Origin of the sequence: Methyloceanibacter superfactus (assembly GCF_001723305.1) — a bacterium.
Taxonomy (GTDB): domain Bacteria; phylum Pseudomonadota; class Alphaproteobacteria; order Rhizobiales; family Methyloligellaceae; genus Methyloceanibacter; species Methyloceanibacter superfactus.
Genome location: NZ_LPWF01000002.1, coordinates 1 through 111,731, shown reverse-complemented (window position 1 = coordinate 111,731; position 111,731 = coordinate 1). Strand labels below are relative to the sequence as shown.

98 protein-coding genes, 3 tRNA genes, 15 pseudogenes and 2 riboswitches (1 of these 118 running past the window's edge) are annotated in these 111,731 nt (G+C 66.6%); of the genes and pseudogenes, 39 read left to right on the top strand and 77 right to left on the bottom strand.

The window, feature by feature from the left end:
• On the top strand, positions 1-157 hold the 3' end of the coding sequence (locus tag AUC69_RS18850; RefSeq protein ID WP_069440418.1) for a discoidin domain-containing protein. 602 nt of this gene lie to the left of the window's left edge; the window shows 157 of its 759 coding nt (coding positions 603-759); its start codon lies off the left edge, out of view; the stop codon is at positions 155-157.
• Between the two features lie 39 nt (positions 158-196).
• Here AUC69_RS18850 and purH read toward each other — a convergent pair.
• The 6 genes and pseudogenes from purH to htpX all read right to left on the bottom strand — a co-directional run bounded on the left by purH (position 197) and on the right by htpX (position 6,774).
• Positions 197-1,779 (bottom strand): annotated as a pseudogene (gene purH, locus AUC69_RS00530) (bifunctional phosphoribosylaminoimidazolecarboxamide formyltransferase/IMP cyclohydrolase).
• Between the two features lie 141 nt (positions 1,780-1,920).
• Entirely contained in the window at positions 1,921-2,907 is a 987-nt protein-coding gene (locus tag AUC69_RS00525; protein WP_069440417.1) for a heparinase II/III family protein, read from the bottom strand.
• An 11-nt stretch (positions 2,908-2,918) separates the two neighbouring features.
• Positions 2,919-3,686, bottom strand: a complete 768-nt coding sequence (locus AUC69_RS18065) for a hypothetical protein (protein WP_069440416.1) — start codon at positions 3,684-3,686, stop codon at positions 2,919-2,921.
• A 124-nt stretch (positions 3,687-3,810) separates the two neighbouring features.
• Positions 3,811-5,174, bottom strand: a pseudogene (locus AUC69_RS00515) (RsmB/NOP family class I SAM-dependent RNA methyltransferase).
• 28 nt (positions 5,175-5,202) lie between these two features.
• The gene (locus tag AUC69_RS00510) at positions 5,203-5,793 is read right to left on the bottom strand and encodes a cation efflux transmembrane domain-containing protein (protein WP_244500020.1); all 591 of its coding nucleotides are present in this window, start codon (positions 5,791-5,793) and stop codon (positions 5,203-5,205) included.
• Between the two features lie 45 nt (positions 5,794-5,838).
• Positions 5,839-6,774, bottom strand: coding sequence for a zinc metalloprotease HtpX (gene htpX, locus AUC69_RS00505; RefSeq protein WP_069440433.1), 936 nt, complete (start codon positions 6,772-6,774; stop codon positions 5,839-5,841).
• A 270-nt stretch (positions 6,775-7,044) separates the two neighbouring features.
• On the opposite strand from htpX, the gene AUC69_RS00500 reads away from it, so the two are divergent.
• A complete protein-coding gene (locus AUC69_RS00500) occupies positions 7,045-7,527 on the top strand; it encodes a globin domain-containing protein (protein WP_069440415.1) in 483 nt (160 codons plus the stop codon).
• Between the two features lie 6 nt (positions 7,528-7,533).
• Here the strand turns inward: AUC69_RS00500 and AUC69_RS00495 are convergent, their stop codons facing one another.
• The 7 genes and pseudogenes from AUC69_RS00495 to tsaD all read right to left on the bottom strand — a co-directional run bounded on the left by AUC69_RS00495 (position 7,534) and on the right by tsaD (position 13,430).
• On the bottom strand, positions 7,534-7,917 hold the full coding sequence (locus AUC69_RS00495) for a hypothetical protein (RefSeq protein ID WP_069440414.1): 384 nt from the start codon (positions 7,915-7,917) through the stop codon (positions 7,534-7,536).
• Between the two features lie 69 nt (positions 7,918-7,986).
• Positions 7,987-9,954 (bottom strand): acetate--CoA ligase, encoded by a 1,968-nt coding sequence (gene acs / locus AUC69_RS00490; RefSeq protein WP_069440413.1) that lies wholly within the window; start codon positions 9,952-9,954, stop codon positions 7,987-7,989.
• Between the two features lie 71 nt (positions 9,955-10,025).
• Entirely contained in the window at positions 10,026-10,442 is a 417-nt protein-coding gene (locus AUC69_RS00485; protein ID WP_069440412.1) for a DUF1761 domain-containing protein, read from the bottom strand.
• 63 nt (positions 10,443-10,505) lie between these two features.
• A complete protein-coding gene (locus AUC69_RS00480; protein ID WP_069440411.1) occupies positions 10,506-10,937 on the bottom strand; it encodes an EVE domain-containing protein in 432 nt (143 codons plus the stop codon).
• A 7-nt stretch (positions 10,938-10,944) separates the two neighbouring features.
• On the bottom strand, positions 10,945-11,241 hold the full coding sequence (locus tag AUC69_RS00475) for a YciI family protein (RefSeq protein ID WP_069440410.1): 297 nt from the start codon (positions 11,239-11,241) through the stop codon (positions 10,945-10,947).
• Positions 11,242-11,299: 58 nt separating this feature from the next.
• A complete protein-coding gene (locus tag AUC69_RS00470; RefSeq protein WP_244500019.1) occupies positions 11,300-12,292 on the bottom strand; it encodes an NAD(P)H-dependent glycerol-3-phosphate dehydrogenase in 993 nt (330 codons plus the stop codon).
• Between the two features lie 71 nt (positions 12,293-12,363).
• Positions 12,364-13,430 (bottom strand): annotated as a pseudogene (tsaD, locus tag AUC69_RS00465) (tRNA (adenosine(37)-N6)-threonylcarbamoyltransferase complex transferase subunit TsaD).
• Positions 13,431-13,562: 132 nt separating this feature from the next.
• On the opposite strand from tsaD, the gene hemC reads away from it, so the two are divergent.
• From hemC to AUC69_RS00435, 6 genes are all read left to right on the top strand, one after another.
• A complete protein-coding gene (hemC, locus tag AUC69_RS00460) occupies positions 13,563-14,492 on the top strand; it encodes a hydroxymethylbilane synthase (RefSeq protein WP_069440409.1) in 930 nt (309 codons plus the stop codon).
• Positions 14,489-15,220 carry a uroporphyrinogen-III synthase gene (locus AUC69_RS00455; protein ID WP_083238943.1) on the top strand — a complete coding sequence of 244 codons (732 nt, stop codon included), beginning with the start codon at positions 14,489-14,491 and terminating at the stop codon, positions 15,218-15,220. Before hemC ends, AUC69_RS00455 begins: the two co-directional genes overlap by 4 nt.
• A gap of 37 nt (positions 15,221-15,257) precedes the next feature.
• Positions 15,258-16,739, top strand: a complete 1,482-nt coding sequence (locus tag AUC69_RS00450; RefSeq protein ID WP_069440407.1) for a COG4223 family protein — start codon at positions 15,258-15,260, stop codon at positions 16,737-16,739.
• Positions 16,740-16,742: 3 nt separating this feature from the next.
• Positions 16,743-18,419 (top strand): heme biosynthesis HemY N-terminal domain-containing protein, encoded by a 1,677-nt coding sequence (locus AUC69_RS00445; RefSeq protein WP_069440406.1) that lies wholly within the window; start codon positions 16,743-16,745, stop codon positions 18,417-18,419.
• Positions 18,420-18,555: 136 nt separating this feature from the next.
• Positions 18,556-18,631, top strand: a tRNA-Thr gene (locus AUC69_RS00440).
• Positions 18,632-18,856: 225 nt separating this feature from the next.
• On the top strand, positions 18,857-19,429 hold the full coding sequence (locus AUC69_RS00435; RefSeq protein ID WP_141700506.1) for a hypothetical protein: 573 nt from the start codon (positions 18,857-18,859) through the stop codon (positions 19,427-19,429).
• A gap of 179 nt (positions 19,430-19,608) precedes the next feature.
• Here the strand turns inward: AUC69_RS00435 and AUC69_RS00430 are convergent, their stop codons facing one another.
• The 3 genes from AUC69_RS00430 to fabI all read right to left on the bottom strand — a co-directional run bounded on the left by AUC69_RS00430 (position 19,609) and on the right by fabI (position 22,926).
• Positions 19,609-20,463: a MipA/OmpV family protein gene (locus AUC69_RS00430; RefSeq protein WP_069440404.1), complete on the bottom strand. Its 855-nt coding sequence runs from the start codon at positions 20,461-20,463 to the stop codon at positions 19,609-19,611.
• 187 nt (positions 20,464-20,650) lie between these two features.
• Positions 20,651-22,072, bottom strand: coding sequence for a DHA2 family efflux MFS transporter permease subunit (locus AUC69_RS00425; RefSeq protein WP_069440403.1), 1,422 nt, complete (start codon positions 22,070-22,072; stop codon positions 20,651-20,653).
• An 89-nt stretch (positions 22,073-22,161) separates the two neighbouring features.
• The gene (gene fabI / locus AUC69_RS00420) at positions 22,162-22,926 is read right to left on the bottom strand and encodes an enoyl-ACP reductase FabI (protein WP_069440402.1); all 765 of its coding nucleotides are present in this window, start codon (positions 22,924-22,926) and stop codon (positions 22,162-22,164) included.
• Positions 22,927-23,099: 173 nt separating this feature from the next.
• On the opposite strand from fabI, the gene AUC69_RS19190 reads away from it, so the two are divergent.
• Together AUC69_RS19190 and AUC69_RS19185 are read left to right on the top strand one after the other, a co-directional pair.
• Positions 23,100-23,501, top strand: a complete 402-nt coding sequence (locus tag AUC69_RS19190; protein WP_342018466.1) for a cation diffusion facilitator family transporter — start codon at positions 23,100-23,102, stop codon at positions 23,499-23,501.
• Positions 23,502-23,544: 43 nt separating this feature from the next.
• Positions 23,545-24,039, top strand: a complete 495-nt coding sequence (locus tag AUC69_RS19185) for a cation diffusion facilitator family transporter (RefSeq protein WP_342018465.1) — start codon at positions 23,545-23,547, stop codon at positions 24,037-24,039.
• Between the two features lie 9 nt (positions 24,040-24,048).
• On the opposite strand, the pseudogene AUC69_RS00410 reads toward AUC69_RS19185, so the two are convergent.
• The 3 genes and pseudogenes from AUC69_RS00410 to AUC69_RS00400 form a co-directional block, all read right to left on the bottom strand.
• Positions 24,049-25,204 (bottom strand): annotated as a pseudogene (locus tag AUC69_RS00410) (osmoprotectant NAGGN system M42 family peptidase).
• 83 nt (positions 25,205-25,287) lie between these two features.
• Positions 25,288-26,967, bottom strand: coding sequence for an N-acetylglutaminylglutamine synthetase (gene ngg / locus AUC69_RS00405; RefSeq protein ID WP_069440401.1), 1,680 nt, complete (start codon positions 26,965-26,967; stop codon positions 25,288-25,290).
• Between the two features lie 100 nt (positions 26,968-27,067).
• Positions 27,068-28,843, bottom strand: coding sequence for an N-acetylglutaminylglutamine amidotransferase (locus tag AUC69_RS00400; protein WP_244500018.1), 1,776 nt, complete (start codon positions 28,841-28,843; stop codon positions 27,068-27,070).
• Between the two features lie 433 nt (positions 28,844-29,276).
• Here AUC69_RS00400 and AUC69_RS00395 point away from each other — a divergent pair, with 433 nt between their 5' ends.
• Both AUC69_RS00395 and AUC69_RS00390 read left to right on the top strand, forming a co-directional pair.
• Positions 29,277-31,502 (top strand): L,D-transpeptidase scaffold domain-containing protein, encoded by a 2,226-nt coding sequence (locus AUC69_RS00395; protein ID WP_141700505.1) that lies wholly within the window; start codon positions 29,277-29,279, stop codon positions 31,500-31,502.
• Positions 31,499-32,302, top strand: coding sequence for a L,D-transpeptidase family protein (locus tag AUC69_RS00390; protein ID WP_069440399.1), 804 nt, complete (start codon positions 31,499-31,501; stop codon positions 32,300-32,302). Before AUC69_RS00395 ends, AUC69_RS00390 begins: the two co-directional genes overlap by 4 nt.
• Positions 32,303-32,327: 25 nt before the next feature.
• Here AUC69_RS00390 and AUC69_RS00385 read toward each other — a convergent pair whose 3' ends face one another.
• The 5 genes from AUC69_RS00385 to AUC69_RS19175 all read right to left on the bottom strand — a co-directional run bounded on the left by AUC69_RS00385 (position 32,328) and on the right by AUC69_RS19175 (position 35,981).
• On the bottom strand, positions 32,328-34,292 hold the full coding sequence (locus AUC69_RS00385; protein ID WP_158007964.1) for a glutamate ligase domain-containing protein: 1,965 nt from the start codon (positions 34,290-34,292) through the stop codon (positions 32,328-32,330).
• 118 nt (positions 34,293-34,410) lie between these two features.
• Entirely contained in the window at positions 34,411-34,713 is a 303-nt protein-coding gene (locus AUC69_RS00380) for a hypothetical protein (RefSeq protein WP_193427382.1), read from the bottom strand.
• Between the two features lie 133 nt (positions 34,714-34,846).
• A complete protein-coding gene (locus AUC69_RS00375) occupies positions 34,847-35,116 on the bottom strand; it encodes a hypothetical protein (protein ID WP_069440398.1) in 270 nt (89 codons plus the stop codon).
• Positions 35,117-35,235: 119 nt separating this feature from the next.
• On the bottom strand, positions 35,236-35,673 hold the full coding sequence (locus AUC69_RS19180; RefSeq protein ID WP_342018464.1) for an adenosylcobinamide-GDP ribazoletransferase: 438 nt from the start codon (positions 35,671-35,673) through the stop codon (positions 35,236-35,238).
• Positions 35,631-35,981, bottom strand: coding sequence for an adenosylcobinamide-GDP ribazoletransferase (locus tag AUC69_RS19175; RefSeq protein ID WP_342018463.1), 351 nt, complete (start codon positions 35,979-35,981; stop codon positions 35,631-35,633). The genes AUC69_RS19180 and AUC69_RS19175 overlap by 43 nt, the downstream gene beginning before the upstream one ends.
• A gap of 75 nt (positions 35,982-36,056) precedes the next feature.
• Between AUC69_RS19175 and cobT the strand changes: the two are divergent.
• Positions 36,057-37,068: pseudogene (cobT, locus tag AUC69_RS00365) on the top strand (nicotinate-nucleotide--dimethylbenzimidazole phosphoribosyltransferase).
• Positions 37,069-37,070: 2 nt separating this feature from the next.
• Here the strand turns inward: cobT and AUC69_RS00360 are convergent.
• Positions 37,071-38,384, bottom strand: coding sequence for a cobyrinic acid a,c-diamide synthase CobB (locus AUC69_RS00360; protein WP_069440397.1), 1,314 nt, complete (start codon positions 38,382-38,384; stop codon positions 37,071-37,073).
• Between the two features lie 53 nt (positions 38,385-38,437).
• Here AUC69_RS00360 and AUC69_RS00355 point away from each other — a divergent pair.
• Positions 38,438-39,575: pseudogene (locus AUC69_RS00355) on the top strand (cobalt-precorrin-5B (C(1))-methyltransferase).
• Here the strand turns inward: AUC69_RS00355 and cobM are convergent.
• The 3 genes and pseudogenes from cobM to AUC69_RS00345 all read right to left on the bottom strand — a co-directional run bounded on the left by cobM (position 39,542) and on the right by AUC69_RS00345 (position 41,908).
• Complete coding sequence (cobM, locus tag AUC69_RS00350) at positions 39,542-40,303, bottom strand: precorrin-4 C(11)-methyltransferase (protein ID WP_069440396.1); 762 nt, start codon at positions 40,301-40,303, stop codon at positions 39,542-39,544. The pseudogene AUC69_RS00355 and the gene cobM overlap by 34 nt on opposite strands.
• Before the next feature lie 58 nt (positions 40,304-40,361).
• Positions 40,362-40,685: pseudogene (locus AUC69_RS15795) on the bottom strand (cobalamin biosynthesis protein); the annotation flags it as partial.
• The gene (locus tag AUC69_RS00345; RefSeq protein ID WP_069440430.1) at positions 40,682-41,908 is read right to left on the bottom strand and encodes a bifunctional cobalt-precorrin-7 (C(5))-methyltransferase/cobalt-precorrin-6B (C(15))-methyltransferase; all 1,227 of its coding nucleotides are present in this window, start codon (positions 41,906-41,908) and stop codon (positions 40,682-40,684) included. The gene AUC69_RS00345 and the pseudogene AUC69_RS15795, both read right to left, overlap by 4 nt.
• Positions 41,909-41,927: 19 nt before the next feature.
• Between AUC69_RS00345 and AUC69_RS15790 the strand changes: the two are divergent.
• Positions 41,928-42,666: pseudogene (locus AUC69_RS15790) on the top strand (cobalt-precorrin-6A reductase); the annotation flags it as partial.
• On the opposite strand, the gene AUC69_RS00335 reads toward AUC69_RS15790, so the two are convergent.
• The 7 genes and pseudogenes from AUC69_RS00335 to AUC69_RS00305 form a co-directional block, all read right to left on the bottom strand.
• Positions 42,578-43,414, bottom strand: coding sequence for a precorrin-3B C(17)-methyltransferase (locus tag AUC69_RS00335; protein ID WP_069440394.1), 837 nt, complete (start codon positions 43,412-43,414; stop codon positions 42,578-42,580). The pseudogene AUC69_RS15790 and the gene AUC69_RS00335 sit on opposite strands and share 89 nt — an antisense overlap.
• Positions 43,411-44,133, bottom strand: a complete 723-nt coding sequence (locus tag AUC69_RS00330; protein ID WP_069440393.1) for a precorrin-2 C(20)-methyltransferase — start codon at positions 44,131-44,133, stop codon at positions 43,411-43,413. The genes AUC69_RS00335 and AUC69_RS00330 overlap by 4 nt, the downstream gene beginning before the upstream one ends.
• Positions 44,130-44,762 (bottom strand): precorrin-8X methylmutase, encoded by a 633-nt coding sequence (locus AUC69_RS00325; RefSeq protein ID WP_069440392.1) that lies wholly within the window; start codon positions 44,760-44,762, stop codon positions 44,130-44,132. The genes AUC69_RS00330 and AUC69_RS00325 overlap by 4 nt, the downstream gene beginning before the upstream one ends.
• Positions 44,755-46,023, bottom strand: coding sequence for a precorrin-3B synthase (cobG, locus tag AUC69_RS00320; protein WP_069440391.1), 1,269 nt, complete (start codon positions 46,021-46,023; stop codon positions 44,755-44,757). Before cobG ends, AUC69_RS00325 begins: the two co-directional genes overlap by 8 nt.
• A pseudogene (gene cobN / locus AUC69_RS00315) lies at positions 46,020-49,350 on the bottom strand (cobaltochelatase subunit CobN). Before cobN ends, cobG begins: the two are co-directional and overlap by 4 nt.
• 5 nt (positions 49,351-49,355) lie before the next feature.
• Entirely contained in the window at positions 49,356-50,390 is a 1,035-nt protein-coding gene (cobW, locus tag AUC69_RS00310; protein ID WP_069440390.1) for a cobalamin biosynthesis protein CobW, read from the bottom strand.
• Between the two features lie 67 nt (positions 50,391-50,457).
• Entirely contained in the window at positions 50,458-50,820 is a 363-nt protein-coding gene (locus AUC69_RS00305) for a DUF1636 family protein (protein WP_244500017.1), read from the bottom strand.
• Between the two features lie 111 nt (positions 50,821-50,931).
• Positions 50,932-51,125, bottom strand: a riboswitch (cobalamin riboswitch).
• A gap of 65 nt (positions 51,126-51,190) precedes the next feature.
• Positions 51,191-51,393, top strand: a riboswitch (cobalamin riboswitch).
• A gap of 38 nt (positions 51,394-51,431) precedes the next feature.
• On the opposite strand from AUC69_RS00305, the gene AUC69_RS00300 reads away from it, so the two are divergent.
• From AUC69_RS00300 to AUC69_RS00280, 5 genes and pseudogenes are all read left to right on the top strand, one after another.
• The gene (locus tag AUC69_RS00300) at positions 51,432-51,626 is read left to right on the top strand and encodes a CbtB domain-containing protein (RefSeq protein ID WP_069440389.1); all 195 of its coding nucleotides are present in this window, start codon (positions 51,432-51,434) and stop codon (positions 51,624-51,626) included.
• Between the two features lie 12 nt (positions 51,627-51,638).
• Positions 51,639-52,346 (top strand): CbtA family protein, encoded by a 708-nt coding sequence (locus AUC69_RS00295; RefSeq protein WP_069440388.1) that lies wholly within the window; start codon positions 51,639-51,641, stop codon positions 52,344-52,346.
• A gap of 2 nt (positions 52,347-52,348) precedes the next feature.
• The gene (gene cobU / locus AUC69_RS00290; protein ID WP_069440429.1) at positions 52,349-52,888 is read left to right on the top strand and encodes a bifunctional adenosylcobinamide kinase/adenosylcobinamide-phosphate guanylyltransferase; all 540 of its coding nucleotides are present in this window, start codon (positions 52,349-52,351) and stop codon (positions 52,886-52,888) included.
• Complete coding sequence (gene cobO / locus AUC69_RS00285) at positions 52,885-53,502, top strand: cob(I)yrinic acid a,c-diamide adenosyltransferase (protein WP_069440387.1); 618 nt, start codon at positions 52,885-52,887, stop codon at positions 53,500-53,502. The genes cobU and cobO overlap by 4 nt, the downstream gene beginning before the upstream one ends.
• A 2-nt stretch (positions 53,503-53,504) precedes the next feature.
• A pseudogene (locus AUC69_RS00280) lies at positions 53,505-54,962 on the top strand (cobyric acid synthase).
• Here the strand turns inward: AUC69_RS00280 and cbiB are convergent.
• Positions 54,946-55,911 (bottom strand): adenosylcobinamide-phosphate synthase CbiB, encoded by a 966-nt coding sequence (gene cbiB, locus AUC69_RS00275; protein ID WP_069440386.1) that lies wholly within the window; start codon positions 55,909-55,911, stop codon positions 54,946-54,948. The pseudogene AUC69_RS00280 and the gene cbiB overlap by 17 nt on opposite strands.
• On the opposite strand from cbiB, the gene cobD reads away from it, so the two are divergent.
• Positions 55,910-56,920, top strand: a complete 1,011-nt coding sequence (cobD, locus tag AUC69_RS00270) for a threonine-phosphate decarboxylase CobD (protein ID WP_244500015.1) — start codon at positions 55,910-55,912, stop codon at positions 56,918-56,920. The two genes, cbiB and cobD, sit on opposite strands and share 2 nt — an antisense overlap.
• Here the strand turns inward: cobD and AUC69_RS00265 are convergent.
• From AUC69_RS00265 to AUC69_RS00230, 9 genes and pseudogenes are all read right to left on the bottom strand, one after another.
• Positions 56,917-57,405, bottom strand: coding sequence for a diacylglycerol kinase family protein (locus tag AUC69_RS00265; protein ID WP_069440385.1), 489 nt, complete (start codon positions 57,403-57,405; stop codon positions 56,917-56,919). The genes cobD and AUC69_RS00265 overlap by 4 nt on opposite strands.
• Before the next feature lie 101 nt (positions 57,406-57,506).
• Positions 57,507-57,794 (bottom strand): annotated as a pseudogene (locus AUC69_RS19525) (diacylglycerol/lipid kinase family protein); the annotation flags it as partial.
• Between the two features lie 83 nt (positions 57,795-57,877).
• On the bottom strand, positions 57,878-58,099 hold the full coding sequence (locus tag AUC69_RS00260) for a hypothetical protein (RefSeq protein ID WP_141700504.1): 222 nt from the start codon (positions 58,097-58,099) through the stop codon (positions 57,878-57,880).
• A 149-nt stretch (positions 58,100-58,248) separates the two neighbouring features.
• A complete protein-coding gene (locus AUC69_RS00255) occupies positions 58,249-58,905 on the bottom strand; it encodes an extensin-like domain-containing protein (RefSeq protein WP_083238935.1) in 657 nt (218 codons plus the stop codon).
• 361 nt (positions 58,906-59,266) lie between these two features.
• Entirely contained in the window at positions 59,267-61,993 is a 2,727-nt protein-coding gene (gene ligD / locus AUC69_RS17795) for a DNA ligase D (RefSeq protein ID WP_069440382.1), read from the bottom strand.
• Between the two features lie 47 nt (positions 61,994-62,040).
• Positions 62,041-62,760 carry a DNA polymerase ligase N-terminal domain-containing protein gene (locus tag AUC69_RS18055; RefSeq protein WP_069440381.1) on the bottom strand — a complete coding sequence of 240 codons (720 nt, stop codon included), beginning with the start codon at positions 62,758-62,760 and terminating at the stop codon, positions 62,041-62,043.
• A gap of 3 nt (positions 62,761-62,763) precedes the next feature.
• Positions 62,764-63,630 carry a non-homologous end joining protein Ku gene (gene ku, locus AUC69_RS00240; protein ID WP_069440380.1) on the bottom strand — a complete coding sequence of 289 codons (867 nt, stop codon included), beginning with the start codon at positions 63,628-63,630 and terminating at the stop codon, positions 62,764-62,766.
• Between the two features lie 134 nt (positions 63,631-63,764).
• Complete coding sequence (locus AUC69_RS00235; protein WP_069440379.1) at positions 63,765-64,025, bottom strand: hypothetical protein; 261 nt, start codon at positions 64,023-64,025, stop codon at positions 63,765-63,767.
• Complete coding sequence (locus tag AUC69_RS00230) at positions 64,022-65,092, bottom strand: hypothetical protein (protein WP_069440378.1); 1,071 nt, start codon at positions 65,090-65,092, stop codon at positions 64,022-64,024. Before AUC69_RS00230 ends, AUC69_RS00235 begins: the two co-directional genes overlap by 4 nt.
• 215 nt (positions 65,093-65,307) lie before the next feature.
• Between AUC69_RS00230 and AUC69_RS00225 the strand changes: the two genes are divergently transcribed.
• A complete protein-coding gene (locus AUC69_RS00225; protein WP_158007963.1) occupies positions 65,308-66,180 on the top strand; it encodes an SDR family NAD(P)-dependent oxidoreductase in 873 nt (290 codons plus the stop codon).
• Positions 66,181-66,306: 126 nt separating this feature from the next.
• On the opposite strand, the gene AUC69_RS00220 is transcribed toward AUC69_RS00225, so the two are convergent.
• The 3 genes from AUC69_RS00220 to AUC69_RS00210 form a co-directional block, all read right to left on the bottom strand.
• Complete coding sequence (locus AUC69_RS00220; protein ID WP_069440376.1) at positions 66,307-67,971, bottom strand: formylmethanofuran dehydrogenase subunit A; 1,665 nt, start codon at positions 67,969-67,971, stop codon at positions 66,307-66,309.
• The gene (locus AUC69_RS00215) at positions 67,965-69,251 is read right to left on the bottom strand and encodes a formylmethanofuran dehydrogenase (protein WP_069440375.1); all 1,287 of its coding nucleotides are present in this window, start codon (positions 69,249-69,251) and stop codon (positions 67,965-67,967) included. Before AUC69_RS00215 ends, AUC69_RS00220 begins: the two co-directional genes overlap by 7 nt.
• Positions 69,252-69,558: 307 nt before the next feature.
• Positions 69,559-69,634 (bottom strand) — tRNA-Ala (locus AUC69_RS00210).
• 217 nt (positions 69,635-69,851) lie between these two features.
• Between AUC69_RS00210 and AUC69_RS00205 the strand changes: the two genes are divergently transcribed.
• Both AUC69_RS00205 and AUC69_RS00200 read left to right on the top strand, forming a co-directional pair.
• Complete coding sequence (locus AUC69_RS00205; RefSeq protein WP_069440374.1) at positions 69,852-70,145, top strand: YggT family protein; 294 nt, start codon at positions 69,852-69,854, stop codon at positions 70,143-70,145.
• Positions 70,146-70,149: 4 nt separating this feature from the next.
• The gene (locus tag AUC69_RS00200; protein ID WP_244500013.1) at positions 70,150-70,479 is read left to right on the top strand and encodes a DUF167 family protein; all 330 of its coding nucleotides are present in this window, start codon (positions 70,150-70,152) and stop codon (positions 70,477-70,479) included.
• On the opposite strand, the gene AUC69_RS16745 is transcribed toward AUC69_RS00200, so the two are convergent.
• The 7 genes and pseudogenes from AUC69_RS16745 to AUC69_RS00170 form a co-directional block, all read right to left on the bottom strand.
• Positions 70,476-70,745 (bottom strand): hypothetical protein, encoded by a 270-nt coding sequence (locus AUC69_RS16745; RefSeq protein WP_141700502.1) that lies wholly within the window; start codon positions 70,743-70,745, stop codon positions 70,476-70,478. The genes AUC69_RS00200 and AUC69_RS16745 overlap by 4 nt on opposite strands.
• Before the next feature lie 54 nt (positions 70,746-70,799).
• Positions 70,800-71,518: pseudogene (pyrF, locus tag AUC69_RS00195) on the bottom strand (orotidine-5'-phosphate decarboxylase).
• Positions 71,515-72,078, bottom strand: coding sequence for an NADPH-dependent FMN reductase (locus AUC69_RS00190; RefSeq protein ID WP_069440373.1), 564 nt, complete (start codon positions 72,076-72,078; stop codon positions 71,515-71,517). Before AUC69_RS00190 ends, pyrF begins: the two are co-directional and overlap by 4 nt.
• A 21-nt stretch (positions 72,079-72,099) precedes the next feature.
• A complete protein-coding gene (locus tag AUC69_RS00185) occupies positions 72,100-73,185 on the bottom strand; it encodes an AI-2E family transporter (RefSeq protein ID WP_158007962.1) in 1,086 nt (361 codons plus the stop codon).
• 101 nt (positions 73,186-73,286) lie between these two features.
• Positions 73,287-74,426 carry a molecular chaperone DnaJ gene (dnaJ, locus tag AUC69_RS00180; RefSeq protein ID WP_069440371.1) on the bottom strand — a complete coding sequence of 380 codons (1,140 nt, stop codon included), beginning with the start codon at positions 74,424-74,426 and terminating at the stop codon, positions 73,287-73,289.
• 110 nt (positions 74,427-74,536) lie between these two features.
• Entirely contained in the window at positions 74,537-76,462 is a 1,926-nt protein-coding gene (gene dnaK, locus AUC69_RS00175; protein WP_069440370.1) for a molecular chaperone DnaK, read from the bottom strand.
• A 210-nt stretch (positions 76,463-76,672) separates the two neighbouring features.
• Positions 76,673-77,503, bottom strand: a complete 831-nt coding sequence (locus tag AUC69_RS00170; RefSeq protein WP_069440369.1) for a methyltransferase domain-containing protein — start codon at positions 77,501-77,503, stop codon at positions 76,673-76,675.
• A gap of 86 nt (positions 77,504-77,589) precedes the next feature.
• On the opposite strand from AUC69_RS00170, the gene AUC69_RS00165 reads away from it, so the two are divergent.
• Complete coding sequence (locus tag AUC69_RS00165; protein WP_069440368.1) at positions 77,590-78,186, top strand: alpha-ketoglutarate-dependent dioxygenase AlkB family protein; 597 nt, start codon at positions 77,590-77,592, stop codon at positions 78,184-78,186.
• Between the two features lie 13 nt (positions 78,187-78,199).
• On the opposite strand, the gene grpE is transcribed toward AUC69_RS00165, so the two are convergent.
• The 7 genes and pseudogenes from grpE to AUC69_RS17220 all read right to left on the bottom strand — a co-directional run bounded on the left by grpE (position 78,200) and on the right by AUC69_RS17220 (position 83,307).
• A complete protein-coding gene (gene grpE, locus AUC69_RS00160) occupies positions 78,200-78,865 on the bottom strand; it encodes a nucleotide exchange factor GrpE (protein WP_069440367.1) in 666 nt (221 codons plus the stop codon).
• Between the two features lie 101 nt (positions 78,866-78,966).
• Positions 78,967-80,058 carry a heat-inducible transcriptional repressor HrcA gene (gene hrcA, locus AUC69_RS00155; protein ID WP_069440366.1) on the bottom strand — a complete coding sequence of 364 codons (1,092 nt, stop codon included), beginning with the start codon at positions 80,056-80,058 and terminating at the stop codon, positions 78,967-78,969.
• Positions 80,059-80,108: 50 nt separating this feature from the next.
• A complete protein-coding gene (gene olsB, locus AUC69_RS00150; protein ID WP_069440426.1) occupies positions 80,109-80,999 on the bottom strand; it encodes a l-ornithine N(alpha)-acyltransferase in 891 nt (296 codons plus the stop codon).
• 282 nt (positions 81,000-81,281) lie between these two features.
• Positions 81,282-81,530 (bottom strand): response regulator, encoded by a 249-nt coding sequence (locus tag AUC69_RS19520; protein WP_425283493.1) that lies wholly within the window; start codon positions 81,528-81,530, stop codon positions 81,282-81,284.
• Positions 81,531-82,239: 709 nt separating this feature from the next.
• Positions 82,240-82,572, bottom strand: a pseudogene (locus AUC69_RS19515) (ATP-binding protein); the annotation flags it as partial.
• 1 nt (position 82,573) lies between these two features.
• Positions 82,574-82,849 (bottom strand): hypothetical protein, encoded by a 276-nt coding sequence (locus tag AUC69_RS19510; protein ID WP_425283492.1) that lies wholly within the window; start codon positions 82,847-82,849, stop codon positions 82,574-82,576.
• A gap of 38 nt (positions 82,850-82,887) precedes the next feature.
• Complete coding sequence (locus AUC69_RS17220) at positions 82,888-83,307, bottom strand: PAS domain-containing protein (protein WP_069440364.1); 420 nt, start codon at positions 83,305-83,307, stop codon at positions 82,888-82,890.
• Positions 83,308-83,317: 10 nt separating this feature from the next.
• On the opposite strand from AUC69_RS17220, the gene AUC69_RS17215 reads away from it, so the two are divergent.
• Positions 83,318-83,590 (top strand): hypothetical protein, encoded by a 273-nt coding sequence (locus AUC69_RS17215; RefSeq protein ID WP_158007959.1) that lies wholly within the window; start codon positions 83,318-83,320, stop codon positions 83,588-83,590.
• 112 nt (positions 83,591-83,702) lie between these two features.
• On the opposite strand, the pseudogene AUC69_RS00130 reads toward AUC69_RS17215, so the two are convergent.
• Both AUC69_RS00130 and AUC69_RS17210 read right to left on the bottom strand, forming a co-directional pair.
• Positions 83,703-85,229, bottom strand: a pseudogene (locus AUC69_RS00130) (YifB family Mg chelatase-like AAA ATPase).
• 76 nt (positions 85,230-85,305) lie between these two features.
• On the bottom strand, positions 85,306-85,482 hold the full coding sequence (locus AUC69_RS17210) for a hypothetical protein (protein WP_158007958.1): 177 nt from the start codon (positions 85,480-85,482) through the stop codon (positions 85,306-85,308).
• A gap of 324 nt (positions 85,483-85,806) precedes the next feature.
• Between AUC69_RS17210 and AUC69_RS00125 the strand changes: the two genes are divergently transcribed.
• Positions 85,807-86,202, top strand: coding sequence for a 2TM domain-containing protein (locus AUC69_RS00125; RefSeq protein WP_069440362.1), 396 nt, complete (start codon positions 85,807-85,809; stop codon positions 86,200-86,202).
• A 12-nt stretch (positions 86,203-86,214) separates the two neighbouring features.
• On the opposite strand, the gene AUC69_RS00120 is transcribed toward AUC69_RS00125, so the two are convergent.
• Genes AUC69_RS00120 through rsmI form a run of 4 tightly spaced genes read right to left on the bottom strand, consistent with a single transcriptional unit; the run spans position 86,215 to position 90,117 of the window.
• Positions 86,215-87,792 carry a phytoene desaturase family protein gene (locus tag AUC69_RS00120; RefSeq protein WP_069440361.1) on the bottom strand — a complete coding sequence of 526 codons (1,578 nt, stop codon included), beginning with the start codon at positions 87,790-87,792 and terminating at the stop codon, positions 86,215-86,217.
• 14 nt (positions 87,793-87,806) lie between these two features.
• Positions 87,807-88,760, bottom strand: a complete 954-nt coding sequence (gene gshB, locus AUC69_RS00115) for a glutathione synthase (RefSeq protein WP_069440360.1) — start codon at positions 88,758-88,760, stop codon at positions 87,807-87,809.
• A gap of 59 nt (positions 88,761-88,819) precedes the next feature.
• Positions 88,820-89,179 carry a YraN family protein gene (locus AUC69_RS00110; RefSeq protein ID WP_069440359.1) on the bottom strand — a complete coding sequence of 120 codons (360 nt, stop codon included), beginning with the start codon at positions 89,177-89,179 and terminating at the stop codon, positions 88,820-88,822.
• 2 nt (positions 89,180-89,181) lie between these two features.
• Positions 89,182-90,117, bottom strand: coding sequence for a 16S rRNA (cytidine(1402)-2'-O)-methyltransferase (gene rsmI / locus AUC69_RS00105; RefSeq protein ID WP_069440425.1), 936 nt, complete (start codon positions 90,115-90,117; stop codon positions 89,182-89,184).
• A 233-nt stretch (positions 90,118-90,350) separates the two neighbouring features.
• Between rsmI and AUC69_RS15760 the strand changes: the two genes are divergently transcribed.
• The gene (locus AUC69_RS15760; RefSeq protein ID WP_083238931.1) at positions 90,351-90,686 is read left to right on the top strand and encodes a hypothetical protein; all 336 of its coding nucleotides are present in this window, start codon (positions 90,351-90,353) and stop codon (positions 90,684-90,686) included.
• Positions 90,683-91,543 (top strand): penicillin-binding protein activator, encoded by an 861-nt coding sequence (locus AUC69_RS00100; RefSeq protein WP_244500012.1) that lies wholly within the window; start codon positions 90,683-90,685, stop codon positions 91,541-91,543. Before AUC69_RS15760 ends, AUC69_RS00100 begins: the two co-directional genes overlap by 4 nt.
• Here AUC69_RS00100 and hemW read toward each other — a convergent pair.
• The 3 genes and pseudogenes from hemW to rph all read right to left on the bottom strand — a co-directional run bounded on the left by hemW (position 91,540) and on the right by rph (position 94,000).
• Positions 91,540-92,688 carry a radical SAM family heme chaperone HemW gene (gene hemW, locus AUC69_RS00095; RefSeq protein ID WP_069440358.1) on the bottom strand — a complete coding sequence of 383 codons (1,149 nt, stop codon included), beginning with the start codon at positions 92,686-92,688 and terminating at the stop codon, positions 91,540-91,542. The genes AUC69_RS00100 and hemW overlap by 4 nt on opposite strands.
• Positions 92,678-93,295, bottom strand: a complete 618-nt coding sequence (rdgB, locus tag AUC69_RS00090) for an RdgB/HAM1 family non-canonical purine NTP pyrophosphatase (protein ID WP_069440357.1) — start codon at positions 93,293-93,295, stop codon at positions 92,678-92,680. Before rdgB ends, hemW begins: the two co-directional genes overlap by 11 nt.
• Positions 93,288-94,000, bottom strand: a pseudogene (gene rph, locus AUC69_RS00085) (ribonuclease PH). The gene rdgB and the pseudogene rph overlap by 8 nt, the downstream one beginning before the upstream one ends.
• Before the next feature lie 318 nt (positions 94,001-94,318).
• Here rph and AUC69_RS00080 point away from each other — a divergent pair.
• The 6 genes from AUC69_RS00080 (at position 94,319) to trpS (ending at position 104,294) form a co-directional block, all read left to right on the top strand.
• Positions 94,319-95,044, top strand: coding sequence for a DUF6869 domain-containing protein (locus AUC69_RS00080; protein ID WP_069440356.1), 726 nt, complete (start codon positions 94,319-94,321; stop codon positions 95,042-95,044).
• A complete protein-coding gene (gene mutS / locus AUC69_RS00075) occupies positions 95,044-97,776 on the top strand; it encodes a DNA mismatch repair protein MutS (protein WP_244500022.1) in 2,733 nt (910 codons plus the stop codon). The genes AUC69_RS00080 and mutS overlap by 1 nt, the downstream gene beginning before the upstream one ends.
• 30 nt (positions 97,777-97,806) lie before the next feature.
• Positions 97,807-100,602: a [protein-PII] uridylyltransferase gene (locus AUC69_RS00070; protein ID WP_069440355.1), complete on the top strand. Its 2,796-nt coding sequence runs from the start codon at positions 97,807-97,809 to the stop codon at positions 100,600-100,602.
• A 54-nt stretch (positions 100,603-100,656) separates the two neighbouring features.
• Positions 100,657-102,216 carry a murein biosynthesis integral membrane protein MurJ gene (murJ, locus tag AUC69_RS00065; RefSeq protein WP_069440354.1) on the top strand — a complete coding sequence of 520 codons (1,560 nt, stop codon included), beginning with the start codon at positions 100,657-100,659 and terminating at the stop codon, positions 102,214-102,216.
• Between the two features lie 76 nt (positions 102,217-102,292).
• Positions 102,293-103,183, top strand: coding sequence for an HpcH/HpaI aldolase/citrate lyase family protein (locus AUC69_RS00060; RefSeq protein ID WP_069440353.1), 891 nt, complete (start codon positions 102,293-102,295; stop codon positions 103,181-103,183).
• 64 nt (positions 103,184-103,247) lie between these two features.
• Complete coding sequence (gene trpS, locus AUC69_RS00055; RefSeq protein WP_069440352.1) at positions 103,248-104,294, top strand: tryptophan--tRNA ligase; 1,047 nt, start codon at positions 103,248-103,250, stop codon at positions 104,292-104,294.
• A 3-nt stretch (positions 104,295-104,297) separates the two neighbouring features.
• Here trpS and msrA read toward each other — a convergent pair whose 3' ends face one another.
• Together msrA and AUC69_RS00045 are read right to left on the bottom strand one after the other, a co-directional pair.
• Complete coding sequence (msrA, locus tag AUC69_RS00050) at positions 104,298-104,954, bottom strand: peptide-methionine (S)-S-oxide reductase MsrA (RefSeq protein WP_069440351.1); 657 nt, start codon at positions 104,952-104,954, stop codon at positions 104,298-104,300.
• A gap of 36 nt (positions 104,955-104,990) precedes the next feature.
• Positions 104,991-105,308 carry a hypothetical protein gene (locus AUC69_RS00045; protein WP_069440350.1) on the bottom strand — a complete coding sequence of 106 codons (318 nt, stop codon included), beginning with the start codon at positions 105,306-105,308 and terminating at the stop codon, positions 104,991-104,993.
• A 160-nt stretch (positions 105,309-105,468) separates the two neighbouring features.
• On the opposite strand from AUC69_RS00045, the gene AUC69_RS00040 reads away from it, so the two are divergent.
• Together AUC69_RS00040 and AUC69_RS00035 are read left to right on the top strand one after the other, a co-directional pair.
• Positions 105,469-105,558 (top strand) — tRNA-Ser (locus AUC69_RS00040).
• Positions 105,559-105,672: 114 nt separating this feature from the next.
• Entirely contained in the window at positions 105,673-106,395 is a 723-nt protein-coding gene (locus AUC69_RS00035; RefSeq protein ID WP_069440423.1) for a glutathione S-transferase family protein, read from the top strand.
• 7 nt (positions 106,396-106,402) lie between these two features.
• On the opposite strand, the gene ppk2 is transcribed toward AUC69_RS00035, so the two are convergent.
• Together ppk2 and AUC69_RS00025 are read right to left on the bottom strand one after the other, a co-directional pair.
• Positions 106,403-107,305: a polyphosphate kinase 2 gene (gene ppk2, locus AUC69_RS00030; protein ID WP_280136604.1), complete on the bottom strand. Its 903-nt coding sequence runs from the start codon at positions 107,303-107,305 to the stop codon at positions 106,403-106,405.
• Positions 107,306-107,504: 199 nt separating this feature from the next.
• On the bottom strand, positions 107,505-107,921 hold the full coding sequence (locus tag AUC69_RS00025) for a DUF3617 domain-containing protein (protein ID WP_069440349.1): 417 nt from the start codon (positions 107,919-107,921) through the stop codon (positions 107,505-107,507).
• A 215-nt stretch (positions 107,922-108,136) separates the two neighbouring features.
• Here AUC69_RS00025 and AUC69_RS00020 point away from each other — a divergent pair, with 215 nt between their 5' ends.
• Complete coding sequence (locus AUC69_RS00020) at positions 108,137-109,099, top strand: metallophosphoesterase (RefSeq protein WP_069440421.1); 963 nt, start codon at positions 108,137-108,139, stop codon at positions 109,097-109,099.
• On the opposite strand, the gene AUC69_RS00015 is transcribed toward AUC69_RS00020, so the two are convergent.
• Entirely contained in the window at positions 109,093-109,581 is a 489-nt protein-coding gene (locus AUC69_RS00015) for a CDP-archaeol synthase (RefSeq protein ID WP_069440348.1), read from the bottom strand. The genes AUC69_RS00020 and AUC69_RS00015 overlap by 7 nt on opposite strands.
• Positions 109,582-109,798: 217 nt before the next feature.
• Between AUC69_RS00015 and AUC69_RS00010 the strand changes: the two genes are divergently transcribed.
• Positions 109,799-111,073, top strand: a complete 1,275-nt coding sequence (locus AUC69_RS00010) for an MFS transporter (RefSeq protein ID WP_069440347.1) — start codon at positions 109,799-109,801, stop codon at positions 111,071-111,073.
• 467 nt (positions 111,074-111,540) lie between these two features.
• On the opposite strand, the gene AUC69_RS17790 is transcribed toward AUC69_RS00010, so the two are convergent.
• Positions 111,541-111,731 (bottom strand): hypothetical protein (locus AUC69_RS17790; protein ID WP_204377223.1); only part of this gene is annotated, 191 nt, incomplete at its 5' end.

Genomic DNA, 111,731 nt, shown 5'->3' with positions numbered 1-111,731 from the left:
CCTGGAGATCACGTTGCGTGATGAGCCCGGTTCGCAGAGCATGGCGCTCGCCCAGCCGATCGAGACCAAATGGATCGCGCTCGTTATTCGCTCGGTCTATCCAGGATCGAAATATGCCGACACCGCGATCAACGAGATCAGCGTAGACACGGATTAAAGTTCGGCGCCGACGCGCCCGGTGCGGCTACGCCAAACGCTAATGCCGGAAGTGGCGCATGCCGGTGAACACCATGGCGAGGCCGGCTTCGTCGGCGGCGGCGATCACCTCGTCGTCGCGCATGGAGCCGCCCGGCTGGATCACCGCCGTGGCGCCGGCTTCGGCCACCACTTGTAAGCCGTCGGCGAAGGGGAAGAAGGCGTCCGACGCGGCGACGGAGCCGATCGTCAGCGGCGCGTCTAGCCCGAGCGCTTGCGCCGCGTCTTGCGCCTTACGCGCGGCGATGCGCGCGGAGTCCACGCGGGACATCTGGCCGGCGCCGATGCCGACCGTGGCGCCGTCCTTCGCGTAGACGATGGTGTTCGACTTCACGTGCTTCGCCACGGTGAAGGCGAAGATGAGATCGGCGAACTCCTGGTCGGTGGGGTGACGCTTGGTCACCACTTGGAGATCGGCGCCCTCGACCATGCCGTTGTCGCGGGACTGCACCAGGAAGCCGCCCGCGAGCGAGCGGAAGGTGAGGCCCGGCGCGCGCGGATCGGGCAGCCCGCCGGCGAGCAGCAGACGCAAATTCTTCTTCCCCGCGACGATCTCCTTCGCTTCGGGTGTGGCTTCCGGCGCGATGATCACCTCGGTGAAGATCTTGACGATCTCTGTCGCCGCCTCTTCGTCGAGATCGCGGTTGAGCGCGACGATGCCGCCGAAGGCGCTCGTGGAATCGCAGGCCAGCGCCTTCTCGTAGGCGGCGGCCAGCGTGGGCGCGATGGCCACGCCGCACGGATTGGCGTGCTTGATGATGGCGACCGCCGCCGAGCGCTTCGGATCGAACTCGGCGACGAGCTCATAGGCCGCGTCGGTGTCGTTGAGATTGTTGTAGGAGAGCTCCTTGCCCTGCACCAGGATGGCGCTAGCGACGCCGCAACGCTGCTCCGAGGTTTGGTAGAAGGCGGCCTGCTGATGCGGGTTCTCGCCATAGCGGAGTGCGCGCTCGAGCGTGCCGGCGATGACGCGCGTCTCCGGCATGTCGTGGCCGAGCTGCTCGGCGAACCAGGTGGCGATGCCCGCGTCATAGGCGCTCGTATGGGCGAAGGCCTTGGCCGCGAGCGTCTTGCGCAACGGAAGGGTGGTGCCGTCGAGACGCTCGATCTCGTCGAGCACGTCCATATAGTCGGCCGGGTCCACCACCACGGTGACGCCGGCATGGTTCTTCGCCGCCGCGCGATCATGGCGGGTCCGCCGATGTCGATATTTTCGACGCAGATGTCGAAATCGCCGCCCGCGCGCACCGTGGCGGCGAAGGGATAGAGATTGACCACGAGCAGGTCGATCGGCGGGATGCCGTGCTCTTCCAAGGCCTTCTCATGCGTGGCGTTGCCGCGCATGGCCAGCAGCCCGCCGTGGATCTTCGGATGAAGCGTCTTCACCCGCCCGTCCATCATCTCAGGGCTGCCGGTAACCTCGGCGACGTCGATCACGCTCAACCCGGCATTCCTGAGCGCCTTGGCGGTGCCGCCCGTCGACACGAGCGCGACGCCGCGATTGGCGAGCGCCGTGGCAAAATCGACCAGACCCGTCTTGTCGCTGACCGAAAGCAGCGCCCGGGTTATCTTTCTCGTTTTCATGGTCACGCTCTAAAGCAAAATCCATTCGATTTGAATCGTCATACCCGGCCTTAATCCGGGCATCCATGCCGGTCCGCAATAGCCTAATAGGCCAATGGATTGGATCGCCGGCTCAAGCCCGGCAATGACGAATGAGAGGGCTCATTCCTGGCTCGCGCCCGTTCCGGCCTCGTTGGGGTCGACCAGGGGATGGGCGTCCGTGTCGCCGGTCCGCTCGATATTCCACACGATGCGGACCTCGCGCGCCTCGCCCATCATGCCGCTCAGCACCACTTGCGAGGTCGGCTGCGGCCCGCGCTGGTCGGCGAGCAGCATGCTCTCCTCGATCGCGGTCTCCTCGGCATTGGAGCTGATGCGCCAGGTCTCGCCGTTGCGCAGGATCAAGGTGACGGCGCTGCCGTCGCCGGTGATCTGCGCCTTCACGCTCGGATGCAGATGAAAGCGGATGGCGTAGGCGCCGGCGATCAGCCCGTCGGGGCTCTTGAGACCGCGCGTGGAGAGCTTGTCCTCGCTCGAGATGAGATTGCCTGACGGCTGCACCAGGATCTGCCGCGAATGGCTCACCCCGTAGCGGCTCATATAGCCGTCATGGGAGCCCTTGATGCGCAGGTTGTCGCCCTGATCCGAGAAGGCGCCTTGCGGGTTCATCGGCCCCGACAGCGTGGCGTCCGCCGGGGGCAGGGCGCCGTTGGCCATACCGTTGAACTCGGCCAGCGAATCTTCCTCCAGGCTCAGCGTCGAATGGGCCGGCGTGGTGCGGGCGTAGAGGCGCCACTCCTCGTGGTCGGCGGAAGGCGCGCCGCAATTGATGATCATGGGCGCGTCGCCCGAGCTCATCTCGAAGGACAGGAAGCCGGCATGGGCCTTGGTGGTAAGCGAGGTGATCGGCGGCGGGCCTAGATCGCAGATGATGAGCGTGGTGCCGCATTCGAGCCGCACATAGCCGGAGTTCGACGCGGTCCGCACGGGAGAGCCTTCGATGTCGTCATAGGCGAGCACCGTGGCGAGCGCGTCGGTCGGCGTCGGCCCGGCGCCGTTGAACCGCGCGATGGTGCCGTCCGCGCCGCGGAAGAAGCGCAGCATCGGCATGATGCGGTCGATGGCGTCGGTGAGTTCCTTGGGCGGCACCCGGTCGCGCGCTACGAAACATTGCCGAAGCGGCAACAGGTCGAGCAGCAGCTCGATGAGGGCTTCCGGGTTGCGGGAGATATGCCCGCCATCGGGGAGGATCTGCCGGTCGAGCTCCTTGCAGAAGGGCCGCGTGTAGCGTCGACCACGGCCTGCTGCTCGGCGATGCACAGGCCCGCATAGAGGAGCGCCATGAGGGTGAGCAGGCGGGGCGTGCCGTCCGGCGTGTCGCGATAGCTCGCCGACAGATAGCGGAGCTGCGCGGTGAGTGCCTTCAAGAAGGCCTCATAGGCCTGCGGCTCGCCGGAATCGAGGATGAGCACCGAGTTGGAGAGCCAGGAGATGACGCGGCGGGCGACGATCTCGGGCTGCCAGGCGAGCCCATGCACGGAGCGGCGCAGCCGGATGAAGTCGTGGACCAGCGCTTTGGCCTGCTCCCGCGACAGCTCTGAGTCGGCGGCGCGCAAATGCCGGAGCCAGCCGAAGCCGTAAAGCTCCCGGGCCCAATTGGCGGATGGCGGCCGGATCTCGAACGGCGACTCCGCGCCGAGCTCGGCGAGCTTTCCCGCGAGCCCGAAATGGCCGTTATAGACCTCGGTGGCGAAGCTCGGATCGGCCGTGCGCAACTCTTGCGGGGCGAGCAGAAGCTGCTCCGCCTGGCTGCCGGGATAGCTGATGGAGGCCATGCTGGCGAGCATCAGGCGTCGCAGCGGGCTCGGGCCGCCAAGATGCACCTCTTGAACGCGGGACCCGCGCTCGAAGGCCTGATCACCCACCATATGGGTCATTCTCCACTCAAGCCGCGCTTGTGGTCCAAAAGCGCAGGCTTCCCCGCCGCGTAGTACGCCTGCGATGCATTTTCGGGCAGCAAGCCTCCGGGAGCAAGTGGCATCCGGGAAATCGTTAACCGTTCCGCTTGAGCCGGGCGGCGAAGAACCCGTCCATGCCGCTCCATTCCGGGCTGCCGAGCTGGAGATCGAAGGGAAAGGTCCGCAAAACGCCCGAGCTTTCGCCCACTCCGTGTCGCCGAACGGCTCGTCCGGCTGAAGCGGATCGATCTCCATAGCCGGGTTTCTCGCCATCAGCGCGGCAACCTGCGCCTCGCCCTCGACCGGCTCGAGTGAGCAGGTGGAATAGACGAGGCTGCCGCCGGGCTTCAGCAGGCTTACCGCGTTGTCGAGGAGCCGCGTCTGGACGGCTGCCAGCTCCTCGATGTCCTTGGCCGTCTTGAGATAGGGAATGTCGGGATGGCGCCTTATCGTGCCGGTGGACGAGCAGGGCGCATCGAGCAGGATGGCGTCGAAGCGCTCCTCCGGCTGCCAGCTCCCGGCATCGGCCCGCACCGTCTCCGCGGCGAGCCCGAGCCGCTCCAAATTGCCGGCGAGCAGCTTGAGCCGCGTGCTCGACCCGTCGACAGCGACCACCGAAGCGCCGGCGAGAGCCAGTTGCGCCGTCTTGCCGCCGGGCGCGGCGCAGAGATCCGCCACGCGCTTGCCCGCGATGTCGCGCAGATACTGCGCCGGCAGCGAGGCGGCGGCGTCCTGCACCCACCAGGCGCCCTCGTCGAACCCGGGCAACTCCTCGATGCGGCCTTTGGGCAGGAGGCGCACGCTTCCCGTCGGCAGCACGCGCCCTTCCAGCCTCTCGGCCCACATGTCGGGATCGGATTTCACCGTCACGTCGAGCGGCGGCTCGATCAGCTGCGCGTCGGCGATTCTATGCGCCCTCTCCTCGCCCCAGGACGCGACCCAGCGCTCCCACAGCCAGTCCGGCGTGTTGACGCGGCCGGCGTCGAGGCTCTCGGCGATGGCCTCACCCTTCTCCGACACGCGGCGCAGCACGGCGTTCACCAGCTTGTCGTAGCGCTTGGCGCGCGGGTCCCATTGCGCCAGCCGCACGGCGAGGTCGATGGCCGCGTGCGGCGGCGTCTTGAGGAAGATGAGCTGGGCCGCGCCCGACAGCAGGATCGCATAGAGCGAGCCCGACTTGGCCGGCAGGCCGCGCTCGAGGAAGCTGTTCAGCACATGGTCGAGCTGGCCGCGCCGCCGCAAGGAGACGCCGACGATGGCGCGGGCGAGCGCCCGGTCGCGCACCGGCAGGTCGAACATGACGCCCTTGTCGCGTGAGCGGCCGAGCACCTCGTCGAGCGATTGCTTCTTCTGAAACACGGCGTCGAGGAGGGCCACGGCGGCGCGCCGGGCCGGCAAGCCGACCTGGTGGTCGCGCGTCGGCGACAGCGGCTTGGGCGCGGGGTTGCGGGCGGTCATGTACGTCTCGCGGCGGGCGCCGCGCCATTCAACTCGCCGAGCGACTGGCGAACGACAACCCAGCTTCCTTGAATGGCGAGGCTCGCATGATGCTTGCGACGATCACGTCCGGCCACAACGTGCCGGTCCCCAGCACGCCGGCCGCGGCAAGCAGAACCGCCAAATTGCCGAGGACATCGTTCCGCGAGCAGATCCAGGCAGAGCGCAGGTTCGATTCCGCGCTCCGGAAGCGGTAAAGCAGCACCGCTACCCCGGCGTTCGCCAGCAATGCGGCGGTTCCGACCGCGCCCATGACGAACGGCTCGGGCACGCGCCCCGACACGATCTGCCAAACGACCTCGCCGATCACCCACAGGCCCAGCGCGCCCATGGTGAGGCCCTTGAACATCGCGGCGCGGGCGCGCCACGTGAGCGCGAGGCCGATGACCGAAAGACTGATGGCGTAGTTGAAGCTGTCGGCCAGGAAGTCCAGCGCGTCGGCGTGAAGGCTCACGGAGCCCGCGACCACGCCGGCCACGATCTCGACCGCGAACATCGCCGCGTTGATCGCGAGCGCTATCCAGAGGATGAGGCGGGAAGTATCCGGCTCGGGCGTGTGGTTGCAGCAACCGGCGCTCATAGGCACCCCTTACGCGCTCTTGGCGGAACGATCAACGCGGGGTCTTTAGCCCCAGGGTCCGCGGGATGTGGGCGCCGGGCCCGAGGACCACGGCCCAGCCGGCATGGGCTCCGTGTCCCTGGCCGGTACACCGCCCATCGTCCGCGACATCTCAACGAGCCGCGCGACGCGGTTCTCCACGTTGGGGTGGGTCGAGAAGAGATTGTCCATGCGCGCGCCGGACAGCGGGTTGACGATGAAGAGATGCGCCGAGGCCGGATTGCGCTCTGCCGCCATGTTGGGGATCTGATGCGCCGCGCCTGAGATCTTCTGAAGCGCGGTGGCGAGCGACAGCGGCTGGCGGCTGATCTCCGCGCCGCCCTTGTCCGCCTCGTATTCGCGCGTGCGGCTGATGGCCATTTGCACCAGGCCCGCGGCGAGCGGTCCGAGGATCATCAGCGCCAGGCCGCCGATCATGCCGACGCCGCCATTGTCGTTGTTGCGCCCGCCGCCGGTGAACATGGCGAAATTGGCCAGCATGGAGATGGCGCCGGCGATGGTCGCGGTGATGGTCATCAGCAGCGTGTCGTGGTGGCGGATATGGGCAAGCTCATGAGCGATGACGCCGGCGAGCTCGTCCTTGCTCACCATGTTCATCAGCCCGGTGGTGACGGCGACCGCCGCGTTCTCCGGGTTGCGGCCGGTGGCAAACGCGTTCGGCTGCGGGTTCTCCATGATGTAGACCTTGGGCATGGGGAGCCCGGCATTGACGGCGAGCTTGCGCACCATGTCATAGAGCTCCGGCGCGCTGCGCGGATCGACCTCGCGCGCGCCATACATGCGCAGCACCGCCTTGTCGGAGTTCCAATAGGCCCACAGATTCATGCCGCCGGCGACGACCAGGGCGATGACCATGCCGGTCTGGCCGCCAAGCAAAAAGCCGATGCCCATGAACAGGGCGGTCATGGCGGCCAGCAGGATGGCGGTGCGGAAATAGCTCACGGAAACCTCCACGAAAGGTGCTTCGCCGGCAAAAACCCGACGCGTTCAATATGTTGGGGGTCTCAGGGCCTGGGACAAGACGCTCAATTGGAATGGATTGCCGGGTCAAGCCCGGCAATGACGGCGGTGGAGAAGGGGGTTGGCCGAGACAGATCCTGACTTCCGGCAGATCCCGGCGCACAGCCTTAAGACCGCGTTGACCTTAACGCTTCGTCAATCCGCACGCGGCATGCTGCCTCGCGAGACAAGCGTTCGAGGAGTCGCCCAGCCATGCCAGCCGCAGCCATCCAAGCCTCCGAAACCGCCGCCAAGCGCCGGACGCGCCGGGCGAAAGCCGTACCGGTCAGCGACACCCAGCTCTCGGCGGAGCAGAAGCGCCTGATTCGCTTAAGTTTTCTCAGGGTCGAGCCGGCGCTCGACCTGGTTGCGCAGCTCTTCTTCCTGAAGCTGTTCCGGCTCGATCCGTCCTTGCGCAAGAAGTTCTCGGGGCCGGTGGAGATCCAGGCCCGCAAATTCGCCGCCGGCGCCAAGCTCGCCATGATCTCGCTCGGTCATGAGGATGGGCTGGCGCCCACGCTCAAGCTGCTCGGGGCGCGGCATCGCCAGCTCGGCATCCGCGCGCGGCATTACCGCACCATGTCCCGTGCGCTCGTGTGGACGCTGGAGCGCTCGCTCGACAAGAGCTTCGACCGCGACACCAAGGACGCCTGGAACACGCTGCTCGCCTATTTCACCAAGGTGATGGCGGGCTGACAGACGCTACTCGGGGGCCTCTTCGGAGGCCTCCTGGCCGGCCGTCTCGTCCTCGTGGACGACCTTGACCGTGACCTTCCCGGCTTCGTCCACATAGACCATGACGTCCTGATCCGGCTCCAGAATCTGGGGCTTGCCGTCCACCGTGAGCTGGTCTTCCGCCACCACGACCTCATGGCCGTCGACGATGACCTTGATGCCGTCGGCGATCGATTCCTGCGTCATGCTCTTATAGTGGCCGGCCACCGTCACCGTGCGGTTGCCCACCGACAGCGATAGGGCCTGTGTCGGCGGCCCGCCCGTGCCCCAATTGCCGATCAGGAGCACGAAGGCGATTACCAGCGCCAGAACGATCCCGAGACCGACCAGAATTCGCATCAGCCAAGTCATCCGCGTCCCCTCCCCCGCCTCTTTGTACGACGAGTCCGGCCGCCGAGTCTCCCCACGCGTGAGACCGGCCTAAGCCGGTCTCCGGTTCTGGCGGTTCTCGACGAGATCCGTCACCACGCCGGGATCGGCCAGGGTCGAGGTGTCGCCGAGATTGCCGAATTCGTCCTCGGCGATCTTGCGCAGGATTCGGCGCATGATCTTGCCCGACCGCGTCTTGGGCAGCCCCGGGGCGAACTGGATCTGGTCGGGCGAGGCGATCGGTCCGATCTCGTTGCGGACCCAGTCGCGCAGCTCCTTCTTCAGCGCGTCGGAGCCCTCCTCGCCGGACATCAGGGTGACATAGCAATAGATGCCTTGGCCCTTGATGTCGTGCGGATAGCCGACCACGGCGGCCTCCGAGACCTTGGGATGGGCGACCAGCGCGGACTCGACCTCCGCCGTGCCCATGCGGTGGCCGGACACGTTGATCACGTCGTCGACGCGGCCGGTGATCCAGTAATAGCCGTCGGCGTCGCGCCGGCAGCCGTCGCCGGTGAAGTACTTGCCCTTGTAGGCGGAGAAATAGGTCTCCACGAAGCGCTGATGGTCGCCATAGACCGTGCGCATCATGCCGGGCCAAGCGTCGAGGATGACGAGATTGCCCGCCGCCTCGCCTTCGAGAATGTTGCCGTCGGCATCGACGATGGCCGGCTGCACCCCGAAGAAGGGCAGCGTCGCGGAGCCGGGCTTGAGCTTGGTGGCACCCGGCAACGGCGTGATGAGAATGCCGCCGGTCTCCGTCTGCCACCACGTGTCCACGATCGGACAGCGCTTCTCGCCGATCACGTGGTAGTACCACTCCCACGCTTCCGGGTTGATCGGCTCGCCCACGCTGCCGAGCAGCCTGAGCGATTTCCGGCTCGTGTTCTTCACATGCTCGTTGCCCGCGCCCATCAGCGCGCGGATCGCCGTCGGCGCGGTGTAGAAGATGTTGACCTTATGCTTGTCGACCACCTGCCAGAAGCGCGAGGCGTCCGGATAGTTCGGCACGCCCTCGAACATCAGCGTGATCGCGCCGTTGGCGAGGGGCCCGTAGACGATGTAGCTGTGGCCCGTGACCCAGCCGACATCCGCGGTGCACCAATAGACATCGCCGTCGTGATAATCGAAGACGTATTGATGCGTCATCGCCGCGTAGACGAGATAACCGCCCGTCGTATGCAGCACGCCCTTGGGCTTTCCCGTCGAGCCCGACGTGTAGAGAATGAACAGCGGGTCTTCCGCGTTCATCTCCTCCGGCGGACATTCCGCCTCGGCGCCTGCCATCGCCTCGTCAAGCCACACGTCGCGGCCGTCCGTCCACGGCACGGTGCCGCCGGTGTGGCGCACGACCAGCACGGTCTTGACGTGTCCGTTCTTCTGAAGCGCGGTGTCGGTATTCGCTTTCAGCGGAATCTTGCGGCCGCCGCGCAAGCCTTCATCGGCGGTGATGACGAACTCGGATTTGCAATCCTCGATACGGCCGGCCAGCGCGTCCGGCGAGAAGCCGCCGAACACGATCGAATGGACGGCGCCGATGCGCGCGCAAGCCAGCATGGCGTAGGCCGGCTCGGGGATCATCGGCAGGTAGATGGTGACCCGGTCGCCCTTCTTGACGCCTTGGGCTTTCAGCACGTTCGCGAGGCGGCACACATTGTCGTAGAGCTCGCGATAGGTGATGTGCTTCGCCGGCGTCTTCGGGTCGTCCGGTTCCCAGATGATGGCGGTCTGCTTGCCGCGCTTCTTCAGGTGCCGGTCGACGCAGTTGGCGGCGACGTTGAGCGTGCCGTCCTCGAACCATTTGATCGAGACGTTGGGGAATTCGAATGTGGTGTTCTTGACCCGCGTGTAGGGCTTGATCCAGTCGAGACGCTCGCCTTCCTTGCCCCAGAACTTGTCGGGCTTCTCGACGCTCTTCTCGTAGAGCTTCTCGTATTTGTCCTTGTCGATGAAGGCGTTTTCCTTCCACGCCTTCGGAACTTTCAAGGTCTCGACCTTGTACGTTTTGTGCTCGGACATTTGGGCCGTTCCTCCATACGCGAACGCGGTTTTGCGTTCATTTTTTTGACAGGCCGGATGGTTCCTCCCGCCTAGACGCCAAAGGCGCCGATGACGGCGCCCTGGATGAGCAACACGGCGAGCCAATGCCCGCCATCGATGAGTGTCAGCATCGGCTTGGCGTGCCCGAAAGCGTGGTTCACGCCCATCGTGGTGATGACGAAGCCGAGCCAGCAGAAGAAACCGGTGATCAAACCGCCGCGGACGGTCACGCTGCCGAGATGGCCCATGATCCCCGCCAGCATCGACGCCATGACGAGAAGGGCGACGAGCGCGATGACGAAGGGCAGGGCCTTGGCGGCGCCGGCACCCTGATCGAGCTCGCCTCTGGTCTTGCCGATGGCGCGTAGCCACACGCCGCCGAGCACCATGTACCACACCGCGCCGAGGCCGAATCCCGCGAGGGCGGCGATGACGACGGCCGCGTAATTCACACCTGAGAATGTCATGCTTTCCCCCTGTGACGGCGTCGAGCGTGTCTCGACTTTACCCCAAGCGCAAGAGTTCCGGCACTATGCCTTAGGAGGATGTGGGAGACCGCCGAGCGCACAGACTTTCTGCCATTCTGCGACCGTCACCGGCTGCACCGAGAGCCGGGAGTTGTTGACGAGCACCATGTCCTTCAGCTGCGGCGTGGCCTTGATGTCCGCGAGCGTCACCGGTTTCGGCAGGTCGGCCACCGCGGCGACGTCGACGCACTCCCACTGGCCCGAGCCGTCGGTCGAGTCCGGATGCGCCTCCGCCACCACCTTGACGATGCCGACACAGGCTTTCTCGCCGACCGAGTGATAGAAGAAGGCGAGGTCGCCCTTCTTCATGGCCCGCATATTGTTGCGCGCCTGGTAGTTGCGCACGCCGTCCCACTCGGCGCCCGCCTTGCCCTCTTTCTTCTGCTGGTCCCAGGACCAGGCGCCGGGCTCGGATTTCATCAGCCAGTAGGCCACGGGCGCTTCAAGCCTTCTCGTCCGGATTGTTGATGGACCATTTCCACGGCCGGATCTCGACATGGGCGAAGACGCCGGCCTTGGCGAAGGGATCGCCGTCGGCGATCTTGCGCGCGGCCTCGAGCGACGGCGCCTCGACCACGACCAGGCTGCCGTTCATGGTCTCGCCGTCTTCGGCGGTGAAGGGGCCGGCGAATTTCAGCGTCTCGCCGAGGCTCTTCAGATAGGCGAGATGCTCCGGGCGGTTCGCTTTGCGGATCGGCAGGCCGTCCGGCTTGTCGGTGCAGATGAAGGCAAACAGCATTCGTCTTCCTTTGAGTGTCGGAGAGGCTATTGCGGCGCTCTAGCCCTGTCCATGCTTGTCACATCTCGGGGCGCAGCGGCCGGGCGAGCAGCGCCTCGATGGCTTCGTCGACCGTGGTGAGCCCCGAGATCACCGCATGCACGGCCTCCGCGATGGGCAGCTCGATGCGCCGCGCGCTAGCGATCTCGACCATGGCGGACGCGGTGGTCACGCCCTCGGTCACGGTGAGCCTCCCCGATAGCGCCTCGGCCGCGCTCTGCCCTTGTCCGAGCGCCACCCCGAGCGACATGTTGCGCGATTGCGGGCTGCCGCAAGTCAGCACCAGATCGCCGAGCCCGGAGAGCCGATCATGGTGTCGGAGCCGGCCGCCCAGCGCCACGCCGAACCGCGCCATCTCCGCGAAGCCGCGCGTGACGAGCCCCGCATGGGCGGATGCGCCGAGCTCCTTGCCGACGACGATGCCGGCGGCGATGGCGTAGACATTCTTGACCGCGCCGCCGATCTCCGCGCCGATCACGTCGCCGCTCCAATAGCAGCGGAACGGCGAGTGGCTGAGCGCATGGCTCAGCGCCCGCCCCAAGTCCTCTTCGCCGGTCGCGAGCGTCACCGCCGCGGGCAGTCCGCTTGCGACATCGGCCGCGAAGCTCGGTCCCGACAGCACGGCGATATCCGCCGCCGGCATGAGGTCGCCGGCCACTTGGGATAGGAGCCGGCCGTCGCCTGCTCGATGCCCTTGGAGCAGATGACCAGCGGCTGGCCTCCCGCAAATAGGGGCAAGCTCGGCCCCGATGGCGCCCACATGCTGCGCCGGCGTCACCATCAGCAGCATGTCGCAGGTGGCGGCCTCGTTGAGCCGCGACGTCGCCTCGATGGCCGGGTCGAGGGCGATATCCGGCAGGAACACGTCGTTTCGGTGCGCATCGTTGATGGCGGCGACGGTCTCGGGCTCCCGCGCCCAGACCAGCACGTCGCGCCCGGCCCGCCGCGCGATGACGGCAAGTGCCGTGCCCCACGCGCCCGCGCCGATAACCCCCACCGATTGAAGCGCCATGTCTGTCCCCCAGCTCTTATTAGCGCAGTTTCTCAGGTCTTAGGTCAACTCGAGGCGCCCGCCCACAAGCCTCAAGCCTTGACCCCGGCTCCGAGCGCCGGCGGCGCTTCCGGGTCGAGTGGCCAGCGGGCCCGTGCCGGTGCGGCCATATCGTCCACGAGGCCACGCGCCAGCCGTTCCGCGCCTGCCCAGGCGATCATGGCGGCATTATCGGTGCAGAGCTGCGGCGGCGGCACCACGACGCGGAAGCCGCGCGCGCGGGCGGTATCCTCCAGCGCCGCCTTGAGGCGTTGATTGGCGGCGACGCCGCCCGCCACCACCAGGGCGCGCTGCGCGTCGCTCCCCAGCCGCGCCAGGTAGATGTCCATGGCCTTGGCCGTGCGGTCGCTCACCACCTCGGCCACGGCGTCCTGGAAGCTGGCGCAGAGATCGGCGACCGCCGCCTCGCTGAGCGGCGCCCGGGCGAGCGCCTCGTGGCGGAGGGCCGTCTTGAGCCCGGCGAAGGAGAAATGCGGCTCGGGACGCCCCAGCATGGGGCGCGGCAGCTTGATGGTGGGGCGGCCGCGCGCGGCGTGGGCCTCCACCTCCGGACCGCCGGGATAGCCGAGACCCAGCAGCTTCGCCGCCTTGTCGAAGGCTTCGCCGAGCGCATCGTCGAGCGTGGTGCCGAGCCGGTCGTAAGACCCCACATCCTTGACGATGAGAAGTTGCGTATGGCCGCCCGAGACGAGCAGTAGGAGATAGGGGAAGGGCAGGCCGTCGGTGAGACCGGCGCTCAGCGCATGGGCTTCCAGATGATTGACCGCCAGGAAGGGCTTGCCCAAGCCGAGCGCCATGGCCTTGGCCGTGGTCAGGCCGACGATCAGGCCGCCGATCAGGCCCGGGCCGGCCGCCGCGGCGATCCCGTCGACGGCCTCGAAGCCGGCGCCGGCGTCGGCGAGGGCCTGGCGATCGCCGCATCGAGCAGGTCGATATGGGCGCGGGCGGCGATTTCCGGCACCACCCCGCCATAAGCCGCATGGAGATCGAGCTGCGAGCGCACCACATTGGACAGGATCTCGCCGCGCCCGTCGACGCCCCGGCGCACCAGGGACGCGGCCGTCTCGTCGCAGCTCGTCTCGATGCCGAGAACGGTCAGCGGGGCGTGGGTTCGTTCTCAGTCATGCGTTTCCAAAATGCGCTGGCGACGGCGATTGAAGGGGAAGCCGAAACCGGCCATTAATGCGGGGACTTTGGCCCGTTTCACCTAAAGAACTCAAGGAGTTCCGTTTTGCCGGCAGGCCCCCATCTGATCGGTACCCGTGGCAGCCCGCTCGCCCTGTGGCAGGCGCGGCACGTGCGCGAGTGCCTCATGGACGCCCATAGCCTCGGCGAGGGCGATGTGGATCTGGCCGTCATCACCACCTCCGGCGACCGCATTCAGGACCAGCCCCTGCGCGATCTCGGCGGCAAGGGCCTGTTCACCAAGGAAATCGACGAGGCGCTGCTGCGCGGCGACGTGGCCCTGGCAGTCCATTCCATGAAGGACCTGCCGACCACCCTGCCCGACAGGCTGTCGATCGCCGCCGTGCTGCCGCGCGCCGACGTGCGGGATGCGTTCTTGAGCCCCAAGGCCGCGTCTCTCATGGAACTTCCGCCCGGGGCCGTGGTTGGCACCTCATCCTTGCGGCGCGGCGCCCAAGTGAAGCGGCGGCGGCCGGACCTGCGCGTTATCGACTTCCGTGGCAATGTGGAGACGCGACTCAGGAAGCTCGACGAGGGCGTCGCCGATGCAACCCTGCTGGCCATGGCCGGCCTCGATCGGTTGGGGCTCGCGTCCAAGGCGGCCTCGGCCCTGTCGGCCGACGAGATGCTGCCCGCGGTGGCGCAAGGCGCCATCGCCGTTCTGGCCCGCACCGGAGATGAGGAGACCCACGCTTTGCTGGCGCCGCTGAACGATCCGGACACCGAAACCGCGGTGACGTGCGAGCGGGCCTTCCTCGCGCGTCTCGACGGTTCCTGCCGCACGCCGATTGCCGGCCTCGCCGAGATCGCGGACGGGATTTTGCGCTTTCGCGGCTTGATCCTCTCGCCGGGCGGCGCAGAATGGCACGATATCGAAGTGACCGGCGCGGCGGCGAATGCCGAAGCGCTCGGCCGTGACGCCGGCGACGAGCTGCTTGTCCGCGCCGGCCCCAACTTTCTTGCAAGTCTGCCATGACAATGCGCGTGCTGGTGACCAGGCCTGAATTCGATGCGACCCGCGAGGCGGAGGCGCTCGCCGCGCATGGGCACGATCCCGTGCTGGCGCCGTTGCTGGCGATCGAGTTTCTGCCCGACGTGCCGCTCGATCTCGATGGCGCGCAGGCGCTCATCGTCACCAGCCGCAACGCGCTGCGGGCGCTCGAGGCGCATGAAGCCTTGCCGCAAGCGCTGGGGTTGCCGCTCTTCGCCGTCGGCGAAGCCACGGCCCGGTCGGCGCGGCGGATCGGTTTCACCGAGGTCACCATCGGCCCCGGCACCGCCGCGGGCCTGTTGCCGCTCATTCGCCAGGAGCTCCATCCCGAGAAGGGGGCGCTCGTACATGTCGCCGCCGAGGCGGTGGCCTACGATCTCAAGCCGGCGCTCGAGGAGGAAGGCTTCACCTTCCGCCGCCCCGTGCTGTATCGGTCGCATCCGGCCAGAGCGCTGCCCGACGAGATCGTCTCCGGTCTCGTCTCCGGTGACATCACCGGCGTCATCCTCCTGTCGCCGCGGACCGCCAAGACATTTGCCGCGCTTGCCGAGCGTCACGGCGTGGTAACGCAAGCGAGGAGCCTCGTTTGCTATTGCCTGTCGCAGGCGGTAGCAGAAGCGGTAACACCATTGGGTCTTGCGGTGCGCGTGGCGGCGCACCCGCGCGAGGAAGATGTCCTTGCGCTCTTGGACTCCGACGCGCCATCTTCGTGAGAGACGCGATTCTTCAGGACGTAAAGGTGATGAACTGATGGTGGGCGCCTTCGGCAAAAAGGACAACGGCCAGGACCAGGCGGGCACCCGTCCGGTGCCGACCATCGAGGGCACGGCCACCGAGGTGACCGTCGAGCCGGAGACCGCCGAAGACGTCACGGCCAAGGCGGCGGCGACCAAGGACGACGAGTCGAAGACGAACGAGTCGAACGAGGATGTCTCCGGGACGGAAGCCGAAACGGAAGAAACCGCCGCGCTGGAGCCGCCCGAGACCGAACCTGACGAGACCGAATGTCACGAGACCGCAGCGCCGCCAAAGGCTCGCGGTTCCGGCGGCGGGCGAATCCTCGGCAATCTCACCGCGGGGTTGCTCGGTGGTTTGGCCGGCGCCGGCGCGCTCGCTCTTGCCTGGGTCTATCTGCCCCAATCCATGAACAAGCAGGCGGAAGCGCCGGATCTTTCCCCGCTCGAAAGCCGCATCGCCAAGCTCGAGGGCGCACCGGCGCCCGACACCGGGGCGGCCTTGGCCGAGGAAATGTCCAAGCTCGAAGCGAAGATCGCCGCGCTCGAAGGCCAGGAAGCCAAGCTCCCGCCGGAAGTTTCCGGCCTGTCCGACCGGGTCGCCCAGATCGAAACCAGCTTCAAGGCCATGGCGGAAGCGGCCAAGGACGGCGGCTCGGTGGGCGATGCGGCGGCGATCAGCCAGCAGATCGGCGCCGCCGAGCAACGCCTGGACGGCAAGCTCGAGAGCGCGCTGGCCGAAGCCAAATCCGCGAATGCCGCGTCGCTCGAAGCGTTGCGCAAGGAGATCGCCGGGCTCGACGCCAAGCTGCGGGCGCTGGCCAACGCCGAGCTGAGCGCCGGCGAGGCGGCGCGCCTCGTGCCGGAGATCGCCGTCATCGACGAGCGGCTGTCGAAGCTCGAGGCCGGTCTCCCGGCCCTGCTCGACGCCGTGGGCGAGGAGTCCGAGGACACCAAGGCGGCCACGCAAGCGATCGCCTTCGCCAATCTGCGCGCCGCGGTCAGCGAAGGACGCCCTTACGCGACAGAGCTTGCCACCTTGGCGGCCCTATCGCCCGGTGCCGGCGATCTCGGCCGGTTGCTGGATTACGAGGACACCGGCATCCCGACGCTGCCGGAGCTTATCCGCTCATTCAAGAAGACGAGAGCCGAGCTGACGCCGGCGCCCGCCGCCGAGGGTTCGATCATCGACCGCTTCGTGGCGAGCGCGGAGTCCCTGGTGAAGGTCAAGCGCATCGACGCGGAGGCCGAGGGCGACGGACCGGACGCCGTGTTGTCGCGCGCCGAGGCGCAACTCGAGCAAGGCGATCTCGCCGCGAGCGTCGCCGAAGTCGACAAATTGCAAGGCGCGCCGCGTGCTGCGTTCGCCACCTGGCTCGACCAGGCGCGTGCGCGGCTCGGCGCCGACGACACGCTGCAACGGCTGGAGAATATCTTGCTCGTTTCCCTCGGCGGGGGCGGCGCGCGGGGCGCAGATCAAACCAACGAGCAAAATTAGCCGATGACCCGCATTCTGTTTTTCATTCTGTTCATCGTCGCGGTGGCGCTCGGGCTCGCCTGGCTCGCCGACCGGCCCGGCACCGTGACGATCGAGTGGCTCGGCTATCAGATCCAGGCCAGCGCTTTTGTCGCCTCCATCGCGGTGGTCGCGCTCGTCGCCTTCGTCATCCTCGCCTTCGCGGTGCTGCGTTATGTGTGGACGCGGCCAGCCGCCATGGCGGCCTACGTCAAGGAGAAGCGGCGCCAGCAAGGACACGAGGCGCTGTCGCGCGGGCTTCTCGCCATCGGCGTCGGTGACCGCGCGCTCGCCCAGCGCTATGCCGGCATCGCCGGGCGCAATCTGCCGCGCGAGCCGTTGACGGCGCTGCTCAAGGCGCAAGCCGCCCAGCTCAAAGGCGACAAGGCGGCGGCACGGCGCGCGTTCGAGAAGATGCTCGACCAGCCTGAGACGCAGCTTCTCGGCGTGCGCGGCCTGTTCCTCGAGGCCCAGCGCAGCAACGATGTGGACGCCGCGCGGACGCTCGCCGAGGAAGCGGTGCACCGCGATCCAAAGCTCGCATGGGGCGTCAACGCGCTGTTCGATATCCAGGCCCGTGCCGGCGATTGGGACGGCGCGCTGAACACGCTCGCCATCGCCCGTCAGAACGGCCATGTGCAGACCGACATCGCCAATCGCCGCCGGGCCGTGCTGCTGACGGCCGAAGCGCGCGAGGCCGAGGCCTTCAACCCCGACAAGGCGCTGACGCTCGCCAACGAGGCGCTGCGGCTGGCGCCGTCGCTGGTGCCGGCGGCCGAGCTTGCCGGCCGCATCTTCGCCTCCAAGGGCGAGGCCCGCGCCGCCTCGCGCCAGATCACCCGCACCTGGAAGCTGTCGCCCCATCCCGACCTCGCCGTGGCCTACGCCTTCGCCAAGCCGGGCCTGTCCCCGCGCGACCGGTTGAAGCGCGTCGAATATCTCGCCGGCCTCACGCCGAACGATCTCGAAGGCGCCATTGCCGTCGCCAACGCCGCCGTCGAGGCCCATGAGTGGCAGGTGGCCCGCGATGCGCTCGCGCCCTATGTCGAAGACCGTCCGTCGGCGCGCATCTGCACCCTGATGGCCCGCATCGAAGGCGGCGATGGCGACAAGGGCCGCGAGCGCGAATGGCTCGGACGCGCCGTGCGCGCGCCGCGCGACCGCGCCTGGATCGCTGACGGCTATGTGTCGGACCGCTGGCTGCCCGTGTCGCCGGTCTCCGCGCCGTCGATGCCTTCGAGTGGAAGGCCCCGGCCGACGCCATCGGCCGCGGCGACGAGACGCTGCTCGAGGAGCATTTGGAGCCACCGCGCGACGCGAGCGCCATGGAGCCCAAGTCCGCGCCCGGAGCCTGAGCCGGAGAGCGCCGCGCCGCCCGTGGTGGTCGATGTGACGCCGGTCGTCACTGAGGCGCGCGTGGACAAGCCGGCACTGAAGGAGTCCGCAACGCCCAAGGCCGAGGTGAAGGAGACCGCGCCGTCAAAAGATACCGCGGCGCTCAAGGACGAAGCCCTGCCGCGCGACGCGAGCGCCATGGCCCCTAAGCCCGCGCCGTCGATCTTCGTGCCCACGCGCCCGCCCGACGATCCGGGCGTGTCGCAGCCCGACCCGGACGAGAGCCCGACCTCGCTGGAGCGCCTGCGCGCGGCACAGATCCGCTGACTTCGGGTTTGCGTGCGCTCGCGGCCGGGCGACCAGCTTGCGCCATGTCGATATTGGCTTTAAGCACGGGGCCGAGGCTTTGCGCTCAGCCGTCAAGCTTCCTTTACCCGCGCCGCCTATGGTTTCCGGCGCCGGCGCCGCAATAGCTCAGTCGGTAGAGCGACGCATTCGTAATGCGTAGGTCGGGGGTTCGAATCCCTCTTGCGGCACCACAAAATTAAGGACTTAGCAGGGCAGAACCAGAACCCCACCAGGGCTTAAGTGCTATCTAAGTGCTGGGGCGCGCCACGAGATCGCTTGTAGGGCGCGGCTTAGGTTTCTTCTCCTGGCCAAAAGGGTTCGCCGCTGTTGTTCTGGATCAAGGCGGCGCTGTTTTCCATGATGTTAGCGATAATCGGTGAGTGACTCTGTTGGGACAAGCGGAGGAATTCAAACCGATGACCCTATCCGGCTTCTCGCATCCACGACCTTTCCGCGTCATCATGTGCGCGTTCTGGGCGCTGCTCGTCTCCTGCTTGTTGCCAGGAGTCGCTCTGTCACAGACATACGAATACCTCAGAAGCGAATTTAACGAAGGACCGCTGGCGAGCGTGGGCTATGGCGCCTTCGATTGGGCGTACAATACGCACGTTGCCGACTTCAACGGCTCTCTCGACATCGGGGGGTTCGCTCAGGCTGACGGCGTGGTTTCGTACCAGGCGGGTGAAGGTCCAGAGTTTCATACGATCTTGATGTGGTCGCGCCCGTATTTCGACATCAACACCCGGGAAATCAGGATGTACGCCAGCGTTGTGCACTTGCGGAAACCCAACAGCGTTCGCCTCTCCATGGTGGGCGATCCGAGCGGGGAAGCGACGGCCTATGCAGGTCGGATCGCGACCTTTAGGCAGCCGGCCAGCTGGACCCCGTTGGCCGTGGGTGGCACATATATCCTGACCGTCGGCGGCGGCGATGGCTCATCGCTCAGCGAGCCGTTTTTCGCGCGGTACTACTTCCGCCGCATCGACTGAGCGCACGCTTGGCAATTGGCTACTAAGCCTCTGTTTTGCTGAGATTAAAGGTGGTCGATTCGCCGGAATCCGTCCGCGCCGGCTAGCAGCCCGTAATGCGTAGGTCGGGGGTTCGAATCTCTTGCGGCACCACCTCCCCTTAAAAAAGGCGTGATCTCGCGACGGATTTGGCGGCAGGCCTATTGCGGCAGGCTGAACCGGTAGCCCAGGCCGAGCACGCCGGATAATTGATTCTCCGCCTCGACGACCGGGCTGTCCGCCGCGTCCCCGAGCAAGCGGCCGTAGCGCCCTCCCGCCTTCAGCAGCCAGCGGTCGGTAAGATCGACCGTCCCGCCGAGCTCGAAATAGACGTCCTTGATGCCGGCGTCGGGCGTGTAGACCGGCACACCGGCCCGCGAGCGCGCCGCCTGGCTCGCGGTCACGCCGAAATAGGTCTGCATGTATTCCTCGCTCGCGAGCGTCGTGCCGAGCCGCGCCACGACCGTCGTGCGCTCCGTGAGCTGCCGCGTCGTCTCGACGCCGAACCGCATCTCGAATCCGGATTCGTCGCCGGTGACCTTCTCGAGGATCGCCGCATCGAACTCGAAAGCACCCATGCTGAAGCCGGAATAGGCGCCGAGCACCAGTCCGCCTTCGACGTTCCCCCAACCGCGCAGCTGGTCGCCGTCATTCTGGTCGCGATCGGTGATGTAGCCGGTCACCGCGCCGAACTGGAGTCTCTCGCCGCCGAGGACCCTGATGCGGATGTCGTCGAGGCCGCGAAAGCTCACCCGCTTGCGGAATGACTTGAACGCCGAAGGATCTTCATCCGGGCTCTCGGAGAGCCGCGGAATGATGATCGGGATGGGGATATACTCGTGCTCGTCGGAGCCTTCGTATTTGGGTTTGACGATCGCCGCGGCCCCGAGGGTGACCGATCTGCCGGCCTCGGGTTCCGCTGCCGCGGGTGACGGTGAAACCACGGCGGCCGCCACGCCGGCCATCAGCACGACGCCCGCGGCCTGCCGAAACGCTCCACCACGCCAAACCAGCATTCGGAAATGTCCCCCATCACCACGGCGCGACGGTCCGCCGAACCGTGGCCGCGCCTCACGAGTCGTGGCGCGAGTGTCGCATGAGGCGGCGCAGGGCGATAGCCCGAATGTTTCTGAAATCGTCGCGTTTTCATAGGTTTAGGCGATGACGATTGCCCGTATCGCGCGTATCCTGGCCGGATGGCCGTCAGGGGTGCGCCCGGTGGCGATGGGGCCACGCCGCCTCCAGCTTGGCCTTGCTGAGCGTACCGCCGACGAAGAACAGCGCCACCGCCGCGCCGCAGACCGCCAGGACCGCATCCACCAGGAAGGCGATGGCGATGCCGTCCGCCATATGCGCGGCGCTGAGGACGATGGCGGTATTCACGCCGAGCCCGATCGAGCCGCCGGCGATCTGCGCCATGTAGACGATGGCGCCGCCGAGGCTCGCGCGTGAATCGTCGAGCGCGGTGATCGCCGCGGTGGTGATCGCCGAATAGAACAGCCCGACGCCGATCCCGAGCACGACCATGCCGAAGATCAACTCGTCGTAGACAGTGCTGGCGGTAATGCGCGACAGCAGGAACATCCCCGCCGCCAGGAACAGCGCCCCGCCGGTGACGCTCACCTTCGGCCCGAGCTTGGCGTAGAGACGTCCGGCGATGAACGACGTCGCCGCGAACGTGCCCATCATGGGCAGGAGCCCGGCGCCGGATTCGACGGCGCTGAACCCGAGCACTTTCGACATGAACTGGGGCAGATAGAGCAGGGCGGCGAAATAGAGGGCCGACATGAGCAGCGTTGCGAGACACGCGGCGGCGAAGCTCCCGTTGCGCATCACGTCGTCCGGCACGAGCGCGCGATCGCCCGCCCGGCGCTCGATGAAGAAGAACTTGGCGAGCGCAACCGCCGACATCGCGAACAGGCCGAGAATGAGCGGTGCGGTCCAGCCTTGGCGGGTGCCGAGATCGAGCGCCAGCAGAAGCGCGAAGAGCCCAATGGTGAGGACGCCCATGCCGAGATAGTCGATGCCGTCGTGGTCCTTGCGCTCTGCATCCGGCTTGACCACGAGATAGGTGATGATCACCGCGGCGATGGCGATCGGCAGGTTGAGGAAGAACACCCAGCGCCAGCCGATCGTATCGGTGAGACCGCCGCCGAGCAGCGGTCCGAAGGCGTTGCCGAATCCGCCCGCGCCCATGATCAGACCGCCGGCGAGCCCCGCCTTGCTCTTCGGCAACAGGCTGAAGGTCATGCCGAGAATGGCGGGCCACATCATCGCGCCGCCGATGCCCATGACGAAGCGGCAGGCGAGCAACATCCAGATGTCAGGCGAGAAGCCGCCGATCACCGAGAACACGGCGAAGATCGCCGCGCCGATGAAGAAGATGCGCCGGCGGCCGAACATGTCGGCGAGCCGGCCACCGGTGACGATGGCCACGCCGAACACCATGGCGTAGCCGTTGATCACCCATTGCGTGGTGTTGACGCTGGTGCCGAAGGTCTTCTCGATGGCCGGGATGGCGACGGACAGTGCGGTGAAGTCGTTAGCGACCACGAACACGGCCACGGCCATGGCGATCATGCCGAGGATTGTCGACTTGCTGAGGCCGTCTTCGCCGTCCGCCATCCCAACTCCGCGGCTGTCCTGACTCGAAAAGCAGTCTCGCACAGCGCTTTCGGGCAGGCCACCCGGGGGCGGGACGCCACGCCGCGGCGTCAGCCGACGATGTGGTAACCCCCATCGATGTAATGGATGCCGCCGGTAATGTGGGCGGCCTGTCTGCTCGCAAGGAACGCGGCGAAGGCGGCGACATCCTCGCTGGTGACGAGTTGGTGGATCGGCGCCCGATCCGCTGCTTCCTTCATGAGATCTTCGAAATGCGAGATGCCGGATGCCGCGCGGGTCTTGAGCGGTCCGGGCGACAGCGCATGCACCCGGATGCCCCTTCGGGCCGAGCTCGCTGCCATATATCGCGTTGCCGATTCCAGGGCGGCTTTGACCGGTCCCATGATGTTGTAATGCTCCACGACCTTGCCCGCGCCGACATATGAGATTGTCATGCAGGTGCCGCCCGCGCGCATCAGAGGTGCGGCGCCCTTCACCATGCGAATGAAGGAATAGGCTGAGATATCCATGGCCGTGAGGAAGCCGTCGCGCGAACAATCCACCACAGGTGCATGAAGGTCCTGCTTGGGACAGAACGCGACGGCATGGAGGCAGATATCGATGTGCCCCCACGCCTGGCGAATGCGATCGAACACGGCCTCGTATTGCCCATCGTCCCGGACGTCTAACGGCAGAATGAGTGCTGATGCGAGCTTCTCGGCCGCCGGCCGCACATGGGGCTCCGCCTTCTCGTTCTGATAGGTGACAGCAAGCTCGGCGCCCTGGTCGCGGAAGGCCCGCGCACAGCCGAACGCAATCGACTCCTCGTTGGCGATGCCGATCACCAGCGCTTTTTTCCCGGCGAGAGAGAACAAGGCCTCGGTCCTCCTTTGCGATGGAAACTACCGGCGCACTGTGACAGTTCGGATGAAAGCGCCGGGGACATCCCGGTCAGATCGTCGCGGGCGCGAGCCCACGCGATGCAACGATCCGCGCCCGAGACGGTTGGTTTTCTGTACATTGACGGGGCAGAAGAGGAGACGAGAGCGTGAAAGAGGGCAGTTCCCGTAAGGTCATCTACGCCGCGCTTGGGGCGAACACGCTCATCGCCATCAGCAAGTTCGTGGCCGCCTACATCACCGGTTCATCGGCGATGATGTCGGAGGGCGTGCATTCGGTCGTCGACACGGGCAATCAGGGCTTGCTGCTGCTCGGCATGCGGCGCGCCAAGAAGCCCGCCGACGCCGCCCACCCGTTCGGCTACGGCGCGGAGATCTTCTTCTGGGCCTTCGTCGTCGCCATTCTGATCTTCGCCGTGGGCGCCGGCATCTCGTTCTACGAGGCGTCTACAAGCTCCTCAATCCGCATCCGATCACCAATCCCCTCATCAACTACATTGTGCTCGCCGGCGCCTTCGTCTTCGAGGGCGCGGCTGGGGCATTGCCTATAAGGAGTTCCGCAAGGCGCAGGGTTCAAGGCGGCCGTTTCAGCTGATGCGGGCCGTCCGCCAGTCCAAGGACCCGGCCACCTTCACCGTGCTGTTCGAGGACAGCGCCGCCATGCTCGGGCTCATCGTCGCCGCCGCGGGCGTGGGCGCCGCCTATTCGCTCGGCCTCGAATGGGCCGACGGCGCTGCCTCAATTGCAATCGGCTGCATCTTGGCTGGGGCGGCGGTCCTGCTGGCGCGGGAGACGAAGGGGCTCCTGATCGGCGAGGCCGCCAGCCGCACCGTGGTCAACGGCATCCGCCGGATCATCGCCGATGCGCCGGATATTCTGCACATCAACGAGATGCGCACCATGCATCTCGCGCCGCACGAGATCCTGCTGGCGCTCAGCGTCGACTTTGCCGACGGCATCTCATCCCAAAGGGTCGAGAAGGCGGTCAGTCAGCTTGAGGGGAAGATCAAGGAGCGCTACCCCGAGGTCCGGCGCGTGTTCATCGAGGTCCAGGCCAAGCATGACGGCATGGCCCATAAACCGGCCTAGGCGGTTCGGCTACTCCTCGTCGATCTCCACGTCCGAGGTCAGCTCCTGGTCCGCTTCCTCCGTCGGCTGACGGGTAAAGTCCTTGAGCGTGCCGATCTCCTGCGAGTCCCGGGCGAAGGCCACGTCGCTCAGCAAGTAGACGGTGATGAGCTCCGCCAGCGATCGCAGCGCATGAATGTGGATGCGCTCCCAGCCGTGGGAGGCATCGATGCCGAAACAGATCAGCGCCGTGCGCACGTCATGGCCGGCCTCGATCGCCGAGGCCACGTCCGACCGGTAGTGGCGGAACACGTCGCGCTGGTGGATGATCTCGTTCTCGACGCAGAGCTTCACCAGCTTGCGCGTCAGGTGGTAGTCGAACGGACCGTTCTGGTCGGCCATGGAGATGGTCACGCCGAACTCGGCGCTGTTTTGGCCCGGCGCCGACGTGCCGTTATCGACGGCGATCAGCGAGGCCACGTCCTCGGTCAGAATGTTGGCGCCCCGACGCCCACCTCTTCCTCGATGGTGAACAGGAAATAGACATCGACGGGCAGTTCCTCCTTGGCCGAGACCAGCGCTTCGAGCGCGGCGAACATCACGGCCACGCCGGCCTTGTCATCGAGATGGCGTGAGCAAATGAAGCCGTTGTCGAGGAACTCGGGCTGGGGATCGATTGCGACGATGTCGCCCACATCGATGCCGAGCTTGCGTGCCTCGTCGACATTGGACGACCTGGCATCGACGCGGATCTCGACATACTCCCAGCCGCAAGGCTGATCGTCGACGTCGTCGCCATAGGTGTGACCCGAAGCCTTGAGCGGCAGGATCGTGCCGCGATAGCTGCCCGCTTCGGTAAAGATCGTGCAGCGCGCCCCTTCGGCGAAGCGGGCGCTCCAGTGCCCGATCGGCACCACGGCGAGCCGGCCGTTCTCCTTGATCTGCTTTACCTGCGCGCCGAGCGTATCGAGGTGGGCGGCGACCGCTCGGGCGGGGCGCCGCTCCTTGCCGCGCAGGATCGCCCGTATGGCGCCGCGCCGGGTCACCTCGAAAGGGACCCCGAGCCGGTCGAGCTCGGCGCCGCAATACTGCACGACATTGTCCGTGTAGCTCGTGGGGCTCGGAATCCCGAGCAGCTCCTCGAGCCGCCGGCCAGATAGTCGAGATCGATATGCAACATGGTCATCGGAAGACCTTCCCGAGGGAGAGATTAAGGCACGCCAAGCGCTCCCGCGAGGGGCGCCGAGTAGAGGGGTAATATGATGCGCGCTAGATTTGAAGCGCTTCGCGCACGGCGGCGGGCATTGACTGGGGAAATAGCAGGTCAACGAAGCGCTCTGCTGTCGGCTGCGGCTCGTGATTGGCCAGGCCGGGACGTTCGTTCGCCTCGATAAACCAGTAATCCGGCTCCGTCGGCGTCTTGACGATGAAATCGATTCCGGTGACCGGAATTTCGATTGCCCGGGCGGCCTGCACGGCGGCCTCGATCAGGGTCCGGTGGAGAATGCCGGTAACGTCGTGGATCGTGCCCCCGGTATGCAGGTTCGCGGTCTTGCGAACGACCATATATTTGTCGGCCGGCGGCACGTCATCGAGCGAGAAGCCCGCCTCGGCCACGCAGCGCTCGGTCTCGGCATCGAGTGGGATTTGCGACTCGCCCCCCGTGGCGGCAGCCCGGCGCCGCGACTGGTGCTCGATCAGGTCGCGCACGGTCGACCGGCCATTGCCGATGACGGCGGCGGGCTTGCGAATGGCGGCGGCCACGACGCGATAGTCGATGACGATGATGCGCAGGTCGGAGCCCTGGACGAACTCCTCGACGATCACCTCGTTGCAGAGCTTGCGCGCCGTCTCGATCGCGGTCTGGGTCTCGCTCCAATCCTTGAGGCCGACGGCAACGCCCTTGCCTTGCTCGCCGCGTGCCGGCTTCACCACCACCGACTCATGCGCCTCGACGAAGGCGCGAGTCTTCTCCTCGTCGTCGGCGCTGACCTGCTGCGGCACGTTCACGTTCGCCGCTTTGACGATCCGGCGCGTCACGCGCTTGTCATCGCAGATGCTCATGGCGATCGCCGTGGTAAGCGCCGTGAGGCTCTCGCGGCATACGATGGAGCGTCCGCCGTAGGTCAGGCGGAAGAAGCCGCCCTCCGCGTCGATGATCTCGACGCCGATGCCGCGCCGCCGCGCCTCCGAGATGATGATCTTCGCGTAGGGATTGAGGGCCTCGCCGTCGAACGGCTCCTCGGTGAACAGAGACTCGTTGATGACGTTCTTGCGTTTGATGGTGAAGGTCGGCAGCCGCACGAAGCCGAGCTTCTCGTAAAGGCCGATGGCCTGCTCGTTGTCGTGGATGACCGACAGATCGAGAAAGGCCGCGCCGCGCTCCTGAAAATGCTCCGCCAGGCGCTGCACCAGGGCCACGCCGATGCCGGGCAGCGTCGCTTGCGGGTCGACCGCCAGGCACCACAGCGAGGAGCCGTGCTCGCGATCGCCGAAGGCGGCGGTATGGTCGACGCCGGTGATGGTGCCGACGATGCCGCCGGTGGCTTCGTCCTCGGCGACGAAATAGGTGATCGCCCGGCTGTCCCGCCGTGACCAGAAGAAGTCCGGCGCCACGGTGACCATGCCGCGCGAGGCATAGATGCGATTGACCTCCTCGGCATCCTGCACCGAGCTCAGGCGCCGGATATAGAAGCCGCGCGGAGCCTCCTTGGCGGGCTTGTAGGTGGCGAGGTTCAGCCGGTAAGTGTGCGACGGGTCGAGGAACAGCTCCTGCGGCGCGGCGGCGAGCACCACATGCGGGTCGCTGATATAAAAGGCGATGTCGCGACGGCCAGGCCCTTCGGCGCGGATGCATTTCGCCAGCTCGGACGCTTTCTCGAAGGTCTGCCCGAACAGAAGCCGTCCCCAGCCGCAATCGAGCGCCACGTTCTTCTTCTCGACCGCCATGCCGGAATGAGAGACTCCGATTTGGCCGCCAGCACGTGAGGCGCAGGGCCGGCGGCCTCGTCCGACCCCGTCTTGTGCTTCTCGATGCTCATTGCCATGCCTAGATGTTGTGGGCTTGAAGCCACAGTTCCAGTAACGCGCATTGCCACAGCTCGGATCCGCGCAACGGTGTGATGTGCGATTTCGGATCGTCGAACAGGGCCCCGAGATACTCCGATTTGAACAAGGCGCGGTCACGTGCGGCTTGCGAGGTCAGCGCGTCGCGCGTCATCTCCAGCACCGGCCCGTCGATATATTTCAGCGCCGGCACCGGGAAATAGCCTTTGGGGCGGTCGATCACGTCCGAGGGGATGACGTCGCGCGCCACGTCCTTCAGTACGCCCTTGCCGCCGTCCTTCAGTTTCAGCTCGGGCGGCACGCGCGCGGCAAGCTCGACGAGCTCATGGTCGAGAAACGGCACGCGGGCCTCGAGCCCCCAGGCCATGGTCATGTTGTCGACCCGCTTCACCGGATCGTCGACCAGCATCACCGTGGTATCGATGCGAAGTGCGCGGTCGAGCGGCGTCTCGGCGCGGGCCCGGGTGATATGCGCCTCGACGAAAACGCGCCGGCTCGTCGTCCTCGGCCATCCACGTGTCCGACAGATGCCGGCCGAGCTTCCCGCGGTCGCGGTCGAAGAACAGCGCCTTGTAGTCGGTGAGGATATCGTTCGAGTTCTCGAGCTTGGGATACCAATGATAGCCGGCGAACACCTCGTCGCGCCTTGGCCGCTCTGCACGACCTTGACGTGCTTCGCCACCTCCCGCGACAGCAGATAGAAGCCGACATTGTCGTAGGACACCATGGGCTCCGACATGGCCGCGATCGTGTCGGGTAGCGCGTTGAGCATGCTCGTCGTCGGGATCATGATCTTGGTGTGGTCGGTGTCGAAATGCTCGGCGATGATGTCGGAATATTTGAACTCGTCGCCCGCCTCGCCGTGCGCCGCCTCGAAGCCGATGGAAAAGGTCTTGAGATGCTTCTGGCCGGCCTCCGCCAGCAGTCCGACGATGAGGCTCGAATCGACGCCGCCGGAGAGCAGCACGCCGACCGGCACGTCGGCGATCATGCGCCGGTCGACCGCACTGCGCAGCGCCGTGCCGACGCGGTCTTTCCATACGCCGTGATCCAGCGTCAGATCCTCGCTCGACCGCTCGAACTGAAGCTCCCAATAGACGCTGTCCTTGATGCGCCCGTCCGGTTCGACGATGCGCAAGGTCGCCGGCGGCAGCTTGCGCACGCCTCGTAGGATCGTGTGCGGCGGCGGCACCACCGCGTGGAAGGTCATGTAATGGGCGAGACCCACCGGATCGAGCGCGGTGTCCACGCCGCCCCCGGCGACGAGGGCGGGGAGGGTGGAGGCGAAGCGCAGGCGCGTAGCGTCTTGCGTGTAATAGAGCGGCTTGATGCCGAGCCGGTCGCGGCACATGGCGACCCGGCCCGTGTCGCGCTCGTGGATCACGAAGGCGAACATGCCGTTGAACCGCTTGGGGGCCTCATGCCCCCAAGCATGCCAAGCCTTGAGGATGACCTCGGTGTCGCTGGTCGAGAAGAAGCGGTAGCCGCGGCCCTCGAGCTCGGCGCGCAGCTCCTTGTGATTGTAGATGCAGCCGTTGAAGGCGAGCGTCAGGCCGAGCTCGGAATCGACCATCGGCTGCTGGCCGCGCGCCGACAGGTCGATGATCTGAAGCCGCCGGTGGCCGAGGGCGACGCGGCCGCGGGCGACGATGCCCTCGGCGTCGGGACCGCGAGGCGCCATCGAGCAGGTCATGGCGCTGATGGCTTCTACTGACGCTGGCGAGCCGTCGAAAGTAACCTCGCCGCACAAACCGCACATACTTTAGAGCCTCTGGTGAGTTGTTCGGGCCACTCGCGCGTGCAAACACCAAGATACGAGCAAGATTGGGGCCGATTTTCGTGTGGCGTCACGCAGACCCGCGCCGCAGTTCCAGCGCCATAGATTCGAGCTGAAGTGTGATGTTATTGCACCGATGACAGCATCAATCAAATTTTGGGCACGAGTAAGACTGCGGGAAATCCGCGCATATGCCTAATATGGGGGCAACCTTGCGATGAAAACTCCCCGCTGACGCTCGTTGTTCCGGCGGAGGGTGTGTCGCGCGGGCCGCGGCCTGTCGCGAAACGTGTCGCAAGCCCTGGAAGCGCCCCGATTTTGCGATACATCAGCCCGCTCCGGAATTTCCTTAGGGATTTCAGGGTGACTGTTGGGACCCCCAAGCACTACCCTTGGGGATCGAGGGGACCAGGGGATGCGCGGACGACCCCCAGTTGTAGGCCTGCGTGCTGTGGTTATGGCGATGATGCTGGCGGCGCTGCCTTCCGGGGCGGTGCTGGCCGAGCAGATTCGGCCCGCGCTCCCTGGCGTGGGCGCTAAGCCCAAGGGCATCTACAAGGCCCGGCGCCCCTTCCGGCCAACCCTTCCCCAGCGCAATCCGACACGTGTGTCGGCCGACATCACGGCAAGCATCAAGGTCGACGCCACGGAATCGCCGCTGTCGTCGAGCGGTGCGGCGGCGTCTGGCATGGCCGGCGCGACGGCCGTGGCCACTGTGGCGGTCGCCGGCGAAGACATCCCGGTCCAAGAGCCGGTCCAAGTTGCGGCCGCCGGGGCGGCGAGCCCGCCCGAGACGCCGCCCGAGACCACTGCCGCGCTTGCCGCCGACGGCGACACCGCGCCGGCGGATACCGCGAGCGATGCGGAGGGGACCGCGAACTCCGACACCGACGCCGAAGCCGCCTCGTCCGTCGAGACGCCGCCCGCTGAGGAAGGGCCGTCGGCCGATGCCGCCGACGCATCCGATGACGCGCCCGCCAAGGATGAGGCGGCCGCAAAGACCGGCGACGACGCGGACGTGGCCGACAAGACGAACGAGACCGCCGCGACCGAGCCCGAAGAGGCGCCTGCCGACGACGCGACGGAGCAAGCCGCCACGTCCGACGAGCAGGCGTCCGAGCCGGCGGACGATGCGGAGGCAACGAAGCCCGAAGCCGACACGCCGGAGTCCGTGGACAATGCGGCGAGCGACGCCGAGGCGCCTGAGGAGACCGGCGCCGTGGCTGCCACCGCGCCGGAACAGGCGGCTGACGATTCGACGGACCAGGCGCTCGCCGTGACCGAGCCACCAAAAGAGACTCCGCGCCTGGAGGCCGAGGCCGATCCGTCACCGCCGAAAGAGACCGCGCGTCTCGCGGCCGAGCCCACCGAGGCGGAGGCCGAGCCGCCTGCCGAAGCGGCGGAAGCCGAACAAGCCGCCGCGCCCAACCCCGAAGACGAGCCCGAACCCGAAGACAAGCCCGAGCCCAAGGCGGTCGAGCCGGAGCCCGAGGTAGTCGAGGCGAATCCGGTCAAGGCCTTGGTGCCGTCCCATGACGCGACGGTGGTGCTCGAGGTCCTGCCGCCGCCGGCCAAGACTGCAGCGGAGCCGGCGCCGCCGGAGTCCGAGACACCGGACGACGATGCCCCGATCGAGTTGGCGGCCGTCACGCCGCCGAGCGAGCCGGAACCCGCGCCCGCCATTCCGGCCGTGGAGGAGACCCCCACCGACGCGGACGACGAGGCTACGGAGGCGCAAGCCAAGCCCGACAGCGAGGAGGCGGCGCCGGCCAAGCCTGCCGGCGAGGCGGAAGAGCCCGCCGCTGAGGCTGAAGAGCCCGCCGCTGAGGCGGAAGAGCCTACCGCCGAGGCGGCGTCTGACGAGCCACCGTCCGAAGAGACGCCGGCCGCCGAAACGGCGGACGACACCGCGCCCGATGCGGCGGCGGATGCCTCGGAGGCAGAGGCCTCACCGGAGGTTGTCGTGGAGGCCGCGCCGCCGCCGCCGCCGCCGGCCCATCCTGTCGTTGCCGCCGTCCGCGCCAAGCTCGCCGATCCCGGCTTCCGCAAAGGCTTCAACGCGGCCACGCTGGAAGGGCTCGAGACATTCTATGGCGCCCGCGAGGAGCCGCCTTTGTGGATCACCGATGACGGCTTCTCGCCCAAGGCGAAGGCGCTCATCGCCGAGATCGGCAAGGCCGACGATTGGGGGCTCAATGCCCGCGATTTCGACGTGCCGAAGGCCGATGCTGCCCCGTCGACGGAAGACGAGCAAGCCGCGGCCGAGCTCGATCTCACCATGGCCGTGCTGAAATATGCCCGCTACGCCCAAGGCGGCGCGCGCTCGCCGTCGAGCTTCAGCCCGCTGTTCGATCAGAACCCTGAGCAGCGCGGCACCAAGACGCTCCTCACCGAGATCGCCGCAGCACCCGTGCCGGCCGACTATCTGACGTCGCTGCATCCCCAGCACGAGCAGTTCAAGCGGCTGCGCGCCGCGTTGGTGAAGGCGCGCGCCCGCGCCGCCGCCAATGGAAAGAATCCCCGCAGCGACGGCGAAGTGCAGTTGCTCGTGATCAACATGGAGCGCTGGCGCTGGCTCCCGCGCAATCTCGGCAGCTACCACGTGTGGAACAATGTCCCTGAGTTCACGTCCGCGTCATGAAGGGCGGCAAGCCGATCTATGTGGAGAAGACCATTGTCGGTCAGGACAAATACGCCACCCCGTTCTTCTCCGCGCCGATGCGCAACATCGTGGTCCATCCGAACTGGACCGTGCCGCCGACCATCGTGAAGGAGGATCTGGCGCCGAAGCTCCAGGCGCCGCGTGGCATCTTCGGTCCCTCCAAGACGGACACCTTGCGGCGCTTTGGCTTGAGCGTGAGCTACAAGGGCGAGCCGGTCGATGCCGACAGCGTCGACTGGGCGAATGTCAACATTCACACCTACACCTTCACCCAGGATCCGGGGCCGACCAACGTGCTCGGCAAGTTCAAGTTCAATTTCCCCAACCGTCACGCCATCTACATGCACGACACGGTGCAGCCGGAGTTGTTCTCCGAGCGGGTGCGCACGCTGAGCCATGGCTGCATCCGCGTGCACGAGCCCGACCGCTTCGCCGCCTTGCTCCTCGCCGAGGACAAGGGCTGGTCCTATGGGCAAGTCCAGCGCCTCGTCGCCAAGGACTCCAGCACGGTGGTCGGGCTGAACCGCAAGGTGCCCGTGCATTTGACCTATTTCACCGCGACCATCGACGAGAATGGCGGGCTCAACCGGTTCGCCGACATCTACGGCATCGACAATCGCATGGCCGCGAAGCTGTTCGAGAATCCGGCGAGGTTCCCGGTTCCGTCGACGCCGGCATTGGTCGAGCAATCGAGGTCTGGCGATCAGGACCGGTCGGCGCGGCGCCGTGGTGGCGGGGGCGGTTTAGACGATTTGATCTCGGGACTGTTCGGCAACTAAGGGGAGGTAGTCCGGCGCTTGCTGCTCAGGCCTCTGCCGCGCCGGCTTCGAGCGCCGCGAGGATCGAGCGGGCGAACGCCGTGAGCGACGGATCGCGCGCGCCCATTACCAACACCAGATCGCCGTCTCTCGCTTCCTCGGCGACGCGCTTGACGAGCCAGTCCCGCGAGGTTGCGAACTCGGCACGCGTGCCGCGCGCCGCGATCTCGTTGACGATCTCCGCCGCCGAGAAGTCGCGGGTCGCCGTGCCGCCTGCATAGAAGATTTCGAGCATCCACAGCCGGTCGCCCTCGCCGAGCTCGCGGGCGAAGGTGGTGATGAAATCCTGGCGCAAGAACCGCGTCGGTCCGTAGCCGTGTGGCTGATAGATCGCCAGCACGCGCTTTGCCCGCAGCTTCGCCGTCCGGATCGCCGCGGCGATCTTCTCCGCGTTATGTGCGAAGTCGTCCACCACCTCGATGCCGCGCGCGGTGCCGATGGTTTGAAAACGCCGCCCGATGCCTGAGAAGCGCGTCAGCGGTTCCGCCATGTCGGCGAAGGGTACGCCGACCGCGTGCGCGGCGGCGATCGCGGCAAGCGCGTTCGCCACGTTGTGCTCGCCGGCAACCGGCAACGTGAAGACCGTATCGGCGACGCGGAAGCGGCTCTGCTCCGGTCCGAGCTCCACGTCCTCGCCGCGCACATCGGCGCGCGCCGTGAGACCGAAGCGCAAGGCGCCGCCGGCAAATTGATCGAGATTCTCCTGATCGCCGACGACCAGCGCCTCGCGCGTGCGTGCCCGCAAGGTCGCGAACATCGCCGCCACCTCGTCCATCTCCTTATGGTCGCGCTGGAGATTGAGGATCACGCCGATGGACGGCGCGTAGCGCACGAGCGAGCCGTCGCTCTCGTCCGCCTCCACCACGAGAAGGTCGGAGCCGCCCGCATAGGCGTTTCCGGGCAGGCCTTCGGCTTGCAGGAGCGGCAGGTCGCCGCCGGTGATGACGGACGGGTCGCGGCCCGCGCCCCGCAGGATCTCGAAGATCATGCCGGTGACCGTCGACTTGCCGCTCGTCCCCGTCACGGCGATGGAGCGGTGCTCGGCCACAAAATAGGCGAGCATCTCCGAGCGGTGGATGATCGGCACACCTTTCGCCTTGGCCGCGGCATAGTCCGGCACCTGCTCCTCGACCGCGGTCGACACCACGAGCGCCGCGCAATCCTCGCCGATGCCGCTGCCGTCCTGGGGCAGCACGGCGATGCCCAGCGCCTCGAATTGCGCGCGCAAGGCACCGCGCTCGCCGTGATCGAAGGCGCGGTCGCTGCCGCTCACCGTTCCGCCCGTCATCGCCTGGAACTGGGCGATCGCGCTCATGCCCGAGCCGCCGAGCCCCGCATAATGGAAGCGGCCGGATTTTGGATCGGGGATGGCGCGGGTCTCGGTCGAGGCAATGAGCACGAGGTCTCCTTCGTGGGTGGCGTCGAACAGCGCGCGGATATCGGTGTTCGCAAGACGCACACAGCCGCACGACATCGGCCGTCCGAGCAGATCCTCGTGATTGGTGCCGTGAAGATAGATGTAGCGTTCGAGCGAGTCGTAACCGGGTCCGCGATTTATGCCGTCCTCGAGCCCTTCGAGCGTGAGAATGCGCGTCAGGATGAGATCATCGCCACATATGTCCCCAGACGCGCCGCCGGTCCAGGTCTCGCCGGTCGGCTCGCGGGACACGAACACGGTCCCGGGCGCGGCGTCCGCGCCGATCAGCGCGTGGATGCGGTGCCAGCCGGGCGGCGTCTTGAACGAGTTCTCCTCGCCGCCGATGCCGTTGCGGGCGGTCGACACCGGCCATGCGGCAACGGCGCGCCCGGCATCGAGCCATGTGGCGGTCTGCCGTTCCACATCGACCACGAGCAGGCGGTCCGGCAGAGCAGGCGGTGCGCCTGGGCGAGACAGGGCGGCCTGCGCCAGATCGAGTGCGCGGTGGGATTTGGGGTCGGAGGGCTGGGTCACGCGGCGCACTCTGCCACAAGGAGCAGGCGTCCCGTCACCCCCTTGTTCGCGCCGTCATGAAGAAGACGCACCGGCGCCGGATCGCCCGTCGCCGGTGCTGAATGGCTGCGCGTGCCGCCTAGTACCAGTAGCGGCGGCCGTAATAGGGCCGGTTCCAGTAGCCGTAATTCCGGTAATACGGCCGATAGCCATACCCGTAGCCGTAATAGGGTCGCGGCGCGTAATAGCCTGGGTAAGGCCGGCGATAGCGATAGGGGCGATAGCCCCAACGGCGGTAGTAGCGGACCGCTTCGACCGGCGAGGCGGCCTCGGAGGTGACGCTGTCGAGCTTGGGCAGAGGTGCCGCGCTGGCCGGCGTCGCACCGAGCGCGAGCCCGGCCAAAACCGCAGAGGCGGCGAGTGTGATGAGGGAGTGACGCATTGTGAGCTCCAAAGAAACGCCAACCGCCCCCGGTAACCCGAAGCCTAATCTCGCATTGGGGGCGCGGCAACGCGATTCGACGGTCACATCGCCGTGACCTTCGTTCAGAAACCGAATGGGCAGCCAGCGCCGGCTAGAACAGCGGACCGCCATAGGGGTAGTAGTACTGCCAATACTGATACTGGTAGGGGCGCCAATAGGGGCGATCCATCCAGTCGTCGCAGCGTTGGCGGACATAGCGGCGGGTCTTGACCCTCCGGCGGGCGACTTGCTCGACGCCGGTATTGCCGAGCTTGTGGGTGACGGCTGCATGATCGGACAAAGCGAGCGGTGCGGCGCTGACCATGGCGGGCGCGAGAAGAACCGCGCCGGCGGCCAGTGAGAGGGCAATGGCGATACGCATGGGAACTCCCTGTCTGTATTCCAGCCTCTAACGACTGTTGTTGGGCGTGAAGCTAGCACGCCCGAGTTTCCGCCCCGTTAGCGCCTCCTTAGCCTTTCGCTCACCATATCCGCGCGGTGTTACAGCAGGGCTGCGGCGGCGAGCAGGATGGCGATCTCGCTCGTCTGCTCCACCGCGCCCAGCACGTCGCCGGTCTGGCCGCCGATCTGCCGCATGGCAAGCCAAGCCATGAAGCCGAGCACGGCCGCGAGGAGGAGCGCCGTGAGCAATGCCGCGCCCACTCCGAGACTGAGGGCCAGCACCAGCAGCCCGAGCATGGCGGCGATGACGGCGCGGCTCGGCGGCGGCGTGCCCGCCGAGGCCGCGAGCCCGTCTTGGCGCGCCCGGGGCAGCGCCAGCATGAACAAGGGCAGGACCGCCCGCGCCCCCGCATGGGCCGCGATCAGCGCCGCCGCCACCAGACCGGGCTCGGCGAGACTGGCGAGGGCGCCGACCCGCAGCAGGAAAGACAAGATCAGCGCCGCCACGCCATAGGTGCCGATGCAGCTGTCGTGCATCGATCTCCAGCTTGCCGGATCTTGGTCACCCCGCCGCCGAAGCCGTCCGCCGTGTCGGCGAGACCGTCTTCGTGCAGGCAGCCGGTGACGAGTATGGCGGCGGCGACGGCAAGCGTGGCGGCGATGAAAGGGTCCAGCCACACCCAGTCGAAGAACCAATAGACAAGCGCGGCGATGGCACCGATGAGCGCGCCGATCAGGGGAAGGCACCAAGCCGCGTCCGCGAGCTTGCCCTCCGGCGGCGCCGTGACCGGCAGCCGCGTGCAAAAGGCTAGGCCGGTCTTAATGTCCGTGGTAATGCCGCCCATCCCCGAGACCCCTTGAGATCATGGCCGCCTCTTGGTGGGCGCCCACTGCCTGAAAGCCTGAGAGTCTACGCCGAAATGTCCCGCTTTGCCTCCTTTGACGATCTCAGCGCCGCCTGCCGCGATCTCCCTGCGGGCGACGACGGCACAGCCGCGGCGGTGGCGGCGCGCGAGGCGCGGCTGACCAAGCCGCCGGGCAGTCTGGGCCGTCTGGAGGAGGCGGTGGCCTGGCTCAGCCGGTGGCAGGGCCGCAACCCGCCGACCCTCGACCAGATCGAGATTCTCGTCTTCGCCGGCAATCATGGGGTGACGGCGCAAGGCGTGTCCGCTTATCCGTCCGAGGTCACCGCCCAGATGGTGGCGAATTTCGCCCATGGCGGCGCGGCCATCAATCAGCTTGCCGCCGTCACCGGCGCCGCGCTGCGAGTCGTCGCCCTGTCGCTTGACGAGCCCACCGCCAATTTCACGGCAAGCCCCGCCATGACCGAGCGGCGTTTCTCGATGCGGTCGCGTCCGGCTATGACGAGGTCTCCGATGAGGCCGATCTCGTCGTGCTGGCGAGTGCATCGGCAACACCACCACGGCGGCGGCGCTGTCGGGGGCGCTGTTCGGCGGCGGCGACCGCTTCGCCGGCACCGGCACCGGCGTCGATGACGCAGGGCGTCGCCCGCAAGCGCGCGGCCATCGAGGGCGGACTGGCGCGCCATAAAGATGTCCTCACCGATCCGCTGCGGGCCGCAGCGCGCTCGGCGGCCGCGAGCTGGCCGCCATCCTCGGTGCTTGCCTCGCCGCGCGCCACAAACGCATTCCCGTGCTCATCGACGGTTTCGTGTCGACGGCTGCCGTGGCGCCGCTCAAGGTGCTGAACCCTGGTGCGCTCGACCACGCCCTGTCCGGCCATGTGTCGGCCGAAGCCGGTCATCGTCTCTTGCTCCAAGAGCTGGGCTTGAAGCCGCTGCTCGATCTCGGCATGCGGCTCGGCGAAGGCTCCGGCGCCGCCGTCGCCGTGCTGGTGCTGCGCGCAGGCCTTGCCTGTCACACCGGCATGGCGACCTTCGCGGAAGCGCAAGTCTCCGACAAACCGGCCTAGCGTCACTCGGTGGCGATGGCGTGGAAGAACGTGCCGGTGACGTGGCCGCGCCGTCCGCCGTCCGTGCCGAGCGCGTTGCCTTCGCCGTCGGCGATCTCCGCCAGCGGCGCATCCTTCCCGGTCTCGATCACGCTCGCATAATGGAACTCGTGCCCGCGTAATCGGGCGCCTTCTCTGCCGAGCGCGCCATCGGTGAGGAGCCGCGCGGCGCGGTAGCCGAGATGCAGCTTGCGTTGCGCGAAGCTCGTGGCATGACCGAGCAACCCGGTCATGGCATGACGCACGCCGTCCGCATCTTCGAGTCCTTCGCCGAGCACCATGTAGCCGCCGCACTCCCCATGCACGGGGCGCGTCGCGGCGAAGCGTGCGAGGCCGTCGCGAAATGTGGCCGCCGAAGCGAGCCGTCCCGCATGCAATTCCGGATAGCCGCCCGGCAGCCAGCAAGCATCGCAAGTCTCGGACGGTGCCTCGTCGGCGAGCGGCGAGAAGGGCACGAGCTCGGCCCCCGCCTGGCGCCAGCCCGCGACCACATGCGGATAGACGAAGGTGAAGGCATCGTCCTGGGCAAGCGCGATCCGCATGCCCGGCGGTGGCAGGGCGGGCGCTGCCTTGCCCGAGGGATATGTTGGCCCCGCCGCCAGACTAACGATGGCATCGAGATCGAAGCAGCGTTCGGCCATGTCGGCGAGCGCGGCGAGATGGGCTTCGAGATCGTCATGCTCGCCCGCTTGCACGAGGCCGAGATGACGCTCCGGCAGCGACAAGCTCTCGTCGCGCCGCACGCGGCCGAGAATAGGAATTTGCAGCGCCGCGAGCGCCGCCGCGACGAGGCGCTCATGCCGGTCGCTGGCCACGCGGTTCAGCACCACGCCGCCGATGCGCACGCGCGGGTCATGGGTGGCGAAGCCGTACACCAGTGCGGCGGCGGACTGGGATTGTCCCGACACGTCGATCACGAGCAGCACCGGCACGGCGAAGCGCGCCGCAAGATCGGCCGTGGCACCGGTACGCCCGGGCGCGCTCGGAATGCCGTCGAACAGGCCCATGGCCCCTTCGATGACGAGGATGTCCGCCTCCGCCGACGCCTGGGTGGCGAGCCCGTCGAGCAGGGCGGGGCTCATGGCCCAGCTGTCGAGATTGACGCTGCCGCGCCCCGTGGCGGCTCGATGGAAGGCCGGATCGATATAGTCCGGGCCGGTCTTGGCCGCTTTCACGGCCAGTCCCCGCCGGCGAAGCGCCGCCAGGAGCGCCAGCGTCACCGTAGTCTTGCCGGCGCCCGACCGGGGCGCGGCGACGATCAGGGCCGGCGCGGTCACCGGATCGCGCTCACTGAGTGACGGCGAGCCTCCGGCGCTCTATAGCGAAAGGCATGAACGAGGATTCCGCGCCCCTGCGACGGGGCTGGACCACCGGCGCTGCGCCACGGCCGCCGCCAAGGCGCCTATGCCGGCCTGCTCACGGGCGCGTTTCCCGATCCGGTCGAGGTGACCTTGCCCGGCGGGCAGCGCCCGTCCTTTGCGCTGGCCACCACGGCGCGGGGCAACCGTCTGGCGACGGCAGGCGTGGTCAAGGATGCGGGCGACGATCCCGATGTCACCCATGGCGCGCTCATCCTGGTGACCGTGCGGCCCGGCGCACCGGGCTCGGGCGTCGGCTTCCGGGCCGGCGAGGGCGTCGGCACGGTCACGCGGCCTGGTCTTCCCATTCCGCCGGGCGAGCCCGCCATCAACCCGGTGCCGCGTCAGATGATCCGCGACGCCATCAAGGAGGTGGCGGCGGCGCACGGCGACTCCGGCGACGTGGAGGTGGAGATCTCGATTCCCGACGGCGAGGCGCTCGCCGCCAAGACCCTCAACGGCCGTCTCGGCATTGTCGGCGGCTTGTCGATCCTCGGCACCACGGGGATCGTCATTCCCTATTCCTGCTCGTCCTGGATCCACTCGATCCACCGCGGCATCGACGTGGCGCGCGCCTGCGGTCTCACCCATGTCGCCGCCTCGACCGGCGCGACCTCCGAGGCCGCGGTGCAGAAAATGCACAACCTGCCCGACACCGCGCTCATCGACATGGGCGACTTCGTCGGCGGCACGCTCAAATACATCAAGTTGCATCCCGTGCCACGCGTCACCATCGCCGGCGGCATCGGTAAGATGACAAAGCTCGCTCAAGGTCTGCTCGATCTTCATTCCAAGCGCGGATCGGTCGACCTCGAGGCGCTGGCCAAGCGCGCCGAAGAAGCCGGCGCCTCGCCTGACTTGCGTGCGCGCATTCTCGGCGCGAACACGGCACTGGAGGCTTTCGAGCATGCGACAGCCGACGGTGTGGCTCTCGGCGATGCGGTGGCGAAGGCTGCGCAAGCGGCCGCCATGGCGGTCGTCGCCGGCGCGGCAATCGATGGCAAGCACGTCGAGATCGAGGCCGTCCTGTTCGACCGCGCCGGAAATTGCGTCGGCCATGCGCCTTTCGGAAGCGCTCATGCCGAGCCTCCGCGGAAGCGCCGGCGATAATCGGCGTCGTAGAGCGCGCTCTCGCGAAAGTCTTCAGGTGCAAGCGCGCGGCCGACCAGGATCATGGCGGTGCGCTCGATGGGGTCGTCGGCGAGCGTGGCGCAGATGTTGCCGAGCGTGCCGCGCAGGATCTTCTCTTGCTTCTGGCTGGCATGGGCCACCACGGCGACCGGACAGTCGGCGCCGTAGAAGGGAGTGAGCGTCTCGACCACCGTGTCGAGGGCATGGATGGCGAGATGGATGGCGAGCGTCGCGCCGGTGGCGGCGAAAGCGGCCAGGCTCTCGCCCTCGGGCATGGCCGAGGCGCGCCCCGGCACCCGGGTCAGCACCACGCTCTGCGCCACTTCCGGCACGGTGAGCTCGCGATGAAGCGCGGCGGCGGCGGCGGCGAAGGCCGGCACGCCAGGCGTCAGCGTGTAGGGAATGTTTCGCGCCGCGAGCCGCCGCATCTGCTCGGCCACGGCGCTGAACACGGAGAGATCGCCGGAGTGCAGCCGGGCCACGTCCTGGCCTGCGTCGTGCGCGGCGGCATATTCCGCCTCGATCTCGTCGAGGGACATCGGCGCGGTGTCGACCAGCCGCGCATTGTCGGGGCAATAGGCGAGCAAGTCCCGCGACACGATGGAGCCGGCATAAAGGCAGACGGGGCAGCGCGCGAGGAGGTCGCGGCCCCGTACCGTGATCAGATCGGCGGCGCCGGGCCCGGCGCCGATGAAGTGGACAGTCACGAATCGTCCCCGACGGCGGCGATGGCGCAGGTCGCCGAGCGAGATCGATGCGCGGCACGATGAGCCGGGACTCGAGACCGCATGCGGCAAGAGCCGCCGCCTCGGCGACGGATGGGACGCCGACCAGTGCTTTCACGCGCGGCGAGGAGGACAGAGTGCGCGGTCCGGCCGCTTCAAGATCGGCCGGCCGGACCAGGACGAGCTTCACGCCGCGCCCGGCGGTCGCCTCGATGATGCCCTGCTCGCTGCCCTTGCCGTCCGACGTGGCGATGGCGCTCAAGCGGTCGGGCCCAAGGCTCGCTTGCGCCAGCGCCGTGTCGATCGCCGCGTTGATCTCCTCCGCCGTCGTGCCTCTGCGGCAGCCGATCCCCGCAACAATCATGTCTTCCTCCAAATCCATTGGGTCACCGGCATGGCCGGACGCCAGCCGGTCTTGCCGCCGACGCGATCGGCCCGCGATACCGCGACGCGGACGAGGTCGCCGCCGAGGCTTTCATGCCGCGCCATCAAGTCTGCTTCCGTCTCCAGCGTCACGGCATTGGCCACCAGGCGTCCGCCGGGCCTGAGTGCCGTGAGGCAAGTCTCGAGCACGCCGGGCACGCTGCCGCCGCCGCCGACGAAGATGGCGTCGGGGGCTGCGAGGCCGGTCAGCGAATCGGGCGCGCGACCCTGGATAACCGCAAGGTCCGGCACGCCGAAGGCAGCGGCGTTGCGGCCGATGCGCGCGGCACGGTCCGCATTCGCCTCGATGGCGATCGCCCGCAAGGACGGATCGGCCAGCATCCATTCGATGCCGATGGACCCCGCGCCCGCGCCCACGTCCCATAGCAACGCGCCGCGGCATGGCGCGAGTGCTGACAGAGTCATGGCGCGGATCTCGCGTTTGGTGATCTGGCCGTCATGCTCGAACAGATCGTCGGCGAGCCCCGGCGTATAAGCGATGATCCGGGCGTTCGCTGCCGCGGCGACGTCGACGGCGACGATGTTCAGCGCGGCGATGTCCTCGAGATCGAATCCGTCGGCTTGGGCCGCACGCACGCGCTCATGCTCACCGCCCAGCGCTTCCAGCACGGTGAGCCTCGACCGCCCGAATCCGATCTCGGTCAGGAGCTGCGCCAGCGCCGCGGGTCCGTCGCCGTCGGAGGTGAGCGCCAGGATGCGCGCGCCCGGATGGAGATGCGGCCGAATGCGGTCGAGCGCGCGCCCATGCAGCGACACCAGCACCGTCTCCGGCAGCGGCCAGCCCATGCGGGAGGCAGCGAGAGAGAAGGAGGAGGGCGCGGGGACCACGAAGGTCTCCTCCGGCGGAATATGCGCCGCGAGCGTCGAGCCCACGCCATAGAAGAAGGGATCGCCCGAGGCGAGTACGCAGACCCGGCGGCCGCGTTCCGCCAGCACCGCGTCCACCGCTTGGGCGAATGGGCTCGGCCACGGCTTGGCCTCTCCCCGGATGACAGATGCCGCCAACGCCAGGTGCCGCGCGCCGCCGAACACCATGTCGGCGCCAGCCACGAGATCCCGCGCGACGGGGCTCAAGCCTTGTGCGCCGTCCTCGCCGATGCCGACGATGGACAGCCAGCGCCCGATTGGGGCAGGGTCCGGCATGATCGGTTCAACCCGCGCCATGAAGATCCTCGTTCTCGGCGGCACCACGGAAGCCCGCATGCTTGCCGGCGCCTTGGCCGGCCAGAAACGCTTCGCTGTCACGTTGTCGCTGGCAGGCCGCACGGCCAATCCCCTGGCGCAAGCGTCCCGGTGCGCAGCGGCGGCTTCGGCGGTGCCGAAGGTCTCGCATCCTACTGCGCGACGAGACGATCGGCGCGCTGATTGACGCCACCCATCCTTACGCCGCGCAGATCTCGGCCAACGCAGTCCGCGCCGCCGCGCTTGCCGGCGTGCCGCTCATCGCGCTCCGGCGTGCTGCTTGGCAGAAGACGGATGGCGATCAATGGATCGAGGTGGATTCGATCGCCGAAGCAGTCGCGGCCCTGGGCGCCGCGCCCCGGCGCGTCTTTCTTGCGCTCGGCCGAAAAGAGATAACGCCCTTCGCCACGGCGCCCGAGCATATTTATCTGGTGCGCAGCGTCGATCCTGTCGATCCGCCGCTTGCCGTGCCCAACGCCATCTATCTCACCGCGCGGGGCCCCTTCAGCGAGGCGGACGACCGCGTGCTGTTGCAGCGGCATCGCATCGACGTGGTGGTCGCCAAGAATAGCGGCGGCGAGGCGTCCTACGGCAAGATCGCCGCGGCGCGCGCGCTCCATCTTCCGGTCATCATGCTGCAACGCCCGGACCTGCTCGAGATCGACTCCGCCGAGACGGTGGAGGATGTGCTGGCCTGGCTCGATCATGCGAGCGCTCCGCCGCGACGCGCGGCGTATAGACGAGCGGCTCGCGCCCATCGCGGAGAATGAGCCGCGTCTCGGGCGAGCCGACGATCACCAGCGTCGCCATGTCGGCTTCGGTGTTGCTTGCCTTGTCCAAGGTCGTGATCGTCACCGCCTCGTCGTCGCGTCCGACCGCGCGGCCGAACACGACCGGCGTCTTGGCGTCGAGGTGACGGGCGAGCCGGGCAAAGGCCTCGCCGAGCTGCCAAGGCCGCGCCTTCGAGATCGGATTATAGAGCGCGATCACGAAGCCGGCCGTTGCGGCGGCATCGAGACGCCGCTCGATCAGATCCCAGGGCTTCAGATTGTCCGACAATGACATGACGCAGAAATCATGACCGAGGGGCGCGCCGACCCGCGCCGCCACCGCCAGCATGGCGGTGATGCCGGGCACCACGCGGAGGTCGAGCGTGCGCCACGCCTCGGGGCCCGTCTCGATCTCGCCGCACACGGCCGCCGCCATGGCGAACACGCCGGGATCGCCGCCCGAGACCATGGCCACGCGCTGGCCGTCCGCCGCTTGGCTGAGTGCGGCTTTCGCCCGCGCGCCCTCGACGCGATTGTCCGAGGGGTGGCGCGCCTGGCCGTCGCGCTCCGGCACCCGGTCGAGATAGGGGCCGTAGCCGTAAAGCGCGTCGGCGGCTTGCAGGGCGTCCGCCGTCTCCCGGGTCCAGAAGCGCGCATCGCCCGGGCCGAGCCCGACAATGGTCAGGCAGCCGCTCACGTCCGGCTCTCCCAGCCGGGCACCAGCACGATGGCGAAATAGGGCGCGCAGCCGTCGAGCTTGTCGACGAGCGGCATCACGGCGGCATTGGCCATGGTGCCGCGCTCCACATAGATGGCGCGGTCGAGCCGGCCGGCGCGGTCGAGCGCACGGCGCACTTTCGGGAGGTGCCGGCCGATCTTCATCACCACGGCGGCGTCGGCATCGGCGAAGCGCCGCTCCAGCTCGTATTCGGGCAAGGTCGCCGGCAGCACCGTGAACACGTCGTCCCCTTGCGTCATCGGCGTGGCGATGGCCGACCAGCAGCCGGACATGCCGGTGACGCCGGCGATGACCTCGGTGGGATAGCGCGTGGCCAGGCGCACATGCAGATGCATGTAGGAGCCGTAGAATAGCGGATCGCCTTCCGACAGCACGGCGACGGTGCGCCCGTCGTCGAGATGCGCCGCCACGTCTTGCGCCGAGGAATCGTAGAAGGCGGTGATCGCGTCGCGGTAGCCGGTATCCTCCTTGGGGATCTCGGTGGTGACCGGATAGAGCAGCGGCAGCTCCTCGGCGCCGTTCAGATGCGCCGCGACGATGGTGCGCGCGTTGCTGGCATTGCCCGCCTTGGCGAAATAGGCGACCACATCCGCGGCCTTCAGCGCGTCGATCGCGTTCAGCGTCAGCAGGCCGGGATCCCCCGGGCCGACGCCCACACCTATAAGCCGTCCGGTCATAATCCCTCCTTGGCCAGCGCGTTGATGGCTGCCGCCGTCATGGCGCTGCCGCCCATGCGGCCGCGCACCACGAGATAGGGCACGCCGTGAGGATCGGCCGCGAGCGCGTCCTTCGATTCCGCCGCGCCGACGAAGCCGACGGGAATGCCGAGGATCGCCGCGGGCTTCGGTGCCCCCGCCGCCAGCATCTCCAGCAGATGAAACAGCGCCGTCGGCGCGTTGCCGATGGCGACCACCGCGCCTTCGAGCCGGTCGCGCCACAGCTCGAGCGCCGCGGCCGAGCGCGTCGTGCCGAGCTCCTTCGCCAGCGCCGGGACTTGGGTCTCGCGCAAGGTGCAGATGACGTCGTTGTCGGCCGGGAGACGCGCGCGTGTCACCCCATGAGCGACCATGTTCGCGTCGCAGAAGATCGGCGCGCCGCGCTTCAGCGCCTCGCGCGCCGCCCGCACCAGATCCGGGGAGAAATCGATTTGCGCCGCCGCATCCACCCGGCCCGCAGGATGGATCATCCGCACCGCCACCTCGGCCTGCTCGGGCGTGAAGCGCGAGAGGTCCGCCTCGTCGCGGATGATGGCGAAGGAGCGCTCGTAGATCGCCGCGCCGTCGCGGATATAGTCGTGGCTAAGCATCGGACGGCTCGCATACTGAAAACGCATCGACTGCGGCGGCGACGTCCGCCTCATTCACATAGTGCGAGGGCGTGGCGCGCGCCGTGGAGTGGCGTACGAGCCCAGCGCCTTTCGCGGTTCCGATCACGGTGAGCGGCGCAGGGAAAGGATGCGCGCAGCCCTTGGCGCAGCCCGAGACATGCAGGGCGATGCCCACGCCGGCAAACTCGGCCTCCTCCGCGATCTCCGCCGCGAGCCTCCGTGAGGCGATCAACCCCGAGCCGCATGACGGCGCGCCGGGACACGCGACGATGCGGCGGCGCGGATCTGCCGCCACAACCGCGAAGTCCAAACGTCGCGCCTCGTCCCTGATCGTCTTTACGCTTGTCCTTTGGAAAGGCCCAAGCAACAGCGTGCGATCCGGCGCAGGCATTGCCCATAGGGCGTTGTGTACACGGGCAATCTCCGTCAGTGCCTTCAGCGTGTGGGCTTGGGTGTGGCCGAAAGCGAGCCCGATACCCACCGCATAGAGATCGCCCTCGAGAGAGTGCGTGCCAACCATCGCGACTGGGAGCCGGGTTGGTGGCGGCGGTTCAAGCTCAATACGGGCCTGGAGAGCGTTCCGGAACGCCGCCAATCCGCGGCTTTGCAGCACATCGGCGCCGCGCGCTCCCGGACCATGTGCCGCAATCACCGCAAGCAGACACGAAACGGCGTCGCACGCCTCATCCGGCGTGACCGTGCCAAGCGGTGTGGCGGTTGCTCCGTCACCTCCGAGTGCAACATGAAGTCGCGGACCGTCCGCGGCGCTGACGGCCCTGACTCTGATGTCCGCCGTGAGCGCATCGAGATGAAGCCTGCCGCCGCCATCCACGATCACCGACACTTTCGGCGCAAGCACAAGTCGCGATGCGGCGAGAACTCGGCGCAGCTCGGTAGCAAGCGCGTTCGCGTCAATGAGAGCGCTAGGATCGCCCGGCAGCGGATCGGCGAGAACCGGCACGCCGTCGCCGCTATCGATACCGAGGGCCACGAGCCGGTCTGCAAGAAGCGGTGCCGTGTTTGGCTCAAGTCCGCGAATCTGGAGGTTGCCGCGGGCTGATATCTCCATCGTGCCGTTGCCGTGGGTCCGTGCCGCGGTGCAGAGGCCGGCGAGCGCCTTGAGCTTCATCGGCCCGGCCGGCACGATCCGCACGAGCAACCCGTCGCCAGTCTCCATCGGTTCGAGAAGGCTCGGGCAGGCGCCGCGTGCGAACTCACCCCTTGTGTCCCTGCCGCTCATAATGCCGCCTCCACAGTCAGGAGCGCCTCGGTGCCGAGATCGTTGCGCCGCGGATGCCACAGGCCTTTGGCGCGCGCTTGCTCCAGCCGTTCGGCGATGCGCGGGCGGCGTCCGGATTCTCGCGCAGGAGAAAATCGCGCACCGCCTCGTCGGCGAGATAAGCGCCATGCACGAGATCGAACAGCGCGCTCGACACCGCGCCGGTGGTCTCGGCGAAATCCACCAGCCGGTCCACGGTCTCCGCGAGCTCGGCGGCGCCGCGCGCGCATGGCGCATCATGCCGGCGATGAATTTGGGACTGGTCGCGCGCCCGCGCACGAGCCTGGCGAGCGCTTGCGGCAGCGGCCGGGCACGCGGGCGACTGGGATCGGTGACGTCGAGCATGACGAGATCGGGCGTGGCGCCGAGCGAGGCGGCAGCGGCGGCGAAGCCGCCGATATGGGCCACGTCCTCCGCGCCTCGAGAAGGTCGCGGCTCGGGTCGTCGCTCAAATGGAGAAGCATGTCGCCGTCGGCCACGCGGCTGGCAAACGCGCCCGGCCGGGCCCGCGCCCTCGCCGTCCGCGCCGCCGTAAGCGTGCGACGTGGCCGCGGATATCCGCGCCCATCTCGTCTTGGTTGGCATCGCCGCCCAAGAGATCCTCGACGCCCGCGCCGTAAGCCCCCGGTGCGTTGCCGAAGATGCGCGCGAGCGTATCGCCGTTCGCCGCCCGCCGCGCCGCGGCCAGCGGGTTCTCGGCCTCGTCCTCGTCGCGCGCCGCAACCAGCTTCACCGCCGCGTCGATCAGGGCGATTTGCGCCGGGAAGAGATCGCGGAACAAGCCTGAGATGCGCCAGGTCACGTCGACGCGCGGCCGGCCCATGACGGCGGGCGGCAGCACCTCCATGCCGGTGACGCGCCCCGTGGCCGGGTCCCAGGTGGGCCGGCAGCCCATCAGCGAAAGCCCTTGCGCAATCTCCTCGCCCCCGGTGCGAAGCGTCGCGCTCCCCCAGAGATCGATGACGAGGCTGCGGGGCATCTCCCCATGGGTCTGCATGTAAGCGCGGATCACCTCGCCGGCCGGCGCGCGTGGCCGAGCTCCATGGCGGTCGGCGTCGGCAGTACGCGCGGATCGGCGGTGAAGAGATTGCGCCCCGTCGGCAGCACGTCGCGGCGTCCCCTTGCCGGAGCACCCGCAGGCCCGGGCCGCACGCGCTTGCCGTCCAGCGCCGCGATCAGCGCCTCACGCTCGGCCTCGGCGCTTGCCTGCCACAACGGATCGTCGGTTTGCGGCGGCCGCGCATAGATATGCACGCCGTCCTTGATGGCGAGATCCTTCAGGTCGCACAGCCAAGCGTCGATCTTGCGCAGCGCGCCGTCGGCGCAATCCTCCGCGCCGATGCCGGCTTCGCGCGCCAGCCCCGAGCCTTGCGCCTTGTCGACGATGAGCTTGGCGAGACGCTCCCGGCGGCGGCGGTCCAACCCGTCGGCGATGGCGTATTCGTCCACCAGGCGCTCCAGCTCCTGCGCCGGACCGGAAAGCTCCGTGCCGACCAAAGGCGGCGGCAAATGGCCGATGGTGACGGCGGCGACCCGGCGCTTGGCCTGCGCCGCCTCGCCGGGATTGGAGACGATGAAGGGATAGATCACCGGCAGCGCGCCGACGATCGCTTCGGGGAAGCACGCATGCGACAGCGTCACGGCCTTGCCCGGCAGCCATTCGAGTGTGCCATGGGCGCCGAGATGCAGCAGCGCATGCGCTTCGACCGCATGTTGCAGCCATAGACCGAAGGCGAGCAGCGCGTGGCGCGGCGGCAGCGTCGGATCGTGATAGTCGCTGCGCCGATCTCGGGTCTTACCCCGGTCCGGCGGCAGCGCCACGGTGATATTGCCGAAGCGCGCGCCGCGAAACCGGAATGCGCCGTCCCGGAAATCAGGATCGCTTTCGGCCGTGCCCCAGGCCGTCGTGATCTCATCGGCGATGGCGGCCGGGAGCTGAGCGAGCAGGCGCTCGTAGTCGGCGAGCGGCAGAGCAGGCGTTTCGGCGCCGCGCTCCAGGTGCTGGAGCAATTCGGGCGAACCGTCCGGCATGTCCGCGACGGCGTAGCCGGCCGCTTGGAGATCGGCGAGCAGCGCAAGCACGCTCGCCGGCACGTCGAGGCCGACCGCATAGCCGGTGCGGCCACCGGCGCCGGGATAGTCGGGCATCACCACGCCGATACGGCGTTTACTGCGCGGGGTCGCTTGCAGGCGCGACAGCGCGGCGATGCGATCGGCGACCGCGTCGATCCGGTCCGGCTCGGGCCGGCTGGTATAGGCGGTGAAGCCGAGCGTGTCGTTCTTGGCGGCGGCATCCTTGAAGGCGAGTGCACCGGCGAGCACGCGGCCGTCGAGCTCGGGCAGCACCACATGCATGGCGAGGTCCGACGGCCCGAGTCCACGCGGACTTTCCGCCCAGGCGTCGCGCCGCGTGGTGGCGATCACCGCTTGCAGCACCGGTGCGTCCACCGCATCGAGCGGCGAGGTCTCGCCGTCGCCGGCGGCAAAGGCGGTCGTGGTGACGACGACGGCGGGCGAGAGCCGCATGAGCGCCTCGCGCACGAAGGCGCCGGCCGCCTTGTCCTTGAGGCTCGGCACGAAGAGCGGCGCGGGCGAGAGGCCTCGCGCGGCAAGCGACCCACACAAATGATCGATGGGAGCGGTGTCGGCGGCGAGCAGGGCCGAGCGGTAGAAAATCACCGGCACCACGGGATGGTCCGGAAGAAGCGTAGCGGCCAGCGCCTCCAAGGGCACCGCACCCTGGCCCGGCACATAGCCGGCCATGCGCGGCACGCTTTGCGGCTCCGGCACCGCCAGCGTCGCACCCGCATGCGCGGCCAGACGGCGCAACAGGCCTTGCAAATTTTGCGCTCCGCCCTCGCGGAAGAAGCGCAGCAGCTGCTGCAACTCAGCGGTCGAAAGCGTCGACGCCGCGAACAGCCGCGCGTCGTCGCGGTCCTCGCCCGGGAGCACGGCAAGGGCGATGCCTTTGCTCTTCGCGCAGGCCGACAGGCTCTCGACGCCGTAGCGCCACCAGTCGAGACCGCCGAGCAGACGCACCACGATCACCTTGGCGTGCTGCGCCACATTGTCGATCCACAGATCGATGGACATGGGATGGCGCAGATCGCGCAAATGCGCGAGCCGGAGGCTCGGCAGCGCCTCGGTCTCCGCCGCGCAGGCTGCCGCCAACCCAGAAAGATCGCTGTCGACGAAAGACACCACCACGATGTCGCCCGGCGTCTGGCCGAGATCGACCGGCTCGACGATGTCGTCGAGCGTCGTGGAGGATGTCTGCAACAGATGCATGCGGTCTACCCGGCGAGAGACTTGGTCACGGCCTCGCGGTCGAGACCTTTGAGGCCGATGACGACGACGCTGCCTTGGCGGTCCTCCGACGCGGCCCAGGGCCGGTCATAATAATGGCTGACGCGCGGTCCCACCGCCTGAATCAGAAGCCGCATGGGCTTGCCCGTGACGGCGGCGAACCCCTTTACCCGCAACACATTGTGAGACTTGGCGAGCTCGGCGATGCGCGTCGAGATGGTATCGGGATCGCCGATCTCGGCGAGCGGCACCACGAAACTATCGAAGTCGTCATGATCGTGATCGAGCTCGGTGTCGTGATGGGTCATGCGGTTCTCGATGTCGTTCTCGGTGCCGACGCCCAAGCCCAGCAGGGCGATCGGGTCCACCTTGCCGTCGGCCACGGTGACGATTGCCACCGCGCGCGGCAGCGCCCCGGTCACCGCGGCCATGGCGCGCTCGAGGCCGCCCGCGTCGAGCAGGTCGCGCTTGTTGAGCACCACGAGATCGGCGCAGGCGATCTGGTCCTCGAACACTTCCTCGATCGGGTCATCGTGATCGAGCGCATCGTCCGCCGCGCGCTGCTGTGACAGCGCCTCGAGGTCGGCGGACACTTGGCCGTCGGCGAGCGCCGCGCCGTCCACCACCGCCACCACGCCGTCGACGGTGACGCGGCTCTTGATCGCTGGCCAGTGAAACGCCTGCACCAGCGGCTTGGGGAGCGCCAGGCCGGATGTCTCGATGACGATATGCTCGACCGCCGGTTCCATGGCGAGGATGGCGTCGAGCGCCGGCACGAATTCGTCGGCCACGGTGCAGCAGAGACAGCCATTGGCCAGCTCGACGATATTCTCCTCGGGGCAGGAAGCGTCGCCGCAGCCTTTGAGGATCTCGCCGTCGATGCCGACGTCGCCGAACTCGTTGACGATGACCGCGAGCCGGCGCCCGTTCGCGTTGGCCAGCACATGGCGGATTAGGGTCGTCTTGCCCGAGCCGAGAAAGCCCGTGACGATGGTGCAGGGAATGCGGGCAAGCGACGTCATTCTGTGTCCTCCGTGGAAATCTCGGGTGTGAAATCGAGGGGCGGCACGCGGGCGATCAGGCCCTTCTTCAAGATCTCGGGGCGTCCGCCGCCAAGGCAGGGATGCCGTCTTCGGCACGGGCGAGAAGCCGTGCCCCTTCGATCAAGGCCTCGGCATCCCGGCCGGGCTCCAACCCGCCGAACACATAGGTCCAGCTGCCGTCGCAGCGCATGGCGGCGCTCAAGCTCCGGCTGCAATTGGCGAGGCACTGGACCTGGCAGACCGACACGCCGGTGCCGCCGGCGGCCTCCGCCGTGGCCCGCGCCAAGGCGAGCCCGGGACGTTCGGCGTCCTCGGGGTCGTCCGGCCGGCGGCAAGTGATGCAGACATAGACGGTGGCCCCGGTTCGGACCGCAACGTCCTCGTCCGCTTCGATGTCGGTGAGAGTCACCCCTTTGAAGCCGCTCCTCGGGCCGTCCGCGCTTGGGGGTGCGATAAGGCACAGAGCCGACGAATCGGTCCGCGCCACGGAACTAACCGCCACCGAGGCACCCCGCCCGGGCGAGCGACCAGATCGACGGCAGGTCTCCTGGCTCGCGGTTCCAGCCCCTCACCGCCTTCCCGGGTATCCCCAGTGGCAATGTGGTTCGGGCTCACCGCTTACAGTTGCGGGGGCAGCCGCGGAATTGGACCAAAATCCGTACCGCGTTCCCTGTTCGCTCTCGTCCTCGAGAGACCGTCGATGGGCCCACTAAAGAGGCCGTGCCGCCTTTTTGTCAATGCGGGCCCGATCGCCCGCTTGCGGCGCGGGCCCAGCCCGCTATAGTCGCCCCGTCGTCGGTTCCCACATTCCGTGGGACGTAAAAGGGAACGCGGTGAGGGATTTTCCCCGATTCCGCGGCTGCCCCCGCAACTGTAAGCGGCGAGCACCCCTCCGTAAGGCCACTGGAGCGAAGCTTCCGGGAAGGCCGAGGGAAGGCGTCGACCCGCGAGCCAGGAGACCTGCCGCCGGCTCAACCTTGAACCGCGCCCTCGGGTGGAGGGCGCATGGGGGACTTAGATATGAATACGTTCTCGACCAAACCCGAAGGCGACGGCATCCACACCGCCGCGCTAACCGCCTCGCGCGTCGTGCCGATCTTCATGGCCGCGCTGCTCGGCATCTTCATCGTTGGCGGTGTGGGCTTTTCCCGCATCGAGGCGGTGCACAATGCCGCGCACGACTACCGGCATTCGATGTCCTTCCCCTGTCATTAGGGGGGCGCAGAGATGGATTACTTCCGCAACATCGTTATCGTTGCAGCCATCGCCGGCGCGCTTGCCGGCCTAGCCATGACCGTCGCGCAACAGCTCACTACCGTGCCTATGATCGTCAAAGCAGAGGTCTATGAGGAGCAAGGCGACGCCACCGCTACCGCCCACGAGCATGGGGCGGAGACGGCGGCGCACGACCACGATCACGGCGAAGGCTGGGCTCCAGCCGACGGCGCTGAGCGCACCTTCTTCACCTTCGCGGCCAATATGGTCACCGGCGTGGGCTTCGCTCTCCTTCTTGTCGCGGTGAGCGAACTGTTCGGCGGCATCGCCAATTGGCGCCAGGGTGTGTTCTGGGGTCTCGCCGGTTTTGTTGTGTTCACACTTGCGCCCGGTCTCGGTCTTCCGCCCGAGCTTCCGGCCATGCCAGCGGCGGAGCTCGGTGCGCGCCAGGCTTGGTGGCTTGGAACCGTCCTCGCCACGGCCATTGCGCTCGGCCTCTTGTTCTACAGCCGGTCGCTCGTCGCCGTGCTCGCGGCCATCGCTCTGCTGGTCGCGCCTCACGTGATCGGCGCGCCCCAGCCCGTGAGCTACGAGAGCCCAATCCCGGAAGGTCTGCACCACAGCTTCGTTGTCGCCGTGGTGATGACCGCGCTTCTATTCTGGGTGCTGCTCGGCGGGCTCGCCGGGTTCTTCCGGGAGCGCTTCATCCACGCGGCGTAATGATGGCGCAATCAGCCACAACCGGGGACGAAGGCACGACCTTCGTCCTCGGCGGCGCGCGCTCCGGCAAGAGCCGTTACGCCGAAAGTCTCGTCACCGCCCGGCCGCATCCGTGGGTCTATATCGCCACGGCTGAAGCGCGGGACGGCGAGATGGCCGCGCGCATCGCCGCGCACAGGGCGCATCGCCAAGCCGGCTGGCAAACCATCGAAGCCCCGCACGAATTACCCGACGCGCTTCGTGCCTCACCGCATGGCGCCGCGGTCCTGGTCGACTGCCTCACCCTGTGGCTGTCGAATCTGATGCACGCGAAGTTCAAGATCGAAACGATGACCGAGCGGTTGGAACAGGCCTTAGCCGAACGTGTCGGCCCGACGGTGGTCGTATCCAACGAGGTGGGCTTGGGTCTCGTGCCGGACAATGAGCTTGGCCGCGCGTTTCGTGACGCCCAAGGCGTGCTCAATCAGCGCCTCGCCGCCCATGCCGGCCGCGTGATCCTCATGGTCGCCGGCCTGCCGCTCTATGTGAAGGGATCGCCATGACCAAGCCTGTCGACGATAAGGAAGCCGAGCGCCACCGCGCCAAGATGGCGAAGCGCAAATCGGTGCAGGACGAGGAGGTCGCCGGCAAGACCTACGAGAAGGGTCTGCTCATCGTCCATACCGGCACGGGCAAGGGCAAGTCCACGGCGGCTTTCGGCCTGGCGCTGCGCATGATCGGCCGCGGCGAGCGGGTCGGCGTCGTGCAATTCGTCAAAGGCGCTTGGCACACCGCCGAGCGCGACGCGCTGGCCAAATTCGGCGACCAGGTCGCATGGTACTCCATGGGCGAGGGTTTCACCTGGGAGACCCAGGATCTCGCCCGGGACATCGCCGCCGCCGAGCGCGCTTGGGCCAAGGCGGTTGAGCTGACGAACGACGACAGTTTCGGCCTCGTCATTCTCGACGAGTTGAACATCGCGCTCCGCTACGATTACCTGCCGCTCGACGAGGTGATCGCCACGTTGAAAGCACGCCGACCCCGCCTCCACGTCGTCGTGACCGGCCGCAACGCCAAGCCCGATCTCATCGAGGCCGCCGACCTCGTCACCGACATGACGCTGGTGAAGCATCACTTCGCCGCCGGCGTGAAGGCGCAACCGGGCATCGAATTCTAGCGATGGCCGCCCGGGCGCTCATGTTCCAGGGCACGGGCTCCGACGTCGGCAAGTCGCTGATCGTGGCGGGACTGGCGCGGGCGCTTCACGCCCGCGGGCTCAAGGTCCTGCCGTTCAAGCCGCAGAACATGTCGAACAACGCGGCGGTCACCATCGACGGCGGCGAGATCGGCCGCGCGCAAGCGCTCCAGGCGCGCGCCGCGTGCGTGGCGCCATGCGTGCACATGAACCCCGTGCTGCTGAAGCCGCAAAGCGAGATCGGCGCGCAGATCGTGGTGCAGGGCCGCGTCTACGGCACGGCCAAGGCCGCCGATTATCAGAACCTGAAACCGGATTTGATGGGCTTCGTGCGGGACAGCTTCGCCCGGCTGAAGGACGAAGCGAACATCGTTCTGGTCGAGGGCGCCGGCAGCGCTTCGGAGATCAATCTTCGCGCCAACGACATCGCCAACATGGGCTTCGCCCGCGCTTGCGACGTGCCCGTGGTGCTGATCGGCGATATCGACCGGGGCGGCGTCATCGCCAGCCTGGTCGGCACCAAGGCGGTGCTCGATGCCGAAGATGCGGCGCTGATCGTGGGCTTCCTCGTCAACAAGTTCCGCGGCGACCCGGCGCTGTTCGCCGATGGCATGACGAGAATTGCCGAGGCCACCGGATGGCCGGCGCTCGGTCTTGTTCCCTTCTTCGCCGAGGCCCGCGCGCTGCCGGCGGAGGATGCCTTGGCGCTCGACGGCGCGCGGGCGGCGAACGCGGGCGCGGCGCTGAAGGTCGCGGTGCCGCTGCTGCCGCATATCGCCAATTTCGACGATCTCGATCCCCTGGAGGCGGAGCCCGCAGTCGATCTCGTGCGGGTGCGGCCCGGTCACGCGCTCCCCGGCGATGCGGACCTCGTCATCCTGCCGGGCTCCAAGGCCACCATCGCCGATCTCGGCGGCGCGCGACGCCGGCTTCGATATCGACATTGCCGGACACCTACGCCGTGGCGGCACGGTGCTGGGGCTGTGCGGCGGCTATCAGATGCTCGGCCGCGCCATCCACGACCCGGACGGCATCGAGGGCGCCGGCGGCACCGCGCAAGGCCTCGGCCTGCTGGACGTGGAGACGACCTTGTCGTCGGAAAAGCGTCTCGAGGCGGTTGCGGGCGTCGCCTTCGATGGCGCGCCCTTCTCAGGCTACGAGATGCATATGGGCATGACGCAAGGTCCGGACGCGGACCGCCCCTTTGCCCGTCTTGCCGATGGGTCGTCCGAAGGCGCGATGTCGCCGGACGGCCGCGTCATCGGCTCATACGTCCATGGTCTGTTTGCCGACGACCGCCAGCGCGCCGCCTGGCTCCAGCGTTTCGCGGCGGGCGAAAGCCAGGTCTGTTACGAAACCGCGGTGGATACGGTCTCGATCGTCTCGCCGCGCATCTCGAAGCTCATGTCGACATCGATCGCCTGCTCACAGTATCGCGGTGAAAACCGCCAGCGCGAACACGATGGCGATCAGCAGGCCGTCGGCGCGCCCGTAAACGGCGAGCGCGGCTTGCACATCCGACGCCTTCGCCTCGCGGCGTCCGTCGCCGAGCCATGCGGCGTCGGTCTCCACGCCGTCATACGCATGCGGGCCGCCGAGCGACAGGCCGAGCGCGCCGGCCATGGCTGCTTCCGGATAGCCCGCATTGGGCGAGGCATGCTTGGCGGCGTCGCGCGTCATCGCCTGCCAGGCGCCGCCGGCCGAGGCCCCACCGCCGAGCGCCGATGCGGCGACGATCAGCAGCGCCGACAGCCGTGCGCCTGGCAGATTGACCAGGTCGTCGAGCTGCGCCGCCGATTTTCCGAACGACTCGTACCGTTCGTTGCGGTGGCCGATCATGCTGTCGGCGGTGTTGATCGCCTTATACAGCGCGCCGCCGGTGAGGCCCGCGAGGCAGATCCAGAACACCGGCGACACGACGCCGTCGGAGAAATTCTCCGACAGGCTCTCGATGGCCGCGCGCGCCACGCCCGCCTCGTCGAGATCGCCCGTGTCCCGGCCGACGATATGGGCGACCGCCGCGCGGGCCTTGATCAGGTCGCCACTGTCGAGCGCGTCGGCCACATTCGCCACATGCATATAAAGACTGCGCTGGGCGATGAGCGTGCTGCACAAGAGGCCGACCACGATCAGGCCGAGCGGCAGAAGCAGAAACGCGGTCTCGACCACGAAGGCGATGGTGCCGACAATGAGCAGCAGGAGGAACAGCGCGATGGCGCCCGCCCGGCGGCGGCTCTCGGGCTCGGCGCCTTCATGGTTGAGGCGTGTATCGAGAAAGCCGATAAGGCGGCCCATCCATGTGACGGGATGGCCTATGCTCTTGGCGATCCAGTCCGGATAACCGGCGACGAGCTCGATCAGCAAAGCCAGAAGCGCTAACGGTGCGGCCATGATCCCTCCCAATATGCCTGCGCCGCTTCTGCATGGCGGCGATCTCGATGCGGCGCGAAACCTGTTCCCCGGCGCGCCCGAGCCGTTCCTCGACCTGTCGACGGGGATTAATCCCCATCCCTACCCCATCCCGCCCCTCGCGCCGGAGATTTTTTCGCGCCTGCCGGCGCCCGCGGACCTCCGCCGCCTGGCGGAACGCGCCGCCGCGGCTTATGACGCGCCGTCGGCGGCCTGCGTCGTCGTCGCGCCGGGCTCGCAGGTGCTGGTGCGCTCGCCGCCCGCCCTCCTGCTTCCGGGCCGCGCCGTGATCCTCGGGCCGACTTATGCCGAGCATGCCCGCGCCGCCGCCGCCGCCGAACACGAGACGACGACCGTCGGCGCGCTGGAGCCGTTGGGCGACGCCGATCTCGCCATCGCCGTCAATCCGAACAATCCCGACGGCAGGATCTTGAGCCGCGACGAATTGCTCGCCATCGCCGAGCGGCAGCGCTCCCATGACGGCCTGTTGATCGTCGACGAGGCCTTCATGGATGCCGGACCGCGCGGTGAGAGCCTGAGCGCGCAAGTGGAGGCCGCGACGGTCGTCGTGCTGCGCTCCTTCGGCAAGTTCTTCGGCCTCGCAGGTCTGAGGCTCAGTTTCGCGCTCGCCTCACCGCCATTGGCCGCGCAGCTTGCCGCCGCGCTTGGGCCTTGGCCGGTCTCCGGCGAGGCGCTCGCCATCGGCACGACGGCCTTGAGCGATCAACCGTGGATCGATGCGACGCGACTCTCGCTCGCGGCGGCGGCGGAGCGTCTCGATACGCTGCTCGGCGGGGCCGGCCTCGAAATCGTCGGGGGCGCGTCCCTGTTCCGCTTGGTCCGCAGCGCCAAGGCGGCGAAGCTTTTTGACCGGCTTGGCCGCGCCGGCATCCTCGTGCGCCGCTTTCCCGAACGGCCCGATCTATTGCGCTTCGGATTGCCCGGCGCCGAGCAAGAGTGGCAACGGCTCGAAGCGGCGCTCCAGGATTAGTCGCCGGTGACCGGCACGCACACATGGAGCCCGTGGGGCTCGATCTCGACGCGCACCTCCGCGGCGTGGTCTGGGGCATCGAATACCTCGTCGTCGACCCTGAGCGGCCCTTCGCGCCAGACGAATTTCGCCGTCTTGGCCTTGATCTCGGTGAGCGGGATCGGGGTGTGCTCCGGCGCCGCGCGCAGCCAGTCGATCATCTCCTGCTTGCGCCCGGCCGGCAGGATGACAATGTCGAGCAGCTGGTCTCCGGGCTCGGCGGACGGACTGATCAGCACGCGCGGTCCGGTCATGCCGATATTGAGAATCTCGACGAAGACGAAGTCGCCTTCCATGCGATGCCCATCGATCTCGAGACATATATAGGTCGGCGCGGCTGCTTCGAGGATCTCGGCGAACAGCTCGCGGCCCGATGCGATCTGCTTCTCGCGCGTATCGTCCGGAACGCCGATATCCACGACTTTGGCGAGCGCGCCCCAGCCCACGGATTCCAAAAAGTTCCATTCGCCCCAGGGCCCGGCGGCGCAGCCACGTCCAACCGTTTAAGGGGGGCTTCGCGAAGCGCTGGCACCAATCTCCCGATCTCGCCATTGATCGCCAGACTCCGGGCGACGTTGTTGGCCGTGCCGAGTGGCAGGATCGCCAGGGGAATTTTCCGGTCGTGGATGTTGCGCGCAATCTTCGCGACGGTGCCGTCACCTCCGGCGACGATCACGATCTCGGCGTCGCTCCGCGCGAGCGCCGTCTTATAGCCGTCGTCCTTGGAGCTGAAATATTGTGTAGAGAAACCGGACTCGTCGAGGAGGCGAAGCAGCTCGTCGCGGCTTGGATGCCCTGAACCGGCAGAGGGATTGTGCACCACAAGCGCGCGCATGGTGGCCTACTAACGCCTGGTCGCGAGGGCTGTTCCATCCGCCGCGGAGTCGCGCGGGACCACAGGTGGGAGTCTCGGCGAGGCTAGTGAGCCCAGCGGCGATTATAGTGCTCGGCCAGCTCGAGATTGCCTTGAGCTTCTTCCGGCAACAGCCTGGCGATCACGCCCATGGCGAGCTCGACCGAGATCTCGCTGGCGCCGCACTCTTTGAGTTGGTCGCGCAGCCAGCCGTAGACTTCCTCGTCGCCGGCCTTGAGGCCGACGGCGATCTCTTCAAGCATTTGCACCAACGATTCTGCTGCCATCGTGCCCCTCCAATCGAACCGAGTCTCTAAAGACCCATGCTCCGGTCACGTCCGTGTCGCTTCCCCTGGTGCGATTCCCCGTAGACGATCTTACTGCGTCTTTCGCAGATGCGAAGTTGCCGACGGGCCACAGTGCGATCTTTTCTCCTTTAGTCGCCGCTAAACCCCAGCCCGGCAGGCCCGGTAAAGGGGATCGGCTTGATCGAGGCGGTCGACACCGGGTCGCCCTCGGCCTCGGCAAAAAAGCCGCGGCTCGGCCGGGGCTGGCAGAAATGGCGCCCCTTGGAGACGTTGGTGACCAACAAATCCATGTGGAAATGATTGTAGTGGTGGCGGTCGGCGCCCGGGCCGAGCACCGTGTAGAATTCGTCGCACGCCCCGGCGAGCGCCTCTTTCAGGAAGGCCTTCTCCCGCCGGCTGCCGCGCCACCAGCCTTTGACCACGGTGATCTCGGTGCCGTCCGACAGGCGGAAACCGGCGACATCGATGGCATTGCCGTAGGCATGCTCCGATAGCGGCCCCCGATGGCGGCCGTTGCGTCCGCGGCAGCTATAGGAGGAGATCTGCCGGATCTCCACCACCGGCTTGCCGAATTGGCGATAGGCGGCCTTCTGCACGGAATTGTTGAGCCAGCGATCGAGATGCGCGGTGACCGGGCAGCCGATGGTGGCCGTGGGCGTGACCTTGACCCGGCCGCCAAGCGCGCCGGAGACCTTCAGCGGCGCCCGGATGCCGCAAGCGCTCGGCCCGTTGATCGGCGAGGCGGACTGCACGTAGGACGACGCGCGTACGCGCCCCGAGGCCATGCATTGAGCCTCGGCCTTGTCACGCCACTCGGCGCGTTCCTCGCGCGGAACGCCGCCGCCGGCGCAAGCTCCAGAAGGATGGCGACCGCGAGCAATGCGGCCAAATACGCAATACGAACCCCCACCATGGGCGTAACCATGGGGCCAAGGGTCTGAACAATCTTTCAATGCGAGAGGTCTTTGGCAGATCAGATTTTGGGCAAAAAGAAGGGCCGCCCGTTGCCGGGCAGCCCTTCCATTGTCGGCCGCGGTCGCGAAGGACCGCTGATTCAAGCGTCGTTAGACGCCCTAGACCTCACCAGAGGCGAGCATCCAGGTCACCGACGCCTGCGACCGCGGGCTATGACAATGAGACACTGGATCACCTCCTTTCGATTGTTGATGGGATAGGCCGAATATAGGGCGCCCGGCACAAAAAGGGAACGGCGTCATTTCGGCGCCGTGCAAAGGGGGGCAGACGCGAGGCCGTCAGAACAAGAGCAGCCAGGCCCCCATGCCGATCAGGGCGATGGTCCAGGCCAGATCGAGATTGATCCAGCTCCGCTTCAGGATCTCGAAGCCCGACGACTGATAGACGAGGAGCGCGATCGCCCCGGTGACGATGAGCATGGCCAGCGTGTGCACCAGCACCGCCAAGCTCGCCACGGCAAAGGAGCCGGTGGCCATCATGTGGCCGGCATGTCCGCCCGCGTGGCCCGCGTGATGCGCGTGCTCCATGGGCATCAGCACCGGGATCAGCATCATGCCGGCGCCATGGGCCGTGGCCATGAGGAAGGACCACACGCCGAGGCCGAGCAGACCGGTCGTCACGCCGATATGGAAATGATGCTGATGGCCGTAAAGCCAATGATAGATGCCCCAGGCGATTAGCAGCAGGCCCGAGACGATGCGGAATGTGCCGGCGTCGATAGCCATGCCAAGGCCGACGACCGCGAAGACGACAACGGCGATGGCCGCCGCATGGCCGAGCGCGATGGGGATCAGCGAGATGAGAACGACCCGGCGGCTCTTGCGGTAAAGACCGAGCGAGGCGGCAAAGAACCAGCCCATGGCCGGATTCAGCCCATGGAAGGCGCCGAGCGCGATGAGGATCAGCCAGGGCGTGAGTTGGGACATGCGGGCCTTGGATCGGGGGAGACGGGGGCGGCGGCGAAACGGTCACGACAAGAGGCGAGGGACAACGGGGCGTCCTTGATCGAACGCAAAGCGGACACCAAGCCTCAGGCGAGACCGAGCGCCTTTCGCGCCTTGACCGTGATCGACTGGCGGGTCGCGAAATACCCTCCCACGGATCCTTCTTGAGCCGCTTGAGTCGCGCCGGCAGGTTTTGCGCGGTATAGGGCGCCGCCGTCTCGAGCGTCTTGAGCTCATCCCAGCGCAATGGACAGGCCACGGTGGCGCCGGGCCGGGCGCGCGTCGAATAGTTGCAGATCGCCGTGCCGCCGCGTTGGTTGCGCAAATAGTCCACGAAGATTTTTCCCTTCCGCGCCGCCTTGGCCATGTTGGCCGTGTAGCGGTCTGGCCGCACCGTGACGAGCGCGTCGGCGACCGCCTTGCAGAAGGTCTTCACCTCGTCCCAGCCGAGCTTGGGCGCGATCGGCGCGACCACGTGTAAGCCCTTGCCGCCCGTCACCTTGAGGAAGGACGTGAGGCCGAGCGCGTCGAGGAAGTCGCGTACCTCGATGGCGGCAGCTTTCAGCGTGTCGAAGTCGAACCCCTCGTCGGGATCGAGATCGAACACGATATGGTCGGGCTCGCTGACCTTCGGCAGCTTCACGCCCCAATCGTGGATCTCCAGCACGCCGATCTGCGCCAGACCGAACAGCCCGTCCTCGCCGTCGATATAGAGATATTTCTTCTTGGTCTTGCCGCCGGGGATGGCGATCTCCTTGATCGCATCGCTCATGCCGCGCATGGCGTGGCGCTGGAAGAAACAGTCTTCCGCGCAGCCTTCGGGACATCGCACGAGGCTGATCGGCCGGTTGACCACGTAAGGCAGCATCACGGGCGCCACCGCCTCGTAATAGCGGGCGAGATCGAGCTTGGTGAAGCCGATATCCGGATAGAGCACCTTGTCGGGGCTCGTGAGCGTGATGCCGCCGAAACTGACGTCGCCCGTCTTTGTGGTCGAAGCCGTCTTGGTGGCAGCCTTGCTGGTTGTCTGCTTGGTCGCGGTCTTGGCCATATCGGCCTCCTGATGCTCTTGCCCCTCGCGGCGCACGTCGCGTGCCGCCTTGTCCTCGCGCAAACCTTGGAAGCTCGGATGCCTGAGCCGTCCGTCGCGCGTCCATTCGGCGTAGTTGACCGCGCAGACGAGCTCCGGGTCCAGCCACACCGCGCCCTTGCGCTCGGCTGCCGGCACGTCGGCGAAGGGCGAGGTCTTGCGGACGAGCTTCGAGAACCGCTCGGCGAGCTCGGCCGAGACGCGTGCGTTGAAGCCGGTGCCGACCTTGCCCGCGTAGTTCAGCTTGCCATCGTCGAATGTCCCGAGCAGCAGAGAGGAGAACGGCTTGCCGCGCACGTCCGATTTTGCATAGCCGCCGATGACGAACTCTTGCGACCGCGTGCATTTGATCTTGAGCCAGTCCTTGCCGCGCCCCGAGCGGTAAGGCGAGTCCGCCCGCTTCGACATGATGCCTTCGAGCTGGGCCTCGGAAGCCTTGGCGAAGAATGCCGAGCCCGATCCGAGCACATGGTCGGAATAGACGAGATAGTCGGAGACGCCCTTCGCCGACAGGAGCGCATGCAGCCGCGCCTTGCGTTTGAGAAGCGGCTCTTTGCGGAGGTCCTTGCCGTCGAGGGACAACAGGTCGAAGGCGAAATAGCGGATCGCCGGATGGGGCGTATCGATGTGAGCTTGCAGCGATTTGAAATCGGTGACGCCCGACGGCAGCACGAAGGCCGCCTCGCCGTCGATCAGCGCCGCCTCGCATGGCAGGGTCTCGAGCGCCGTGGCGATGGCCGGAAAGCGCACGGTCCAATCGAGACCGCGGCGGCTGAACAGCGTGATGTCGTCGCCCGCTTTTCGCGCCTCGATGCGGTAGCCGTCATATTTGAGCTCATGCAGCCAGTTCGTGCCGTCCGGCACGTCGCTATCGAGCGTGGCGAGTTCCGGCTCGACGAACGGAGCGGCGGCTATTTTGCGGCGCGCTTTGCCTTTGGCTTTGCTTTGGCTTTCGGCTTTGCCGCCGTCTTTTTCTTTGCCGGTGCCGCGCGCTTTTTCACCGGAGTTTTTTTTTGAGCCTTGTTGGAGCTCCACACGGCGGAGTCGGCGCCGGTCTCGATCTGCTCCATGCTGCGGCCGGTCTTCACGCTGGTGTCGAACGCTTCCGTCGGCTCATCGCCGTCGCCGGCATAGTCGTCGCGCTTCTTGATGAGCAGCCAGTTCTCGCGCTTGCCCCCGGTGCGATCCTTCTTCATGCGCACCAGCACATAGTCGCCGTTCAGCCGCTTGCCGTGCAGCCTGAATTTGAGATCGCCTTTGGCGAGGCCCTCATCCGCATCGCCGATGGGCTCCCAGGTGCCCTCGTCCCAGATCATCACCGGGCCGCCGCCATACTCGCCTTTGGGAATGACGCCTTCGAAGCCGCCATATTCGAGCGGATGGTCTTCGGTGCGGACGGCGAGCCGCTTCTGGCTGGGGTCGAGGCTCGGTCCCTTGGTCACGGCCCAGCTCTTCAGCACGCCGTCTTTCTCCAGCCGGAAATCGAAATGGGTGCGCCGCGCCGCATGCTTCTGGATAACGAAGCTGTTGCCTTTTTTCCGCGCGCGTTTCGGGCCAGGCTCGGGCGTCTTGGCGAAGTCCCGCTTGGCCTTGTAGGTGGCAAGCAGGTCGTCGTCTTGCGCCCGCGCCATTGTCTAGGCCGACTTCCGCTTCGGGGTCCGCGCCGTCTTCTTGGCGGCCGCGCGCGGGGCGGCCTTCTTGCCGCCAGACTTGGACTGAGCGCCCTTGCCCTGCTGCACACTCTTCTTCAGCGCGTCCATGATGTTGATGACCTTGGCGCCGCCGGGCTCCTCGGTGACGATGTCGGGCGCGCGGTCCTCGAGCTTGGCCTGGATCAGTTCCTTGACCGCTTCCACATACTCGTCCTTGAACTGCTCAGGCTCGAACTTGCCGGCCTTGCGCGTCACCAGCTCCTTGGCGAGATCGAGCGCTTCCTTATCGACCTTGACCGTCGGGATGTCGTCGAACAGCACGTCGGCGGGGCGGATCTCATTGGCGTGGCGCAGCACCTCCAGCAGCAGGCCCTTCTCGAACGGCTTGATGGCGACGATGTTGCCGTGGCCGCGCAGGATGAACTGGCCAACGCCGATCTTCTTGGTCTCTTTCAGCGCCTTTTGGATGATGACATAGCCCTCGTCGGCCATGTCGCCGTCGGGCATCAGATAATAGGGCGTCTGGAAATAGCGGTCGTCGATGGCGTCCTCGTCCACGAAACGGACGAGCTCGATGGTCTGCTTCGATTCCAGCTTGAGATCGTCGATCTCCTTGGGATCGATCAGGACGTATTTGCCCTTCTCGTACTCATAGCCCTTGGTGATCTCTTCGTTCTCGACGGGGCCGACGCCCGGCGCCACCTTTTGATAGCGGATGCGCTTGCCCGACGGCTCGTGGATCTGGTGAAAAGCGATGCCCCGCTCCGAGTTCGTCGCGGGATAGAGCCTGACCGGGATATTGACCAACGACAGCCGCAAATGGCCGGTCCAGAAAGCGCGGGGTGCCATGCGCCTTAACTCCTCGGAAACGCGTAGAGCCGGTCCGGCACCCGGAAAAAGGGGCCAGACAGGACAAACGGCGCCCAGGCCCCTTGTGTTCCGGTCGGATTTTGCGTTCCTGGCGGAATTCGGGAGGTCCGGGCTCAGCCCCCGATCATATATCCATTTTTCTTAAGCATACGTTCGAGGGCTTCCGGAAACGTCACCTTCTGCGTTTCGCCCGGGCATTCGCCGGTCTCGCCATCAAGCTCTTGATCGCAGATCTCGAGGCCCCAATCCGTGTTGCGGTCGTAATATTGCTTCATCAGGGCCCAGGCTTCCTTGCCTTCGCCGAGCCTGATCTTTTGGGCCACGTAGCCCGCCAGGAAGCCGTTCACCTCCTGCTCCGGAACGCCCAGGATCATATTCTTGAGCCAGGCGCGTGCGCCGGCTTGAAGCGCGGCTCGGCGCTGACGTCCTTGACCTTGCCGTCCTCGAATCCCAGCACTTGGAGCGGCGCTTCCGAGCAGGCGTAGCAGGCGAAGGCGTAGAGGAAGGCATTGTCGCGGGTCTCGAACTCGTGAGTGCCGTCGCCGTCGAGATCGACCGACAGCATCGGCCCGCCGTCGAACTCACCCACATCCACCGTCCGCCATTCCGAGCCGTCCTTGTTGCCGGCGATGACATGGGTCACCGAGCAGCAATGGGCGCCGCCGGTGAAGAAGGACACGATCACTTCCGGATAGGGCGTGCTGGCATCGAGCTGCGCGATCTGCACGCTCACCGGCGGATCAGAGAAGCCAGCGCTGTCGCCTTGCAGTCTGGCCACCACACGGGGACCGGCGGGGACTTGGGCCTCGGCCGTCTCGGCCGGCGCATCGGCAGGCTTCCCGGTCGGTTTCTGATCTGTGTCAGTCTCGTCGCCGAGATCGCCCGCATCGGGAGTCTGACCGCCGGGATCGGAGCCTTCACCGCTCGCCGGGCCTCCGGCATCCGCCGCCGCCGGGGGCGCCGGCGGATTGGGATCGTCGAAATACACGGTCACCACGGGCGCGCGATACACCCGCTCGCCGATCCCGGTCTCATCGGGCAGCATCGCCTCTTCCGGAATATCCTCGACAGGCGGGAGGTCCTCGCCGTCAGCCTCCTCGCCGGGGACCACCTCGGGCGCCATCTCGTCCGCGTCGCCGGGAAGCTCAGTGGGGTGCGGTGCCTTTACCTCCTCCGGGTCGACCTCCACATAGGTGAGCGTGACCCGTAGCGGCCCGAGCGAAATTTCCTCGTCGAGCGGCGGCAGGCCGTCCTCGCCGCCGCCGACCACGATGGTCGGCGAGCTGTCGACCATCCCGGTTTCGGGAGCTTCGAGATATTTGCCGTCGGCCTTCTTGACCGCCGCGCCGAGGGACGCTTCGGCAGCTTCGGCGGCGGCGACGCCGGCAAGGAGGCCGAACAGCGCCAGCAGGGGGAGACGCGGGGAACCAAATGAAAACATACGCAAACACTTCCTTGATACGAGTCGTCGGAGCCACGGGCCCAAAATCAGTCTAACGCGGCCCGGCGGCAGCGCCCAAACGCGCGACGGCGTGACGGTTACCGGCGCCACGCGCCGCATCCACTTGCAGAATCGCGTGTTAGGTGATTGCTTGCCGGCGCGGCTGGCTTCTGGCGCATTGGGCACCCAGAAAATGGCATTGGATGGACATGAACGTGAGTGACGACAGATCGAAGCCGCTGGCTCCGGCCGCCGTCATCACCGGAGCCACGCAAGGCATCGGACGCGCGCTGGCCAACGAGTTCGCCAAGACGGGCCACACGCTGCTCCTCGTCGCCCGCACCGAAGCGACGCTCGCCACGGCGGCGCGCGAGGTCTCGGCGCAATACAACGTTCCGGTCCACACTGTCGCGTGCGACCTGTCCACGGCTGAGGGCTGCGAGCGCGTCGTCGAGGCGCTGCGCGAGAAGGGGCTCTATGCCGAGTCCCTCGTCAACAACGCCGCCATCATGATCGCCGGATTCTTCCAGGAGCAGGACCCGGCGACGCTGCTCAAGATCGTCGATCTCAACATCCGCGCGGCGGTCGATCTGACGCGCCGTCTCCTTCCCGACATGCTGGCGCGGGACAAGGGGGGCGTGCTGAACGTTGCCTCGGTCGAAGGCTTCATGCCCGTGCCGTATCAGGCCACCTATGCCGCGACCAAGGCCTTCATGATCTCTTGGAGCCGGGCGCTGGCCTGGGAGGTATTCGGCACCAATGTGCGCATCTGCGTCGTCACGCCCGGTCCGATCGAAACCACGATGCACGAGAAGGCGGGCGCCGAATATTCGCGCTACATGGTCTTTCTCCCGCGCATGACTCCGGACGAAATGGCCGCCACCGCCTATCGGCGCTTCATGCGCGGCAATTGGGTGATCATCGAAGGCTGGATCAACCGCATCATCGCCAACGGCGTGCGTTTCGTGCCGGGGGTCATGCTCATTCCGGCGGTCGGCTGGTTCTTCCGCGTGCGCGATGCGCAAGGCAATCTGCAATGGCCCAAGGGCTGGAAACCGCCCGGCTCCGAGCCCAAGTCGAAGACCTAGAAGGGAGCGACGCCGCGACAGCTCTGCCAAGCCCCAGATGGGCACACGATCCCGGTTACGCATCCCCAAGAGCCAAACACCGTATGAATGTAAAGCGCGATTTCGTGGGCGGGGATAAGGTTTTGGCTAAGCCATCCGCGCAGCGGTGGGCTGGACGACGATTGAACCCTTGTCGCCGGTGACAATCTCGTCGTCGGCAAGTTTGAAGTTCTCCAGCGACACGGTGTGGAAGCGCTCGAAATAATCCTTCAGCGGCCTTTCGATGGAGCGATCGTAGTCGGGGCGGGCCACATGGGTCGCGCCTTGCACCACCTTCACCACCTTGCCGTTCTTGACGATCAGCTCGCCGTTCTTGAACACCAGCTCGGGTGTAGCGAACATCGCCTCGCGGTCTTTGTTGTCCTTGTAGACGGTGATGTCGCCGGCGGCGCCCGCGCCCAAATGCCCGCGATCCTTGAGGCCCAGGCTCCGTGCCGGGCCGGCGCGCGTCAGGATGGCGATCTCGTCGAGCGTGTATTCACGCTTGAGAGAAGGCAGAATGCTCTGCGATTGCGCGTCCGCGTTGAGCTTCTGGAACATCTCGTCACGAAAGCTCTTGTCCATGAGCAGCCGGATCAGATGCGGGTAGGTGTAGAACGGCGCGCCGTTCGGATGATCGGTGGTGAGGAAGAGGCGCCACGGGTCCTCAAACAATAAGAAGGTCTCCAGCCCTATCGTCCATTGCAGCGCGTTGACGAAGCTCTTGTCTCTGTAGCGCATGGGCACCACCCCGCAGCCCGCGTCGCATTCGATATCCATGGTCACGGGCTTCTTCGGGTGCGCGCTCTTGCCGATGGCATACTGGCGCATGCTGTCACCCGACGCCGTGCAGGTCTGGCCGAACAGGACCTGGCCTACATCGATGGAGATGTTCGGCGTCTTGTTGAGAAGCTCGACAATCTGCGGCGCGCCGGAAGAGAATTTGCGATCTCCCTCTGTGCCGTAGGAATGGAACTGGATGTGGGTGAGGTGGATGGGCAGGCCATCCGCCGCGCGGATGGTGTCGAGCGTGGTCTCCATGTTGCCGGGCACGCCTAGATTGCAGCCGTGGATATGAAGCGGATGGGTGACGCCGAGCTCTTTCAGCGCGCGCGCCAGATTGAGAATGATCTGCCGCGGCGTCACGCCGTAATAAGCATGCTCCTCATCGAGATCGAGCTTGCGCTGGTTGAACTTGAAGGCGCTGATGCCGCCGGGATTGACCACTTTGACCGCGATGGCTTGCGCCGCGTGCATGGTCCAGGCGACGTAATCCTTGATGGCCTCGAAATCCTTCTTCTCCGAGAGCTGGCGCAGGAAGAAGTCGTCGCTGCCCAGCATGGCGAAGGCGCCTTTGTCGACCATGGGTGTGTCGCCCATCTCCATATGCGCCTGGCGCGCATTGGCCGGCAGCATGGCCGGCTCGAAGCAGGCGGTGTAGCCCATCTCGGCATAACGGTAGCCGGTGAGATGGGTAGATGGCACGGCATGGCCGCAGCCGGCGCGTGTCAGCTCGGTGCGGGCGACGGGATCGCCCTGATGGTCCTCAGGCAGCAGCATGCGGGCGATGGTCATCTTGCCGCCGCCGATATGGGTATGTGGATCGATGGCGCCGGCCATGACCACCTTGCCGCGGATGTCGTAGGTCTGATCGGGCCGGGCGTCAGGCACGCCAGCCAGGATCTTGCCGTCCTCCACGTAGATGTCGCGGAGTTCGCCCGACACCTTGTTGGCAGGATCGTAGACTTTGCCACCCGTCAATTTGATCAGCATGGAAGACTCCAGACCCAAAGTGCGGCTTCGATGCCCGAGAGCACGTCCGCGGCGGACGGCAGATCGCTGCGGCCGAGATTCTTCAGCGGCAAGGACACCACGGCATCGACGCGGATCAGCCGGCCGGCATGGTCGACCCCCGGTGTGCCGATGGGAATGAAGACTTCGGTCGACTGGGGCAGCTTGATGCCGGGCGTGCCGAGCACGATGGCCGGGAGCTTGGTCGCAGGCGGCGCAAGCTCCGGCGAATAGGAGGAGGTCCAGACCAGCAGATCGCCCTCGCCCGCCTCAAGCATGCGAGCGATCGAATAGCGATAGGGATCGAACTCCGGCGCACCGCTCGCATAGCTGACCCGTAAGGGATAGCCGCTCTGCCAAGTGGCGACGGACGCCGCAGTGGTGGCGCCCTCCGCACCACCAAGCGGCAGTCCCGCGAACCGGGAGGTCGTATTGAGGTCCTTCACGAGCCCGGCAATCTGATCGACGGACATCTCGCCGTGCGGCACGTCGAAGGCGGCGGGCGCCCAGACCACAACGCCGTATTTCGCCTCGCGACAGAGCTCGGCGAGCGCATCGATGTCAGCGAGCTTCACCCCGCCGATGTCGAGCTTGTCCAAACTGAAGCCGCGCAGCCGCGCGCGGAGCGCGCCGATGACCTCGCCAGCCTGGTCGGGCTTGCAGGGAAGCGTCACCACCTTGCCAACGCTTGCTTTCCGCGCCGCTTGGTCGAGCCCCTTGCCGATGATGACGACGGTGCGTTTCTTCGCCGTGACACCGAACATCGACTCTTTGGGCGCGACGATCCGCTCGAAAAAGCGCTGATGCAGCGCCGCGACGTCGGTGCCGGCGATGATGATGAGATCGGCGCGGTTACGCGTCTCGGTCAAGGTCGACAAAGTCCAGCCCACGGACTGAAGCACTTTGAAATTGCGGTACTGCGCTTCGCTCAAGGCGTGGTCAACGACGCCGCCCGAGCGTTCGGCAAGCGCCATGGCCGCGCGCATGCCTTCGACATCGGTGGCCAGCCCGCCATAGAGCGGCAACGCCGACTTGCCGATCAAATCGGCCGCGGCCGCGACGGCCTCGCTGAGCGGCACATCCCTGCCTCGCACCTGCGGACTGGCGGCCGGGAGCTTGCGCTCGAAGCCTGCGACAGCACGGCCGCAACCGGCTTTGCGAACCTTGAGCCCATCGGCGTTGCGCTCAACCGAGAGGTCGTCGCAGATCATGCCGCAAAACGGGCATGCGACGCTCTCGAACAACTCTGAAGTCGCGGTCATGTGGCGGGATCCCCTTCCGAGGCTGAGCAAGTATGCACAGCACGCGACGGGAAACAACTCGTCTGGTTGTGAGAGGACTTAAAGACAAACGCAGCGCGCCGTCCGCGGCCCAGCTGCGCGCCTTGGACAGTACAAATGCGGGTGTCCGCCTTGCCGTTGTCTGTGTAGCGCCGCTTGGCTTCTTTTATCCCGCGTGCCCGCCGGGCGAGGGCAGCGTTGGCGGCGCGTGCTGTCCGCCGAAAATAGTTGGTAGGCAGATTGGTTCAGGCCAAAGAAGCCTACTTTTTTTAACAATATCAGAGTGGAATGGTGGAGCCGGACGGGATCGAACCGACGACCTCAGCAGTGCGATTGCTGCGCTCTCCCAACTGAGCTACGGCCCCAGACAGCCCGCATTTAGGGAGCGGCCTCCATGCCTGTCAAGCGAGGGGGCGGGCGGACCGCGTCATTCGGGCGCAAGCCGGAATTCGGCAACCGAAAAGACGAGGGGCGCGCCCGACTTTTTGCCCGGGATGGCTAACCAACGGGCCTGCCAAGACTTGCCCTTGGCGGGGCGTCTCCGCTACATGGTGGCCGGGCCGCGTGCGGAGGGGCCTTTTCATGGTGCCTTTGATCGGATTCATCGTACTCGTCATCGACCTGTATATCTGGGTCATCATCGCGGGCGCGATCTTGAGCTGGTTGATCGCCTTCAACGTGGTGAACACCAGCAATCGCTTCGTCTACACCCTCGCCGACATGCTCTACCGGGTGACGGAGCCGGCCTTGCGGCCGATTCGCAGCATCCTGCCCAATCTCGGCGGCATCGACATCTCGCCGGTGATTCTGATCCTGTTCCTCCTGTTCATTCGCGACGTGGTGCTGCTCGGCTGGATCCTGCCGGCCTTCCTCTAGCCGGGTGGGTCTGCGCCTCAATGTCCGCCACACCGCCACGGGCGTGCTGGTCCCTGTGCGGCTGACGCCGAAATCCGGGCGCGACGAGGTCGTGGGCGTCGAGGACTTCGGCAGCGAAGCGGTGCTGAAGGCGCGCGTGCGGGCGGTGCCAGAGAATGGCCGCGCCAACCAGAGCCTCGAAAAGCTCATCGCCAAATGGCTAGGGCTGCCGCCGTCCGCGGTGAAGGTCGCCCAAGGCGGCAAGTCCCGCCTGAAGCAAGTCGCCATCGACGGCGCGCCGGATGCGCTGACCGAAGCGATCGAGAGCAGCGTTGCCGCGCTGCGCGCGGGCTAGCGCTTCCAGCCTTCGCCGGTGCTATTTCTTCTGCGGTTTTTCATGCGGCGGCTGATCGCCGGTCGAAAGATCGAGGACATTCTCCGACTGAGCGGCCGGTCCGGTCGTGCTGCCGCTGGCCCTGCCGATGTCGTGGTGCCGCTGGACCCGGCCGACGTAGTCGTGCCACTTGCGCCCGCAGAGCCGAGCTGGTCCTTGTCCGTCAGGATCTTGATGTTTTCAGAGGTCGTAGCACCTTCCTTCTTACCCATGACGATCTCCTCCATTGGGGTTGGCGAAGATCGGCATAGCCAAGTTTGGCGAGACCGCTCTGATTCAGATCAGCTTCTCGCCCCGCCGGCGATCTCCTTGGCGATGGCAAGCGCCGCCGCGCGCGGATCGAGGGCGCGGGTGATGGGCCGTCCCACCACGAGATAATCGCGCCCGATTCGACGGCGGTCTTCGGCGTTACCACGCGCGCCTGGTCCTGGGCGTCCGTGCCTTCCTGGCGGATGCCGGGCGTGACGATCAGGAAATTGCGCAAGCGCTCGCGCAAGGCCGCCGCCTCCTTGCCCGAGGCGACAATGCCGTCGAAGCCGGCGTCTTGCGACAGCCGCGCGCGCTCTTGCACGAGCGCCAGCGGCGGCATCTCGATCCCTTGTTGCGAGAGGTCCGCGCGGTCGAGATTGGTGAGCACGGTGACGCCGAGCAGCTTCAGCCCGCTGTCGCCCCGGCCGCGCACCGCCGCATCGAGCGTCTTGCGGTCGGTCGCATGCACGGTGAGGAAATGCGCGCCCGTCTTGGCGATCGCCGCCGTCGCCCGCTCCACCGTCGCCTCGATGTCGAGGAGCTTGGCGTCGAGGAACACGCGCTTGCCGTCGTCGACGAGCGCGCGCGCCAGCGTCAACCCGCCGGCGAAGATGAGCTCCAGCCCGATCTTGTAGACGCCGACGCTGTCGCCGAGCTTGGCGATGAGATCGCGCGCCTCATCGAGGTCGGGCACATCTAACGCGACGATGATCCGGTCCTTGGGGTTGAGGGTCGGGGCTTGTTGGCTCATGAGGCGAATTTCCTTGCGGCAACGGCGAGCGCTTCGATCACGCTGGCGAACATCTTCTGCTGGTTCTCGTCTTTCAGGCTGCCGTCCGCCTCGAAGGCCTGGCTGGCGCGGGGCAGCGCCATCTGCTGCGGGATGACGGTGGCGCCGAGGCCGACTTCAAGGATCTGCCGCAAGGTGAGCAGGCTCCGCATGGCGCCGTAATAGCCGGGCGAGGCGCCCGAGATGGCGAACACACGGGTCTTGTATACGTCCTCCGCGGACTTCACGCGGCTTACCCAGTCGAGCGTGTTCTTCAGCAGCGGTGGGATGGAGGCGTTGTATTCGGGCGTCACGATCAGCACGCCGTCATACGCCTCCAGCAGCGCCTTGAAGGCGAGGGCCCGATCCGGCACGCCTTGGTCGTCTTCCAGGTCGCCGTGATAGATCGGCATGTGATAGTCGGCCAGGTCCGCGAACACCGCCTCGATGCCGTTGGCCGCCGCGATCTGCTGACCGAGCTGGGCGAGCTTCTTGTTGTGCGACCCCTCCCGGGCGCTACCGGCAAAAAACAACAATCGCATGCAAATCTCCTGCTTCGCGCGTCAAGCGCCGTCGTTGTTTCCGTCCTCGCCCTTATTGAACACATGACGCAAGGGCACGGTTGCGGCGGCCGCGAGCGGCGTTGCGAGCGCCAAGCCGAGAAGTCCGAACACGGCGCCGAACACGAGCTGGTTCAGGATCACCATCGCCGGCGGCATCGACACTGCGCGCGCCTGGATCAGCGGCGTCAGCAGATAGCTCTCCAGGAACTGGACGCAGCAATAGAGACCGAGCGCCCACAGCGCCATGTTGAAGCTCTCGCCGCCGGCGACCAGAATGATCGGGATGGCGCCGATGATCGGTCCGAGATAGGGCAGGAAGCATGCGAGCCCGGCGAACAGCGCCAGCACGAAGGCGATCGGCACGCCGAGGATCAGCAGTCCGAGATAGGTGAAGCCGCCGGTCACCGACATGGTGATCGACTGGCCGATCAGCCAGCGGCGAAGCAGGTCGCCGGTCTCGTGAAGCAGGTCGATGAGCGTCTGCCGCTTGTCCTCCGGCGCGAGCCGCGACACCAGATTGACGTAGGTATGCGGATCGGCGGCGAGATACACGCCGAAGAACAGCACGATCAGCCCGGCGCTGAACAAGCCGAACACGGACATGGCGACCGAGGTCGCGCCGGTGGCGATACCCCACTGGCTCATGAAATTTCCGAGGACCTGAACCAAGTCGATCTTCTCGAGGAACGCGGTCCGGTCGACGAAGCTCGCGAGCTGGGAGGTGAGCATGGTCGCCCCGGTGGCGATGCTTTGCGCCAACAGCGCCACCTGGGTCCCGAGCGTCGGTCCCGCGGTCCATCCGGCAAGGACGAGGCCGCCCAGAATGGCGAGCGCCACCACGCCAAGCATCAGCATGCGCGGCAGGCCGGTGAGTTCGGCAAGCGCTCGGCTCGCGCCATAGAGCACGATGGCGAGCAGGATGCCGGCGAAGGTGAGCAGGATCGCCGTCTGCGCGTACCAGAGGACGAATGCGAGTGCGACGACCGCAAGGGCGCCGGCCGTGGCCTTGGCCGCCCGCGCGGTGACCTTGGGCTCGTGGAAGTCGGGCGACTTCGCCGGGCTGTTTTTGGCAGGATCGCCGGGCATCGTCATCTCGCTTGAGGCGCGCGAAGAGCTGATGCGGGACGGGCGCGCGGGGCGGAAGGATCGCCCCAATGTACGTCAAAGGGGCCGAGAAGGGATAGGCGCTACTCGCCGATACCCTCGAAGAACTCCTTTACCCGGGCAAAAAAGCCGGCCGAATCCGGGCTCGTATTCGGATTGGAGGCCTCCTCGAAGGCCTTGAGCAGATCGCGCTGCTTGCGCGACAGGTTCTTCGGCGTCTCGACCTCCACCTGAATATAGAGGTCGCCTTGCTGCTTGGAGCGCAGCACCGGCATGCCTTTGGCTTTGAGGCGGAATTGCTTGCCGCTTTCGCTGCCCTCCGGGATCTTCACCCGGCTGCGGCCGCCGTCGATGGTCGGCACCTCGATCTGCCCGCCAAGCGCCGCCGTCGTCATCGAGATCGGCACGCGGCAGAACAGATCCGCGCCGTCGCGTTGGAAGAACTCATGCGGCTTGATCGATAGGAAGATGTAGAGGTCGCCCGGCGGGCCGCCGCGCACACCGGCCTCGCCTTCGCCGGCGAGCCTGATACGGGTGCCGTCTTCGACGCCAACGGGAATCGTCACCGACAGCGTGCGCTCGCGCATCACGCGCCCCGCGCCGTTGCAGGACGGGCAAGGGGTCTCGATCGTCTCGCCCGCGCCCTGACAGCTGGGACAGGTCCGCTCGATGGTGAAGAAGCCTTGGCTCGCCCGCACCTTGCCGATGCCGCCGCAGGTGCGGCACGACGTGGGGGACGTGCCCGTCTTGGCGCCCGAGCCGGAGCAATCGTCGCAGGTGACGGACGTGGGCACGCGGATCTGCGCCGTCTTGCCCTGATAGGCTTCGCGGAGCTCGATCTCCATGTTGTAGCGCAGATCGGCCCCGCGCTCGCGCGCCGAGCGCTGCCGCGGCCGGCGCTGCCCCATGAACTCGCCGAACAGATCGTCGAACATGGCCGACATCGAGGCCGAGAAGTCCGCGCCGAAATTATGCGCGCCCGGGCCCATGCCGCCGCCGTCGAAGGCCGCATGGCCGAAGCGGTCATAGGCCGCCCGGCGCTGCGGGTCCTTCAGCGCCTCGTAGGCTTCGTTGGCTTCCTTGAAGCGCTGCTCGGCGGTGGGGTCGCCGTTGCACGTGTCGGGGTGGCATTCCTTGGCGAGACGGCGGAAGGCCGATTTGATGTCGCCTTCGCCGGCGCCGCGATCAACGCCCAGTATGTCGTAGTAGCACCGTTTTGCCATCACCCCTCCGGACCTTCACACCGCCGAACCGCTCGCGGCGGCGGCGCACAAGCCTCTTGTTGGGCGTCAGGCGGAACCCTCCGAAGAGGGCTCCGCGCCAATTTCTTACACTAGGCCGATTTCTTGTCGTCGTCGTCTTTGACTTCTTCGAAGTCGACATCGACCACTTTCTCGTCGGAGCCGCCGGCATCGGCCGACGGACCGGCCTCGCCCTCGGCGCCGGCGGCGCCTTGGCTTGCGTTATACATCGCCTCGCCGAGCTTCATGGAGGCCTGTGCCACCTCGTCGACCTTCTGCTTGATGGCTTCCACGTCCTCGCCCTCGGTGGCGGTCTTGAGCTCGGCGACAGCGGCTTCCACCGCCGCCTTGTCCTCGGCCGAAACCTTGTCGCCGAAGTCCTTCAGCATCTTGTCGGTCGAATGGACGAGGGCCTCGGCCTGATTGCGGACCTCGACCAGTTCGCGGCGCTTCTTGTCGTCCTCGGCATGGCTCTCGGCTTCCTGCACCATGCGATCGATATCGGCGTCGGTCAGGCCACCGGACGCCTGGATGCGGATCGACTGCTCCTTGCCCGTGGCCTTGTCGGAAGCCGACACGTTGACGATGCCGTTGGCGTCGATGTCGAAGGTAACCTCGATCTGCGGCACGCCGCGCGGCGCCGGCGGAATGCCGACGAGATCGAACTGACCGAGCATCTTGTTGTCGGCCGCCATCTCGCGCTCGCCCTGGAAGACGCGGATGGTCACCGCGTTCTGATTGTCTTCCGCGGTCGAGAACACCTGGCTCTTCTTCGTCGGGATGGTGGTGTTGCGGTCGATCAGACGGGTGAACACGCCACCCAAGGTCTCGATGCCGAGCGACAGCGGCGTCACGTCGAGCAGCAGAACGTCCTTGACGTCGCCCTGTAGCACGCCGGCCTGAATGGCGGCGCCGATGGCCACCACCTCGTCCGGGTTCACGCCCTTATGGGGCTCCTTGCCGAAGAAGGTCTTCACCGTCTCGACCACTTTCGGCATGCGGGTCATGCCGCCGACGAGGATCACCTCGCTGATTTCGGCGGGCTTGAGCCCGGCGTCCTTGAGCGCCGCCTGGCACGGGCCGATGGTCTTCTGGATCAGATCGTCGACCAGGCTCTCGAGCTTCGCCCGCGTGAGCTTCATGGTCAGATGCTTCGGGACCGATGCATCGGCGGTGATGAAGGGCAGGTTGATCTCGGTCTGCTGCGTCGAGGACAGCTCGATCTTCGCCTTCTCGGCGGCCTCCTTCAGACGCTGCAGCGCCAGCTTGTCGGAGCGCAGGTCGATACCGTTCTCTTTCTTGAACTCGTCGGCGAGGTAATCGACGATACGCATGTCGAAGTCTTCGCCGCCGAGGAAGGTGTCGCCGTTGGTCGACTTCACCTCGAACACGCCGTCGCCGATCTCGAGCACCGAGACGTCGAAGGTGCCGCCGCCCAAGTCATAGACGGCGATGGTCTGGCCCTCTTTCTTCTCGAGCCCATAGGACAGCGCCGCGGCGGTCGGCTCGTTGATGATGCGGAGCACTTCGAGGCCCGCAATCTTGCCGGCATCCTTGGTCGCTTGGCGCTGGGCGTCGTTGAAATAGGCGGGGACGGTGATGACGGCCTGCTCGACCGTCTGGCCGAGATAGGACTCAGCCGTCTCTTTCATCTTCTGCAGAATGTAGGCGGAGATCTGCGACGGCGAATATTTCTTGCCGTGGGACTCGACCCAGGCGTCGCCGTTGTCGGCCTTGACCAGCTGGTAGGGGACCAGTTTTTGGTCCTTCGCCACCGTGGGATCTTCCCACCGGCGGCCGATCAGGCGCTTGATGGCGAAGAAGGTATTCTCGGGATTGGTGACGGCTTGGCGTTTGGCAGGCAGTCCTACGAGGACTTCGCCGTCGTCGGTGAACGCCACCATGGACGGCGTCGTGCGCATGCCCTCAGCATTCTCGATAACCTTGGGGTTCTTCCCCTCCATGACCGCGACACAGGAGTTGGTCGTGCCGAGATCGATTCCGATTACTTTCGCCATTGCGAGCCTCTCTTTCTGGCAAACCGTCCGGGCCCTATCGAGGCACCCGGGATCATCTCACGCGCTTCGCATTTCGATTGGCGCGGGTCGGTCCCCATCGTTTCGCCGCACCCGCCGACTGAACCCGGCGGCGCTCCGCGGTTATATAGGTGGCAACCCTATGGCCCGCAAGGAGAAGCGGGTCGCGCACAAGCGTCCGAAAATGAGAATTCACGGCACGCGCTTCCACGCTCCGATGAGGATTGGCGTCAGGCAGTAATAGCGCCCATCGGCGGCGGCCTCGGCCATGTCCCGTTTGAATGCCTCGGCTCTTGCCGTATCGGCGATACCAAGTTCGGCAGCTGAGGCGAAAAGTCCTTGGTAAACGCCGATTAGCATTGCCGCCATCTGACCAAGCGGAATGTATTTGACCTCCGCCAGCGTGCCGCTGGGGGCGCCGATTCCGGCCGCTTCGAACTGCGCCGGAAGCTGGCGCCCGGCCCTCAGATTGCGCCCGTGCCCTCTGAACACGCCTTCGAACAGGCGGTTGAACTCGCCCATGGCGGGACAGAGCGGCTCGACGGCGATCGCCCCGAAGTCGAACTCTTGCGCCGCCACCACGCCGCCCGGCTTGGTCCAGGCGAGCATTTTCTCCAGCACCGCGACCGGGTCCTGCATATGCATGAGGAACAGCCGGCAATAGGTGAGATCGAACGGACCGCCGGGGACCGCCGCTGCCTGAAGCATGTCGGCCTCCACATGGGCGAATTCGGCGCCGCCTTGGGCCTTCAGATCGGCCAGCGCCTGGGCGCCCAACTTTCCGTCGATCTCGAGACCCGTGACATGGCCCGATGCGCCGACCCGGTCCGCCATCAGCCGCATCACCGAGCCCGGGCCCGAGCCCACGTCCAGGCAGGTCATGCCGGGGCCGAGCCCGGCCCGATCGAGTAGGGCCTCGGTGGCGCCCTGCCACATGGCCGCCTGGTCACGCAGGCGCTGATACTCGTCAGCATCGCGCGTGTGGATATAGCCGTCAGGATTGCTGGTCTGCGGGTTTCCCATGCATCCTCGTCAAAGGGGTCCTCATGCGGCGCCGATGCGCTATGACGCGGGACCGTAGGACAGCACTGAGGCGGAGCAAAGATCGGGTGACATATTATCCGCAACAGCTCGACCCGGGCGCGCAAAGCATCCTGCTGGGGGAGATTCGGCGGATCATCGCCCAAGCGCCGCTCTACACGCCGACCATGCCGCGCTCGGGCAAGCCGATGTCGGTGCGCATGACCAATGCCGGCCCGCTCGGCTGGGTCACCGACAAGGAGCGCGGCTACCGCTACCAGACCACCCATCCGGTGACAGGAGAGCCCTGGCCGGCCATCCCGCCAATGCTCCTCGCCTTGTGGAACGAAGTGGCCGGCTACCCGCATCCGCCGGAAGCTTGCCTCATCAATTACTATGGGGGCGCCGCCAAGATGGGGCTGCATCAGGACCGGGACGAGGCGGATTTCGATGCCCCGGTGCTGTCGGTGTCGCTCGGAGACACCGGCATCTTCCGCGTCGGCGGCACCACCCGCAAAAGTCCGACGCAAAAATTCGAGCTGAAGTCCGGGGATGTGTTCGTGCTGGGTGGCGAAGACCGGCTCGCCTTTCACGGCATCGACCGGGTGCTTCCCGGCACCTCGAACCTTCTCGATGAAGGCGGCCGCTTCAACCTCACTTTGCGGCGGGTGACCAGGCTAGGTTGAGCTTAAACCTGCTCTAGTCCCCGCCGGCCGGGAAGTCGTCATTGGCCGGGCCGCCTGGACCGAAGCCGTTGCCGGGCTTGGCTTGCGGTGCCGGCTTGGCGCCGCCCTTGGACACGGCCACCAGCGCCGGGCGCAAGCAGCGGTCGCCGATCATGTAGCCGGCCTGCATCACTTCGACCACGGTGCCTTCCGGCACGTCGGTGTTCGGCACCTCGTACATGGCCTGCTGCGAGTTCGGGTCGAAGCGCTGGCCCGAGGGGCTCGAGGCTGGTGACGCATGGCGCTCCATCATGTTGAGCAGCTCGCGCTCGGTGAGTTCGACCCCTTCGAGGAAGCTCTTGAGCGCCGGGTCCTGGGCTGCGGCATCGGCCGGCACGTGCTCGATCACCCGCTTGAGATTGTCGCCAATGGTCAGCACGTCACGGGCGAAATTGGAGATGGCGTAGCGCGCCGTGTCGGCCTTCTCGCGCTCGGTGCGGCGGCGCAGGTTTTCCATGTCGGCCATGGTGCGCAGCAGCTTGTCGCGCATGTCGGCGTTCTCGGCGAGCAGCGTTTCGAGATCGGCGCCGACCTCGAGGCCTGCATCGTCGCTCATGTCTTGCGTCTCGGCCTTGGCGGACTCGGCAGCTTTCGCCTGATCCTCGTTGGCCTCACGCGGATCGTTGGTGTCGTCGGGCATGGTCTAGCCTCGGCGATTGGAGTTCAGTTGGGTTGTTCGGGGTATCAACCGTGAGCGGGCAAAAATCAAGGGACAAGGCACCGAACATGGGTGCCCCGCGCTCAAGGAACAAGCCGGCCGAGTAACCTTGCCGTGTAATCAACCATGGGGATGATGCGCCCATAGTTGAGGCGGGTCGGCCCGATGACGCCGAGCACGCCGACAATTCGCTGCTCGCTGTCCTCGAACGGCGACACGATGAGCGCCGAGCCCGACAGGGAGAACAGCTTGTTCTCCGAGCCGATGAAGATGCGCACGCCCTCGGCCCGTTCGGCCAGGCCGAGTAGCTGGATCAGGTCCTTCTTGGCGTCGAGATCCTCGAACAGATGCCGTACCCGCTCCAGATCCTCCATCGCCTTGACGTCTTCCAGGAGATGCGCCCGGCCGCACACGATCAGGCTCTGGCGGTCGTCGCCGTCGCCCGACCAGGTGGCGAGCCCGTCGGTGACCACGCTGGCTGTCAGCTCGTCGAGCTGCGCGCGCCGAGCCTCGATTTCGGCCTCGATGCGGGTGCGGGCCTCCGCCAACGTCAACCCGCCGATCCGCGCGTTGATATAGTTCGTCGCCTCGGTGAGCGACGACAGCGGCAGCCCTTCGGGAACCGAGACGATACGGTTCTCCACGTCGCCGTCCTCGCCGACCAGTACGGCGAGCGCCTTGCCTTGGCCGAGACTGACGAACTCCACTTGGCGGAGCCTCTTGCTCTGCTTCTCGGCCAGCACCACGCCGGCGCAGCGCGACAGTCCCGACAGCATCTCGCCGGCTTCCGCCAGGAAATCCTCGACGCCGCGCCGGCGCCCGCCGGCGACCATGCGGCTTTCGATCTCGTGACGCTCGGCCTCGGTGATGTCGCCGATCTCCAGCAGGCCGTCGACGAACAAGCGCAGGCCCGTCTGGGTCGGCAGCCGCCCGGCGCTCGTATGCGGTGCGTAGATGAGGCCGAGGCTCTCTAGGTCGGACATGACGTTGCGCACCGAGGCGGGCGACAGCGTCATCGGCAGGGCGCGGCTCAGATTGCGCGAGCCGACCGGCTCGCCGGTCTCCAGATATGTCTCGACGACACGCTTGAAGATCTCGCGCGACCGCTCGTTGAGCTGGCGCAAGCCCGCCGCGGCCTCGGCCGCAAGGATACCTTTGACGTCGGGATGACCCATGCCGGGGAACTTAGGAGCCGCCCCGGTCGCCGTCAAACGCGCTGAAACTTCTAGTTAAGGGGACCGAACTCCGGCGCCGCCGGCCCGTTCAACTCATCCGGCGCGCCGAAATGAGCGAAATAGCGGGTCTTGATCGCCTCGACCGGCATGACGACGAAGACGTCGGTGGTGCCGAATTGGTGATCGATGACGGCGCCGTCGCCGACAAAGGCGCCGACCCGCAAATAACCCTTGATCAAGGGCGGCAGGGCCTTGAGCGCGGCGCGCATGTCGACCGCTTCGCGCGGCATCATGTTCATATCGACGCGCAAGTGATCGTGCGCCCGCACCCGCCAGTCCTCTGGTGCCAGCGAGTTGTGATGGAGGAAGCTCAAGGCCAGCGCGTGCGCTTTGGGGTCCGTGCCCGGGAAGCTGGCGCAGCCGATCATCACGTCGGCGCTGTGCTCGCGCACATAAGACCAGACGCCCTGCCATAGAAGCTCGAGCGTGCGGCGGTTGCGATACGGCTTGAGCACGCAGGAACGGCCGAGCTCGATGAAGCTGTAATCCGGCTTGGCCTGGATCAGCGGCGCGATGTCGTATTCGCCTTGCGTGTAGAAGCCGTCATGCAGCTCAGCCACGTCTTGGCGCAGCACGCGATAGGTGCCGACCACCTGCGACCGGCGCCAGCGCCCCTGCTTGGCGGGATCGCCGCTGTCGACCACGAGAAGATGATCGAAGATCGGGTCGTAGGTGTCCTCGTCGCGCCGCGACAACAGGGCGAGCGCGCCGGGAACGGCCGACATCTCCTCGTAGAACACTTTGTAGCGAAGGCGTTGAGCGCGGCGAATCTCGCTCTTCTTGCGGGCGAGCCGCACTTCGAGCTGACCGATTCGGCCATAAACCTTGGGCGGCTGGAACCGGCCGCGAAGACCGGCAGCGGGGAATTTTCGCCGTCCCATGAACGGCAGACCGGCGCCTTGGCCGGGCTTGAACATCAGCCCTGGAAACATGGCCCCACCGCGAATTCTGCCCGTAAAGCGTCCCGACGTCGGCTTCATCGTCATGCAATAGCCCGCTTCGCAAATTGGGAGTAACGCGCCACGGGACTGCGCAGCCACCGACACAGCGCAATGCCTACGGTCGTCCCGATTCGGCCACAACGGTAGCCGGTTAGCAAACCAATTCGAAGTCTATGTGACAGCCTGGGGATAGCGAAGGAAACGGCCGCTTACGCCGTGGCGCTAGGCCGCGCCTGAGCCGGTCCGCCCGCCATGCGCCGCCCCGGCCCGCCAGCGGGCGAGCAGCGCGGCCAAATCCTGCTTCTCGAAGGGTTTGGCCAGATAGTCGTCGAGCCCGGCGGCGAGATATTCCGCCTTGTCCTCGGCGAAAGCGTTGGCGGTGAGCGCCACGATCGGTGGCCGGCCCGTACCGGCTTGCGCCGCCGCCGGGTAGAGGGCCCGGATCCGCTGCGCCGCCTCCACCCCGTCCATGTCGGGCATGTGGATATCCATCAGAATTACGTCGAAGCCACGGCCCGCCGCCGTCGGCGTGATCGTCGGCGGCCTTCGAGACCGCTTCGGCGCCGTCGCGGGCACGCACGACGCGGGCACCGGACTTCTCCAGGACCGTGGTGGCGAGCAGCGCGTTGATGTCGTTGTCCTCGGCGAGCAGGACGGCGAGCCCCGCGGCCGCGTCGGCGCCCAGGGGCAGGGGATGGAGCCGCAGCAAGCCGGTCTCCGCGGCAGGCTTGGTGTGCGCCGCGCCGGCGCCGTCGAAGAGTTGCGTCAAGGTCGACAGTGGCCGGAGCGGCCGCACCAGATAGCCGTTGAAGCCATGAGCGCGAAATCGCGGAAGGTTGCTACGTTCGCTCGGATCGATGATCACCACCGCTCTTGCCGTCGGCCGCTTGGATGAAGCGGGGCTCAGTAGGGGCAGCAATTGTCCGGCACCGGCCTCCACATTGGCTTTGTCGGTGAGAAGCGCGCTGAATGGCATGCCGTTCTCGGCGGCGTCCGCCGCCACCCGTGGGGCGTCCTTCGCTTTCACGCGGGCGACGCTGGCGCCCATGGCGACGAGAAGGTCGCCGACCAGAGCCGCCTCGATGGCTCCGTCGAGCACCAGCAGCACGCGCTCGCCCGCCTGTGGCCGCGGCCAGGCCTCGTCGACGCGCATGACGTGCGCCGGGGTGGCGAAGGGCAGGTCGACCGTGAAGGTCGCGCCGGCGCCGGGCACGCTGGTGACGTCGATGCGGCCGGCCATTTCCTCCACGAGCCGCTTGGAGATGGCGAGCCCCAGCCCGGTGCCGCCATGCCGCCGCGCCGGACCCTGCTCGCCTTGCTCGAACTCGGAGAAGATTCGCTCGATCGCCGTCGGCGGCACGCCGGGTCCGGTATCGCGCACCGCGAAGCGCAACACGGCCTTGCCGCCCTGCGGCTCGCCGGGTACGAGCCCGACCGTCAGGGCCACGCCGCCAAGGTCCGTGAACTTGATGGCGTTGCTCATGAGATTCATCAGGATCTGCCGCACGCGCATCTCATCGCCGATCACCGTCTTCGGCAGGTCGGGCGCGGCGTACCAGCCGATCTCCAGACCCTTGTCCCGGCCGCGTGGCGCCAAGAGCTCGACCACGCCTTGCGCCGCGTCGGCGATGTCGAACGGCGCCGAGCGCAGCTCGATCTTGCCAGCCTCGATCTGGAGAAGTCGAGCACTCGTCGATGAGCGACAGCAGCGTCGTCGCCGAGGTGGAGATGGCCCGCGCATAGGTGCGCTGCTCGGGCGACAGTTCGGTATCGAGCAGGAGCCCGGTCATGCCAAGGATGCCGTTCATCGGCGTCCTAATCTCGTGGCTCATGGAGGCGAGAAGCGCGACTTGGCGTGGCTCGCGGTCATCGCGTGGTCGCGCGCGTCCGCCAGCGCCAGCTCCGCGGCCCGCTGCTCGGTGATGTCGCGGCCAACGCTCTGGATCTCGCTGACGCCGCCGTCGTGGCCGGCCACGGCGAAGTCCTCCCACACGAACCAGCGGGGCCCGGCGGCGGTCGACAGCTCCACCACCCGGCTCTTCCGCTCGGAGCCGCCCTCGGGGAAGTCTTGCTCGTCGCGATCGTCGAGAACCGGGAGATGGAACACTTGCCCGAGCGCCGCCTCGCGCTCCATGCCGAAGGTCCGGCAGAAGGCGTCGTTGACGAAGGACAGCCGCTCGTCGCATCGCGGCGCAGGATGACGTCGCCTGATGGTCGAGCAGGTCGCGATAGCGCGTTTCGCGCTCACGCACCTCCCATTGCAGATCCTTGAGGGACTCAAGACTCGAGTCGAGACGCGACGCCAACTGCTCGAGCCGCGCATTGCCGGTCTCGGATTTGCGGTCAGCGAGAAAGGCGAGCATCACCACGCCGATGACCAGCGGCGACAGGACGAGCGTGGTGGTGAGGCCGAGCATGTAGGCGGAGAGCCCGATGAGGCCCACGCCGAGGACCGCAAGCGCCACCCGCAAGCCAATCCCGCCGGCGCAATCAGCGCCGAAGCTCTGCCGTATCTTACGCTGCACTGTTGACGCCGTTTGATTATCACCGGGGCTTTTGCCCTGGCGGTTTCATTGGCGCCAGAAGACCAGAGAAAGCTTGAAAAAGGCTTTAGCGGACGCGTTTTTGGCGGGTTTAGGCGGTTCAGGCCGCCGCTTGGGCCCGGCGCAAGGTCTCGCCGCGATAGCTCAAGGCCTCGGCCACATGGATGCGGGCGACTTTGTCCGCGCCGTCGAGGTCGGCCAGCGTGCGGGCGACGCGCAAGGTCCGGTGATAGCCGCGCGCGCTCAAGGACAGCGCACCCGCCGCATCGCGGAGCAGCCGGAGACCCTCGGCCCCGGGTGCGGCGATATCTTCCAGAAGTGCCCCGTCACAGTCCGAATTGGTGCGGATGCGCGGGAGGCCGAGTGCCGCGTAACGCGCGGTCTGCGCCTGCCGGGCTGCCGTGACTCGGGCCCGCACCGCGGCGCTGTCTTCGCTAGACTGCGGCAGGACGAGATCGGCGGCCGAGACGGCTGGCACTTCGATCTGCAGATCGATCCGGTCGAGCATGGGCCCCGAGATGCGCGCCTGATAGCGCTCGGCGCACCCCCGCCCCTGGCGGCACACATAGCCGGGCTCGCCCGCGTGGCCGCAACGGCACGGATTCATCGCGGCGATGAGCTGGATGCGCGAGGGGTAGGCGATGCGGTGATTGGCCCGCGCGATCACCGTCTCGCCGGTCTCGAGCGGCTGGCGCAATGCGTCGAGCACTTGCGGATTGAACTCGGGCAGTTCGTCGAGGAACAGCACGCCGAGATGGGCGAGCGCGGCTTCGCCCGGCCGGGGACGCGTGCCGCCGCCCACCAGCGCCGCCATGCTCGCCGAGTGATGCGGCGCGCGGAACGGCCGTGCCCGGCCGATGCGCCCGCCGGCAAGGTCGCCGGCGAGGCTGCGGATCATGCTCACCTCCAGCATCTCGGAGGGCTCGAGCGGCGGCAGGATGGAGGGCAGCCGCCGCGCCAGCATGGACTTGCCCGCGCCGGGCGGCGAGCAGCAGGTGATGACCGCCGGCGGCGGCCACTTCCAGCGCGCGCTTGGCCGTCTCCTGACCTTTGATGTCTCGAGATCCGGCATGGCCGCATCGCCGGGATCGGGGATGGGCTCGGGCCGCCGCAGACTCTGGAGGCCTTTGAAGTGGTTGATGAGCTGAAGCAGGTTGGTGGGCGCTAGGATCGGCATATCGGCCGCAGCCCAGGCCGCCTCCGCCCCGCACGCGCCCGGGCAGATTAGCCCTTTGCGCAGCGCATTCGCCCCGATGGCCGCAGGGAGCGCGCCGGCGACCGCGGCAATTGAGCCGTCAGCGCCATCGCCGAGCACGCAATAGCTCTCGATGGCGTCCGGCGCCACCGCGCCGATGGCCGCCATCACACCGAGCGCGATGGGCAGGTCGTAATGGCTGCCTTCCTTCGGCAGGTCGGCCGGCGCCAGATTGACGGTGATGCGTTTCGGCGGCAACGCGAGCCCGATGGCGTTGAGGGCCCCGCGCACCCGCTCGCGGCTCTCGGCCACCGCCTTGTCCGGCAGGCCGACAATGGTGAAGGCGGGCATGCCGGGGCTGATCTGGACTTGCACGTCCACGGCGCGCGCCTCGATGCCTTCAAAGGCGACCGTGGTGACCCGCGCGAACATGATGAAACCCCCCGTTTCCGGCCTCTGGCGAGTGTAGCCAAAGCCAGGGCGTCCAGCAAGAACAATAAGGGAACATCTATCGTGTCAGCAGATAGCCGGCGAGACAGCCGAGCAGCACGCCCAGCAGCACGATGTCGGCGATGCCGAAATGCATGAGCCAACGCGGCGGCTCGCGATAACGCGGCACGGCGCGCATCAGCATGAGCCCGCCATAGAAGATCCAGGAGAGCAGGAAGCCGATGGCGAACAGCACGCCCGACCCTTCGCGCCGACGGGAGCCATGACGGCGAGCATGAGCCAGATGCCGAGCGCCACATAGGCGAGATAGCCACGACCATCCACAGCGTCTTAATGAAGCCCGGCCGATCGTCACGCCATTGCTGCATGACCGCCGGAATATTGGCGATCATCACGGCGACGACGGCAATGAGAACGACCCAACTCTGCATGGCGTATGCTCGCCGAAATTGCACCGGGGCCGCTATTGTTGTTGGTTAGGGCGGCGTCGCGCAACTGAGCGATTCGCATCCGGACGCCGCTCCTTTCAGAGGTATCGCCCTTCAGAGGTATCGCCGCCATGACCAAGGACCCCCGCGTCCGCGCCTTCCTGATCAACTTCGCCGTCTACGTCGTTGTGGTCGCCCTGTTGGCGGCGCTCAATTTTTGGCGATCGCCGGACAATCTCTGGGTCATCTGGGTGGCGCTCGGCTGGGGCATCGGCGTGGCCGCGCACGGGCTCGCGCTTCTGCTCCGTAAGACGAACCGCCCCGAACGCGTATTCAGCGATCCCAAGGTGCGCGGCTTCGCCGTCCACCTCTTCGCCTATGTGGCGGTGATTGCGCTCCTTATCGTGGTCAATCTCATCACCACGCCCGACTCATGGTGGTGGTATTGGGTGGCGCTCGGTTGGGGCCTAGGCCTCGCGGCGAACGCCTGGGGCGTGTTCGGCCGGAAGCGTGCGCGTCCTGCTTGAACCTCGGCGCTTCTAAGCGGACAAGTCTGCCAGCATGACCTGAGCGGAATTTCGTCCAGGCGCCATGGTGATGCCCGGGCCTGGATGACTGCCCGAACCGCAGAGATAGACGTTCGGGATGGGCGCCCGATACTGCGCGAGCTCTGGCAGTGGACGCATTGAGCCGATCTGATAGGGCAGCATCGCGCCATGCGTCACCGTGCCATGAACGGCGCTCACCATCAGGCGTTCGATGTCGACGGGCGAATGCACGACCCGCTTGAGGATATTACCCTTCAAATCCGGTGCATATGTTTCCGTGAGATAGTCGATGAGATAGTCGGCGTAGGGCTCCTTCACCTCATCCCATGTTCGACCATCGATTTTACCGGTTGCGTCGCCAGTAATGTCGTAGGGCACGTTGTGCACAAGGAGTTTCATGACGGCCTTGCCGGCCGGCGCTCGACTGGGATCGATCGTCGAGTCGTTCATCATTGCCACGAAGGGATGAGCAGGCAACTGGCCGCTCCGGCATTCCGTGTAGATGCGAGACAAATATTCGAACGACGGCTCCGATGTGTGCACATAGGCGCTGGCTTGCGCATCCGGTCCGGCCGCGTATGTCACGGGTGCATCGAGCGCCAGATAGATGACCAGATACGCATCGCCCCATTCGTAACGCCGCATCTTGGCGACAAGATCGCGTCCGACGCCCTCCTCGCCGAGAAGCTCAACGATGAGTTGGCGCGGATCGACATTGGACGCGATGACGCCCTGAGGCGTGAGGCCGATGTCCTCGCCACTCGTCAGCCGCACCCCTGTTGCCCGGCCATTCTCGACTAGAATTTTTGCAACGCGGACGCCGGTGCGAGTCTCGCCGCCGTGGGATCGCAAATATCCCGCGAGCGCCAGCGGCAGATGGTGCATGCCGCCCTTCACTGCCCAGCTACCCAGCTCCTGAATGAGCGATGCGAACAGCCAGGCCATATGGCCGCCGCCGACGTCATCCGGCGCGAGGCCGACATGACAGGCCCACGCGCCGATAAACAAGCGCGTTTCCTTACACTCGAAGTGTTCCTCGCTCCATGAGCGAATGCTTTGCAGTCCGGCGCGGTACGTATCCATTCCGCCGGGGCGCGACGCCAAGTCGTCGACTTCAACCGCGAGCGGAGTGGGCGGCGAGTTCATCCAACGCGCGATGTCGTCCTTCGCCTCAACAAAATCGCCTGCAAGTCGTCTCCATACTTCTGCATCCGCCTTCGAGTACCGGCCAATGCTGGCGACGGTATCCTCCACCTCACGATGCATCGAAATCATCCCGCCACCGGAAAACACGTGGGAATAGTTGATATCCGGACGAATGAGCTCGAGGCCATAATCGGACAGCCCCAATTCTGCGGGCACGGGGGACAGGTTGGCGAACTGAAAGCCAAACGCGTGCACGTCCGATCTGAAGCCGGGCAGCGTTAGCTCCTCGGTCGTCGCCATGCCGCCGACCGTATGATACTGATCGAGGACGAGTGTCCGCAGCCCAGCGCGTGCCAGGTAGCAGGCGCAGGTCAATCCGTTATGTCCGGCGCCGACAACGATCGCATCATACGCCTGGCTCATGATTTCCCCTGACGTTAGGCGCTCCTGGCCGCGACCTTCTTCTCGATCACGTCCCATATCATAGCGGCGATGTCGGCCCCGCCGAATTGCTGCACCTGGCGGATGCCGGTGGGCGAGGTCACGTTGATCTCGGTGAGGTAGTCGCCGATCACGTCGATGCCGGCGAAGATCAGCCCGCGCCTCCTGAGCTCCGGCCCGAGCCGCGCGCAAATCTCCTTCTCGCGTGGCGTCAGCGTCGTGGCCTCCGCCGTGCCGCCTACATGCAGGTTGGAGCGCGTCTCGTCGGCGGCCGGCACCCGGTTGATGGCGCCGGCGAACTGGCCGTCCACCAGGATGATGCGCTTGTCACCCGCGCGCACCTCGCGCAAATAGCGCTGCACCATGATCGGCTCGCGGAACGTCATGCCGAGCAGCTCGATCAGCGAGTTGAGATTGGTGTCGCCCTCGGCGATGCGGAAGATGGCGGCGCCGCCATTGCCATAGAGCGGCTTCACCACGATGTCCTTATGCTCGTCGCGGAAGGCGCGGATCTCATCGGGTGAGCGCGTCACCAGCGTCGGCGGCATGAGATCGAGAAAGTCGAGCACGAACACCTTCTCGGGCGAGTTGCGCACGCTCGCCGGGTCGTTCACCACCAGCGTCCGCGGCTGCAAGCGCTCCAGCAGATGCGTCGTGGTGATGTAGGCCATGTCGAAAGGCGGGTCTTGGCGCAGCTGCACCACGTCGAACGTGGCGAGATCGACGCTACGCGGATGCGCCAGGCGATAATGGGCGCCAGGCTTGTCCTCCACCGTCAGGCTGTGACCTTGCGCCATGAGCTTGCCGTCGCGTAGCGAGAGATCGGCGGGCGTGTAGTAGAACACGTCGTGCCCGCGCCATTGCGCTTCGAGCAGGAGTGCGAAGGTGGAATCGCCCCGGATATCGATGCGCTCGATGGGGTCCATCTGAAAGGCGACTTTGAGAGCCATGGCGGTCTATGGGTTCCTCGTGAATGCGCGGGGAGGCTCGCGCCAAAGGGCGGTCCACGTCAAACAGGAAATGCATTTTCCAAATGGCGGGGCCAGGTCCATGGCGCGGTCAGCACCACGTCGAAGCGCATGTCGTATCCGGCAAATTCGGGATGGCTTGCGAGCCAATATTGCGCGGCGCGCACGATGCGCCGCCGCTGCCGGGTCGGCAACGTCCACGCCGCGTCGTCTTGGGACTTGCGCCGTTTCACCTCGACGAAGGCGAGGCTCCTGTTTCTCAGCGCCACCAGGTCGATCTCGCCTACCGGCGTCTTGTAGCGCCGCGCCACGATTGCGTAGCCCTTGAGGCGGAACAGCGCCGCGGCGAGCCGCTCGGCGAAGACCCCGCGGCGATAGGCTCTCGTCCGCGCCGCCCGCATGATCAGTCCGACTTGCGCGTCAGCGTCAGTCCGAGCTCGTAGACGCGGGCGCGCTTGACCTGCAGCGCGTCGGTGACGCCGCGCACCGCATCGCGGAAGCTCAAGGATCGAAGCGCGTGGCTGAGCTCGGCGATGATCTTCTCGTCGGTGACCTCGTTCTCCTCCTCGGTCGGCGGCGCGATCACCACCACGAACTCGCCCTTCTGCGTCTCGCTTTCCTCGGTCTCGCCGGCGAGCGTGTCTAAGCGCCCGCGCGTCACCGTCTCGTGGAGCTTGGTGAGCTCCCGGGCGATCACCGCGTCCCGCGGCCCCAGCACCTGCGTCATTTCGGCCAAGCTCTTGGCCAGGCGCGGTCCCGTCTCGAACAGGATCAGCGTCGCCGGCACGGCTTTCAATTCGGTGAGCCGCGCGCGCCTCGGGCCCGATTTCGGCGGCAGGAAGCCGGCGAACAGGAAGGTGTCGGTTGGCAGGCCGGCGCTGGTCAGGCCGGCGAGCACGGCGGAGGCGCCGGGAATGCTGGTCACCGTCAAGCCCTGGTCGAGCGCCTCGCGCACCAATTTGTAGCCGGGATCGGAGACGAGCGGCGTGCCGGCATCGGAGATGAGCGCCACCGCGGCGCCGCCGCGAATGCGGGCGAGAAGCTTGGGCCGTTCCCGCTCGGCATTGTGCTCGTGATACGGCGTCATCTCCGCATGGATGTTGAAATGCGAAAGCAGCCGCAAGGAGTGGCGAGTGTCCTCGGCGGCGATCACCGATGCGCGCGCCAGCACCGACAGCGCCCTGAGCGAGATGTCGGCGAGATTTCCGATCGGCGTCGCCACGAGATAGAGCCCGGGCGGCAGCGGCCGTGCCATCAGCTCGGCAAGCGACTCAGAAGCGCGCGCGATCGTCCGCGCCGCGGCGTCGTCATGGCGATGATCTGGTTGATGATCTTGCACGCGCTCGCCTGCATTTGCCGGCCGCTCCAAGGACTTATCCTGCGTCAAGGAGCAGCGCGCCTTGCCCTGGTCGCCGAAACGTTACGTGATATAGTCCGCCCGCGTCCATCAAGATTGAGCCATAGTTGCGGTCAAGGCTTCGTCCGGCGCCATCGGCCACCTGCGACGGGCGTAACGATGGACCGGCACCAAGGGCGCGATAAGCGCTCTCCCGCTAAGCACAAGAAGGGGCCATGCGGCTTCCACAAACTCTTCGTCAGCATCTCGGCGCCATCAAGCTCGTGCTCGCCACCATGGTGGTGGCGGCCCTTTTCGCCGCCTGCGGTGCACCTGGTGGTGGCGGTGGCCCGACATTTCCCGGCGGTACCGTCACGGACGCGCCGGGCACGGTCAAGATCGCGCTGCTCCTGCCCATCACCGCGCCCGGCTCGACGCGGAACGTGGCCAAGGCGATCAAGCAGGCGGCCGAGCTTGCGCTCTTCGATTTCGATAACCCGAACATCTCGCTGGTGCCGAAAGACACCAAGGGCACGCCCGACGCGCCCGCATCGCCGCCGAGGACGCGGTGAAGGACGGCGCCGAGTTGATCATCGGCCCGCTCTTCGCCCAAGAGGTCCGCAGCGCCGCACAAGTGGCGCGCCGCGCCGGCATACCCATGATCGCCTTCTCGAGCGACGAGAAGGTCGCCGGCAACGGCGTCTTTCTGTTGAGCTTCCTGGCGGGGCGCGACGTGCCGCGCATCGTCTCCTTCGCCATGTCGCGCGGCAAACGCAACTTCGCGGTCCTGGTGCCACAAACCGCTTACGGCCGCATCGCCGAGGCTGCCTTTGCCAAGGCCGTGGCGTCGGGTGGCGGGTCCGCCCCGGTCCGCGCCAGCTTCGGTTCCGGCAACATGTCCGGCGCGGTTCAGCAGATCGCCAATGCCGTCAAGTCGGGCCGGCAGATCGATGCGCTGTTCCTGCCCGCTGGGCGCGAGGAGCTGCCGTCGCTGGCGCCGCTGCTGGCCCAGGCCGGCATCACCAGCGCCAAGCTGCAATTCGTCGGCACCGGCCAATGGGACTATCCGAATGTCGGCCGCGAGAAGGCGCTGATCGGCGGCTGGTATCCGGCGCCGGACCCCAAGGGCTGGAGCAACTTCGCCCAGAGCTATGCCAAGACCTTCGGCGGCACGCCGCCGCGCATCGCCAGCCTCGGCTATGACGCCATGAGCCTCGCCGTGTCCCTGGCGCAGAACCCGCAAGGTCAGCGCTATGCGTTTTCGCAGCTCACCCGCGCCAGCGGCTTTGCCGGCGTCGACGGCTTGTTCCGCTTGCTGCCGGACGGCACCTCCGAGCGCGGCCTCGCCATTCTCGAAGTGCAGGACGGCGGCCCGCGAATGATCGACGCCGGCCGCGCAGCTTCGCCACCGCATCGACTTATTAGTTAGGCGGCAAGCTCGAGGATCAGCCGCTCGAGCACGAGCCGGCCGGATTGCGTCGCCTTGAGCCGGGTACCGTCGCGGGCGAGCAGCCCATCGCCCTCCAAGGCGTTGAGCTGCGCCTCGTCGAGCGCCCTTCCGCCGAGCGCCTTCAACCGGGCGAGATCCATGCCCTCGGCCAGGCGCAAGGCCATCAACAGATATTCCTCGGCGGTCTCCGCGGTGCTCAGCGCCTCGTCGCTGGTGAGGCCATGACCGCGCGCCTCGACTTGGGCGAGCCAGCTCTCCGGCGACTTGATCGTGGACAGCGCGCGCTTGGCGCCGCCTTCGGTGATGCGTGCGTGAGCGCCGGCGCCGATGCCCGCATAATCGTGACCCCGCCAATAGAGCAGGTTGTGGCGCGATTCCGCGCCGGGCCGCGCGTGGTTGGAGATCTCGTAGGCCGGCAAGCCCGCCGCCTCGCAAAGTTCCTGGGTCAGGAGATACAGCGCGCTCGCCTTCGTGGCGCCGGGCACGTGCAGGGTTCCGGCAGCGTGGCGCGCGGCGAATGGCGTGCCGTCCTCGATGGTGAGCTGGTAGAGCGACAGGTGATCACCCGCGTGCTCAAGCGCTCGCGTGAGCTCTTGCGCCCAAGCCTCCGCGCTCTGGCCTTCGCGCGCATAGATCAGATCGAACGACACTCGGCCGAAATGTTTGTGGGCGATCCTGAGCGCGGCAAGCGCCTCGTCCGCCGTATGCAGCCGCCCCAGCGCCTTCAGGCTGGCATCGTCGAGCGCTTGAACTCCGAGCGACAGCCGGTTCACGCCGGCGGCGGCATAGCCCGCGAACTTCTCCGCCTCGACGCTGGTGGGATTGGCCTCGAGCGTGATCTCCGCGTCGCCGTCGACGGCCCAATGCGCGGCGATGGCCGCGAGGATCGCCTCGACCGTGCGCGGCTGCATGAGCGACGGCGTACCGCCGCCGAAGAAGATGCTGGACACGCTACGGCCGGGCGCGCGCGCCGCGAAATGCGCAAGCTCGGTGAGATAGGCGTCGAGGAACCGCGCCTCATCGATGCCGCCGTGGCGCACATGAGAGTTGAAGTCGCAATACGGACATTTGGCCTGGCAGAACGGCCAGTGCACATAGACGCCGAACGGCTCGCTACTCGGCATTGGAATAGGTTGCGTCCATCATCTGCTCGAAGGCGCGCATCCGGTGGGACAGCGCGTTCTTGAGCGCGGGCTCCATCTCGCCGAAGGTCTCGTTGTGGCCGTCCGGCACGAAGATGGGATCATAGCCGAATCCGCGTGACCCGCGTGGCGGCCAGGTGATCGACCCGAACACCTTGCCGACGAACACCACATCCTGGCGGTTGGGCGCAGCTAGGGCCAGCGCGCAGGTGAAATTGGCACGCCGGTAGGCGCCGCCGGTCGCCTCCAGCTCGTCATGTACCCGGTCCATGGCGAGACCGAAATCGCGGGTGGGACCGCCCCAGCGGGCCGAGTGGATGCCCGGCTGACCGCCGAGCGCCTCCACCCTCAGCCCGGAATCGTCGCCGATCGCCATCAGGCCCGAGGCGGCGGCGGCCCGCGCCTTGAGCAGTGCGTTCGCCTCGAACGTGGTGCCCGTCTCCTCGGGCTCGGCCAGATCGAGGTTGCCGGCGGCCACGCATTCGATGCCGAACGGCGCGAAGAGCTCGCCGAACTCCCTCACCTTGCCCTCGTTGTGGCTGGCGATGACGAGCTTCGAGCCGCGATGGAGTGCGCCGGGACTAAGCAACGGTCAGCTTCTGCAATTCGACCAGCTCGGCGATGCCTTGCCGGGCCAGCAGCATGAGCGAGTCGAATTGCTCTTGGCTGAACGGATCGGTCTCCGCCGTCCCTTGCACCTCGACGATCCCGCCCGCGCCCGTCATCACGAAATTGGCGTCGGCGTCGGCCTCGGAGTCCTCGGCATAGTCGAGGTCGAGCACCGCCTCGCCGCCGTAAAGCCCGCAGGACACGGCGGCGACGTGATCGCGCAGCACCCCGTCCTTGGTCATGTTCCGCGCCGCCATCCAGGCCAGCGCATCGTGCAGCGCCACCCAAGCGCCGGTGATCGAAGCTGTTCGCGTGCCGCCATCCGCCTGAAGCACGTCGCAGTCGACGATGATCTGCTTCTCGCCGAGGCCCTTGAGGTCGGTGACCGCGCGCAGCGAACGGCCGATTAGCCGCTGAATCTCCTGGGTACGGCCCGATTGCTTGCCGGAGGCGCCTCGCGCCGCGTGCGCTGGTTGGTGGCCCGTGGCAGCATGCCGTATTCGGCCGTCACCCAGCCGCGGCCGGACCCCTTCAGCCACGGCGGTACCGATTCGCCGGCCGTCGCCGTGCACAACACATGGGTCTCGCCGAAGCGGACGAGGCAGGAGCCTTCGGCATGACGCGAGACGGCGCGTTCGAGGCTGATGGGACGGAGCGCGTCGTAGGCGCGTTTGGACGGGCGGATGATAACGAGGTCTCCTCAAAGCCTGGCTGAAGCCGCGCACCCTATAGGGCGCTCCGCCGGGGGAAAAGTCCTTTCCCCAACTGTTGCGGGGGCCAGCCTTGTGCGGGCCTGAGGGAGCGGATACGACCGTAAAGATGGGCTGGTGCGACGAAGTTCTTGGATTCCGCGACCCCTCTGGCGGTGAAGCCGAAGCCTTACCCTCCAGCGCCGAGGTGGAGGCGCGGCTCGCCTCGGTGCCCGTCGCTGATCTGGTGCGCGCCTGGCGGGAGGTGAGCCTCGTCGACCTGCGCCACCAGACCGACGGAACCACGCTTCGAGATGTATTTCGACGGCCTCGCCCAGGATGACCCGGAGCGCGCGGTCGCGTTCATCGCCGCCGACGAGCTCGACGATGAGCCCGACGACGAGATCGTGGCCTTGCTGGCCGAAGGCAAGCTGCTCGGCCAGCTTCTCAACGTCCATGCCCCGCGCGTCGCCGGCCGCTTGCAGGAATTGGCCCTGCGGCAGCCGCGCTTGCGCTGGCTGATGGGGCGCCTAGCGGGATCGATCGCCGGCGGCCTGGTCGTGAGCTCCGAGGCCAAGCGGCGCCTGCTCGCCATCGCCGACGAGCCGGCCTTCCGGAAATGGCGCGACAGCCGTCTCAGCGACGACGAGCCGACCGACTTCGCCGCTCTGCCACTGAAGGATCTTGCCGCCGCCTGGGTCGAGATCACCGTGCGGTCCGACCGTGATAGGGAGCGGGACCGCAATTGGTATGCGCTGTTCGATTTCCAGAGCGACCTCGTCAGCAATGATCCGCTGGCGGCTCTCGAGCTGGTGAAGGCGATCCTGGCCATCGAGGAGAACCAGAACGTGCTGGGCCTGCTTGCCGCAGGCCTGCTCGAGGATTTGCTGCCTGATGAGGACGGTCCCGTCATCGATGCCGTCGTCGCCGAGGCTGAACGCGATCTCCGCTTCCGCAACCTGCTCTGCGGCGTCTGGTTCTACGGCATGAGCCCCGAGGTGACCGAGCGCCTCGAAAAGGCGAGAGGCGAAGTCCAGTGATGGGCGCGGAAATGGCGGACGGCGCACCGACGCCCAGCGCACCGCCGGCGCCCGCAGCCGACGCCACGCCGATGATCGCGCAATATCTGGAGATCAAGTCGGCCAATGCCGACAGCCTCCTATTCTATCGCATGGGCGATTTCTACGAGATGTTCTTCGACGACGCGGCGGTCGCCTCGCGCGCGCTCGGCATCGCGCTGACCAAGCGCGGCAAGCATGGCGGCGAGGACATTCCCATGTGCGGCGTGCCGGTGCATGCCGCCGACGACTATCTCCAGCGGCTGATCGCCCAAGGTTTCCGGGTCGCCGTCTGCGAGCAGACCGAGGATCCGGCCGACGCCAAGAAGCGCGGGCCCAAATCCGTGGTGCGGCGCGACGTGGTGCGGCTGGTGACGCCAGGCACCCTGACCGAGGAGTCGCTGCTCGACGCGCGCGCACACAATTTTCTCACCGCGCTGTTCCGCGCGCCTGCCAAGGAGAACGCCGAGCCTTCGTGCGCGCTGGCCTCGATCGACATCTCGACCGGCGAATTGATCGCCGCCTCGGTGCGCTTGAGCGATCTTCCCGGCGAGCTCGCCCGCATCAAGCCCGGTGAGGTTTTGGTCGGTGACGACATGGCGGGCGATGCCGAGATACGCCGTCTCATTGACGAGGCGGGAGCGGCAATGACGCCGAGCCCGCGCGCGCATTTCGACTCCGTGCGCGGCGAGCGCGCCTTGAAGGAACGGCTCGGCGTGGCCGCGCTCGATGCCTTCGGCGATTTCACCCGCGCCGAGCTTGCTGCGCTTGCCGGCCTCCTGACCTATGTGGAGATCACCCAGGTCGGCCGGGCGCCGCTGCTGCGGCCGCCGCGCAAGGAGATCGCCGGCAGTCTTCTCGTCATCGATGCGGCCACCCGCGCCAATCTGGAGCTCGCCCGCTCCAACCAAGGCGCGCGGGCGGGAAGTCTCTTGGCGGCCATCGACCGCACGGTGACCGCCGCCGGCGCCCGGGAATTGGCGAGCCGCCTCGCCAGCCCATCGACCGACATCGACCTGGTCAATGCGCGCCTCGACGCCGTCGCCTATCTCGCCGGCGAGCCGCGCCTCCGCCAAGCCGTGCGCGAGGCGTTGAAGGCGGCGCCCGACCTTGCCCGCGCGCTGGCGCGGCTGGCGCTCGGCCGCGGCGGCCCGCGCGATCTCGGCGCGGTGCGGTGCCGCCATCCTCGCCGCCCACGATCTTGGAGCGCATGTGTTGCGCGTCGGCGAGGCCTGGGCCTGCCGCGCGAGCTGATGGGGATCGTTGAACGGCTTGCCGCCGCACCGATCGGGATCGAGCAATCGCTGGCGGCGGCGCTTCATGAGGAGCTTCCCGTCAACGCGCGCGACGGCGGTTTCATCCGCAAAGGTTTCAACGGCGATCTCGACGAGCATCGCGCTTTGCGCGACGGCAGCCGCCAAGTCATCGCCGGTCTGCAAGCGACCTATGCCGACGCCACCGGCGTCAAGGGCCTCAAGGTGCGCCACAACAATGTGCTCGGCTATTTCGTCGAGGTGACCGCCCTGCATGCCCCGACGCTGACCAAGCCGCCCCATGTGGAGACCTTCATCCACCGGCAGACCATGGCGAACGCCGTCCGCTTCTCGACGCCCGAGCTCGCCGAGCTCGAAGCGCGCATCACCTCCGCCGCCGATCGCGCGCTGGCGCTCGAGCTCGACATCTTCGCCAAGCTCGTCGGCGAGGTCCTGGGTCAGGAGCAGGCGTTGTCGGCGGCGGGCGCCGGTCTCGCCGAGCTCGATCACTATGCCGCGCTCGCCGAGTTGGCCGCGGAGGAGAATTATGTGCGGCCCAAGATCGACGGCAGCCTCGTCTTCGCCGTCGACGAGGCCCGCCATCCCATGGTCGAGCAGAATTTGCGGCGCGGGCAGGGGGCCGGCTTCATCGGCAACGATTGCCGGCTGGGCGAGGAAAGCGGCGGCGGCACGCGCATCCTCGTGGTGACCGGCCCCAATATGGCTGGCAAGTCAACCTTCCTGCGCCAGAACGCGCTGCTCGTGGTGCTCGCCCAGGCCGGCTCCTTCGTGCCGGCGAAATCCGCCCATATCGGCATCGTCGACCGCCTGTTCAGCCGGGTCGGCGCGGCGGACGATCTGGCGCGCGGCCGCTCGACCTTCATGGTGGAGATGGTCGAGACGGCCTCGATCCTCAATCAAGCCACGGAGCGATCCTTCGTGGTGCTCGATGAGATCGGCCGCGGCACCGCGACCTTCGACGGCCTATCGATCGCCTGGGCGGCGCTCGAATATCTGCACGAGGTGAACCGCTCGCGCGTGCTGTTCGCCACCCACTACCATGAGCTGACCGCGCTCGCCGACAAGCTCGCCCATGCCGCCAACGCCACGGTCGAGGTCAAGGAGTGGCGGGACGAGATCGTGTTTCTCTATCGCGTCGTGCCTGGCGCCGCCGACCGATCCTACGGCATCCATGTGGCGAAGCTCGCCGGGCTTCCCGCGCCTGTCCTGGCCCGCGCCGGCGAGGTGCTGAACGAGCTGGAGAAGGCCGACGGACGGCCAAAACCTACCGATTTGGCCGACGATCTGCCGCTGTTCCAGGCCACCAAGCCGGCGCCTGGCCTGTCGGAGCCCTCGGCGCTCGAGCAGGCGCTTGGCGCCCTCAATCCCGACGCCATGACGCCGAAGGAGGCGCTCGAGGCCCTGTACCGGCTTAAGACCATGCTTGAAAGCGAAGCGTAAAGCGGTGATGTGCTAGAGTCTTCGCCCGCCATGGACCAAACCGCACCAAAATCCGCGCCTCACCTGCCGGCGCCTTATTTCGACTTCGATCTCCTGCGCCAGGAGACCGCGAAGCTGGCGAAAGCGCATGAGCCGCAGGATACGCAGCTCCGCGCGGCGCTGGTCGGCTACCTGAAGCCGCTCGTCGAGAAAGCCCATACGGCCGCCAAGCGGCAACTGGAGCAGGACGGCGACGGCCGCGCTTGCGCCCAAGGCCTGTCCGATTTCCAGGACGCGCTGATCCGCCTCACCTACGATTTCACCACGGAGCACGTCTATCAGTCCAAGAACCCGTCCACCGCCGAGCGCATGGCGGTGGTCGCGCAAGGCGGCTACGGCCGCGGACTTCTGGCGCCGGGCTCCGACATCGATCTCCTGTTCCTGCTGCCCTACAAGCAAACCGCCTGGGGCGAGAGCGTCGCCGAATACATGCTCTATTTGTTGTGGGATCTCGGCTTCAAGGTCGGCCATGCCACGCGCACCATCGCGCAATGCGTCCGGCTCAGCCTCGCCGACATGACCATCCGCACGGCGCTGCTCGATGCGCGTCTCATCCTCGGCGACGAGCAGTTGTTCGACGATTTCCAGCAGAGCTTCCGCAAGGACGTCCTGGACGCCGATGCCCGCGCCTTCATCGAGGCGAAGCTCGCCGAGCAGAACACCCGCCATTCACGCGCCGGCGCCTCGCGCTATCTTGTTGAGCCCAACATCAAGGAAGGCACCGGCGGCTTGCGCGATCTGCACACGTTGCACTGGCTCGCCAAGCATCTCTATCCCGACAAGGCCGAGGAAGAGTTCGTCGAGGCTGGCGTCTTCACCCGCCATGAGTATCGCAGCTTCCGCCGCTGCGAGTTCTTCTTGTGGACGGTCCGCTGCAATCTGCATTTCCTCACCGGCCGGCCCGAGGAACGCCTCAGTTTCGACCTGCAGCGTGCCATGGCCGACCGTCTCGGCTATCGCGGTCATGCCGGCTTGAGCGCGGTCGAGCGCTTCATGAAGCACTATTTCCTCGTCGCCAAGGAAGTGGGGCAGCTGACGCGCATCGTCTGCTCGGCGCTCGAGATCAAGCAGTTGAAGTCCGTGCCGAGCCTCGACACCCTGCTCGGACCTTTGAGCTGGCGCCGCCGCGCCAAGCTCCGCCGCACCTCGGATTTTCGCATCGAGAACGGCCGCATCTCCACCGTCGACAAGGACGCCTTCGTCAAGGACCCGGTGAACTTCATCCGCCTGTTCGTCTTCGCCGACGAGAACCAAGCCGCGTTCTCGCCCGAGGTGCTGCGGCAGCTCCGGGCCAATTTCCGCCTGATCGACGACGATCTGCGCAACGACCCGACCGCGAACCGCTTATTCTTGAAGCTAATCACCGACGGGCGCGATCCCGAAGGGACCTTGCGCAAGATGAACGAGGCGGGCGTGCTAGGCCGCTTCTTCACCGACTACGGCCGCGTCGTTTCGATGATGCAGTTCAACATGTATCACCACTTCACCGTGGACGAGCATTTGATCCGCACCATGGGATTCCTCTCCGGCATCGAGCGCGGTCGCCTGTCGATCGACCATCCCGTGTCGAGCGAGGTGGTGCGCACCATCGACAACCGGCGCGCGCTCTATGTCGCGGCGTTTCTGCACGACATCGCCAAGGGCCGCGACGAAGATCATTCCATCGCCGGCGCCCGCATCGCCCGAGAGCTGGGGCCGCGCCTGGGATTGAACGCGTCGGAGACCGAGACCGCGGCCTGGCTCGTCGAGCATCACTTGACCATGAGCTTGTTCGCCCAGAGCCGCGACCTGAACGACCCCAAGACCATCCGCGACTTCGCCGAGATCGTGCAGAGCCGCGAGCGGTTGAAGCTCCTCTTGATCCTCACCGTCGCCGACATCCGCGCCGTGGGCCCCGATACCTGGACCGGCTGGAAGGGCCAGCTCCTGCGCACGCTCTATTTCGAGACCGAGCCGCTGCTCGGCGGCGGCCACACGACCCTGACCCGCACCGAGCGCATGTCCCGCGCGCAGGACGCCTTGCGCGAGCGCCTGGCCGGCTGGCCCCATCAGGACCTCGAGCGCTTCATCGACCGGCATTACCCCGCCTATTGGCTGCGGACCGATCTCGACGTCATCGCCGAGCACGCCAAGCTGGTGCGCGACGCCGAGGCGCAGAACCGCACCGTGGTCACCCATATCTCCACCGACGCCTTCCGGGGCGTCACCGAGGTGACGCTGCTCGCGCCCAACCATCCGCGGCTCCTGGCGATGGTCGCGGGCGCTTGCACCGGCGCCGGCGCCAACATCGTCGACGCGCAGATCTCCACCACCCGTGACGGCATGGCGCTCGACACGATTCATCTGGAGCGCGAGTTCGACCAGGCGGAGGACGAAGAGCGCCGCGCGCGCAAGATCGCCGTCAATATCGAGCGCCTGTTGAGCGGCGAGGCTCGCGCCGCCGACGTGATGGAGAACAAGAGGAAGCCGAAGTCGCGGCTGTCCGCCTTTACCGTCGAGCCGCAAGTGGTGTTCGACAACACCCTGTCCGATGCGCTGACGGTCATCGAGATCAACGGTCTAGACCGTCCCGGCCTGCTCTATGACGTGACCCGCGAGATTTCCGACCTCAATCTCGACATCGCCTCGGCGCATATCGCCACCTTTGGCGAGAAGGCCGTCGACGTCTTCTACGTGACCGACCTCAAGGGCAAGAAGATCACGAGCTCGAGCCGCGAGTCGCTGATCCGCGAGCGCTTGACCAAGGTGCTCGTGACACGCCAGGAATCGGCGCTCGCCTCCATGTAGCCGCGTTGTCCTTCCTCTTGCCGGGCCGCAAGGCCTGGCGCATCAGAGTACGCCATGAAGCTTTATCGCGGGTTCGCCACCGTCGGCGGCATGACCGTCATCAGTCGTGTGCTCGGCTTTGTCCGCGACATGCTCATCGCCGCCGTGTTGGGCGCCTCGTCCATCACCGACGCCTTTTTCGTCGGCTTCCGCGTGCCCAACATGTTCCGGCGCATCTTCGCCGAGGGCGCCTTCAACGCGGCATTCATCCCGCTCTTCACGAAGAAGCTTCACGCCCAAGGTGACGCCGCGGCGCGCGACTTCGCGGCGCTGGCGCTGAGCGGGCTCACGCTGGTGCTCTTTGCTTTCGTAATCCTGGCCGAGATCGCCATGCCCTGGCTCATGTTGTTGCTGGCGCCGGGCTTCGCCGAGGACCCGGACAAGTTCCGCCTTGCCGTGCTCTTGGGTCGCATCGCGCTCCCCTATCTCGTCTTCATGTCGTGGGTTGCGCTCTATACCGGGCTCCTCAACACACTCGGCCGTTTCGCCGCGGCTGCCTTCGCGCCGAGCCTGCTCAATGTCGTGCTGATCCTCGTATTGCTCGGGCTGGTGGCGACGGGAACCGGCGAGCAGACCATCGCCGGCGTGGCACTCGCCTGGGGTGTCGTGGTCTCAGGCCTGCTTCAGGTCGCGGTCGTCGCCTTCGCCGCGATCCGCGCCGGGCTCCGTCTCAAGCTCGAACGGCCCAGATTCACGCCGGACATGAAGCGCCTGCTCCAACTGGCGGTGCCCGGAATGATCGCCGGCGGCATGGCGCAGATCACCATCGTCATCTCGACGATCATCGCGAGCCTTCAGGACCGCGTCGTGTCGTGGCTCTATTACGCCGACCGCATCTTCCAACTGCCGCTTGGCTTGATCGGCGTCGCCGTTGGCGTGGTGCTGCTGCCGGACCTCAGTCACAAGCTCCGCACAGGCGATCATAGAGCGGTCATCGACAGCGAGAACCGCGCGCTCGAATTCTCGCTCCTGTTGACGGTGCCCGCCGCGGTGGCCCTGTTCATCGCCTCGTGGCCGATCATGCGCGTGCTGTTCGAGCGCGGCGCCTTCACCACGGTCGATGCGCGCGCCACCGCCGGCATGCTCTCCGCGCTCGCAATCGGCCTGCCGGCCTATGTGCTGATCAAGGCGCTTCAGCCGAGCTTCTTCGCCCGCGAGGATACCAAGACGCCGATGATCTACGCGGGCATCGCCATGGCGGCCAACGCGGCCTTGAGCTACGCGCTGTTCGTCATCTTGGGTGCCGTCGGCATCGCCATCGCCACGAGCCTCACCGGCTGGATCAACGTGGTGCTGCTCGCGGCCGAGCTGCGCCGCCGCGGCGAATTCGAGCTCGACGATCAATTCCGCCGTGCTTTCGTCGGCATCGTCCTGGCCAGCCTCGCCATGGGAGCCGTGCTGTGGGGCCTGACGGCCTGGCTCGATCCGTGGTTCACGCCGGATCGCGGCCTGCTCGTGCAGATTTTCGCGCTCGCAGGGCTGATCGGCGTCGGGCTCGGGACCTATCTCGTCGTGGGCGCCTTCGCTGGCGCGCTGAAGCCCCGGACCCTGCTCAAGGACCTGCTCGGCCGCTGATTTCCGCCAAAAAAGCGTGGTTTGCCTCCGCGCCGCTCTCCGCTATGTTGCAGCGCAACAAAAGCGGGGAATTGCCATGGAAGGTCGGCCGCGCCGTAGCGCGCTCTATATGCCAGGCTCCAACACGCGCGCGCTGGAAAAGGCGAAAGCCATCCCGGCGGACGCGCTGATCTTCGACCTCGAAGACGCCGTGGCGCCCGATGCCAAAATCCAAGCGCGCGAGCAAGTCTGCGCCGCCGTCAAGGAAGGCGGCTATGGCGGCCGCGAGGTGGTGATCCGGGTGAATGCGCTGGAGACGCCCTGGGGCGCTCAAGACATCATCGCCGCGTGCGAGGCCGCGCCCGACGCGATCCTCGTGCCCAAGGTGATCCATTCCGGCGACATCATCTCCGCCGCCAAGCTCCTGCAAAGCGTGCACGCGCCGGAGAAGGTGCGGCTGTGGGCCATGATGGAGACGCCCATGGCCATCCTCAACGCGCGCACCATCGCCGCCACCGCCGTCTACAAGGACAACCGCCTCTCCTGCCTCGTCATGGGCACCAACGACCTCATCAAGGAATCGCGCGCCCGGGCGCTCCACGACCGTTTTGCCGTGGTGCCCTGGCTCGCCATGACGCTCGTCGCCGCGCGCGCCTACAAGCTCGACATCATCGACGGCGTCTATAACGACTTCCGCGACGAGGTGGGCCTGCGCGACGAGTGCGAGCGCGGCCGCATCCTCGGCATGGACGGCAAGACGCTGATCCATCCGAGCCAAGTCGGCCCGTGCAACGAGATCTTCTCGCCGACCCAGGAGGAGGTCGACTGGTCGCGTCAGGTCATCGACGCCTTCGGCCAGCCGGAGAACGAGAAGAAGGGTGTCATCGTGGTCGACGGGCACATGGTGGAGCGGCTGCATTTCGCCATGGCCCAGCGCACCGTGGCCATCGCCGAGCAGATCCGCCAGATGGAGAAGGCTTGCGGCTAGCTGTCTGGTCCTTGCGCTGAGTGCGCTTGCGCGAAAGCCTGCCCCAAGCCATAACGCGCGGGCCATGCAAGAGAACAGCAAACATAAGCCCCGGGTCTTCTCGGGCGTCCAGCCGACGGGCAATCTCCATCTCGGCAACTATCTCGGCGCCATCACCCGCTTCGTGGCGCTTCAGGACGAGCATGAGTGCCTGTATTGCGTGGTCGATCTCCACGCCATCACCGTGTTCCAGGACCCGGACGAGCTGACCCACAACACGCGCGAGGTCACGGCGGCCTTCATTGCCGCAGGGATAGATCCCACCCGCCAGATCATCTTCAATCAGAGCCAGGTGTCAGGGCACGCCGAGCTCGCCTGGATCTTGAACTGCGTGGCCCGCCTCGGCTGGCTGAACCGCATGACCCAGTTCAAGGAGAAGGCCGGCAAGGACCGCGAGAACGCGAGCGCGGGTCTCTATGTCTATCCGAACCTCATGGCGGCCGACATTCTGCTCTATCACGCGACCCATGTGCCGGTCGGCGAGGACCAGAAGCAGCATCTCGAACTCGCCCGCGACATCGCCCAGAAGTCAAACAACGACTTCGCCAAGACCATTGCGCGCGCCGACTATCCGGGCGGCTTCTTCCCGCTGCCCGAGCCGCTGATCGCCGGACCGGCGACGCGGGTCATGAGCTTCCGCGACGGCACCAAGAAGATGTCGAAGTCAGACCCGTCGGATCTGAGCCGCATCAACCTCACCGATGACGCCGATGCCATCGCCAAGAAGATCAAGAAGGCGAAGACCGATCCGGAGCCGTTGCCGTCCGAGGTGGAGGGGCTCGAGGCGCGCGCGGAAGCCGACAACCTCATCGGCATCTATGCGGCGCTTCAGGGCACGCAAAAAGATGTGGTGTTGCGTCAATATGGCGGCGCGCCCTTCTCGAAGTTCAAGGAAGCGCTGGCCGAGCTCGCCACGGAGAAGCTCACGCCCATCGGCGACGAGATGCGCCGGCTCCTGGCCGATCCGGTCGAGATCGACCGGATTCTCGCCGACGGCGCCTCTCGCGCGCACGCCATTGCCGATCCGATCCTGGCCAAGACCAAGGACATCGTCGGCTTCATCCGCAGCTAGAGCCTAAGCCTCGACCCCGGTGCCGATGGGGCAGGAGACGCCCGTGCCGCCGAGCCCGCAATAGCCGGCCGGGTTCTTGGCCAGATACTGCTGGTGGTAGCCCTCCGCAAAATAGAACGTGGGCGCAGGCTTGATCTCGGTGGTGATGGGTCCCATGCCGCTCGCGCGGAGCGCCGCCTCATAGGCCGCTTTGGACGCTTCCGCCGCCCGCCGCTGATCCTCGGACGTGTAGTAGATGCCGGAGCGGTACTGGGTGCCGACGTCGTTGCCCTGGCGCATGCCTTGGGTCGGGTTGTGGCTCTCCCAGAAGACTTTCAGCAGTTCGTCATAGCCGATGCGCTTCGGGTCGAAGACCACGAGCACGGCCTCGGTATGCCCTGTGCGCCCGGAGCACACTTCCTCGTAAGTGGGGTTGGGCGTCGATCCGCCCGCATAGCCCACCGCCGTCACGGTGACGCCGTCGAGCTCCCAGAATTTTCGCTCCGCGCCCCAGAAGCAGCCGAGGCCGAAGATCGCCGTCTCGGCGCCTTCCGGGTAGGGGCCTTTCAGGGCGCCGCCGAGGACGTAATGCTGCTCCGCCGTGGGCAGGGGCTCGGCGCGCCCGGGCAGGGCCTCGTCGGGCGAGGGAATAGAAAGAGGTTTGCGTGAGAAGCTGAACATGGAGGTCTCCGTTTGGCCGTCCCCCCGAACGTCCGGCTAGTTGATGAACACCTCGACCGGCTTGCGCTTTTGGCCGAGCCAATAGAGGAACACGCCGAGAATGCCGAACACGACCCAGGTCGGCGCGCTCAGGATGGCGACGATCACCGGGTCCCACAGCCATTTGCCGACGGTGGTCTCGATCCAGGTCTTCGAGACGGTCAGCGTGTCGGGCGCCAGCTGCCGCCACTGCTCGCCCATGGGCGTCACCACCCACGCGCCGCCCCCCGCCAGGCTCTTGGTGGCGTCGACGACGGCGGCGACCATGGCGAGCAACAGCAGCCAGACGCCGAGAATGCGAAGGATCAGAAGCATGAGCGATAAGTGGCCAATCGCGAGTTTCCGATTACATAAGCCATCGTCCGATCACGTTCAAACGGTGCTTTGGTCACGTTCCGGCGATCTCGCAAGGCTCGCTTGAATGGGGAGGGCGCTTCGGTATAGTGCGCCGCTTTCCGGAAGCATTCCTATTCTGGGAGAGGTGGCCGAGTGGTTGAAGGCGCACGCCTGGAACGCGTGTAGGCGGGTAACCGTCTCGAGGGTTCGAATCCCTCTCTCTCCGCCAGGAATGCGCCTGCAATGCCCGCGGTTCGCCGTGCCGTGCCCGATGCCTCACTCCTGACATCAGCGGTCGGGACAATCGCTGCCAGCTTAGCCGCGCCAGCACGAGATGGCCTCGATGATCACCCTTTACGCATTCGGCGAGGCGTTCGGGCTCCCCGACATGAGCCCGTTCGTGACCAAGGTCGAGACTCTGCTCAAGATGGCCGGGCTCGATTATCGAGTGCAGACCGGAGGCTTCAACAAGGCGCCGAAGGGCAAGCTGCCCTATATCGAGGACGACGGCGAGGTCATCGCGGACTCGACCTTCATCCGCGAACACCTGGAGAAGAAATACGGCATCGACTTCGATCGCGGGTTAGACGCCGAGCAGCGCGCCGTCGCTTGGGCCTTCGAGAAGATGCTGGAGGACCACGCCTATTGGGCGTTCCTGCACTCCCGCTGGGTTGACGAGAACAACTTCCGCGTCACGTCGGGCTACTTCGATCGGGTGCCGATGCCTATGCGTCTGGTCGTCCGGCGTATGGCGCGGCGGCAAATTCGATCCGAGATCCAGGGCCATGGCATGGGGCGCCACACGCCGGAGGAGATCGTCGCGCTCGGTACGCGGTCGCTCGATGCCGCGGCGACGTTCCTCGCCGAAAAGCCATTCATGATGAGCGCCGAGCCCACCGGTCTCGATGCCACCGTTTTCGCCTTTGTCGTCGGCGGGCTCTGTCCTTCCTTCGAGACGCCGCTGCGCGGCGCGGTCGAAGGCCACGGCAATCTCAAGCGCTATGTCGGACGCATGGCCGAGCGATTCTTTCCGGAGCAGACGGAGATCGCTCGCTGGGTCGCTTGAGGTCGTCCTACCAGTAGTCCGGCACGAAGTTCTGGTCCTCCATCGGCGGGCGCACATAGTCGTCGGCCTTGGGCCGCGGCGGGAGTTGCGGCGGGGTCGGCGTGAGATCGCCATACTCGACCATGCTGAGCAGATGGGTGATGCAGTTGAGCCGCGCCAGCTTCTTGTTGTCGGCCTTCACCACATACCAGGGCGCCTGCTTGATATCGGTATGGGCGAACATGGTGTCCTTGGCGCGCGAATAGTCGACCCAGCGCGACCGCGACTCCACGTCCATCGGGCTCAGCTTCCAGCTGCGAGTGCGGTCGTTCATGCGCTTCTGGAAGCGCCGCTCCTGCTCCTCGTCGCTCACCGAGAACCAGTATTTGACTAAGATGATGCCGGACCGCACGAGCATGCGCTCGAACTCGGGGCAGCTGCGCAGGAACTCCTGATATTCGATGTCGCTGCAGAAGCCCATCACCCGTTCGACGCCGGCGCGGTTGTACCAGCTGCGGTCGAACAGGACCATTTCGCCGGCGGCCGGCAGATGCGGCACGTAGCGCTGGAAGTACCATGACGTCTTATCGCGTTCCGACGGCGTCGCCAGCGCCACGACGCGGCACAGACGCGGATTGAGACTCTCGGTGATGCGCTTGATGACGCCGCCTTTGCCGGCGGCGTCGCGCCCCTCGAAGATCACCACGACACGCAGCTTCTCGTGCTTGATCCACTCCTGCATCTTGACCAGTTCGACCTGAAGGCGCGCGAGTTCCTTCTCATAGGCCTTGGTGCTGATCTTCTTGGTCTTCGCCTTAAGGTCCCCGACATGCAGGTCGGCGGCGGCGAGGTCCTCGTCAGAGAGATGTTTGCCGTTCTTTTTCTGCTTCTTGGCCTTCTTCGCTTCCTTGGTCATGGCGTCCACGGTCACCCCCACTTCAGTGTGTGCCGGGGGGCGGAATGACTACAGCTGAGGCGCGCCCCGGGAAAATCGCCGCATTCTTGTGCAGCGCAAACGCGACATCGCGCTTGCGCTACAACCGGAGCAAGTTGTGCAATGCATGTGCCAGCGGTTGCAAGCAGGGCGCGCGAGGTTCTGTGTGGAAGCCTACTCGGCCGCCGCCCCCCGCCTAGGGGCAGTCGGGCCCGAGATACTTGCCGTCGATATTCACGCCCATGTGGCTTATGGCGCCCAGCGGCGGATCGAAGGTCGTTTTCAGGATGGCGTGATAGCGGGTGTCGAAATCGCCGGTGAAGGTGGTGCTGATGGTTTGCTTGCCCTCTTTGGTGGTGCACACCACATCGACGATGACGCCCTCGTTGAGCGGCGTCAGCTTGGGTTCGGTGCAATCGCCGCCCTCGGGCCGCACGATGTCGTCGTCCTCGCCGATGCAGACTTTGATCTTGGTCATGCCGGAAACGGGCGCCACTGTGGTGATCTCCCAATAGCCGGGCTTGCGCGACGGTACGGCGTCGATGGCCGCGTGAAGCGGAGCGGCGGATAGCAGGGCCGTGCAGAGCGCGGCGCCAAACAGAAGATGTCTCATGCGGCCCTCGTGATTGTTGCGGGAAGCCCTCTTGCGGGACCTTTGTGCTGTGACAGAGAACCGAGACGCCGCCAACGGCCGGGACCGGGCATCGTGCCAAAAGGGCGCCGGCACTCTTCCTCGATCTGCATTGGCAAAATTCAATCGCCGCGCGATTGTCACGCCCAGGCTTTCGGCCCATGACAAATCTGGGCTGAAGTGACATGTGTCCCGCCATGACCGATGACGATGTCCTTGCGATCCTGGAGAAGCGCCTCGGCCGGCGGCACGCGCGCCAGCGCCTCGGCATCGAGAGGGATCATGAGGCGCAGGTCTTCGGCCAAGGCATCAACTTCTTCCATATCGAGAACCTGACCCTGGGGCACATGGCGATCCGCGCCGTGCTCATGGCCACCGGTCTCTATTGGCGGGGCTTGCGCAACGCGGCGAAGGTCGAGCTCAAGCGCAATGTCATTGGTGTCCCGCGGTTGCCCGAGGCTTTCGACGGCTTCACCATCCTCCAGCTCACCGACCTCCATGTCGACATGAGCGAGGCCGCCATGGCGCGCGTGATCGAGCTCGTCAAAGATCTCAACTACGATCTCTGCATTCTGACCGGAGACTATCGCGGCAAGACTTGGGGCCCGTATGAGGCGTCGCTCGCCGGCATGGCCAAGGTCTGCGCCGCCCTGAAGGGCCCGGTCTATGGCGTGCTCGGCAATCACGACACCATTCTCATGGTGCCGGGTCTGGAGCAGATGGGCGTGCGGATGCTTCTCAACGAGGCCGAGATCGTCGAGCGTGAGGGCAAGCGCATTCATCTCGCCGGCGTCGACGACGCGCATTTCTATCGCATGGACAATATCGAGAAGGCGGCGGACGCCATTCCCCACGAGGAGTTCTCGATCCTCGTCACGCATACACCGGAGATCTACCGGCAGGCCGCGCACGCCGATTTCGACGTGCTGCTGAGCGGCCACACCCATGGCGGCCAGATCTGCCTTCCGGGTGGGATCCCCATCACGCTGAGCGCGGTGCTGCCCCGCGGCTTGGGCTCGGGGGCCTGGCGCCACCACGAGATGATCGGCTACACCGCCGTCGGCGCCGGCTCGTCCGTCGTGCCGGTGCGCTTCAACTGTCCGCCCGAGATCACCCTGCACCGGCTCACCCGGACGGACGCCGGTCGCGCCGGTCAATAAGGCTCGTCGCGGATGCCGAGCTTGAACAGGATGCGGGACACGATCAGCGAAGCGACGAAGAAGATCGCCGTACCGGTCACGATGTCGAGAACGGTCACCGGCAGCAGTAGCCGGCTCGCGATAAACGGAAACAACGATTCCGGAATGTGATCGAGTCCGATCGCCCGGCTGCTTGACGGAAGTCCCAGCCGCCGTTTGGTGAAGCTGGAGACGAGGTCTCCGGCCATGGCCGCGATGGCGACCACCAAACCGATCTCCCAGCCCATTCCCAGCAGCATGGCGGCGATGGGTGTTGCCACGAGACAAACCGCAATGCCGCGGATGGTTTTCGTGGATCCAAAGAGAGGCCGCCCGTCGACGAACCTGGCGCCGCCATCGAGCGGCTGGGCGAGCGTATCTCCGAGCAATCTTTTGGCGAGGGGCGGCGCGGCATTGGCCACGGTCACCAGCACGAGAAGCTCGAAGATCAACATTGGCTGCATGGAGGAGATCCCTGCTGGTTCGCCGGCCAACCCGCCTCGTCCGATCGCTCAAGTCGCTAGTCTCTAGGGCACCAGTCTCTAGGGCATATGGCCCCTCGGGGCTGGCGCGGCGAGACAAACGGGCAAATTGCCCCCTTGCCTCAACCCCGCCGTTTGGCCCAAGTCTCCCCAACTCAGTCACGTCTGCCCGCCTTAGTCTTGCAAAGGCTCACGCGTCATGTCGACGGAAGCGCACAACGACAGCCCCTCAACCGGCGCGGCCCCCCGCACCGCGGTGGCTGTGCTCGCCGCCATCAGCGTCTGTCACATGCTGAACGACGTGATCCAGTCGCTGATCATGGCGATCTATCCGATGCTGAAGACGGGCTTGGCGCTCGACTTCGCGCAGATCGGGCTCATCACCTTCACCTTCCAGGCCACCGCCTCGGTGCTGCAGCCGCTCGTCGGCTACATCACCGACCGCTACCCGACTCCTTACTCCTTGGTGGTCGGCATGGGGTCTTCGCTCCTCGGCCTGATCCTGATCGCCTTCGCCTCCACCTATGCGGCCGTGCTTGTCGCCGCGGCGCTGATCGGCATGGGCTCTTCGGTGTTCCACCCGGAATCCTCGCGCGTGGCGCGCCTCGCCTCGGGCGGCCGCCACGGCATGGCACAGTCGGTGTTCCAGGTGGGCGGCAATTTCGGCACGGCGCTCGGGCCGCTGCTCGCCGCCTTCGTCGTGCTCCCCTACGGCCAAGGCACCATCGCCTGGTTCTCGGTGGTGGCGCTGCTCGGCATGGTGCTGCTGACGGGCGTCGGCACCTGGTATGGCAAGACCCTGAAGCTGAAGCGCGCCGCGCCCGCCGAGGAGCGCGAGGCCATCGCCGCGCTTGGGCGCCGCAAGGTGGCGATTTCGATCGGCCTGTTGGTGACGCTCACCTTCTCCAAGCACTTCTACTTGGTGTCGATCACGAGCTTCTATATTTTCTACTTGATCCACACCTTCGACCTGCCGGTGCAGACCGCGCAGCTTTATCTGTTCCTGTTCTTGGGCGCGGTCGCGGCTGGCACGGTGATCGGCGGCCCGATCGGTGACCGTATCGGCACGCGGCGGGTGATCTGGTGGTCGATCCTCGGCGTGCTGCCCTTCACCTTGGCGCTGCCGTATGTGGGGCTATTTGGCACAGCCGTGCTCAGCGTGATCATCGGCGTCATCCTCGCCTCCGCCCACCCGGCCATCATCGTCTACGCGCAAAGTCTCTTGCCGGGCAGGGTCGGCATGGTGGCGGGGCTGTTTTTTGGGCTCGCCTTCGGCATCGCGGGCATCGGCGCGGCCCTTCTCGGCCGGCTCGCCGACGCCACCTCCATCACCTTCGTCTACCATGTGTGCGCCTTTTTGCCCGCCATCGGTCTGCTCGCGGCCTTCCTGCCAGAGACCGCCAAGCCAAAGCCGCCCAAACACGAGAAAAATGCGGGGACCGAGGCGATCGTCTCCCGCCAGTTGACAAGATAACGACGCCTCATCTTCTGCGCCCGCCGCTTCTGTTCAAAAAGCGTCTTGGTTTTGTCTTAGGGGTCTTCTCTCAGGGCGGGACCAGGAGCGGGCGCTTCTCTCTAAGGCTCGCGCCAATGTTGAATGAGTCGGGCCGTGTCCGCAAATGCGAGACTCGACAGTCGGTTGGGGGTAATATGACGGCCGAGCGCCAAGGCTGAGGCTGCGTTTGGCGCTTTTCCGTATCAGTTTTTGCGTACTTGCCGGGCGGCGGTCGGCGGGCCTAAGGGCTTGCGGTCATTCCCCTCCTCGGCATGGCGTTCTGTTCTGTTGAGGTCAGTTACTAGGGGGCGATTCGATGCGTGATATTCGCGGGGACCTACAAGACCGTGCCAGCTTCCTCGAGGAGCAAATAAATGGAGCACAGGCACAATTCGAAAAACTAATCGAGCAGTTGAAGCGGGAGCATCAGCCAAGGTCGAGGACCTTCAGGCCGAGCTCGAGGCCGTGACGACGCTCATGGAGGTCGAGTATCGGCGGCTGACCAGTGCGGCGCCGGTGCAAGACGAGCGCCGCCGCGCGGCACCGCCTGAGGCCGAACCGCGCCGACAGGCGCCCCTGCCGCAGCGTCCGAGGCCGAGCACCGTCCGGTACAGCATGCCGAGCACTATCGGAGGCC

Excerpts from the sequence above, each read along its gene's own strand:
- AUC69_RS16745 (WP_141700502.1), bottom strand. The coding sequence starts at position 70,745 with ATGGAGGAGATCGTCATGGGTAAGAAGGAAGGTGCTACGACCTCTGAA.
- AUC69_RS00295 (WP_069440388.1), top strand. The coding sequence starts at position 51,639 with ATGGATTACTTCCGCAACATCGTTATCGTTGCAGCCATCGCCGGCGCG.
- AUC69_RS19185 (WP_342018465.1), top strand. The coding sequence starts at position 23,545 with ATGCGGGCCGTCCGCCAGTCCAAGGACCCGGCCACCTTCACCGTGCTG.
- msrA (WP_069440351.1), bottom strand. The coding sequence starts at position 104,954 with ATGTTCAGCTTCTCACGCAAACCTCTTTCTATTCCCTCGCCCGACGAG.
- hemW (WP_069440358.1), bottom strand. The coding sequence starts at position 92,688 with ATGCCGAGTAGCGAGCCGTTCGGCGTCTATGTGCACTGGCCGTTCTGC.
- hrcA (WP_069440366.1), bottom strand. The coding sequence starts at position 80,058 with ATGGGTCATCCCGACGTCAAAGGTATCCTTGCGGCCGAGGCCGCGGCG.
- olsB (WP_069440426.1), bottom strand. The coding sequence starts at position 80,999 with ATGGGACGGCGAAAATTCCCCGCTGCCGGTCTTCGCGGCCGGTTCCAG.
- AUC69_RS00045 (WP_069440350.1), bottom strand. The coding sequence starts at position 105,308 with ATGCTTCTGATCCTTCGCATTCTCGGCGTCTGGCTGCTGTTGCTCGCC.
- murJ (WP_069440354.1), top strand. The coding sequence starts at position 100,657 with ATGAAGCTTTATCGCGGGTTCGCCACCGTCGGCGGCATGACCGTCATC.
- AUC69_RS00125 (WP_069440362.1), top strand. The coding sequence starts at position 85,807 with ATGACCAAGGACCCCCGCGTCCGCGCCTTCCTGATCAACTTCGCCGTC.
- AUC69_RS00230 (WP_069440378.1), bottom strand. The coding sequence starts at position 65,092 with ATGTTTTCATTTGGTTCCCCGCGTCTCCCCCTGCTGGCGCTGTTCGGC.
- cobD (WP_244500015.1), top strand. The coding sequence starts at position 55,910 with ATGATCCCTCCCAATATGCCTGCGCCGCTTCTGCATGGCGGCGATCTC.
- AUC69_RS15760 (WP_083238931.1), top strand. The coding sequence starts at position 90,351 with ATGCGGCTTCCACAAACTCTTCGTCAGCATCTCGGCGCCATCAAGCTC.
- dnaK (WP_069440370.1), bottom strand. The coding sequence starts at position 76,462 with ATGGCGAAAGTAATCGGAATCGATCTCGGCACGACCAACTCCTGTGTC.
- AUC69_RS00470 (WP_244500019.1), bottom strand. The coding sequence starts at position 12,292 with ATGGCGCTTCAATCGGTGGGGGTTATCGGCGCGGGCGCGTGGGGCACG.
- AUC69_RS00170 (WP_069440369.1), bottom strand. The coding sequence starts at position 77,503 with ATGGGAAACCCGCAGACCAGCAATCCTGACGGCTATATCCACACGCGC.
- AUC69_RS00070 (WP_069440355.1), top strand. The coding sequence starts at position 97,807 with ATGGACCAAACCGCACCAAAATCCGCGCCTCACCTGCCGGCGCCTTAT.
- AUC69_RS00300 (WP_069440389.1), top strand. The coding sequence starts at position 51,432 with ATGAATACGTTCTCGACCAAACCCGAAGGCGACGGCATCCACACCGCC.
- trpS (WP_069440352.1), top strand. The coding sequence starts at position 103,248 with ATGCAAGAGAACAGCAAACATAAGCCCCGGGTCTTCTCGGGCGTCCAG.
- grpE (WP_069440367.1), bottom strand. The coding sequence starts at position 78,865 with ATGCCCGACGACACCAACGATCCGCGTGAGGCCAACGAGGATCAGGCG.
- AUC69_RS00220 (WP_069440376.1), bottom strand. The coding sequence starts at position 67,971 with ATGCTGATCAAATTGACGGGTGGCAAAGTCTACGATCCTGCCAACAAG.
- AUC69_RS00330 (WP_069440393.1), bottom strand. The coding sequence starts at position 44,133 with ATGACCGGACGGCTTATAGGTGTGGGCGTCGGCCCGGGGGATCCCGGC.
- AUC69_RS00080 (WP_069440356.1), top strand. The coding sequence starts at position 94,319 with ATGTATTTCGACGGCCTCGCCCAGGATGACCCGGAGCGCGCGGTCGCG.
- AUC69_RS00345 (WP_069440430.1), bottom strand. The coding sequence starts at position 41,908 with ATGCCGGACCCTGCCCCAATCGGGCGCTGGCTGTCCATCGTCGGCATC.
- AUC69_RS00485 (WP_069440412.1), bottom strand. The coding sequence starts at position 10,442 with ATGACATTCTCAGGTGTGAATTACGCGGCCGTCGTCATCGCCGCCCTC.
- AUC69_RS00120 (WP_069440361.1), bottom strand. The coding sequence starts at position 87,792 with ATGAGCCAGGCGTATGATGCGATCGTTGTCGGCGCCGGACATAACGGA.
- mutS (WP_244500022.1), top strand. The coding sequence starts at position 95,044 with ATGGGCGCGGAAATGGCGGACGGCGCACCGACGCCCAGCGCACCGCCG.
- AUC69_RS00010 (WP_069440347.1), top strand. The coding sequence starts at position 109,799 with ATGTCGACGGAAGCGCACAACGACAGCCCCTCAACCGGCGCGGCCCCC.
- AUC69_RS00255 (WP_083238935.1), bottom strand. The coding sequence starts at position 58,905 with ATGGCCTCGGGGCGCGTACGCGCGTCGTCCTACGTGCAGTCCGCCTCG.
- AUC69_RS00510 (WP_244500020.1), bottom strand. The coding sequence starts at position 5,793 with ATGAGCGCCGGTTGCTGCAACCACACGCCCGAGCCGGATACTTCCCGC.
- AUC69_RS00450 (WP_069440407.1), top strand. The coding sequence starts at position 15,258 with ATGGTGGGCGCCTTCGGCAAAAAGGACAACGGCCAGGACCAGGCGGGC.
- AUC69_RS00185 (WP_158007962.1), bottom strand. The coding sequence starts at position 73,185 with ATGCCCGGCGATCCTGCCAAAAACAGCCCGGCGAAGTCGCCCGACTTC.
- AUC69_RS00110 (WP_069440359.1), bottom strand. The coding sequence starts at position 89,179 with ATGCGGGCGGCGCGGACGAGAGCCTATCGCCGCGGGGTCTTCGCCGAG.
- ku (WP_069440380.1), bottom strand. The coding sequence starts at position 63,630 with ATGGCACCCCGCGCTTTCTGGACCGGCCATTTGCGGCTGTCGTTGGTC.
- AUC69_RS00375 (WP_069440398.1), bottom strand. The coding sequence starts at position 35,116 with ATGCGTATCGCCATTGCCCTCTCACTGGCCGCCGGCGCGGTTCTTCTC.
- AUC69_RS18055 (WP_069440381.1), bottom strand. The coding sequence starts at position 62,760 with ATGGCGCGGGCGCAAGACGACGACCTGCTTGCCACCTACAAGGCCAAG.
- AUC69_RS00260 (WP_141700504.1), bottom strand. The coding sequence starts at position 58,099 with ATGGCAGCAGAATCGTTGGTGCAAATGCTTGAAGAGATCGCCGTCGGC.
- AUC69_RS00235 (WP_069440379.1), bottom strand. The coding sequence starts at position 64,025 with ATGATCCTGGGCGTTCCGGAGCAGGAGGTGAACGGCTTCCTGGCGGGC.
- AUC69_RS00035 (WP_069440423.1), top strand. The coding sequence starts at position 105,673 with ATGATCACCCTTTACGCATTCGGCGAGGCGTTCGGGCTCCCCGACATG.
- AUC69_RS00500 (WP_069440415.1), top strand. The coding sequence starts at position 7,045 with ATGCCAGCCGCAGCCATCCAAGCCTCCGAAACCGCCGCCAAGCGCCGG.
- cobO (WP_069440387.1), top strand. The coding sequence starts at position 52,885 with ATGACCAAGCCTGTCGACGATAAGGAAGCCGAGCGCCACCGCGCCAAG.
- acs (WP_069440413.1), bottom strand. The coding sequence starts at position 9,954 with ATGTCCGAGCACAAAACGTACAAGGTCGAGACCTTGAAAGTTCCGAAG.
- AUC69_RS00205 (WP_069440374.1), top strand. The coding sequence starts at position 69,852 with ATGGTGCCTTTGATCGGATTCATCGTACTCGTCATCGACCTGTATATC.
- cbiB (WP_069440386.1), bottom strand. The coding sequence starts at position 55,911 with ATGGCCGCACCGTTAGCGCTTCTGGCTTTGCTGATCGAGCTCGTCGCC.
- AUC69_RS19175 (WP_342018463.1), bottom strand. The coding sequence starts at position 35,981 with ATGGGCGGCATTACCACGGACATTAAGACCGGCCTAGCCTTTTGCACG.
- AUC69_RS00380 (WP_193427382.1), bottom strand. The coding sequence starts at position 34,713 with ATGCGTCACTCCCTCATCACACTCGCCGCCTCTGCGGTTTTGGCCGGG.
- AUC69_RS00190 (WP_069440373.1), bottom strand. The coding sequence starts at position 72,078 with ATGCGATTGTTGTTTTTTGCCGGTAGCGCCCGGGAGGGGTCGCACAAC.
- AUC69_RS00325 (WP_069440392.1), bottom strand. The coding sequence starts at position 44,762 with ATGCTTAGCCACGACTATATCCGCGACGGCGCGGCGATCTACGAGCGC.
- AUC69_RS00475 (WP_069440410.1), bottom strand. The coding sequence starts at position 11,241 with ATGCTGTTTGCCTTCATCTGCACCGACAAGCCGGACGGCCTGCCGATC.
- AUC69_RS00455 (WP_083238943.1), top strand. The coding sequence starts at position 14,489 with ATGACAATGCGCGTGCTGGTGACCAGGCCTGAATTCGATGCGACCCGC.
- AUC69_RS00215 (WP_069440375.1), bottom strand. The coding sequence starts at position 69,251 with ATGACCGCGACTTCAGAGTTGTTCGAGAGCGTCGCATGCCCGTTTTGC.
- AUC69_RS18065 (WP_069440416.1), bottom strand. The coding sequence starts at position 3,686 with ATGGTGGGTGATCAGGCCTTCGAGCGCGGGTCCCGCGTTCAAGAGGTG.
- AUC69_RS00020 (WP_069440421.1), top strand. The coding sequence starts at position 108,137 with ATGACCGATGACGATGTCCTTGCGATCCTGGAGAAGCGCCTCGGCCGG.
- AUC69_RS00015 (WP_069440348.1), bottom strand. The coding sequence starts at position 109,581 with ATGCAGCCAATGTTGATCTTCGAGCTTCTCGTGCTGGTGACCGTGGCC.
- AUC69_RS00395 (WP_141700505.1), top strand. The coding sequence starts at position 29,277 with ATGCGCGGACGACCCCCAGTTGTAGGCCTGCGTGCTGTGGTTATGGCG.
- AUC69_RS00430 (WP_069440404.1), bottom strand. The coding sequence starts at position 20,463 with ATGCTGGTTTGGCGTGGTGGAGCGTTTCGGCAGGCCGCGGGCGTCGTG.
- dnaJ (WP_069440371.1), bottom strand. The coding sequence starts at position 74,426 with ATGGCAAAACGGTGCTACTACGACATACTGGGCGTTGATCGCGGCGCC.
- AUC69_RS00445 (WP_069440406.1), top strand. The coding sequence starts at position 16,743 with ATGACCCGCATTCTGTTTTTCATTCTGTTCATCGTCGCGGTGGCGCTC.
- AUC69_RS00060 (WP_069440353.1), top strand. The coding sequence starts at position 102,293 with ATGGAAGGTCGGCCGCGCCGTAGCGCGCTCTATATGCCAGGCTCCAAC.
- cobW (WP_069440390.1), bottom strand. The coding sequence starts at position 50,390 with ATGACGTCGCTTGCCCGCATTCCCTGCACCATCGTCACGGGCTTTCTC.
- AUC69_RS19520 (WP_425283493.1), bottom strand. The coding sequence starts at position 81,530 with ATGGACGGGGTGGAGGCGGCGCAGCGGATCCGGGCCCTCTACCCGGCG.
- AUC69_RS00400 (WP_244500018.1), bottom strand. The coding sequence starts at position 28,843 with ATGTGCGGTTTGTGCGGCGAGGTTACTTTCGACGGCTCGCCAGCGTCA.
- AUC69_RS00435 (WP_141700506.1), top strand. The coding sequence starts at position 18,857 with ATGACCCTATCCGGCTTCTCGCATCCACGACCTTTCCGCGTCATCATG.
- gshB (WP_069440360.1), bottom strand. The coding sequence starts at position 88,760 with ATGGCTCTCAAAGTCGCCTTTCAGATGGACCCCATCGAGCGCATCGAT.
- cobU (WP_069440429.1), top strand. The coding sequence starts at position 52,349 with ATGGCGCAATCAGCCACAACCGGGGACGAAGGCACGACCTTCGTCCTC.
- AUC69_RS00390 (WP_069440399.1), top strand. The coding sequence starts at position 31,499 with ATGAAGGGCGGCAAGCCGATCTATGTGGAGAAGACCATTGTCGGTCAG.
- AUC69_RS00495 (WP_069440414.1), bottom strand. The coding sequence starts at position 7,917 with ATGACTTGGCTGATGCGAATTCTGGTCGGTCTCGGGATCGTTCTGGCG.
- AUC69_RS00425 (WP_069440403.1), bottom strand. The coding sequence starts at position 22,072 with ATGGCGGACGGCGAAGACGGCCTCAGCAAGTCGACAATCCTCGGCATG.
- ngg (WP_069440401.1), bottom strand. The coding sequence starts at position 26,967 with ATGGCGGTCGAGAAGAAGAACGTGGCGCTCGATTGCGGCTGGGGACGG.
- AUC69_RS00025 (WP_069440349.1), bottom strand. The coding sequence starts at position 107,921 with ATGAGACATCTTCTGTTTGGCGCCGCGCTCTGCACGGCCCTGCTATCC.
- AUC69_RS19510 (WP_425283492.1), bottom strand. The coding sequence starts at position 82,849 with ATGACCGGGCTCCTGCTCGATACCGAACTGTCGCCCGAGCAGCGCACC.
- AUC69_RS19180 (WP_342018464.1), bottom strand. The coding sequence starts at position 35,673 with ATGCACGACAGCTGCATCGGCACCTATGGCGTGGCGGCGCTGATCTTG.
- cobG (WP_069440391.1), bottom strand. The coding sequence starts at position 46,023 with ATGAGCGGCAGGGACACAAGGGGTGAGTTCGCACGCGGCGCCTGCCCG.